General features: G+C 33.2%; 93 protein-coding genes, 1 tRNA gene and 1 riboswitch (2 of these 95 cut by a window edge). Of the genes, 56 read left to right on the forward strand and 38 right to left on the reverse strand.

All coding sequences use genetic code 11. The features are described 5' to 3' along the window. Positions 1-489, reverse strand: the 5' portion of a protein-coding gene (gene cysD, locus ACM55H_RS14345) for a sulfate adenylyltransferase subunit CysD (RefSeq protein ID WP_416837157.1). Its footprint begins 411 nt before the window's first position; the window shows 489 of its 900 coding nt (coding positions 1-489); it begins with the start codon at positions 487-489; its stop codon lies beyond the left edge, outside the window. 66 nt (positions 490-555) lie between these two features. Continuing rightward, positions 556-1257 carry a phosphoadenylyl-sulfate reductase gene (locus ACM55H_RS14350; protein ID WP_416837158.1) on the reverse strand — a complete coding sequence of 234 codons (702 nt, stop codon included), beginning with the start codon at positions 1255-1257 and terminating at the stop codon, positions 556-558. 198 nt (positions 1258-1455) lie between these two features. Between ACM55H_RS14350 and ACM55H_RS14355 the strand changes: the two genes are divergently transcribed. Next, positions 1456-2238 carry a sulfite exporter TauE/SafE family protein gene (locus tag ACM55H_RS14355; RefSeq protein WP_416837159.1) on the forward strand — a complete coding sequence of 261 codons (783 nt, stop codon included), beginning with the start codon at positions 1456-1458 and terminating at the stop codon, positions 2236-2238. 124 nt (positions 2239-2362) lie between these two features. On the opposite strand, the gene ACM55H_RS14360 is transcribed toward ACM55H_RS14355, so the two are convergent. From ACM55H_RS14360 to ACM55H_RS14400, 9 genes are all read right to left on the reverse strand, one after another. Then, a complete protein-coding gene (locus ACM55H_RS14360; protein WP_416837160.1) occupies positions 2363-2773 on the reverse strand; it encodes an RrF2 family transcriptional regulator in 411 nt (136 codons plus the stop codon). Positions 2774-2962: 189 nt separating this feature from the next. After that, positions 2963-4135, reverse strand: coding sequence for a trans-sulfuration enzyme family protein (locus tag ACM55H_RS14365; protein WP_416837161.1), 1173 nt, complete (start codon positions 4133-4135; stop codon positions 2963-2965). Positions 4136-4204: 69 nt separating this feature from the next. Next, positions 4205-4630, reverse strand: a complete 426-nt coding sequence (locus tag ACM55H_RS14370; RefSeq protein ID WP_416837162.1) for an OsmC family protein — start codon at positions 4628-4630, stop codon at positions 4205-4207. Positions 4631-4684: 54 nt separating this feature from the next. Continuing rightward, positions 4685-7099, reverse strand: a complete 2415-nt coding sequence (thrA, locus tag ACM55H_RS14375; RefSeq protein ID WP_416837163.1) for a bifunctional aspartate kinase/homoserine dehydrogenase I — start codon at positions 7097-7099, stop codon at positions 4685-4687. A gap of 25 nt (positions 7100-7124) precedes the next feature. Next, positions 7125-8087, reverse strand: coding sequence for an alpha/beta fold hydrolase (locus ACM55H_RS14380; protein ID WP_416837164.1), 963 nt, complete (start codon positions 8085-8087; stop codon positions 7125-7127). 79 nt (positions 8088-8166) lie between these two features. Further along, a riboswitch (SAM riboswitch) is annotated at positions 8167-8275 on the reverse strand. 231 nt (positions 8276-8506) lie between these two features. Continuing rightward, entirely contained in the window at positions 8507-8716 is a 210-nt protein-coding gene (locus tag ACM55H_RS14385; RefSeq protein ID WP_416837165.1) for a hypothetical protein, read from the reverse strand. A gap of 490 nt (positions 8717-9206) precedes the next feature. Further along, positions 9207-10325, reverse strand: a complete 1119-nt coding sequence (locus tag ACM55H_RS14390; protein WP_416837166.1) for a homoserine dehydrogenase family protein — start codon at positions 10323-10325, stop codon at positions 9207-9209. Further along, entirely contained in the window at positions 10312-11313 is a 1002-nt protein-coding gene (locus ACM55H_RS14395; RefSeq protein ID WP_416837167.1) for an alpha/beta fold hydrolase, read from the reverse strand. Before ACM55H_RS14395 ends, ACM55H_RS14390 begins: the two co-directional genes overlap by 14 nt. 140 nt (positions 11314-11453) lie before the next feature. Continuing rightward, positions 11454-12746 carry an O-acetylhomoserine aminocarboxypropyltransferase/cysteine synthase family protein gene (locus tag ACM55H_RS14400; protein WP_416837168.1) on the reverse strand — a complete coding sequence of 431 codons (1293 nt, stop codon included), beginning with the start codon at positions 12744-12746 and terminating at the stop codon, positions 11454-11456. 794 nt (positions 12747-13540) lie between these two features. Here ACM55H_RS14400 and metK point away from each other — a divergent pair. The 4 genes from metK to ACM55H_RS14420 all read left to right on the forward strand — a co-directional run bounded on the left by metK (position 13541) and on the right by ACM55H_RS14420 (position 16899). Continuing rightward, positions 13541-14791, forward strand: coding sequence for a methionine adenosyltransferase (gene metK / locus ACM55H_RS14405; RefSeq protein WP_416837170.1), 1251 nt, complete (start codon positions 13541-13543; stop codon positions 14789-14791). A 114-nt stretch (positions 14792-14905) separates the two neighbouring features. Then, positions 14906-15691, forward strand: coding sequence for a hypothetical protein (locus tag ACM55H_RS14410; RefSeq protein ID WP_416837171.1), 786 nt, complete (start codon positions 14906-14908; stop codon positions 15689-15691). Continuing rightward, positions 15691-16305, forward strand: coding sequence for a deoxynucleoside kinase (locus ACM55H_RS14415; protein ID WP_039110805.1), 615 nt, complete (start codon positions 15691-15693; stop codon positions 16303-16305). The genes ACM55H_RS14410 and ACM55H_RS14415 overlap by 1 nt, the downstream gene beginning before the upstream one ends. Positions 16306-16494: 189 nt before the next feature. Then, positions 16495-16899 carry a hypothetical protein gene (locus tag ACM55H_RS14420; protein ID WP_416837172.1) on the forward strand — a complete coding sequence of 135 codons (405 nt, stop codon included), beginning with the start codon at positions 16495-16497 and terminating at the stop codon, positions 16897-16899. 74 nt (positions 16900-16973) lie between these two features. On the opposite strand, the gene ACM55H_RS14425 is transcribed toward ACM55H_RS14420, so the two are convergent. From ACM55H_RS14425 to ACM55H_RS14450, 6 genes are all read right to left on the reverse strand, one after another. After that, the gene (locus tag ACM55H_RS14425) at positions 16974-19433 is read right to left on the reverse strand and encodes a sodium-translocating pyrophosphatase (protein WP_416837174.1); all 2460 of its coding nucleotides are present in this window, start codon (positions 19431-19433) and stop codon (positions 16974-16976) included. 111 nt (positions 19434-19544) lie between these two features. Then, positions 19545-20075: an inorganic diphosphatase gene (locus tag ACM55H_RS14430; protein WP_416837175.1), complete on the reverse strand. Its 531-nt coding sequence runs from the start codon at positions 20073-20075 to the stop codon at positions 19545-19547. Between the two features lie 105 nt (positions 20076-20180). Beyond that, positions 20181-20783 carry a DNA-3-methyladenine glycosylase family protein gene (locus tag ACM55H_RS14435; RefSeq protein WP_416837176.1) on the reverse strand — a complete coding sequence of 201 codons (603 nt, stop codon included), beginning with the start codon at positions 20781-20783 and terminating at the stop codon, positions 20181-20183. A gap of 35 nt (positions 20784-20818) precedes the next feature. Continuing rightward, a complete protein-coding gene (locus tag ACM55H_RS14440) occupies positions 20819-21676 on the reverse strand; it encodes a hypothetical protein (protein WP_416837177.1) in 858 nt (285 codons plus the stop codon). Between the two features lie 109 nt (positions 21677-21785). Continuing rightward, on the reverse strand, positions 21786-24272 hold the full coding sequence (locus ACM55H_RS14445) for a DUF5686 and carboxypeptidase-like regulatory domain-containing protein (RefSeq protein ID WP_416837178.1): 2487 nt from the start codon (positions 24270-24272) through the stop codon (positions 21786-21788). 135 nt (positions 24273-24407) lie between these two features. Beyond that, positions 24408-25388, reverse strand: a complete 981-nt coding sequence (locus ACM55H_RS14450) for a pyruvate dehydrogenase complex E1 component subunit beta (RefSeq protein ID WP_039110800.1) — start codon at positions 25386-25388, stop codon at positions 24408-24410. 454 nt (positions 25389-25842) lie between these two features. Between ACM55H_RS14450 and ACM55H_RS14455 the strand changes: the two genes are divergently transcribed. From ACM55H_RS14455 to ACM55H_RS14470, 4 genes are all read left to right on the forward strand, one after another. Next, positions 25843-26589: an electron transfer flavoprotein subunit beta/FixA family protein gene (locus tag ACM55H_RS14455; protein ID WP_416837179.1), complete on the forward strand. Its 747-nt coding sequence runs from the start codon at positions 25843-25845 to the stop codon at positions 26587-26589. A gap of 101 nt (positions 26590-26690) precedes the next feature. Continuing rightward, complete coding sequence (locus tag ACM55H_RS14460; RefSeq protein ID WP_416837180.1) at positions 26691-27659, forward strand: electron transfer flavoprotein subunit alpha/FixB family protein; 969 nt, start codon at positions 26691-26693, stop codon at positions 27657-27659. A 139-nt stretch (positions 27660-27798) separates the two neighbouring features. Beyond that, positions 27799-28428, forward strand: a complete 630-nt coding sequence (locus ACM55H_RS14465; RefSeq protein WP_035668411.1) for a bifunctional nuclease family protein — start codon at positions 27799-27801, stop codon at positions 28426-28428. A 90-nt stretch (positions 28429-28518) separates the two neighbouring features. Continuing rightward, positions 28519-29343, forward strand: a complete 825-nt coding sequence (locus tag ACM55H_RS14470; RefSeq protein WP_416837181.1) for a thymidylate synthase — start codon at positions 28519-28521, stop codon at positions 29341-29343. Positions 29344-29425: 82 nt separating this feature from the next. Here ACM55H_RS14470 and ACM55H_RS14475 read toward each other — a convergent pair whose 3' ends face one another. Further along, the gene (locus ACM55H_RS14475; RefSeq protein ID WP_416837182.1) at positions 29426-29722 is read right to left on the reverse strand and encodes an isoamylase early set domain-containing protein; all 297 of its coding nucleotides are present in this window, start codon (positions 29720-29722) and stop codon (positions 29426-29428) included. A gap of 236 nt (positions 29723-29958) precedes the next feature. On the opposite strand from ACM55H_RS14475, the gene ACM55H_RS14480 reads away from it, so the two are divergent. The 4 genes from ACM55H_RS14480 to porT all read left to right on the forward strand — a co-directional run bounded on the left by ACM55H_RS14480 (position 29959) and on the right by porT (position 32803). Then, positions 29959-30291, forward strand: a complete 333-nt coding sequence (locus ACM55H_RS14480; protein WP_416837183.1) for a 2TM domain-containing protein — start codon at positions 29959-29961, stop codon at positions 30289-30291. A gap of 13 nt (positions 30292-30304) precedes the next feature. After that, positions 30305-30787 carry a dihydrofolate reductase gene (locus ACM55H_RS14485; RefSeq protein WP_039110794.1) on the forward strand — a complete coding sequence of 161 codons (483 nt, stop codon included), beginning with the start codon at positions 30305-30307 and terminating at the stop codon, positions 30785-30787. Between the two features lie 578 nt (positions 30788-31365). Next, the gene (gene ubiE, locus ACM55H_RS14490; protein ID WP_039110793.1) at positions 31366-32097 is read left to right on the forward strand and encodes a bifunctional demethylmenaquinone methyltransferase/2-methoxy-6-polyprenyl-1,4-benzoquinol methylase UbiE; all 732 of its coding nucleotides are present in this window, start codon (positions 31366-31368) and stop codon (positions 32095-32097) included. Between the two features lies 1 nt (position 32098). Beyond that, positions 32099-32803, forward strand: a complete 705-nt coding sequence (porT, locus tag ACM55H_RS14495) for a type IX secretion/gliding motility protein PorT/SprT (protein WP_416837184.1) — start codon at positions 32099-32101, stop codon at positions 32801-32803. Positions 32804-32825: 22 nt separating this feature from the next. Here porT and ACM55H_RS14500 read toward each other — a convergent pair whose 3' ends face one another. After that, the gene (locus ACM55H_RS14500) at positions 32826-33557 is read right to left on the reverse strand and encodes a TrmH family RNA methyltransferase (protein WP_416837185.1); all 732 of its coding nucleotides are present in this window, start codon (positions 33555-33557) and stop codon (positions 32826-32828) included. A 37-nt stretch (positions 33558-33594) separates the two neighbouring features. On the opposite strand from ACM55H_RS14500, the gene tamL reads away from it, so the two are divergent. From tamL to accD, 3 genes are all read left to right on the forward strand, one after another. Beyond that, entirely contained in the window at positions 33595-36156 is a 2562-nt protein-coding gene (gene tamL, locus ACM55H_RS14505; RefSeq protein WP_416837186.1) for a translocation and assembly module lipoprotein TamL, read from the forward strand. 59 nt (positions 36157-36215) lie between these two features. Next, positions 36216-37283 carry a class II fructose-bisphosphate aldolase gene (gene fbaA / locus ACM55H_RS14510; RefSeq protein WP_035668431.1) on the forward strand — a complete coding sequence of 356 codons (1068 nt, stop codon included), beginning with the start codon at positions 36216-36218 and terminating at the stop codon, positions 37281-37283. 103 nt (positions 37284-37386) lie between these two features. After that, positions 37387-38241 carry an acetyl-CoA carboxylase, carboxyltransferase subunit beta gene (accD, locus tag ACM55H_RS14515; protein ID WP_039110788.1) on the forward strand — a complete coding sequence of 285 codons (855 nt, stop codon included), beginning with the start codon at positions 37387-37389 and terminating at the stop codon, positions 38239-38241. 132 nt (positions 38242-38373) lie between these two features. Here accD and ACM55H_RS14520 read toward each other — a convergent pair whose 3' ends face one another. Beyond that, positions 38374-39624 carry an ABC transporter permease gene (locus tag ACM55H_RS14520; RefSeq protein ID WP_416837187.1) on the reverse strand — a complete coding sequence of 417 codons (1251 nt, stop codon included), beginning with the start codon at positions 39622-39624 and terminating at the stop codon, positions 38374-38376. A 165-nt stretch (positions 39625-39789) separates the two neighbouring features. On the opposite strand from ACM55H_RS14520, the gene purH reads away from it, so the two are divergent. From purH to rodA, 6 genes are all read left to right on the forward strand, one after another. Then, positions 39790-41316 (forward strand): bifunctional phosphoribosylaminoimidazolecarboxamide formyltransferase/IMP cyclohydrolase, encoded by a 1527-nt coding sequence (gene purH, locus ACM55H_RS14525; protein WP_416837188.1) that lies wholly within the window; start codon positions 39790-39792, stop codon positions 41314-41316. Between the two features lie 54 nt (positions 41317-41370). Beyond that, positions 41371-42399, forward strand: coding sequence for a rod shape-determining protein (locus ACM55H_RS14530; protein WP_035668436.1), 1029 nt, complete (start codon positions 41371-41373; stop codon positions 42397-42399). 103 nt (positions 42400-42502) lie between these two features. Then, positions 42503-43327, forward strand: coding sequence for a rod shape-determining protein MreC (gene mreC, locus ACM55H_RS14535; RefSeq protein WP_416837189.1), 825 nt, complete (start codon positions 42503-42505; stop codon positions 43325-43327). Then, a complete protein-coding gene (gene mreD / locus ACM55H_RS14540; protein ID WP_416837190.1) occupies positions 43320-43826 on the forward strand; it encodes a rod shape-determining protein MreD in 507 nt (168 codons plus the stop codon). The genes mreC and mreD overlap by 8 nt, the downstream gene beginning before the upstream one ends. Further along, positions 43823-45775 (forward strand): penicillin-binding protein 2, encoded by a 1953-nt coding sequence (gene mrdA, locus ACM55H_RS14545; protein WP_416837191.1) that lies wholly within the window; start codon positions 43823-43825, stop codon positions 45773-45775. Before mreD ends, mrdA begins: the two co-directional genes overlap by 4 nt. 17 nt (positions 45776-45792) lie before the next feature. Continuing rightward, positions 45793-47028 (forward strand): rod shape-determining protein RodA, encoded by a 1236-nt coding sequence (gene rodA, locus ACM55H_RS14550; protein ID WP_416837192.1) that lies wholly within the window; start codon positions 45793-45795, stop codon positions 47026-47028. 156 nt (positions 47029-47184) lie between these two features. On the opposite strand, the gene ACM55H_RS14555 is transcribed toward rodA, so the two are convergent. Further along, positions 47185-48027: a DNA/RNA non-specific endonuclease gene (locus ACM55H_RS14555; protein ID WP_416837193.1), complete on the reverse strand. Its 843-nt coding sequence runs from the start codon at positions 48025-48027 to the stop codon at positions 47185-47187. 132 nt (positions 48028-48159) lie between these two features. After that, positions 48160-50445, reverse strand: coding sequence for a carboxy terminal-processing peptidase (locus ACM55H_RS14560; RefSeq protein ID WP_416837194.1), 2286 nt, complete (start codon positions 50443-50445; stop codon positions 48160-48162). A 209-nt stretch (positions 50446-50654) separates the two neighbouring features. Between ACM55H_RS14560 and surE the strand changes: the two genes are divergently transcribed. The 5 genes from surE (at position 50655) to ACM55H_RS14585 (ending at position 55555) form a co-directional block, all read left to right on the forward strand. Then, the gene (surE, locus tag ACM55H_RS14565; protein ID WP_416837195.1) at positions 50655-51437 is read left to right on the forward strand and encodes a 5'/3'-nucleotidase SurE; all 783 of its coding nucleotides are present in this window, start codon (positions 50655-50657) and stop codon (positions 51435-51437) included. Beyond that, entirely contained in the window at positions 51430-51702 is a 273-nt protein-coding gene (locus ACM55H_RS14570) for a hypothetical protein (RefSeq protein WP_416837196.1), read from the forward strand. Before surE ends, ACM55H_RS14570 begins: the two co-directional genes overlap by 8 nt. A 101-nt stretch (positions 51703-51803) precedes the next feature. Then, complete coding sequence (gene lpxB / locus ACM55H_RS14575; protein ID WP_416837197.1) at positions 51804-52916, forward strand: lipid-A-disaccharide synthase; 1113 nt, start codon at positions 51804-51806, stop codon at positions 52914-52916. A 36-nt stretch (positions 52917-52952) separates the two neighbouring features. Continuing rightward, on the forward strand, positions 52953-53453 hold the full coding sequence (locus ACM55H_RS14580; protein ID WP_416837198.1) for a C40 family peptidase: 501 nt from the start codon (positions 52953-52955) through the stop codon (positions 53451-53453). A 65-nt stretch (positions 53454-53518) separates the two neighbouring features. Next, positions 53519-55555 (forward strand): ComEC/Rec2 family competence protein, encoded by a 2037-nt coding sequence (locus tag ACM55H_RS14585; RefSeq protein WP_416837199.1) that lies wholly within the window; start codon positions 53519-53521, stop codon positions 55553-55555. A gap of 2 nt (positions 55556-55557) precedes the next feature. Here ACM55H_RS14585 and ACM55H_RS14590 read toward each other — a convergent pair whose 3' ends face one another. The 4 genes from ACM55H_RS14590 to ACM55H_RS14605 form a co-directional block, all read right to left on the reverse strand. After that, positions 55558-56019, reverse strand: a complete 462-nt coding sequence (locus ACM55H_RS14590; protein ID WP_416837200.1) for a thioredoxin family protein — start codon at positions 56017-56019, stop codon at positions 55558-55560. A gap of 45 nt (positions 56020-56064) precedes the next feature. After that, positions 56065-57828, reverse strand: coding sequence for a peptide MFS transporter (locus ACM55H_RS14595; protein WP_416837201.1), 1764 nt, complete (start codon positions 57826-57828; stop codon positions 56065-56067). Between the two features lie 15 nt (positions 57829-57843). Beyond that, on the reverse strand, positions 57844-59328 hold the full coding sequence (locus ACM55H_RS14600) for a peptide MFS transporter (RefSeq protein WP_416837203.1): 1485 nt from the start codon (positions 59326-59328) through the stop codon (positions 57844-57846). An 82-nt stretch (positions 59329-59410) separates the two neighbouring features. Beyond that, positions 59411-61612 carry a S9 family peptidase gene (locus ACM55H_RS14605; RefSeq protein WP_416837204.1) on the reverse strand — a complete coding sequence of 734 codons (2202 nt, stop codon included), beginning with the start codon at positions 61610-61612 and terminating at the stop codon, positions 59411-59413. Between the two features lie 269 nt (positions 61613-61881). Here ACM55H_RS14605 and ACM55H_RS14610 point away from each other — a divergent pair, with 269 nt between their 5' ends. Beyond that, positions 61882-63198 (forward strand): hydroxymethylglutaryl-CoA reductase, degradative, encoded by a 1317-nt coding sequence (locus ACM55H_RS14610; RefSeq protein WP_416837205.1) that lies wholly within the window; start codon positions 61882-61884, stop codon positions 63196-63198. 100 nt (positions 63199-63298) lie between these two features. Further along, a complete protein-coding gene (locus tag ACM55H_RS14615) occupies positions 63299-64216 on the forward strand; it encodes a GYDIA family GHMP kinase (RefSeq protein WP_416837206.1) in 918 nt (305 codons plus the stop codon). 128 nt (positions 64217-64344) lie between these two features. Here the strand turns inward: ACM55H_RS14615 and ACM55H_RS14620 are convergent, their stop codons facing one another. The 6 genes from ACM55H_RS14620 to ACM55H_RS14645 all read right to left on the reverse strand — a co-directional run bounded on the left by ACM55H_RS14620 (position 64345) and on the right by ACM55H_RS14645 (position 70610). Continuing rightward, entirely contained in the window at positions 64345-66441 is a 2097-nt protein-coding gene (locus tag ACM55H_RS14620) for a peptidylprolyl isomerase (protein ID WP_416837207.1), read from the reverse strand. Between the two features lie 109 nt (positions 66442-66550). Further along, on the reverse strand, positions 66551-67810 hold the full coding sequence (locus tag ACM55H_RS14625) for a hemolysin family protein (protein WP_416837208.1): 1260 nt from the start codon (positions 67808-67810) through the stop codon (positions 66551-66553). 3 nt (positions 67811-67813) lie between these two features. Beyond that, a complete protein-coding gene (locus tag ACM55H_RS14630; protein ID WP_416837209.1) occupies positions 67814-68008 on the reverse strand; it encodes a hypothetical protein in 195 nt (64 codons plus the stop codon). A gap of 21 nt (positions 68009-68029) precedes the next feature. Then, complete coding sequence (gene lptC, locus ACM55H_RS14635; RefSeq protein WP_416837210.1) at positions 68030-68584, reverse strand: LPS export ABC transporter periplasmic protein LptC; 555 nt, start codon at positions 68582-68584, stop codon at positions 68030-68032. A 48-nt stretch (positions 68585-68632) separates the two neighbouring features. Beyond that, positions 68633-69883 carry a hypothetical protein gene (locus ACM55H_RS14640; RefSeq protein ID WP_416837211.1) on the reverse strand — a complete coding sequence of 417 codons (1251 nt, stop codon included), beginning with the start codon at positions 69881-69883 and terminating at the stop codon, positions 68633-68635. Then, the gene (locus tag ACM55H_RS14645; RefSeq protein ID WP_416837212.1) at positions 69876-70610 is read right to left on the reverse strand and encodes a type III pantothenate kinase; all 735 of its coding nucleotides are present in this window, start codon (positions 70608-70610) and stop codon (positions 69876-69878) included. Before ACM55H_RS14645 ends, ACM55H_RS14640 begins: the two co-directional genes overlap by 8 nt. A gap of 98 nt (positions 70611-70708) precedes the next feature. Between ACM55H_RS14645 and ACM55H_RS14650 the strand changes: the two genes are divergently transcribed. From ACM55H_RS14650 to acs, 9 genes are all read left to right on the forward strand, one after another. Then, positions 70709-70781: transfer RNA gene (locus ACM55H_RS14650), tRNA-Phe, on the forward strand. A gap of 296 nt (positions 70782-71077) precedes the next feature. Next, a complete protein-coding gene (locus ACM55H_RS14655) occupies positions 71078-71497 on the forward strand; it encodes a transposase (RefSeq protein WP_416837213.1) in 420 nt (139 codons plus the stop codon). 106 nt (positions 71498-71603) lie between these two features. Next, positions 71604-72899, forward strand: coding sequence for a DcaP family trimeric outer membrane transporter (locus tag ACM55H_RS14660; protein WP_416837214.1), 1296 nt, complete (start codon positions 71604-71606; stop codon positions 72897-72899). Between the two features lie 35 nt (positions 72900-72934). After that, positions 72935-74470: an MFS transporter gene (locus tag ACM55H_RS14665; RefSeq protein ID WP_416837215.1), complete on the forward strand. Its 1536-nt coding sequence runs from the start codon at positions 72935-72937 to the stop codon at positions 74468-74470. An 11-nt stretch (positions 74471-74481) separates the two neighbouring features. After that, a complete protein-coding gene (locus tag ACM55H_RS14670) occupies positions 74482-74706 on the forward strand; it encodes a DUF6814 family protein (protein ID WP_196848920.1) in 225 nt (74 codons plus the stop codon). A 319-nt stretch (positions 74707-75025) separates the two neighbouring features. Continuing rightward, complete coding sequence (locus ACM55H_RS14675; RefSeq protein WP_416837216.1) at positions 75026-77731, forward strand: ATP-binding protein; 2706 nt, start codon at positions 75026-75028, stop codon at positions 77729-77731. A gap of 1 nt (position 77732) precedes the next feature. Continuing rightward, positions 77733-78095 (forward strand): response regulator transcription factor, encoded by a 363-nt coding sequence (locus ACM55H_RS14680; protein WP_416837217.1) that lies wholly within the window; start codon positions 77733-77735, stop codon positions 78093-78095. Positions 78096-78113: 18 nt separating this feature from the next. Then, positions 78114-80021 carry an AMP-binding protein gene (locus ACM55H_RS14685; protein WP_416837218.1) on the forward strand — a complete coding sequence of 636 codons (1908 nt, stop codon included), beginning with the start codon at positions 78114-78116 and terminating at the stop codon, positions 80019-80021. A gap of 17 nt (positions 80022-80038) precedes the next feature. Beyond that, complete coding sequence (gene acs, locus ACM55H_RS14690) at positions 80039-81946, forward strand: acetate--CoA ligase (RefSeq protein WP_416837219.1); 1908 nt, start codon at positions 80039-80041, stop codon at positions 81944-81946. A 108-nt stretch (positions 81947-82054) separates the two neighbouring features. Here the strand turns inward: acs and ACM55H_RS14695 are convergent, their stop codons facing one another. The 4 genes from ACM55H_RS14695 to ACM55H_RS14710 all read right to left on the reverse strand — a co-directional run bounded on the left by ACM55H_RS14695 (position 82055) and on the right by ACM55H_RS14710 (position 90670). After that, positions 82055-84904: an alpha-amylase family glycosyl hydrolase gene (locus ACM55H_RS14695; RefSeq protein WP_416837220.1), complete on the reverse strand. Its 2850-nt coding sequence runs from the start codon at positions 84902-84904 to the stop codon at positions 82055-82057. 67 nt (positions 84905-84971) lie between these two features. Then, on the reverse strand, positions 84972-86093 hold the full coding sequence (locus ACM55H_RS14700) for a SusE domain-containing protein (protein WP_416837222.1): 1122 nt from the start codon (positions 86091-86093) through the stop codon (positions 84972-84974). Between the two features lie 21 nt (positions 86094-86114). Further along, positions 86115-87710: a RagB/SusD family nutrient uptake outer membrane protein gene (locus ACM55H_RS14705; RefSeq protein ID WP_416837223.1), complete on the reverse strand. Its 1596-nt coding sequence runs from the start codon at positions 87708-87710 to the stop codon at positions 86115-86117. Positions 87711-87727: 17 nt separating this feature from the next. Continuing rightward, positions 87728-90670, reverse strand: a complete 2943-nt coding sequence (locus tag ACM55H_RS14710; protein WP_416837225.1) for a SusC/RagA family TonB-linked outer membrane protein — start codon at positions 90668-90670, stop codon at positions 87728-87730. Positions 90671-90904: 234 nt separating this feature from the next. On the opposite strand from ACM55H_RS14710, the gene ACM55H_RS14715 reads away from it, so the two are divergent. The 6 genes from ACM55H_RS14715 to ACM55H_RS14740 all read left to right on the forward strand — a co-directional run bounded on the left by ACM55H_RS14715 (position 90905) and on the right by ACM55H_RS14740 (position 100694). Next, positions 90905-91930: a LacI family DNA-binding transcriptional regulator gene (locus ACM55H_RS14715; RefSeq protein ID WP_416837226.1), complete on the forward strand. Its 1026-nt coding sequence runs from the start codon at positions 90905-90907 to the stop codon at positions 91928-91930. A 315-nt stretch (positions 91931-92245) separates the two neighbouring features. Continuing rightward, entirely contained in the window at positions 92246-93766 is a 1521-nt protein-coding gene (locus ACM55H_RS14720; RefSeq protein ID WP_416837227.1) for an MFS transporter, read from the forward strand. After that, entirely contained in the window at positions 93759-94418 is a 660-nt protein-coding gene (gene pgmB, locus ACM55H_RS14725) for a beta-phosphoglucomutase (protein ID WP_416837229.1), read from the forward strand. The genes ACM55H_RS14720 and pgmB overlap by 8 nt, the downstream gene beginning before the upstream one ends. A 105-nt stretch (positions 94419-94523) precedes the next feature. Then, positions 94524-96827: a glycoside hydrolase family 65 protein gene (locus ACM55H_RS14730; RefSeq protein ID WP_416837230.1), complete on the forward strand. Its 2304-nt coding sequence runs from the start codon at positions 94524-94526 to the stop codon at positions 96825-96827. 293 nt (positions 96828-97120) lie between these two features. Then, positions 97121-98926, forward strand: a complete 1806-nt coding sequence (locus tag ACM55H_RS14735; RefSeq protein WP_416837232.1) for a glycoside hydrolase family 13 protein — start codon at positions 97121-97123, stop codon at positions 98924-98926. Positions 98927-99026: 100 nt separating this feature from the next. Next, positions 99027-100694, forward strand: a complete 1668-nt coding sequence (locus ACM55H_RS14740) for an alpha-amylase family glycosyl hydrolase (RefSeq protein WP_416837233.1) — start codon at positions 99027-99029, stop codon at positions 100692-100694. A gap of 75 nt (positions 100695-100769) precedes the next feature. Here the strand turns inward: ACM55H_RS14740 and ACM55H_RS14745 are convergent, their stop codons facing one another. Beyond that, positions 100770-103478: a M16 family metallopeptidase gene (locus tag ACM55H_RS14745; RefSeq protein WP_416837234.1), complete on the reverse strand. Its 2709-nt coding sequence runs from the start codon at positions 103476-103478 to the stop codon at positions 100770-100772. 161 nt (positions 103479-103639) lie between these two features. On the opposite strand from ACM55H_RS14745, the gene ACM55H_RS14750 reads away from it, so the two are divergent. The 3 genes from ACM55H_RS14750 (at position 103640) to ACM55H_RS14760 (ending at position 106483) form a co-directional block, all read left to right on the forward strand. Then, the gene (locus tag ACM55H_RS14750) at positions 103640-104347 is read left to right on the forward strand and encodes a glycerophosphodiester phosphodiesterase (RefSeq protein WP_416837235.1); all 708 of its coding nucleotides are present in this window, start codon (positions 103640-103642) and stop codon (positions 104345-104347) included. Continuing rightward, positions 104344-105552 carry a BaiN/RdsA family NAD(P)/FAD-dependent oxidoreductase gene (locus ACM55H_RS14755; RefSeq protein ID WP_416837236.1) on the forward strand — a complete coding sequence of 403 codons (1209 nt, stop codon included), beginning with the start codon at positions 104344-104346 and terminating at the stop codon, positions 105550-105552. Before ACM55H_RS14750 ends, ACM55H_RS14755 begins: the two co-directional genes overlap by 4 nt. 190 nt (positions 105553-105742) lie before the next feature. Continuing rightward, positions 105743-106483: a hypothetical protein gene (locus ACM55H_RS14760; RefSeq protein ID WP_416837237.1), complete on the forward strand. Its 741-nt coding sequence runs from the start codon at positions 105743-105745 to the stop codon at positions 106481-106483. 67 nt (positions 106484-106550) lie between these two features. On the opposite strand, the gene ACM55H_RS14765 is transcribed toward ACM55H_RS14760, so the two are convergent. Next, the gene (locus ACM55H_RS14765; protein WP_416837238.1) at positions 106551-107027 is read right to left on the reverse strand and encodes a TspO/MBR family protein; all 477 of its coding nucleotides are present in this window, start codon (positions 107025-107027) and stop codon (positions 106551-106553) included. A gap of 220 nt (positions 107028-107247) precedes the next feature. On the opposite strand from ACM55H_RS14765, the gene ACM55H_RS14770 reads away from it, so the two are divergent. The 9 genes from ACM55H_RS14770 to ACM55H_RS14810 form a co-directional block, all read left to right on the forward strand. After that, the gene (locus tag ACM55H_RS14770; RefSeq protein WP_416837239.1) at positions 107248-108330 is read left to right on the forward strand and encodes a diphosphomevalonate decarboxylase; all 1083 of its coding nucleotides are present in this window, start codon (positions 107248-107250) and stop codon (positions 108328-108330) included. A gap of 41 nt (positions 108331-108371) precedes the next feature. Next, entirely contained in the window at positions 108372-108566 is a 195-nt protein-coding gene (locus ACM55H_RS14775) for a hypothetical protein (RefSeq protein ID WP_416837241.1), read from the forward strand. Between the two features lie 56 nt (positions 108567-108622). After that, a complete protein-coding gene (locus tag ACM55H_RS14780; RefSeq protein WP_416837242.1) occupies positions 108623-109561 on the forward strand; it encodes a mevalonate kinase family protein in 939 nt (312 codons plus the stop codon). 368 nt (positions 109562-109929) lie between these two features. Then, complete coding sequence (locus ACM55H_RS14785; RefSeq protein ID WP_416837244.1) at positions 109930-111357, forward strand: sensor histidine kinase; 1428 nt, start codon at positions 109930-109932, stop codon at positions 111355-111357. After that, positions 111347-111760: a response regulator gene (locus ACM55H_RS14790; RefSeq protein ID WP_416837246.1), complete on the forward strand. Its 414-nt coding sequence runs from the start codon at positions 111347-111349 to the stop codon at positions 111758-111760. The genes ACM55H_RS14785 and ACM55H_RS14790 overlap by 11 nt, the downstream gene beginning before the upstream one ends. Positions 111761-111985: 225 nt before the next feature. Beyond that, positions 111986-112942: a geranylgeranylglycerol-phosphate geranylgeranyltransferase gene (locus ACM55H_RS14795; RefSeq protein WP_416837248.1), complete on the forward strand. Its 957-nt coding sequence runs from the start codon at positions 111986-111988 to the stop codon at positions 112940-112942. Between the two features lie 271 nt (positions 112943-113213). Continuing rightward, a complete protein-coding gene (locus tag ACM55H_RS14800) occupies positions 113214-114122 on the forward strand; it encodes a pseudouridine synthase (RefSeq protein WP_416837249.1) in 909 nt (302 codons plus the stop codon). Between the two features lie 86 nt (positions 114123-114208). Then, positions 114209-114571: a nuclear transport factor 2 family protein gene (locus ACM55H_RS14805; RefSeq protein WP_416837250.1), complete on the forward strand. Its 363-nt coding sequence runs from the start codon at positions 114209-114211 to the stop codon at positions 114569-114571. Positions 114572-114936: 365 nt separating this feature from the next. After that, positions 114937-115343: the beginning of a phage integrase SAM-like domain-containing protein gene (locus ACM55H_RS14810; RefSeq protein WP_416837251.1), read on the forward strand. It continues 976 nt past the right edge of the window; 407 of the gene's 1383 nt are visible here — the first part of the coding sequence; it begins with the start codon at positions 114937-114939; its stop codon lies beyond the right edge, outside the window.

Consider the following 115343-nt stretch of genomic DNA (forward strand, 5'->3'; position numbering starts at 1 on the left):
CGGACGTTGGTTTTTTTCATCCCATTGACCAAAATCATCACGAACAGAAAAAATACGTTCTTTGGCTCTTGCTTTTTCTTCATCTCTACGAGCTCCACCTATACAAGCGTCAAATTTGAATTCTTCGATAGCATCCAAAAGTGTAGTCGTTTGCAAACTATTTCTGCTAGAATATTTTCCAGACTCTTCTACAACTTTCCCTTCATCTATAGCATCCTGCACATTACGAACGATTAATTCCAATCCTAATTCAGCTACCAATTTATCTCTAAACGCAATAGTTTCAGGAAAGTTATGTCCTGTATCTACGTGTAACAATGGAAAAGGAATTTTAGCAGGAAAAAAGGCTTTCTGTGCTAAACGTACCAATGTAATTGAATCTTTTCCACCAGAGAAAAGCAAAACTGGTTTGTCAAATTGAGAAATAACTTCTCTAAAAATGTATATCGCTTCGCTTTCTAAAGCGTTTGTTTTTAATACTGAACTCATTATTATTTGGTAATTTGTTTATTTGTTTATTCGGTTAAACGATCAAACAAATAAACGATTAAACTTTTATTTTTGGTGTAAACCACATTCTTTATGACTCGATTCCCATGACCATCTTCCTGCTCTGATATCTTCGCCTTCGGCTATGGCTCTTGTACAAGGCGCACAACCAATGCTTACAAACCCTTTTTTGTGTAAAGTGTTTTGTGGCACATTATTATCATCAATATATTTTTGAACGTCAGCCAAAGTCCATTTCAATAATGGATTGAATTTTATAATATTGAAATGAGCATCGTATTCAAAGGCTGCCAAATCATTTCTATTTTCTGATTGTTCCGCACGTAAACCGGTAATCCAAATTTCATTTCCTTTCAATGCTTTAGTCAACGGTGCAACTTTTCGAATAAAACAACATTCTTTTCTATTCTCAACTGATTCATAGAAACTGTTTGGACCTTTTTTATTTAATAATTCTTCCACAGCGCTAGCTTCCGGAAAATAGGTTTTAATGTCTATTTTATATTTTTTCAAGGTCTTATGAAAAACATCATACGTTTCTTGAAATAATCTTCCAGTATCCAAAGTGAAAATGGTTATCGGCAAATCATTTTTGGCAATTAAAGCCGTAATCACTTGATCTTCCTGTCCAAAAGAGGTTGAAAAAACCACTTTATCCTTGTATTCATTAGCCAAAAAAGCCAAAGTCTCTTCAATTGAGAAATTTGCTGTTTTTTCTAATAAAGTAGTTACTATTGCTGCGCTCATTTTATTATTTTAATTTCAAAATCCATTTCCCTATCGGTTTAGTAGATTACTATGCAAAAGTACTACTTATTTCTATATTACAAAATAATATTTGGTTTTTTTACATTAAATTTTTATTTTTTAAATATTTTTTATAAAGTCTACCATGTCTATAGGATAATTATAAAATAGTTGTTATTTTTGTCAAAAAATTATTTTATGGATTTTCAATTGGGTTTAATCGTTGCAGGCTTAGTAGTTGGTTTTATAGTTGGATTGACAGGTGTGGGAGGCGGATCTTTGATGACTCCAATTTTATTATGGTTTGGTATTCCGCCAACAACTGCTGTTGGAACCGATTTATTGTATGCGGCTTTTACTAAATTAGGCGGCGTGTTTGTACATCATAAAAAAGGCAATATAAATTGGTCCATCACCGGTTGGCTTACTTTAGGCAGTGTTCCTGCAGCTTTACTAACTTTATGGATATTAAATAGTATTAAAACAGACATTTCAACTATAAATGCTGTAATAAAATACAGTTTGGGTTGGGCGCTACTTTTTACTTCGATAGCCATTTTGTTCAAAAAGAAACTCTTAGTTTTTTCTCAAAAACATGCTGGTGATAAATTCCATAGTCAGAGCACAACACAAAATGTATTAACTGTCGCTATTGGTGTAATGCTGGGAGCAACTGTGACTCTGACTTCGATAGGAGCTGGTGCTTTAGGTACAGTAACTTTATTTTTCCTGTACCCGCTTTTGCCAACTCCGAGATTGGTTGGAACCGAGATTGCCCATGCAGTACCTTTAACTCTTGTTGCAGGAATAGGGCACGCCTCAATGGGAAATTTAGATTTAGGGTTACTAGGACAGTTATTAATAGGATCACTTCCTGGAATTTTTATAGGAAGTATGTTGAGCGGAAAAGTACCTGATTTGTTCCTTCGAAATGCCATTGCAATAATGTTATTTTTCGTGGGGTATAAATTGGTTTTTTGATAACCCATTTTAAAAATAAAACACCTCACTAACATCATTAATTTAAAGAAAAGCATAAACCGCAAATTCGCAAATTAAAACTCAATTACTATTTTAAAATTGGCGAATTTGCGGTGATTTTTTTTTAAAAGGCAATGTCTGCCAAGGTATTATTTTCTAATATCATTAAGGTATTGTCACGCACTTCAGTCATTAGCTTATGAACGGAACAATTTACCTCATCAATACAATCATCACATTTTTCATAAAAGTTATGACTTACACAAGGCAATAGTGCTATAGGCCCTTCAAGAATGCGATATACATGAGCCATATTAATATCTTTTGGCTCTTTAATCAGGTAATAACCTCCACCTTTTCCTTTTTTTGCTCCCAAAAAACCAGAATATCGTAAAAGCAATAAAATACTTTCCAAAAACTTAATAGAAATATTTTCACTTTTTGCAATATCCGAAATGGGAACCGGGGTTTGATTCTCTTGCCGAGCCAAAAATGACAAAGCTTTTATTCCGTATTTAGTCTTTTTTGAAAGCATATTAAAGTGAATTAAGATTGTTGATTAACAATTGTTGATTTCAAATTTTAAAGTAATCCGAAATCTACATGTCTTTTATTGTAACAACAAAAATATACTTTTTGATTTAAGAATGGCGAATGGAGATTAACGATTTTTGACAGGTACTAAATCTACAATCAAAAATCGTTAATCATCATTCTAAAATTCCTATGAAAGCGCTTGCTCCAAATCAGCAATTACATCTTTCACTGTTTCTAAACCTACTGAAACACGCACTAGTCCATCGGTAATACTCACTGCCAAACGTTCTTCAACAGATAATTTACTGTGTGTTGTAGAGGCTGGATGCGTTACAATTGTTCTCGTATCACCAATATTTGCCGAAAGGGAACATAGTTTTATTTTATCCAAAAATTGTCGCCCTGCTTCTATTCCGCCTTTGATTTCAAAAGCGATAATGTTGCCTCCCAAAAGCATTTGTTTTTTGGCAATTTCATATTTTGGATGCGATTTCAAGAACGGATATTTCACGCTGTTCACATTCGGATTATTTTCTAGAAATTCGGCTACTTTCAAAGCATTTTCGCAATGTTTTTCGACACGAACTACTAACGTTTCTAAACTTTTAGATAAAATCCAAGCATTGAATGGAGATAATGCGGGCCCTGTATTTCTAGAAAACAAATAAATTTGACGAATCAAATCTTCGCTACCTACCGTTACTCCTCCTAAAACTCTTCCTTGTCCATCAATTAATTTGGTAGCTGAATGCACCACTAAATGCGCTCCCCATTTTATAGGTTGCTGAATATAAGGCGTTGCAAAACAATTGTCAATAATCAAAATCAAATTGTGTTTTTTTGCAATTTCACCTAATAATTCCAAATCAATAATATCAACCGCAGGATTCGTAGGCGACTCGGCATACAAAATTTTAGTATTTGGCTTAATGAAACTCTCAATAGTTTCTGGCTTATTAATATCAAAATAAGAGGTTTCTATATTCCATTTTGGGAAATAAGTCATAAACAAAGCGTGCGTAGAACCAAAAACGCTACTTGCAGAAACAATATGATCCCCTGAATTCAACAAAGCTGCAAAAGTAGAATATACCGCCGCCATTCCTGTTGCAAAAGCATAACCGGCTTCAGCACCTTCCATCTTGCAAATTTTCTCTACAAATTCAGTGGTGTTAGGATTGCTGAAACGACTGTAAATATTACGTTCTTTTTCTTCTGTAAAAGAAGCGCGCATATCTTCGGCATCTTCAAATACAAAACTGGATGATAAATACAAAGGCACGGAATGCTCTTGATATTGTGATCTTTCTAATTGGGTACGGATGGCTTGGGTTTCAAAACCAAAATCTTGTTCGTTCATTTTATTTTTAGTTTAAAGTTTAAGTTTTAATGTTGTTGGAATCGCAAATACCAACAACTTTTATTTAAACTATAATGATTTATTATTCAAAACTACTTTATAATGTATCGTTGCGTTTGGTTCCAATGTTTTTGAAACCGAACAATATTTCTCGAAAGAAAGTTGCGCTGCTCTTGCTGCTTTTTCTTCATTAATTGGACCTTCCAGATAAAACACAAGATGAATATCCTTGAATGGCTTTGCCTCTCCTACTTGTACACGTTCTCCTTCTACCTCAGCTTTGAAAGAGGTAATTTCTTGACGTTGTTTTTTTAAAATCGAAATCATATCAATTGCGCTGCAACCTGCAACACCCATTAATACCAATTCCATTGGACTTGCACCCATATCATTTCCGCCAAATTCAGGACGACTATCAACATTTACTACATGACCTCTTTCGTTTTTTAATTCAAAGTGAAAGTTGTCGTTTATTCTGTTAAGTGTTATTTTCATTTTGTATTTTTTTTTATCTTAAATCAAAAATCGTTAATCTGCAATCTTAAATCTTTACCCTTTATCTGACAATCTCAAAATATCTCCAAAAACACCTCTTGCCGTTACTGCAGATCCAGCTCCTGCTCCTTGAATTACAATTGGTCTGTCACCATACGATTCCGTGTAAATTTCGAAAAAAGAATCAGAACCTTTTAATCCACCCAAAGCGGTATCCGAAGGTACAGAAACTAACTTCACTTCTAGATTTCCTTTGTCATTTTGCAAATCACCAGATAATTCACCTATGTATCGCAACACGTGATTTGGTTTTTGCTCCGCTTTTATTTTAGCATAAATTGGATCAAATTCCGTCAGTTTATTTAAAAAATTAGAAGCATCACCTTCTCGTAAATGTTCTGGAATTAAATTCTGGATTTCAATTTCTTCAAATTCATTTTGCAAGTCTAATTCTCTTGCCAAAATCAATAATTTTCTACCTACGTCATTTCCACACAAATCTTCCCTTGGGTCTGGTTCCGTATATCCATTATCGATAGCTTCTTTCAAAACTTCGCTAAATGGAACATCCTTCGCAGAGAAATTATTAAATAAATAACTCAATGTGCCAGAGAAAACTCCTTTTATTTTAGTTATATTTTCGCCTGAAAGATGCAATAATTTTATCGTATCAATCAATGGTAATCCCGCTCCAACATTGGTTTCATACAAATAACTTTTTTGATTATCCGCCAACACTTTTCGCAGTTTTTTATAAAAGCTATAGCTTAAAGTATTCGCCACTTTATTAGACGAAATCAAATCGAAACCACTTTCTACCAAAGAAACATAATTTTCTACAAAAGCAGGACTTGCCGTATTATCAATAGCAATTAAATTTTCTAAATGATGTTCATTTGCGTAAGCAATTATATCATCAATTGTGTATGAAAAACCATTATTTTGAATTTCATTTCTCCAATTTGGAGTAACGCCATTTTTATTTAAAAGAACATTTTTAGAATTTGCAATTGCAAAAACATTCAGTTTCACATCTTTTCTTTTCTCAATCGTTGCTGCTGATTCCAATATTTGATTAATCAAAGTTCCACCTACTAAACCATGTCCAAAAATGGCAATGTTAATTTTCTTAGAAACTCCAAAAATCTCCCCGTGAATCACATTTAACGCTTTGTGAAGTTGCGATTTTTTCACCACCAAACTCACGTTTTTACCCGTAACCGTGTTATTGAAAAGTATAGGGACAATTTTATTTTTTATCAATGCCGTATAAGGCTTATGAAACGTACTCAAATCCTGACCAATTATAGAAATCACCGAAACATTATCAGTAACCGTAATTTTATTCACATCCTTCGAGTAGAAATCATTTTCGAATTCTTTCTCCAGTTCAATCATTGCTTTTGTCGCCTTATCAGCGTCAACAACCAATCCAATTCCTCTTTCAGAAGAACCTTGAGAAATAATACTTACACTAATATCATTGTCGCCCATCACTCTAAAAATACGGGCATCAACTCCAGTTTTCCCAAGCAATCCTCTTCCTTCCAGATTTACCAGTGATACATTTTCAAGAACTGAAAGTGTTTTAATTCCCGCAGCATTTGAATTTGAAGTGATTAATGTTCCTTTATTTTCATGATTGAAAGTATTTAAAATACGAAGCGGAATGTTTTTTTCCAATAAAGGAATAATCGTTTTAGCATGCAGTATCGTAGCTCCAAAATTAGCCAATTCATTCGCCTCGTTAAAAGTCAAATGGTCAATTTTTTTAGCATCAGGAACTAAATCCGGGTTAGCGGTATAAATTCCGTCAACATGAGTATAATTCTGTAGTTCTTCGGCATCGATATAATTAGCAATCAATGAAGCAGTATAATTACTCCCGTTTCTTCCTAAAGTCGTCGTGTCATTTTTATTATTTGAACCAATAAATCCAGTAACAATGTTGACTGTCGTTCCGTTATTTTGTTTGAAATAATTGATTACGTTTTTCTTAGAAAGTTGTTCCAAAGGTTGTGCGTCTCCAAATTTCGAATCCGTTTTAATTAATTCTCGTGAATCAGCAAAACGCGCATTTACTCCATTTTTAATTAGAATAGCCGTCAGTAATTTTGCAGAAAGCAACTCCCCTTTAGAAAGTACTTGGTCTTTAATTTTATTACTGTAATCCCCAATCAAACTTACACCCTCAAAAAGTTTTTCAAGAACATTGAATTCTTCTGACAAATCAACTTGATCATAATCGTCTTGTTGGTATTTTTTAAAGTCTTCAAATAATTCTTTATAATTACCATTTTTAGAAGCAACTCCTAAAATTTCTTCCAATTCATCTGTAGCATTTCCTCTTGCCGAAACTACTATAGCAATTTTTTCTCCTTGATTTACTTTATCAGTAATAATGGCGACTACTTTATTTATTCCCTCGCCATTCGATAAAGATTTACCTCCAAATTTTAATATTTTCATTGTGTCTCTTTTTATATTGTGTGCCCTAAAAAATAGAGGCAAGCAAATTATCTAATTGTTTGTATTCTATCAAAAAAGCATCATGTCCGTGAATGGAAACAATCTCTTGATAGGTAATATTATTTTTATATTTTTTTAATTCCTGATACGTGGCTCTATTTTCACTTACCGTAAAAAACAAGTCTGAATCGATTCCAATAATGTGAATGTCAGCTTCAATTTTGGATGCAATCGCTTCAAATGAATCGCTATTTCGAGTAATATCTATTGTTTTGAGCAATTGATTCATCATTTTATAAGACGAAAGTTGGAATCGTTTTTGGAGTTTTTCACCGTGATGACACAACCAGCTTTCTATATTAAAAATAGCTAATTCGGCATTAGTAGTTCTACCAAATTTTGACTTGAACGATTCTGGAGTTCTATAACAAAGCATCGCATGAATCCGAGCGTCTTCAATAGGCTTTGAAGAATTATTCAGAATCTGCTCCTGCAAAAAGCAATTGGCAATCAACCAATCTGTCGATTTCCAATCGGTTGCAATAGGAATTAAATGTTGTGTAATTTTAGGTTCCAAAGCCGCTATTTCCCAAGCAATTCCGCCACCAACTGATCCACCAATAATAGCGTACAGTTGTTTTATTTTAAGAAAATGAATCCCTTCAATAAAAATTCTGGCAACATCTCTGGCATTAAAATCCAAATAATTTTCAATGATGGTAGCATCAAAACCATTTCCAGGAACGTTAAAAGCCAGTATCGTGTATTTAGTAGTATCTATGGTTTTGTTTTCACCAATTAAATCATTCCACCAACCGTTCTCTCCCACAACTTGGGAATTTCCAGTCAATGCATGATTTACCAAAACTATTGGAGCTGTATGTAAAGCCGGACCAAAAACTTGAAAACTTAAGTTTAAGGTAGCATAAAAAGCCCCACTTTCGGTGGTGAAATTTTGTAATGTAATAGGTGTTGGTTTATTTTCCAATTTCAAATCTTTTATGATTTTTTGATTTGTGTCTGGAAATATTAGAAAGAAAGCTAGAAGTAAACTAGGAGAATTCTTAGTGTTATCTTTCCACATTATGATGTGGTAGAATGCAGCACCTTCTTCGATAAATCGAAGGGTTGCTAAGGCTTCATCGGGTCTAATCCCTCTGCCTTTCTTTATAACATTTCAATACAGTTCTGAACTTAAAGGCACAAATTAACTACTATTTTTTTTAAGAAACAAATTTTTATAGGAATTGATTCTAATTGTTTCATTGAAAAACAATCTGGAAAAGCAACTCACAATTGTCTTTTCGACGAAGGAATAGTACCATTATATGGATTTTCTACTTCGTCGAAAAAACAACTTTAAGTAACAATATCAAGGAATCAAAACCTATCTTGAAATTCGATTTTTTAAATAAAAAGCTCTTCATTCTCTTCTGAATACATTAGAAAAAGCAAAGAATTTGGTACTATTTTTTGTGCCAAAGGATCGTTTTTTGATACTTCAAATCTTGGATGAATCAATTCATTTTTTGAATCGCTACTATTTTCTATTTTGTTCCTGAAACTAAAATTTTTTAGCAACCGAAAGGTTCTTGGGAAATATTTTAATGTTCTCATAATTTTAAGATATTAGCTATTATTTTTCTTTTTAATTAATTATAGATTCTGAAACAAATTCAGAATAAATGAAAAAACCCTTTTAGATAGATATCCAAAAGGGTTTTAAGTTGTATTATAAACTTATACTTTTGGAATCAACAGACGTGAATACACATAATGGCATTAGCACAAATCATGTTTTTGACCTTGGAATTATTTGTTTTCTGTAGATTTAACGTATTCATTTTATTCTTGTTTTTTTATGTTTAAAAAATTACGACCGATGCATTTCAAAAAAAAAGCCTCCCGTTATCCGGGAGGCTTTTGCTATATAAATTTTTAATTTAAATTTAAGCAACAAGCGACCCGCAGGATTTCTCCTGAATGGCTTTTGACATATTGCACACATTAAATTTCATCTTTGTTTTTTTTCTTACAGCAAATATGCTAATTGTTTTTGAATTTTCCAAATAAAATTTAAAAAAAATAACAGCAATTACAATCGTGATTACAACCAAACTCTTTCTTTATATTTCGTTTGATCCAATTGTTGCATTCGATCTGAAATTTTCAAAATATCATTGAGTACACCACGAGCAACAATTTGCTTTCCTGTACCTCCACCCTGAATTATGATTGGATTCACACCGTTAGATTTAGTATAAATTTCAATTATATTATCCGTTCCTTTTAATTGACCTAGAGCGGAATTAATTGGTTCCGAAACTAATTTGACTTCGATAGTATTGCTTTCAACATCTATTTCTCCAATATATCTTAAAACATGATGCTCTTTTTGAGTCAGTTTTGCAATTTTATAGGGAGTATCAAATAAATCTTTACGAGAAGCGTATTCTGATTTTGTGTGTTTCCTATTTAGATTTGGCAGCAATAAAGAGGTGATTTTTACCTCTGTAATCTCAACTTGTAGTTCGATTTCTCTGGCTAAAATCAATACTTTTTCGGCAACATCATTTCCGGATAATTCTTCCCTAGAATCGGCATTAGTATAGCCGAGTTTTTCAGCATCTTGAAGGATTTTCGAAAAAGGAAGCTTTTCATTTCCGAATCTATTAAAGATGTAACTTAATGAACTGGAAAAAACGCCCCGTATTTTCGTGATTTTTTCACCTGAAAAATGCAAGTCCCTAATGGTATTGATAATTGGCACACCTTTACCAACACTTGTTTCGTACAAATAACTTTTATCAAACTTCTTTAAGTTTCTGCGAATTTCTTTGTAAAAATCATGATTCAAAGTATTGGCAATTTTATTAGCCGATACAATATGAAATCCATTTTGTATTAATGAAATATAAGATTTTACCAATTCTGGGCTGGCAGTGGCATCAATAGCGATTAAATTTTCCAATCCTTGGTTTTCTGTATACTCGATAATATCTTCCACTCGGAAAGGAATTGCCGATTGCGCAAAATTAGCTTCCCAAGTATTTTTCAAGCCTTCCTTTTCAAAAAAAGCTAAACTGGAATTGGTTATTATTGGAAAACGCAATTCGATATTCTTCTTTTCAAGAAAAAATTGCTGGCTTTCCAAGACTTGCTGTATTAATGCACCTCCTATATTTCCTATTCCAAAAAGCACGACGTTTATTCTAAGCGTTGACATAATTTGGTTGTTTGTGATTGTTCAAAATGGGATTTAAAATATCTGATAATTGATTGAATTCTATTAAAAAAGCATCATGCCCATGAATCGACTGGATTTGGTGATAAAAAACATTTTGCTTTATATTTTTCAATCCAAAATAGGTTTTGCGGCTTTCATCAACAATAAACAAGTAATCCGAATCAATTGCAACAAGATGAATATTCGCTTGAATAGTATTGGCTACAGCCAAAAAATCTTTTCTATTGCGAGTAATATCATTCGCTTTCAGCAAATGATTCATCAATTTATAAGCTGCTAATCGATACCTGTCTTTCAATTTTAACCCATGATCGAGCAGCCAGTTTTCGATTTGGAGAATGGAGGAACTGTCTAGTTTATTTCTTTGAAATCTTTGATTCACATATCCTGGCGTTCTATATAATAATGTAGCATGTAATCGAGCGTCTACAATAGGGTCATCAGAATGATTAAGAATTTGATCTTGAATCAAAACATTAGCAATTACCCAATCCGTCGCTTTCCAATCTGTAGCAATAGGAATTAGATTTTCAATTTTATCAGGTTGCAAAACTGCCATTTCCCATGCAATTGCACCTCCCAGACTTCCGCCAATAACCGCAAAAAGATTTTCAACTTTCAAAAAAGACAATCCTTCCCAAAAAATCCGAGCAATGTCACGAACGGTGAAATCACGGTAATTATCGATAAGATTTCCAATGACATCATCATATCCATTTCCTGGAATATTGAAAGCGATAACCGTAAAATAATTAGTATCAATGGCCTTATTTTCCCCTATTATACCATTCCACCAACCATTTTTACCACTAACATTTGAATTTCCGGTTAAAGAATGATTCACTAAAATAATTGGATAACTGCCAATAGGCTGACCAAAAACTTGATACGATAAAGAAATGTATGGCTTCTGCTTCCCTATTTCTAAATCAAAATTAAAGAGATCTATTTTTTCTATATTTTTCATTTTAAATAATTTTTAAGACTGAATTGATTAAAATTTGATTTTAACGGTGACAAATTCATGCTACACATTTCTATTTTAAGAAAAACTGCCCTTGGCCTGACCAATAACCAAAGACAGTTTAACTACCAAAAAACAAACTTTTATACCAATTGAGATTTTTTTATACTTTCGAAAACGGCTTTCAAATCTTCTTTCAAATCTTCTATGTCTTCTAAACCAACAGAAAGTCGGATTAAATCTTTAGAAACTCCTGTTGTAATTTGTTCCGCGTCAGACAATTGCTGGTGTGTGGTACTTGCAGGATGAATAATTAGTGATTTTGTATCGCCAATATTCGCCAGAAGAGAGAATATTTTAGTTCCATCAGCTACTTTTTTGGCAGCTTCAAATCCTCCTTTTAATCCAAAAGTGACTACTCCGCTTTGCCCTTTTGGTAAATATTTTTGCACTAAAATATAATATTTACTCGATTTCAATCCCGGGTAGTTTACCCAAGCCACTTCGTCCTGAATTTCCAGCCATTGGGCCAAAGCCAAAGCATTTTCGCTATGTCTTTTGACACGGACTTCTAACGTTTCTAACCCTTGAATGATTTGAAAAGCATTGAATGGACTTAAAGCAGCGCCATAATCTCGCAACCCTTCAATACGGACTTTAGCAATGAAAGCGGCATTTCCAAGTGCATCGTGATACACTAACCCGTGATAACCCGCAGAAGGTTCGGCAAATTCCGGGAATTTCCCATTCGTCCAATCAAAATTTCCTGCATCAATAATAACACCTCCCAGGGAAGTTCCGTTACCTGTTATGTATTTCGTCAAAGAGTGAATGACAATATCAGCTCCGTATTGAATTGGGTTCAGTAAATACGGAGACGCAACTGTATTATCAACAATAAAAGGTACTTTGAATGCTTTGGCTTCAGCCGAAATAGCTCTCAAATCCAATACATCTAATTTTGGGTTCCCCAAAGATTCCACAAAAAATGCTCTGGTATTTTCCTTCACAGCATTTTTAAAATTAGCCGGATCAGATGGATCTATGAATGTGGTGGTGATACCTAATCTTGGCAACGTAACTTTTAATAAATTATACGTTCCGCCATACAAACTGTTAGAAGCCACGATATGATCTCCAGCTTTTAGCAATACCAATAATGTTGTGGCAATTGCAGCAGTTCCTGATGCGGTAACTACCGCTCCAATCCCACCTTCTAAAGTGGCTAATCGCTGTTCCAGAATATCATTTGTTGGATTATTCAATCTGGTATAGATAAATCCGGATTCCGCAAGACCAAAAAGATTGGCGGCATGTTCCGAGTTATTGAAAACATAAGAACTGGTTTGATAAATAGGAACAGCTCTGGTTCCTGCGTTTTTTGTTACGTCGTGTCCTGCGTGTAATGCTTTTGTTGCAAATTTTTGTGTACTCATGATGTTTAGATTTTATAATTAGTATTATTTATTTTGTTTTAATTTTGTTATTAATTTTAGATTGTGATACTTATTGTGTATTCAGATTATTGAGTAAAAAAAAAGTCCTTTTGGATGGCTTACCAAAAGGACTTATAGTTTGAACTATAACAAAGATTATATCTTTCACTTTTGGTAATAGCAAATTGGGATGCACATATGCATCATACAACACACCATCATTTTATTTACTACTGTTTTAATCATTGGATTTTATTTATCAGTTTGACAAAATTGAATTTTTCTTTCTTTTTATTTCTTCAAATTTTCAAATCATGGATTCAACATAAAATAAAAAAACCTCTGCGATTAGCAGAGGTCTTACTTATATATTTTTAAAATTTAAAACTATACAATAGTGCGCTCTGCGGAAGATTCCGGCATCATGCAACACATATTAATAGTAACTAATTTCATTTTTTCCTTATTTGATGAAGCAAAAGTGCAAACTTTTTTTGAATCTACCAAACAAAAATCAATTTATTTTATAAACTCTATAGAAATAGTAGAATATGTTAAATTTCTTCATTTAAATTAAAAAAAACAAAAGATTAATTTGCAATTCAAAATGGTTTCATACATTTGCACCCGAATACAAGAGGAAAAATTTGAACTGATTGCAACCTCTTCATAATGAAATGAATTCATTATGGATACTGAAAATTTTTCAGTAGAAAAAATGCTAAAGCAGAAACTCTTCTTTAGTCCTTTTCAGCAATTATTTTTTCTCGCTTAATTTTAAACTAATAATTATTATGGCCTATTTATTTACGTCAGAATCTGTAAGCGAAGGACATCCAGACAAAATTGCAGATCAAATTTCGGATGCGTTAATCGATAACTTTTTGGCATTTGATGCTGACTCAAAAGTAGCTTGTGAAACTTTAGTAACTACTGGTCAAGTGATTTTGGCTGGTGAAGTAAAATCAAACACCTATTTGGACGTACAACAAATCGCTCGTGACGTAATCAGAAAAATTGGTTACACTAAAAGCGAATACATGTTTGAAGCCAATTCTTGTGGAATCCTTTCTGCTATTCACGAACAATCTGCTGACATCAATCAAGGGGTTGACAGAAAAAATCCTGAAGAACAAGGTGCTGGTGACCAAGGAATGATGTTTGGTTATGCTACCAATGAAACTGATAATTACATGCCATTGGCTCTTGATTTATCACATAAATTATTGCAGGAATTAGCCATTTTAAGACGTGAAAATAACGAAATTACTTATTTGCGTCCTGATGCAAAATCTCAAGTAACTTTAGAATATAGCGATGACAACAAGCCAACTCGTATTGATGCTATTGTAATCTCAACACAACACGATGATTTTGACGAAGAAGCTACAATGTTAGCAAAAATCAAAAAAGACATCGTTGAAATTTTGATTCCAAGGATTATTGCTAAAAATCCTGCACACGCTCATTTATTCAATGATGCAATCCAATACCATATCAATCCAACTGGGAAATTCGTAATTGGAGGACCACACGGAGATACTGGACTTACAGGAAGAAAAATCATTGTAGATACTTACGGTGGAAAAGGGGCTCACGGTGGTGGTGCATTTTCTGGAAAAGACCCAAGTAAAGTAGACAGAAGTGCTGCTTATGCAACCCGTCATATCGCTAAAAATTTAGTTGCGGCAGGTGTTGCTGACGAGATTTTAGTACAGGTTTCATATGCAATTGGTGTTGCAAAACCAATGGGGATTTTTATCGATACTTACGGAACATCAAAAGTAAATTTAACCAATGGTGAAATTGCTAAAAAAGTGGAAGCTATTTTTGACATGCGTCCTTACTTTATAGAGCAACGTTTGAAATTAAGAAATCCTATTTACAGCGAAACAGCTGCTTACGGGCATATGGGACGTACTCCAGAAACGGTAACTAAAACTTTCTCTGCTCCAGGTGGAAACGAAAAAACAGTTACTGTTGAATTGTTTACTTGGGAAAAATTAGATTTTGTTGAACAAGTTAAAACCGCTTTCGGATTGTAATTATCTGAAATTATTTATACCTAGAAAACCATTCGACAAGTGCGAATGGTTTTTTTGCTTTATGACTTTTTCGAAGCAGGTAACATCAATCTTTTTTCGTAATTTGCTTAAATTATGAAAAACCTTATTATAGTATTTTTTTTGGCTTTGTCCTCGGTTGCATATAGCCAAAAACTATTTGCTTCGAAGATAAATCATCTAACTATTGATGCCGATCAATTTTTAGGCTACGACCAATTTGGCTATTATTATACGCTTAAAAACAATGTTTTTTCTAAAATAAAAGACAACGAATCTTTAGAATACAAAAACATTACACTGGGGAAAATCACGAAAGTAGATTTACTAAATCCTTTAAAAATTGTTTTGTTCTACGAAAATTTCAATACCGTTATCCTACTTGACAATCAACTGAACGAAACTCAAAAAATAAACTTTTCAGAAAACCCAATTCCAATAGTTGTGAACGCTATAGGAATTGCTTCTCAAAACCAATTGTGGGTTTACAACAGTTTGAATCAGCAAATTGGGCTTTATGATTATTTAAAAAACGACTATAAAGTCATTTCCACTTCATTCCCGGAAAGCATAAAATACTATCAATCAAATTTTAATGCGTTTTATTGGGTAGATGATAAAAACAATTGGTTGTCCTGTGACATTTTTGGAAAAATAACAAAGAAAGGAAAAACACCTGATTTTGATTCAATAGAAATCATCAACGACAATCAATTTATTTTTTCCAAAAACGCTATTCTGACTATTGAAGACATTGAAAAGAATCAAAAATTCGAAATTGAAATTTTAGAAAAAACGTTTAAAAAATTCTACTACAAAGACCAAATTTTATCTATTTTTACATCAGAAGGAATTACAAATTATAAAATCACAATACCGTAATGCACATAGCAGTAGCAGGAAACATTGGTTCAGGAAAAACAACTTTAACACGATTATTGGCTAAACATTTTAAATGGGAACCCCATTTTGAAGATGTAGTTGACAATCCATATCTGGATGATTTCTATCATCAAATGGAGCGTTGGTCTTTTAATCTACAGATTTATTTCTTGAATAGTCGTTTTCGTCAAATAATGCAAATTCGGGAGAGTGGTAAAAAAATCATTCAGGACAGAACAATTTATGAAGATGCACATATTTTTGCCCCCAATCTATACTCTATGGGTTTGATGACAAATCGTGATTTTCAAAACTATTCTTCTCTTTTCGAATTAATGGAATCAACAGTTAAAGCTCCCGATTTATTAATTTATTTGAGAAGCTCTATTCCAAATCTTGTAGGACAAATTCACAAACGTGGTCGTGAATACGAATCTACAATTTCTATTGATTATTTAAGCCGATTGAATGAACGTTATGAAGCTTGGATTCACACTTACGATAGAGGTAAATTATTAATTATTGATGTTGATAATATTAACTTTGTTGACAATCCTGAAGATTTAGGACACATTTTTAATCGTATCGATGCGGAGTTGAATGGATTATTTTAGAGCAACAAAACAATAAGACAAAAAAATACCTCACAAATTGCGAGGTATTTTTTTTTATTTTCATAAATTTGTAAATCAATACTTTAACCCTTTAATTAGATCGTAAAGTAATTTGTTTTCCCCTTAATTTATCATACATAAAAAATTAATCAACTGATTTTTCTGATTATTAATTAAAATCTAAAAATCATGAGAAACACCAACTTAAAAAACAAAACTGTTTCTTTTTTACTCGTTATTGCGCTTATTATGCAAAGTTGCAGCGTTTATAAAAAAACACCGGTAACTATCGATGAGGCTGTAACTGCAGATAGAAAAATTTTAGTTGTAAAAACAGATAATACAAAACTTAAATTTATCAGAATTGAACAAATTGACGGCATCTATTACGGCCGTAAAAAAATCAAAGGTAAAATTGAAAAAATACCGTTGACCGTAAGTGACATAAAAACGATACGTGTCCTAGACAAAACAGCAACAACAATAGGGAATGTAGCCATTGTAGTAGGTTCATTAGGGATTGTTCTTTTGGTTGTCGCAGGTATAGAACTTTCAAATTGGGATACTACTGATTGGGGCACTTTAAACCTTTAAGGGACACCTATTTGCCCAACAAAAAAATCAAATGCCCTGTTTTCACAGGGCATTTTAACTATCAATTAATTATTTTATTTCAAAGCATCGATTTTTGCCTGAACTTCTTTCTCAGTTCCCTCGAAAACTTGCGTATCCACTTTACCATTTAAGGTTGTCGTTACTGTAGCCACAACCACACCATTGGTACTTGTTTTTTGAATTGAAATTTCTTTAGAAATAACATGAGTCGACATCGCTCCTGCATTCATATATTCACAGGTTTTATTTGTACAACCTTTTGCTTTACATTCTTCTGCTGACATGGAGGTGCATTTCCCTGAAGCCACACAACAAGACGCTTTATCAGAAATGGTATGACTTCCGTTACCTAAAATTGGTGCAATTACAAGACCAATCAAACAAGTTAATTTAATCAAAATATTCATCGATGGTCCAGAAGTATCTTTGAACGGATCACCAACAGTATCTCCAGTAACAGCTGCTTTATGCGCATCAGAACCTTTGTACGTCATTTCACCGTTAATTAACACTCCTGCTTCAAAAGATTTTTTAGCATTATCCCAAGCACCACCTGCATTGTTTTGGAAAACGGCCCAAAGCACACCGGATACAGTAACTCCAGCCATATATCCGCCTAACATTTCAGCAATTAACTGGTTGTTGTCTCCATAAACTAATTTACCAAGTAAAACAATTGCTATTGGAAAACCAATAGTCAAAATTCCCGGTAACATCATTTCGCGTAAAGCGGCTTTGGTAGAAATATCAACACATTTAGCATATTCCGGCTTTCCGGTTCCTTCCATAATTCCAGGAATTTCTCTAAACTGACGACGTACTTCATACACCATATCCATAGCTGCTTTTCCAACAGAATTCATCGCTAAAGCAGAGAAAACTACGGGTATCATTCCCCCAACAAATAACATTGCTAAAACAGGCGCTTTGAAAATATTGATCCCGTCAATTCCTGTAAAAGTTACATATGCCGCAAATAAAGCTAATGAAGTCAATGCAGCCGAAGCAATAGCGAAACCTTTTCCTGTTGCAGCAGTTGTATTCCCAACAGAATCCAAAATATCCGTTCTTGTACGCACTTCTTTTGGTAATTCACTCATTTCAGCAATCCCACCTGCGTTATCAGATATAGGTCCAAAAGCATCGATTGCCAGTTGCATAGCCGTTGTTGCCATCATCGCCGAAGCCGCTAAAGCCACACCATAAAATCCTGCAAAAGCATAAGAAGTCCAAATGGCAGCAGCAAATAATAAAACGGTTGGAAATGTAGAAATCATTCCGGTCGCTAAACCTGCAATTACATTTGTTCCAGCTCCAGTACTCGATTTTTGTACAATTGCCATTACTGGTTTAGTCCCTAATCCCGTGTAATATTCTGTAACAGATGAAATTGTTGCTCCAACTACTAATCCTACGATAGTTGCATAGAAAACTCTCATGGATGAGATATCTTGTATTCCTTCTCCAAAAAATTCCATTTTCATGGTTGTAGGCAACATATATTGTACTAAAAAGAAACAAGCAATAGCTGTTAAAGCTATAGAAACCCAGTTTCCAATGTTTAATGCTTTTTGCACTTGTTTTTCTTTGGCATTAGCATCTGTAATTTTTACCAACATGGTTCCGATGATAGAAAATAATATTCCAAAGCCTGCGATTGCCATTGGCAGTAAAATAGGTCCGATTCCACCAAAAGCATCTTCGATTTTTCCACCCATATCTTTGATAACATAATTACCCAAAACCATGGCTGCCAAAACTGTCGCTACATAAGAACCAAATAAATCGGCACCCATTCCGGCAACGTCACCCACATTATCTCCAACATTATCCGCAATTGTAGCAGGATTACGTGGATCATCTTCTGGAATTCCAGCTTCTACTTTACCAACTAAATCCGCACCAACATCGGCGGCTTTAGTATAAATTCCACCACCAACACGCGCAAACAAAGCAATAGATTCCGCTCCAAGAGAGAAACCTGCTAATGTCTCTAAAACTTTAGTCATGTCTTCAGAAGAAGTCCATACACCATTCATAAAAAAATGAAAAAAGAAAATAAAGAAAGAGGTTAAACCAAGAACGGCTAAACCAGCAACACCCAATCCCATTACTGTTCCACCACCAAAAGAAACTTTTAACGCTTGTGGCAAACTGGTACGGGCAGCTTGTGTTGTTCTAACATTGGTTTTTGTTGCAATTTTCATTCCCATGTTTCCAGCCAAGGCTGAGAAAAATGCTCCGAAAACAAAAGCAACTACTATTAATATATGTGTTGTAGGAACGACAAATGAAACTCCGGCTAAAACGATGCTTGCTCCCACTACGAAGAAAGCCAGTAACCTATATTCTGCTTTAAGGAAAGCTAATGCACCTTCGTAAATATAATCTGAAATCTCTTTCATTTTACCATCTCCAGCGTCTTGTTTTAATACCCAAGCTCTTTTAACCCACATGAACAGAAGTCCTACAATTGCCATAACTATTGGCAAGTAAATCATTATTGTATTCATAAATTTCTTTTGGTTTTTGGTTAGTATTAGTAATGTTACGAAACGAATTTAAACAAAAAAGCAATACTCCTAACGGAATATTGCTTTTTTTGTAAAAATTATAGGTGAAAATTATTTAATACTAAATAATCCCTCTGGTTTGTTTTCAATATCGTTAAAACGCTTAGTACACTCAGCAATAATTGCAAAAGCTTCGTTTATGTCTCCCCAACCTTCAACATCTACTTGTTTATTTTCAAGATCTTTGTAAACTTGGAAGAAATGCTCAATCTCTTTTAACAAGTGTGGGTTAATATCTGAAAGGTTTTCTAATGAATTCCAGATTGGGTCTGAAACTGGTACACAAATGATTTTTTCGTCTGGTCCTTTATCATCTGCCATGTGGAAAACACCGATAGGTTTTACTTCCATTACACATCCAGGAAAAGTTGGCTCGTTTACCAAAACCAAAACATCTAGTGGATCTCCGTCTAATGCTAATGTTTCAGGAATAAATCCATAATCAGCTGGATACATCATTGACGAGAATAACATTCTGTCAAAACGCATTCTTTTTATTTCGAAATCATATTCGTATTTATTTCTACTTCCTCTTGGTATTTCGATTAAGACATCGAAAGTTGTTAATTTGTCTGCAGTCATTTTAGTTTTCTTTTCTATATTTATGGGTGCAAAAATAAGTAAAGAATCCCTTTCAGCAATGAAAAAATTAGGTTATCTGTGGATTAAATTGTAACAAACAGCACTTTAGTAAACCACCGTTCGATTTCTTTTGTTCAAATAATGATGCCACAAAAGATAGGTAGCCACGGAACGATGCGGGCTCCATCTTATAGTATGAACTTCCATATCTTCTTTTTTGTGAATATCCAGTAATTCTTTTATGGTATTTACTACCGCAATATCACCTAATGGCAGTAAATCTGGCTCTTGAAGGCAAAACATTAAATAGATATCAATTGTCCAGTTTCCTATTCCTTTTATCTTAATCAGTTCTTGTCGCACTTGCTCAGCTGTTTTGGTCGGCAAACTTTCTAAATCAATATCTTTATTCAGTATTGCCGTTGATAATGCTTTGATATAAGACGTTTTTTGACGACTTACCCCAAGATTCCTAAATTCTTCATCTGATAAATCAAGAAGTGCCACAGGAACAAAGTTCTTTTCTTTGGCCTTTAACTTTAAAAAAGTCGCTTTGGCTGAATCTATGGATACTTGTTGTTCTAAAATTAACAACACCAAAGTTTCAAATCCTTGAGGTCTTATGGGAATTGTAGGCATCCCATATTGTTCAATGATTGACTTGAAAATGGTGTCTTTTTCTAAAAGATATTCAATGGCTTTTTGCATCGTTTTATTTTTTAATATCTTGAATTAACTTAAATTCAATTAATCATTTTCATTTGTAAAGTAGAATAAAATTTCAATCCAGAGCCATTTGCTACTATTATATTCGGTTTTAAATATCTTTGAAATCTAAAACTTGTCATTTCTTGCATGGCATCAAGATTAGTCAATAGAAGCTTTCCACTATCTGTTTCACCAAAATCAAGCTTGATTGTAACTTTATTATAAGTCCAATTAGAAAAAAATTCTAATGATTGTTCTCCGCCTTGATATCCGAAAATTTGATAGTCATAAGGTCTAGTATTCATAAAGACAATACGTGTTAGGTTATTATTTTTATTATTAAACGAAAAATAACCTTTGTAATATTTGTAAGATGTAAAACTAACTATTGTAATATCATTGTCAACCGAAATATGATATTTAAAATTAGATATATCATTAAAAAAGTCGAAATCTATTACTTTTAAACTATCATAATAAACCGATAACGCAAACCAATGGTCTTCAGTTTCAAGTGGTTCAAAATTTTGAAATGGAGTTGTGTCGCTGTCAAAAGAATTCAGCGGATCGTCAATAAGCATCCAGCTAATATTGTCTTTACTTAATGCTTTAATATTTAAATTATTCTGTACGATATTGTTTGTCAAAGTATCTTTATCATCTTTTAACACAAAATGTTTTACAATATAATTTACGCTTCCTTGGTTGTAATTTTCTTTTAAATTGCGCTTAATTTTTTTGATTATTTCTTTGATATCTTTTTTATTAGACGTTTTTTTTATCACAACAACTTCTTTTAGTCCAATAGTATCATTTAATGTTTTAGTTTTTTTCTGCGAGTAGCTAAATTGAATAATAAAAAATAACACAAGTAGCACATATTTTTTCCCCATTTCTATTTCTTTTTAAATATATTATGAAAAAATTAACAAAAAGTATGCCGATAAGCTTGCGCACTAACGCTTTAATAGGAATTTTAATAATACACTCCGAGAATAGCTCCTAAAAATAGAATCCAAACGATCCTTTTACTGAAAATTTTTGTGTATCCGGTGTATTCAAATAATTTCCTCGCCAAGCAAAATCGATACGGAATACCTTGAAGATATTACCAATTCCTGCACTGTATTCCCAATACACTTTTTCGGGTGCATTGTATATTAAACCAGAAGCGTTAATGGCTTTATTAGCATCCGAAATAGTTCCATAAACTCCTTTGACACCTATTATTTCTCTCCAATTGAGCTTTCTCATAAATGGAATTCTGGAAAAAATTCTTCCGTTGAAGTTATGGTTCCATTCTAAAGTAGCATATTGATCGCTTACAAATTCATAAAAATTAAGGTTACTAAAGGTATTTTCAATTGTAAAATACGTTTGATTTCCTGGAATCACACTCATTAATCCCAAAGGAACTGTTCCAAAAGTTTTACCTAATTCCATAATTATATTTGTACGTCCTAATGGCCCAATAATGATCGGTTGTTTGTAATACAATTGTACTTTTTCATATTGAAAATCGCTATCCAAAAGCCCTTTGAAACCATGACTATAGTTAACAAAAAAGCGACTATAAGGACTGTCTACATTCTCTCTTTCTACTGCAAATCCTATAGTTTTTCTCTTAGGCGTGTATTCAATTTGTAAATTCACCTCTGATTGTTTCACATCACTTTTTGTTATTGTATGTGCTGCATCAGTGTAATAATCCAAACTAAAAGTCTTAGATGCCGATTGTAATGTTCGATAGGAAAATCCGGTTTGAAAGGTTAAGTTTTTAACCGGCTCTATTTCTACACTAATATTACTCAAATTTATATTAGTGAGTTTTCCATTGCTACCCGTTGAAAAAACAGATGATGAAGCAAAGCTCCTGCCCAGAACATCGCTTGTAGAAGTCAAACTTGCGCCTATCTGCTCAACATCTCGCCTGTTTCCTCCTGACAAAATAACTCTATTTTTTTTATCGACCATCCACTTTCCAGAAAATCCATATTTAAATTTATCATCCTTAAAACCATAAGCAGTATACCCTTGTATTCGCCAAGCATCATTAGGACCAAAATAGGTTCTTCCTCCAGCTCTCAAACGAACGCCTTCTACTTCATTATAACCAAACGATGAAAAAATAGGACCATAATCAAAATGCCCAATGGGTAGATAACCGCTGCCAAGTATTTGGACTAAACTATATAATTGCTTAAATTTCTTTACTGTTTGCAAAGTATCCAGCATTTTATAAACGCCTAATTCATCTTTGCTTAAATTTTCAAATCGGTTTTCATGCCAATAATCGTCTGATTTATTATAGACATCATTATCCATATAATTGACCTCATCTTTATAAAAAGCGACCGGTTTTTCTTTATTGAATTCATGATTTCTATAAAAAGAGGTTCGTTTTCCATAGACTCCTTTTGACTTCTCTTTTTTATTTAATGCAAAATCTGACATCAGATAATCACGAGTCAACAAGAAAACAGAATCGTTCATCACTTCAAATTCTTGCTCTAGATAAATATCCTTTACCCAGTTAATATTGGCACTTTTTGTGACCGCCATATTAATTTTTTTGATTGCATAAGTAGAATCATTCACCCAAAAATCACCTTTGAAAGTCAATTCATTTTTTCGTCTTGGATAAAAAATAATATTATAACACCATTTTTTATCAATGACTGCACTATCCTTTAAAACATAATTATAGACATCAATTCCTGTTTTAGACAACGGACTGGTAAAACTTTTATCGAAAAAAGTAAGGTGATTGTCATAAATATTATAATCTGAATACAAATCTTTTACAAAAGATAAAATTTGTTGATTTCCATTAAAACCGGAAGTTTTACTGGCTTTTATTTTCTCTTTTAGTTTCTTTAGTTTATTGTCTCCATACACATCATACAATGATTCATTGATAAAAATAGGCAAATACGTTTTTCCAGTAATCTTAGAAGTATCTACTTGCTTGAAAATAAATTCCATTCCTTTGAACAGCTTATTTTTCATAAAAGCACTATCAATGGTATTCATGTCAAACTCTATTTTCTCATACTTTTCCATTTGGTATTGAGCAAATAAATTTAATCCATTTTTACGCTTGTGCTCCCAAATTTTTCGAAGAATATCAAGTGCCGGATTGTTCTTTTTAGAAGTTTTACCCGTAAAAATAACAACTTCCTTCAAGCTTTCGGCTTCGTTTAACTGAATTTTAAAATTGTAATTCACTGGTTTATTTAAAGTAATTTCTTTTTCAGAAAATCCTACCGATGATATTATTATGACTGTATAGGTTTTAGCTGATTCAATGTAAAAACGTCCATCTTCATTAGAAACGACACCTTCATTGGAATCTTTAAAAACAACATTGGCAAATGGAATGGGCTGATTTGTTTTGTCTAAAACAATACCGCTAACTTTAGTTTGCGCAAAAAGGACGTTTGCGCTAATCAGCAAAAAAAACAAGATAAATAAGAGGAGCTTTTTCATAATCATTCAAAAAAAAACTTCATCAAATAAACAATTGATGAAGTTTCAAATATAGGTATTTAGAAATCTAGATTATTCTAAATTAAGACTGTCGACTGTTAAAGTTTATCTAAAAATCAAATTCTTAAAAAAAATCTATTTTTTATACAATACTTTTTTAACAGCTTTTACAACATCACCTGCATTAGGCAACCATTCTTTAAGCAATACTGGAGAGTAAGGTGCAGGAGTATCAGCTGTAGTGATACGTTGAATTGGTGCATCAAGAAAATCAAAAGCACGTTCTTGAACTAAATAAGTAATCTCAGAAGAAACACTTGCAAAAGGCCAAGCTTCCTCAAGAATTACCAATCTGTTTGTTTTTTTCACAGAAGTCAAAATCGTTTCGAAATCCAAAGGACGAACCGTTCTTAAATCGATAATCTCACATGAGATTCCTTCTTTTGCTAATTCATCAGCAGCGATGTATGCTTCTTTAATGATTTTCCCAAAAGACACAATCGTTACATCCGTTCCTTCACGTTTGATATCAGCAACCCCAATTGGAATCGTATACTCACCATCTGGAACTTCCCCTTTGTCACCATACATTTGTTCTGATTCCATGAAAATCACAGGATCATTATCACGAATAGCTGATTTCAATAATCCTTTCGCATCATAAACATTAGATGGAACAACTACTTTAAGACCTGGAGTGTTAGCAAACCAGTTTTCAAGTGCTTGTGAGTGTGTCGCTCCTAATTGTCCTGCCGAAGCCGTTGGACCACGAAAAACGATAGGCACATTGAATTGTCCTCCAGTCATTTGACGCATTTTAGCAGCATTATTTATTATTTGATCAATCCCCACTAAACAGAAATTGAAAGTCATATATTCCACAATTGGTCTACACCCGTTCATTGCTGAACCTACTGCAATTCCTGTAAAACCAAGTTCTGCAATCGGAGTATCAATAACTCTTTTTTCGCCAAATTCAGCAAGCATTCCTTTTGATGCTTTGTAGGCACCATTGTATTCTGCAACTTCTTCACCCATTAAGTATATGGACTCATCGCGACGCATTTCTTCACTCATAGCTTCGCAAATGGCCTCTCTAAATTGTATAGTTCTCATAGTTGTATGTTGTATGTGTGTAATTTTCGAAAAGCAAAAATAAATATTTTAAACCACTTAAAAGCATAAATCACTTTAAAATAATCAGGAGCTATTTCCGGCTATACGCTATATCTTCCTGTGGTTAAAGGAACCACAGGAAGGATACCGCTGCTATCCGGGCTACGAAATCGATGTAATATTGATAATTTGTACATTTCAAGCAACTTCCCTCCTGAATTTAAACATTAAATAGAGAAGTCGAAAGCAACAATTTGATTGCTTTTTGTTTAATTTTTTTCATTAATTCATTCAAATCCATAAGCAACCTTTCTCTTATTAAAAAAATATCCCGCTTTTATTACAAAATTGCGAAATCGTAATAGTATCTATAAATATTATGCACGCATAGTAAATTATTCAAAATATTATTCTAATTTTGTAAAAGAAATTTAGAATAATAAAAAACATACTTATGAAAATATTAGTTTGCATCAGCCACGTTCCTGATACTACTTCAAAAATTAATTTCGTCAATGGTGACTCTGAATTCGACACTAATGGCGTACAATACGTAATAAATCCAAATGATGAATTTGGTTTAACACGTGCTATTTGGTTCCAAGAACAACAAGGTGCAACCGTAACAGTTGTCAATGTAGGAGGACCAGAAACCGAACCAACTTTAAGAAAAGCATTAGCTATAGGCGCAAACGAAGCCATTCGTGTAAACGCAACTCCTACAGACGGATTTTTTGTTGCCAAACAACTTGCCGAAGTAATTAAAAATGGCGCATACGATGTTATCATAGCCGGAAAAGAATCGCTGGATTATAATGGCGGAATGGTTCCTGGAATGATTGCCGGAATCCTGGGTTATAACTTCCTAAATTCTTGCACAAGCCTTACTGTTGATGGAACTAATGTAAAAGCAGTTCGTGAGATTGACGGTGGAAAAGAAACAGTAAGCACTACTTTGCCTTTAATCATTGGTGGACAAAAAGGATTAGTTGAAGAAAAAGACTTGCGTATTCCTAACATGAGAGGAATTATGACGGCAAGAACCAAAGTACTGACTATCCTTGAACCAGTTGAAGCTTCAGTAAACACTAAAGCGGTGAAATTTGAAAAACCAGCCCCTAAATCAGCAGTGAAATTAATTTCACCTGACAATTTAGATGAATTAATCAATTTATTACACAACGAAGCTAAAGTAATCTAACTGTCATAAAGTCGAATGTCGAAAGTCGAAAGGATAGAAGTTGACAATAATTTCCCTTTATGACTTTAGACTTTAAAACTTTAAGACTAAAACAAAAAATTATGTCAATATTAATATATGCAGAATACGCAGAAGGAAAATTCAAGAAAGTAGCTTTCGAATTAGCTTCTTATGCAAAAAAAGTAGCCGAATCATTAGGAACAACTGTTACAGCCGTAACCGTAAACGCTGGAGATGTTTCGGAATTATCAAAATACGGAGTAGACAAAGTTTTAAAAGTAAACAACGATAAATTATCTGGATTTACTGCAAAAGCATATGCCGATGTAATCAAACAAGCTGCTCAAAAAGAAAGTGCTAAATTAATTTTGCTTTCATCCACAACAGACAGTATTTACCTTTCATCACTTGTGGCAGTAGCTCTGGAAGCTGGATTTGCTTCAAATGTGGTAGGTTTACCAGTAAGCACAGCTCCTTTTCAAGTAAAAAGAAATGCATTTTCAAACAAAGCTTTCAATATCACTGAAATTGCGACTGATATAAAAGTACTTGGTCTTGCAAAAAACTCTTATGGTGTTTTTGAAAACGCAACCACTCTAACCGAAGAAGATTTCAATCCAACAATTGGAGACAATGATTTTGGTGTAAAAGTAGAATCCGTAGAAAAAGGTTCCGGAAAAGTTTCTATTGCCGATGCTGACATCGTAGTCTCAGGTGGACGTGGTTTGAAAGGACCTGAAAACTGGGGAATGATTGAAGAATTAGCTTCGGTACTTGGTGCTGCAACAGCTTGTTCAAAACCAGTTTCAGATTTAGGTTGGAGACCTCATAGTGAGCACGTAGGACAAACAGGAAAACCAGTTGCAACTAACTTGTATATTGCAATAGGAATTTCGGGAGCTATCCAGCACATTGCAGGGATCAACTCTTCTAAAGTAAAAGTAGTCATCAATAGCGACCCGGAAGCACCGTTCTTCAAAGTAGCTGATTACGGAATTGTGGGAGATGCTTTTGAAATTGTACCAAAATTGATTGAGAAATTTAAAGCTTTTAAAGCTCAGCACTCATAATTCAACAAATCTATATAAATTGCTACCTAAAAAATAAGATATTTGTATCTTTGCTTTTAGGTAGCTTTTTTTTGCAAAAAAATTGCTACTGATTTTTATTAAAAAAACAAGTACAGCGTACTTTCCCATTTTCACAACTATGAGCTTAGTTAAATTATCTATAAAAGGAATTTCATACAGTCAAACCCAAAACGGAGCTTATGCTCTAATTTTGAATGAGGTTGATGGAGAAAGAAAACTACCTATAGTAATCGGAGCATTTGAAGCCCAATCTATCGCTATTGCTTTAGAAAAAGAGATCAAACCACCTCGTCCTTTGACACATGATTTATTCAAAAATTTTGCTGAGCGTTTCGATATTGTTGTAAAACAAGTCATTATCCATAAATTAGTTGATGGTGTTTTTTACTCCAGTATCATTTGTGAAAGAGATAAAATTGAAGAAATTATAGACGCAAGAACATCCGATGCAATTGCTTTGGCACTACGTTTTAATGCGCCAATTTTCACCTATAAAAACATCTTGGATAAAGCTGGAATTTATTTGAAGGCAAATCCGCTTGAAGCCAATAAAGATTCCCAAGAAATTGACGATGTTCTTTCTAATCCGGACACTTTTGGCCATGAAGAAGAAAGCAATCAATCCGGCGAAACCTATTCTAAACATAGTTTACAGGAGTTGAACGAATTACTGGACCAAGCTGTATCTCATGAAGATTATGAAAAAGCCGCTAAAATTAGAGATGAAATTTCAAAAAGAGAATCGTAATTTGTTTAATTATTGATTTGTTTAATTGCTAATCCAACATTCGTTTCACGATTAAACCAAAATCGATTAACCGATTAATCCCCAAATAAAATGAAGCAATATTTAGATTTAGTGCAACACGTTATGGAAAACGGTTGCCAAAAAGGAGACCGTACCGGAACAGGGACTAAAAGTGTATTTGGTTATCAAATGCGTTTTGATTTAAGTGAAGGTTTCCCAATGGTTACTACAAAAAAACTACATCTAAAATCTATTATTTATGAATTGCTTTGGTTCCTCAAAGGAGACACTAACATTAAGTATCTTCAAGAAAATGGCGTGAAAATATGGGATGCCTGGGCTGATGCCAATGGAGATTTAGGTCCGGTTTATGGTCATCAGTGGCGCAACTGGAATAGCGAAGAAATAGATCAGATTACCGAACTAATTACGGAACTAAAAACCAATCCAAACAGCCGTAGAATGCTTGTTTCGGCTTGGAATCCTTCTGTACTTCCTGATACAAAAAAATCATTTGACGAAAATGTAGCCAATAACAAAGCGGCGTTACCGCCATGCCATGCTTTTTTTCAGTTCTATGTTTCCGACGGCAAATTATCCTGTCAATTATACCAAAGAAGTGCCGATATTTTCTTGGGCGTTCCTTTTAACATTGCTTCTTATGCGTTATTGACCATGATGATTGCACAAGTTTGCGAATTAGAAATCGGTGAATTTATTCACACTTTTGGCGACGCACACATTTACAACAATCATTTTGAACAACTGGAATTACAATTATCACGCGAGCCAAAACCATTACCAAAAATGATTTTAAATCCAGCAATAAAAAATATATTCGATTTTGATTTTGACGATTTTACACTAGAAGGCTATGAGCCACATGCCCTAATAAAAGGGAGTGTTGCGGTATAAAACAACATCCGTTTAAAAAATTAAAATCACCGATAAAACAAAATAAAAAAATCCGCTTCACAGCGGATTTTTTAATACTAGATTAGACAGATAAAACACTGTTTTCAGCACCCGCAAATTCATTCCATATAAATGAATCGGCTTCAGGCTCATTTACAAACTCTCCATCGATTACATATTTAAACTCATAAGAGGCATCTTTATTCAAGTCGTATGTAGCTTTGAAAGTACCATTTTTCAATTTACTTAAAACTCCTTCGGCTAAATTCCAGTTATTGAAATCACCAACCACAGATGCTGATTTAGCTTGCTTTGCTTCTACCGAAAATGTAACTTTACAAACCGGTTTTGTTTTTACAAATTGTTTCTTTATTGACATAACTATTTCATTTTTAGAATTATGTGACAAAGAAAATAAATTCAATTGAAGTTTCGACAAAGCCTATGAAGTTTTAGCATAAAGCTACAAACTATGTTAATTTTTAAACAAATTGCTAATTTAACAAGTTTATAATTTTATTTCCAAAATAAGAAAACGTTTTCTTACTAAATAATCCCGAATCAAAATTGTGCCTTTTCAAAATAAAATTTATCTTTATAAACAAAATTTAACCTATGGAAAAAGAACAACACGAACAATATGAGTATGCTAGAAGGCGAATTAAACAAAAAAAGAGGTTGTATATCCATTTTGTTTTATTCCTTTTAGGGAGTTTTTTTTTATTTGTAGCCAATAAATTTTTTGCTATTGATGTAGAGGCTGATTGGTACATTTGGGGAATTACAATCTGGTTTTTTATATTCATTTTACATTTTATAAAAGTTTACATTACAGATCGGTTTATGAATAAAAATTGGGAAAGAGAACAAATAGATAGACTTGTAACTTTACAGAAAAAAAAAATCACTCAATTACAAACAAAGATTAACGAAGAATCCTCTACATAAAATTTAAAGAACTATGATAGTAATGATTGCGGCAGTTGCCGAAAATAATGCTCTTGGAAAAAATAATGAATTAGTTTGGCATCTTCCTAATGATTTCAAAAGATTCAAAACACTGACTTCAGGACATCATATCATAATGGGACGCAAAACATTTGAAAGTTTCCCTAAACCACTACCAAATAGAATCCATATTGTTATTTCCAGACAAGAAGGATACCAACCGGAAGGCTGTATTGTAGTTGATAGTATGCAAAAAGCATTAGAAATTTGTCCCATTAACGAAACGTCATACATCATAGGCGGCGGAGAAATTTATAACCTGGGTCTTACTTTTACAGATAAAATTGAAATCACGAGAGTTCATCATAATTTTGAAGCTGATGCTTTTTTTCCTGAAATTAATCTTGATGAATGGGAAATCATAGCATCTGAATTTAATCAAAACGATGAAAAGCATCTTTACGATTATACGTATCAAACTTTTTCCAGAAAATAAAAAACATCCCATATGGGATGTTTTTTTTTAATCAATGAAAAGAGAATGACCTATTCTTGAAACAGTATTTGATAACATAAAATAAAAATCACAAACACTAATAATACTCCAGAAATGAAGATAATAGTATTTGATGATTTTTGAGAATACATCTCAAAAAAGCCTTTAATACCAAATACCACGAAGGTACTAAAGACAAAGAAAATTAAAATTTCCAAAAACAAATTTAATCCTAAGAACGTATGTTGCGCTTTAAATACAATACTACTTTGTAAAATAGTACTTTCAACACAGCTTACAAGAACAAATGATAAAGTTAACGCAAGAAACAACCATTTGATTTGGGTCATTGAATCCCTTTTAATCATTGAAAAAATAATTTAAAATATTTATCCAAAATTGAACAATTAAAAACGTTGATACAATACCCACTTTTAGTGATATTTTGAATTTATAGTTTTTTTCCAAAAAGACCAAAAAAGAGCACTCCTTATCTTATTAGAAATAAAGTTTCCTCCTAATACTCAAACCCATTTTTAGTTTGTGTAGTTTGTATTATATTTGTAGAAATTAAAAAAATGTCAAAAAATATAACACCCTATAAAGATTCCACTTTAGGTAAGAAGGAACAAGTTGCAAAAATGTTTGACACCATATCTGGAAATTATGACAATCTTAATCGTGTCATTTCTTTTGGTATAGATATTAAATGGCGTAAAAAAGTTTTAGGAATTGTTGCTAAATCTAATCCAAAAATAATTCTGGATATCGCAACTGGTACAGGAGATTTAGCCATTCTATTAGCACAAACTAACGCTGAAAAAATTATCGGGCTAGATATTTCTGCTGGCATGCTTGAAGTAGGTGTAAAAAAAATTGCATCGAAAAATTTATCTAATACTATTGAGATGCTTTTGGCAGACTCTGAGAATATGCCTTTTGAAGACAATTATTTTGACGCCATAACAGTCGCTTTTGGAGTTAGAAACTTTGAAACGCTTGAAAAAGGTTTGGCAGAAATTTTAAGAGTTTTAAAGCCAAACGGTGTCTTTGTAATTCTGGAAACCTCTGTTCCCGAAAAGACACCTTATAAACAAGGCTATAATTTTTACAGCAAAAACATACTTCCTATTATAGGCAAATTATTTTCTAAAGATAATGTTGCTTATGGCTATTTATCCGAATCCTCAGCAGCATTTCCTTATGGAGAAAAACTGAACAATATTTTGAGAAAAATTGGGTTTATAGATGTTATAGCAATGCCACAAACATTTGGCGTAGCCACCATTTATTCTGCTTCTAAAAAATAAGATGAAAAAAATAGTTGTTTTAATTTTATTAACCTTCACTCTGAACGGATTCTCACAGTTTACTAAAAGTATGTTTAGTAAGGATCCGATTATTAACTTGGAAAATTTTCAAAATAAAAGACTTTATTTTGGATATTATCTAGGCTTCAATTCTTACGATTTTAAAATTGATTATAAAACAGTTGGCCCTGACATCCAGGTAAAAAAAACAACCGGTTTTAATGTTGGAATTGTAGGTGATTTAAAACTTCATGAATACATTAACTTGCGATTTGAGCCAGGATTGTATTACACAAAAAGAGATTTATACTTTCCTGGTTTTACAAAAAAAATAGACGCGCTAAGAGAAGTAAACAGCACTTATATTCATTTCCCTTTACTATTGAAATTCTCTTCACTTAGAACCGGTAATGTACGTCCATATATTGAAGGAGGATTATCGACAACTTTAAATTTATCGAGTAATTCAAAATCTATAGACGATAATTTAGAACAACGTTTTAGAGTAAAACCTTGGACAACAAATTACGAATTAGGTTTTGGAATTGATTTATTTTCAGAATATTTTATATTCTCTCCTTCAATAAGAGGTGTTTTTGGTCTTAAAGACGAACTAATTAGAGACAAAGATCCAAATAGTCCTTGGACAAGTAATATCGAATCAATAAAGTCACGAGCTGTTTTTATCAATTTTACCTTTCATTAAAAAATAATTATTACGCTTGATTTTATAGCGAATTTCTTCTAAACTCACTAAGAATAATAGCCGTTGCAGTAGCGACATTCAAACTTTCCGTTTTTTGAATTTCTCCGAAACGAGGAATTGTAAGTCTGTTTTGAACTAGTCTTTCAATTTCTGGTGAAATTCCATTAGCTTCATTTCCCATGATGATTATTCCTTCCTGTGGCAAAGTCGTTTTATAAATATTCTCCCCATCCATAAAAGTACCAAAAACCGGTAATTTAGTTTGTGCAATAAAAGTATTTAAATCAACGTAAGAAACATTCACTCTTGCAATGGAGCCCATTGTAGCCTGCACCACTTTTGGATTATAAATATCAACGGTTTCCTTTGAGCATACTAATTGATGAATCCCAAACCAGTCGCATAATCGCAATATGGTTCCTAGATTTCCGGGATCACGAATGCTGTCAAGAGCTAAAATCAATCCGGATTCAATCATTTCTTTCTCAATTGGCATCTTAAAAATTGCTAAACAAGAATTAGGGGAAGAAAGAGCACTTATTTTTTTTAAATCAACGTCATCAATCAACGTCTTTTTTCCGTTTATAACTTCTTCAAAATCGTTTTGTGTAGTATACAAATGATCCAGTTCAAAATTTGACTGTAATAATTCCTGAATTACTTTCACGCCTTCGGCAAAAAATAATTTATTGGTAAACCTATATTTTTTTTGCTGTAAACTCGTTATAAGTTTTATTTGGTTTTTACTAACCATAAAATAATGTACTTTTGAATTAAATATTTTATAACACTTGAAAAAGATTTCTACAAAAATAGCAGCATTTATTCTAATTGCAATATTTATATGTGCATGTAACGCTGTAAAAAGAGTTCCAGAGGGCAAACATTTACTTACTAAAAATGAAATTTTGGTAAATAACAAAGCCACAAAAGAAGAAATCATCTTCAATCAATTGTATCAAAAACCAAATAGCACCTTTCTAGGGTATCGTTTGCGATTGAATTTATACAATTTAGCCAATCTAAATCCAGACTCTACCTATCAGGCAAAGTTCACCAATAATCCCGAAAAATATGAAAGGCAATCAAAATTGCTTTCAGCAAAACAAGTAGACAGACTTGGAAAATCTTTTTTTTACCACGGCATTCATGATTTCCTAAAAAAAACAGGAGAACCACCTGTAATTATTGATAAAACTAAAACTGACAAATCGATATTACGATTAAAGTATTATTATTTTAACAACGGATTTTTCAATGTTAAAGCTACCTATACCATAGATACTTTAAAAACAAAGAAGGCTAAAATAAAATATGCAATAACTACACTTGAGCCTTATTTATTGGATTCATTAAGAACTTCCATTTCGACTCCTGTATTGGATTCAATGTATGAAGCTACCAAAAATAAAACCCTTATTAAATCCGGAAACCAGTATAAAACATCTGATTTTGAAGATGAAAAAAACCGAATAACTACACACTTTAGAAACAACGGAGTTTATTATTTTCAACCTAATTACATCTCTTTTGACTTGGACACGATTAAAAAAGTCAATAAAGCAAATGTAAATTTAGTCATCAATAATTATTCGTACCAACAACAAGACTCCAGTAAAACGGAACCTTTCAAAATGTATAAAATAAGTGATGTAAATATATATACTGATTATTCCCCTAATGGCAATAACAGACAAATCACTGACAGCATCACCTACAATAATTTTAATTTGTATGGTTACGAAAAAATAAGATATAAACCTCGGGCAATAACGAATGCCATTTTCATTACAAAAGGAACATTGTTTGCTGATTCTAAAACTGTTTTAACGACTCGCTATTTGAATAATTTAAAAATTTTCAATTATCCGTCTATACAATACGAAGTAGATAAAAGAGATTCAACTGCGCATTCCTTAATTGCAAAAGTATATCTGACACCAAGAAAAAAATACAGTTTTGGTACCACGTTTGATGTGACACATTCTAATATCCAAGATATTGGTATTGGGTTAAGCGCTTCAGAAACCATTAGAAACGTATTTAATGGAGCCGAAACATTAGAAATAGCTGCCCGTGGAAATATAGGCTCTTCTAAAGATTTAGCAAATCCTAATAATAACTTTTTTAATGTTTCAGAATACGGAGTAGATTTAAAATTAAACTTTCCAAGAATTTTCATCCCTTTTGGAACTGAAAAAATCATTCCAAAAAGCATGATTCCTTCCACCCTTATTACTGTTGGTTTTGCAAAACAAAGGAATATCGGTTTGGATAAAGAGAATTTTACCGGAGCGTTATCCTACAATTGGACACCAAAGAAAAATAATACAGCTCGTTTTGATTTATTCAATGCACAATTTGTGCGCAATCTAAATCCACAAAATTATTTCAATGTGTATAGATCATCCTATAATGCTTTGAATGCTATTGGAAAAGTATACAATACAAACTCATCATATTATAATAATTCCAAAGATAAAGATTTAATAATCGAAGACGGGACATTAGGATTCACTAATGATGTTTTGACTGGAAACACTTCATTGGTCCCAACTGATAAAAATTATGAAAACGTAAAAAGTATTGAAGAACGAAGAGTTAGACTTACCGAGAATGATTTTATCCTGGCTACAAGTTATAGTTTTTCCAAAACCACTAAAACTGACTTACTGGATAATAATTTTTATCTCTTTAGAACAAAAATTGAATCTGCCGGAACTTTATTATCCTTACTTTCGAAAGCAACAAATTTGCCTAAAAATTCAGATAACAATTATCAAATATTTAATTTAGAATACTCCGAATATCTAAAGACGGAGTTCGATTATATTAAACATTGGGATCTGACAAAAGAAAAAGTATTTGCCGTTAGAACTTTCTTTGGTATAGCCATACCGTTTGGCAATTCAAATAACGTTCCATTTTCAAGAAGTTATTTTTCAGGCGGTTCTAATGACAACAGAGCATGGCAACCCTATAGCCTTGGTCCCGGAAGCAGCGGTGCTTCAAATGATTTTAATGAAGCGAACATGAAAATTGCCCTTAGCGGTGAATTTAGATTTAAAGTATTAGGAAGTCTAAAAGGAGCTCTTTTTGCAGATGCAGGAAACATATGGAATGTACTCGACAATGTGACTGATGAAAAATCAACTTTTAAAAATTTAAAAAATTTAAAAGATATAGCGATTGGCTCTGGATTTGGGTTGCGATACGATTTAAGTTTTTTTGTAATTCGGTTTGATTTAGGGTTTAAAACCTATAATCCAGCCAATGAAACTAACAAACGATGGTTCCAAGAATACAATTTTGGACACTCTGTTTTAAATTTTGGTATAAATTATCCGTTCTAATGCTAATTAATTCTTATTTTTGCAAACTAAAAACTAAAAAATAACTAAAAAGAATTACAATGGCACACAACATAAAACCAGGCGTAGCTACAGGAGATCAGGTTCAGGAAATTTTTAACTATGCTAAAGAGAAAGGATTTGCATTACCGGCAGTAAATGTTACGGGATCAAATACCATCAACGGTGTTCTTGAAACTGCAGCTAAATTAAACGCGCCAGTTATCATCCAATTTTCTAATGGAGGAGCACAATTCAACGCTGGAAAAGGACTTTCTAATGCAGGTGAAAAAGCAGCTATCGCTGGTGGAATTGCTGGAGCATTACATATTCACACTTTGGCGGAAGCTTACGGAGCAACTGTAATCTTACATACTGACCATTGTGCAAAAAAATTATTACCTTGGATTGATGGTTTATTAGACGCTTCAGAAGCACATTTTGCTAAAACTGGAAAACCATTATTCTCTTCTCACATGATTGATTTATCTGAAGAGCCTATCGAAGAAAACATCGAAATTTGCAAAGGTTATTTAGAAAGAATGAGCAAAATGGGAATGACATTGGAAATCGAACTTGGAATTACAGGTGGTGAAGAAGATGGTGTTGACAACTCTGATGTTGATAGCTCAAAATTATATACACAACCAGAAGAAGTTGCTTACGCATACGAAGAACTTTCAAAAGTAAGTCCTAAATTTACAATTGCTGCAGCTTTTGGTAACGTTCACGGTGTTTACAAACCAGGAAATGTAAAATTGACTCCAAAAATCTTAAAAAATTCTCAAGATTTTGTACAAAACAAATTCAACACAGGATCAAATCCAGTAGATTTCGTTTTCCACGGTGGTTCAGGTTCTACATTGGAAGAAATCAGAGAAGGTATTAGCTACGGTGTAATAAAAATGAATATTGATACTGACTTGCAATTTGCATTTACTGAAGGTATTCGTGATTATATGGTAAAAAATATTGACTATTTGAAAACTCAAATTGGAAATCCAGAAGGTTCTGATGCTCCAAACAAAAAATATTACGACCCAAGAAAATGGTTACGTGAAAGTGAAGTTACTTTCAACACAAGACTTGAGCAAGCATTTGCTGACTTAAACAATGTGAATACACTATAATAAAATTAAGTTTAAAGTTTTTGAATCCCGATGTAACTATCGGGATTTGAAATCTAAACCAGAAACTACAGGAACGGAATACTGAACACTGAACACTAGAAAAATGGCTTGGTTTAAAAGAAAAGAAAAAGGGATTACTACTGCTACCGAAGACAAAATGGATATCCCAAAAGGGCTTTGGTACAAATCTCCAACTGGAAAAATTATTGATGCCGATGAACTAGCTCGTAACTTATTTGTAAGTCCCGAGGATGGTTTTCATGTTAGAATTGGAAGTGCAGAATATTTTCAAATTTTATTTGACAACAATGAATTTGTTGAATTAGATAAAAACATGACTTCTAAAGACCCTTTGCATTTTGTTGACACAAAAAAATATGCAGATCGGTTAAAAGATGTTATGGAAAAAACCAAACTTAAGGATGCAGTGCGCACCGGAGTTGGAAAATCTAAAGGAAAAGAATTAGTAATTTGCTGTATGGATTTCGCCTTTATTGGTGGTTCCATGGGAGCAGTAGTGGGAGAAAAAATCGCAAGAGGAATCGATCATGCTATTCAAAACAAATTACCATTTGTAATGATTTCTAAATCAGGTGGAGCAAGAATGATGGAAGCAGCTTATTCTTTGATGCAGCTAGCTAAAACATCTGTTAAACTTGCTCAACTTGCTGAAGCAAAATTGCCTTACATTTCGTTATGTACTGATCCAACAACAGGAGGAACAACTGCTTCTTATGCCATGCTAGGAGATATTAATATTTCTGAACCAGGTGCATTAATTGGATTTGCAGGACCAAGAGTAGTAAGAGACACAACCGGTAAAGATTTACCAGAAGGTTTTCAAACCGCTGAATTTGTTCTTGAACATGGTTTCTTAGATTTTATAACACCTCGAAAAGAATTGAAAGACAAGATCAACTTGTACATTGATTTGATTCAAAACAATAATATCAGATAAACGAAAATCCCGATCAATCGGGATTTTTTATACTTTAAATTTTATCTTTTTAAGATTCAAACAAAAAGGCTTTCAAATAATTTGAAAGCCTTTTTTATATAAAATTCAGATTCTTTTTCAAAGTCGGTCGGTTTACATTCCCGTTCTAATCGCCTCAACTGGATCTAATTTTGAAGCAGCAATTGCAGGAAGTATTCCTGAAATCAAACCAATGATAGCAGCAAGTCCCGTTCCTAAAAAAACATTCCCCATGCCTAAAACAAATTCGAAATCCAGTGCGCTGGTTAAAATCACTGAAATTATCCAAACTAATAAAAGTCCAATTATTCCGCCAATTACTGAAAGTATTATCGCTTCGAATAAAAACTGAAACAATATAAATTTATTTTTGGCTCCTAATGATTTCTGGATTCCTATTAAATTGGTACGTTCTTTTACCGAAACAAACATAATATTCGCAATTCCAAAACCACCAACAAGCAATGAAAATCCACTGATAATCCACCCTACTACATTCATTTGTCCTATAATACCATCTATAAAATCAGTAAATCCAGAAAACACATTAACAAAGAAATTATCAATTTCACCTGCTTTCAAACCTCTATAACTTCTTAATTTTTGAGAAATTTCACCTTTATATGCATCCATATCCACTCCTCTTTCTGGCTTAAATATGATTACATTAGTCAAAGAAGTATTATTATCACCATACAATTGTCGAACAAAATTAACCGGAATAAAAGCAGAAGTATCATTACTATCCCCAAACAATCCTGCTCCTTGTTTTTTCAAAACACCTATAACTGTGAATCTTTTACCATATAAACGTACGTTTTTTCCAATTGGATCAATATTCTCAAATAAGGATTTAGCAATTTCATCCCCTAAAACAATTACCGTAGAACCAGAATTAGCTTCAGACTCATTATAAAATCTCCCTTCTTCAAATTCTAACCCCTGAATATCAATAAATTCATGGGAAACTGGAACAATATTAACATCACTAACTGTTTTTGAATCGTATTTTATAGATTCTCTTTTGGTAAATATTTGATATCCCATTTGATCCGTATTAGTCATAACTCCTTTCATATAAGTATATTCGTCATACTTTACATTAGGAAACTGTTCTCTTTTCCATTGTGGAATATCTGAAGGACCGAAAGAAAATTTCATTAAATAGATCGTGTTTTTATCAAGGCTGCTTAAATCTTTGGTGATTTTTCTATCCAATGAATCTACAGCTGCAAGCACGGCTATTATTGAAAATATACCAATAGTAACCCCTAATAAAGAGAGCAAAGTTCTCAATTTGTTGTTTCGCAAAGCATTCATTGCAAAACCAAAACTCTCTTTTAATAACCGAAGATAGACTATCATAAAATCTTTTTTGCGTTAAGGTAAAATTCTACATTATATTTTTCATAAACCTAATAAAAATCCACCTACCAATTGGTATATTTTTTTAAGATAATGTTACACAAATTCATTGAATTTTATAATCAAAAAAAAACTATTTTTGCACTTTATAATTATAACTACACAATGAACACAACAAAAACTATTCAATCTGCATTAATTTCAGTATTCTCAAAAGAAGGTCTTGAACCAATTGTAAAAAAACTGCATGAACAAAATGTTATACTTTACTCTACTGGAGGAACTGAAGATTTTATAAAAAACTTAGGAATCCCTGTAGTTCCTGTTGAAGACGTAACTTCTTATCCTTCCATTCTTGGTGGAAGAGTAAAAACATTACATCCAAAAGTTTTTGGAGGAATCCTAAACCGTCAGGATAATGAAAGTGATGTACAACAAATGCAAGAGTTCAATATCCCACAAATTGATTTAGTTATAGTTGATTTATATCCATTTGAAAAAACAGTTGCTTCAGGAGCAAGTGAATCAGATATTATTGAGAAAATAGATATTGGTGGTATTTCTTTGATTCGTGCTGCTGCAAAAAACTTTAAAGACACTGTAATTGTGGCTTCTGTTGATGAGTACAGCCTGCTTTTAGATTTAATTACCGATCAAAACGGAGCTACTACTCTTGCCAACAGAAAATTATTGGCTACAAAAGCATTTCATGTTTCATCACACTATGATACCGCAATTTTTAATTATTTCAATACAGACGAAACCGTTTATAAACAAAGTATTGCTCATGGTCAAGTCTTGAGATATGGAGAAAATCCACATCAAAAAGGATTCTTCTTTGGTGACTTTGACGCTATGTTCAAAAAAATTCACGGAAAAGAATTGTCTTACAACAACTTATTGGATGTAGACGCAGCTGTGAATTTGATTAATGAGTTCAAAAATGACGGCCCTACTTTTGCCATATTAAAACATAATAATGCTTGTGGTTTAGCGACAAGAAAAACTATTAGTGAAGCTTATAATGTGGCTTTGGCTTGTGACCCGACTTCAGCTTTTGGAGGTGTTTTGATTTCCAATACTAAAATTGATGTGGCAACTGCAATTGAGATAAACAAATTATTTTGTGAAGTGGTTATTGCTCCGGAATATGATACAGAAGCTGCTGCAATTTTACAAGAAAAGAAAAACAGAATTATATTAATTCAAAACGAAGTAGCTTTACCACAAAAACAAGTACGAACTTGCTTAAACGGAATTTTAGTCCAAGAAAGAAACAATATAACCGACAATAAAGAAGACTTAAGAACCGTTACTACTAAAGCACCAACTGAACAAGAAGTTCAAGATTTAATATTTGCTTCTAAAATTTGTAAAAACACAAAATCAAACACGATTGTTTTTGCAAAAAACGGCACACTTATTGCGTCTGGTACTGGGCAAACATCAAGAGTTGATGCCTTATTACAAGCCATTGAAAAAGCTAAAACTTTTGGATTTGATTTACATGGTGCGTCTATGGCTAGCGATGCGTTCTTCCCTTTCCCTGATTGTGTAGAAATAGCTAAAGAAGCAGGAATAACTGCTGTAATTCAACCCGGAGGATCCATTAAAGATGAATTAAGCATCAATTATTGTAATGAAAATAAAGTTGCAATGGTATTTACAGGAACTCGTCATTTTAAACATTAATTTGTTTAACTTTGCCCGTCACAAATTTATAACTTTTTAACCCTTAAAAAACTTATGGGATTTTTTGATTTCATGACCGAGGATATCGCGATAGACCTTGGTACCGCTAATACTTTAATCATACATAATGATAAAGTCGTAATTGACAGTCCCTCAATAGTTGCTCGTGATAGAGTTTCAGGCAAAATCATTGCTGTAGGGAAAGAAGCAAACATGATGCAGGGTAAAACACATGAAAACATTAAGACGATAAGACCGTTGAAAGATGGTGTAATTGCTGATTTTGATGCCTCTGAAAAAATGATTAGTATGTTTATAAAAAGCATACCGGCATTAAAGAAAAGAATGTTTACTCCCGCATTAAGAATGGTTGTTTGTATTCCTTCCGGTATCACCGAAGTGGAAATGAGAGCGGTTAAAGAATCTTGTGAAAGAGTTAACGGAAAAGAAGTATATCTAATACACGAACCTATGGCAGCAGCTATTGGTATTGGTATTGACATTATGCAACCTAAAGGAAACATGATTGTTGATATCGGTGGTGGAACAACTGAAATTGCTGTAATTGCATTAGGCGGAATTGTATGTGACAAATCGGTAAAAATTGCCGGTGATGTATTTACAAATGACATCGTATATTACATGCGTACCCAACACAATCTTTTTGTTGGAGAAAGTACTGCAGAGAAAATAAAAATCCAAATTGGAGCCGCAATTGAAGACTTAGAAACTCCTCCAGAAGACATGTCAGTTCAAGGAAGAGATTTACTTACCGGTAAACCAAAACAAGTAGAAGTATCTTACCGTGAAATTGCTAAAGCATTAGACAAATCGATTCAACGAATTGAAGATGCTGTAATGGAAACTTTATCTCAAACACCTCCAGAATTAGCAGCCGATATTTACAATACTGGTATTTATCTTGCAGGTGGTGGTTCTATGTTAAGAGGTCTTGATAAAAGAATTTCTCAAAAAACAGATTTACCTGTTTACATTGCCGAAGATCCATTAAGAGCTGTAGTTCGAGGAACTGGTATGGCACTAAAAAACATTACAAAATTTAAAAGTATCTTGATAAAATAAGGTTTTTATTGCTAATTTAAATAATGCTAGATAATTTAAACCTCGGTTTAGTTTTGTAAGTAGAAATTTAAGATAGAACCTGAAACAAAATAACCAATAGTACATGCAGCAAATATTTAATTTTATATTTAAAAACAGTAATAGATTACTGTTTTTGCTGCTTTTGGGCATTTCACTCGTGCTCACCATTCAATCTCATTCTTTTCACAGAAGTAAAATAATAAGTTCTGCTAACTTTTTAAGTGGCGGAGTTTACGAAAAAGTTAATTCTGTAAATGAGTATTTGAATTTAAAAACTCAAAATGATGCGCTAGCACTAGAAAATGCCGAATTAAAAAGTCTTCTCTTTAATCGTAAAGACACAACTGCCGTACAAAAATTAGATAGTTTAAAAGGTGTAAAAGCAGATGATATCATCGTTTCTAAAGTGATACACAATTCATACAATGTTTATGAAAATTATTTAACATTGAATTCAGGTGAATTACAAGGTGTAAAACCAGATATGGGTGTGATAAACAGCTTAGGAATTGTAGGAATCATTGATAATACTTCTCCACATTATGCGACAGTAATTAGTATTTTAAATAAAAAATCTCAAATTAACGCAAAGATTAAAAAATCAAATCATTTTGGATCCTTGGTTTGGAATGGAAAAAGTACTGGTTTTGTTCAATTGATAGATGTACCAAGATTAGCAGCTATAAGAAAAGGGGATACCATTGTAACCGGAGGACAATCCGTTATATTTCCCGAGAATATCAATATTGGAACTATTGCTAAAATTTATATTGACAATCAAACCAACTATTATACTCTAGATGTAAAACTGTTTAACGACATGACAAATTTAGGTCATGTTTACATCATAAAAAGTAAAGATCGCGACGAACTTATTAATTTAGAAAAAGGAAAAAAAGATGAATAGCACGTTGTTAGTCAATATTTTCCGTTTTGTTCTGCTATTGGCAGTTCAAATTATTATTTTCAATAATATGAATTTTTTGGGCTATATAAGTCCATTTCCATACCTGCTTTTTATAATATTATATCCCGTAAACGGTAATAAATCTGGATTATTGATCGCTAGTTTCTTTTTAGGTCTTATTATGGATATGTTCAGTAATTCTGGAGGTATACATACTACAGCATGTATCCTTTTAGCCTATTTCAGACCTTATATCTTTAAATTTTCATTTGGATTGAGCTATGAATATCAAACGGTGCGATTAAATGATGTTTTAACTCCGGAGCGATTCTCTTTTATATTAATGTCCGTTGTAATTCATCACTTAGTATTATTCGTACTAGAAGCATTTCAATTTAGTTTTATCTTGGACGTTTTGCTGCGAACCCTCCTCAGTAGCGTATTTACAATACTAATTTGCATTATAATAATATATCTTATTAAGCCAAACAAAAGATGAGAAAATTATTGCTGCCTTCCTTAATCATTGTTGCAGCATCATTGCTAGTAATACGAATATTCTATTTACAAATTATAGATGATTCGTTCAAACTAAAATCAGACAATAATGCCATAAAAATAAAATATGACTATCCGGAAAGAGGTTATATTTATGATAGACATGGCAAATTATTAGTTGCCAATCAAGCTTCTTATGACATCATGGTTATTCCAAGAGATGTTAAAAATATTGACACATTGGAATTTTGTCAACTGCTAGATGTAACAAAAGAAGATTTTATAAAAAGAATGGCAAAAGCTAAGGTATATAGTCCTCGATTACCTTCTGTTTTTTTACCACAATTAAATAAAAGCGAATTTGCTGCTTTTCAAGAAAAAATACGAAAATACGAAGGTTTCTACTTTCAAAAACGTTCTTTACGTGATTACGAAGTAGACTATGGCGCTAACGTTTTTGGATTTATCACTCAAGTGAACGAAAAGTTAGTTGCCAAAAATCCTTATTACAATAGTGGCGATTTAATTGGAAGACAAGGTGTCGAAGAAAGCTACGAAGATATTTTACGAGGAATAAAAGGAGTAAAATACTTCCAAAAAGATAAATATAATAGAGAAATTGGTTCCTACAAAGAAGGAAAATACGACACTATTGCTGTTCAAGGAGAAGATATAAACCTTACTATTGATGCCGAACTTCAAAAGTATGGCGAGCAATTAATGATCAATAAAAGAGGAGGAATTGTAGCTATTGAACCAAAAACTGGAGAGATATTAGCTCTAGTTACGGCTCCATCTTATGACCCAGGAATACTTGTAGGGAGACAGCGTTCTAAAAACTACACGTTACTATATCATGATTCCATTGCAAAACCGCTTTATGATAGAGGATTACTGGCTGAATATCCTCCAGGATCTCCATTTAAGATACTAACTGGACTTGTGGCTCTTCAAGAAGGTGTTATAAATGAACAAACTACTTTCATGTGTCATCACGGTTTTAGTTATGCAAGAGGCCGATTTATGAAATGCCATGGTTTTGGCCCTCATCAATTACATAATGGTATTTACAATTCTTGTAATACCTATTTTGCCAGTGCTTACATGTTAACTATTAATAAATATGCGAAACCAGCTTATGCTGTTGATGTTTGGAGTAATCACGTAAAAAGTTTTGGACTAGGACAATTTATGGGCTATGATTTGCCTACTGGTAAAAAAGGAAACATTCCAGATTCTAAAACCTACAAAAAAATCTATCCAAATGGCGGTTGGCGTAGCACAACAATCGTATCCAATTCGATCGGTCAAGGAGAAGTTTTAATGACTCCAATACAGCTTGCTAATATGATGGCAACAGTTGCAAATGAAGGATATTATTACACCCCTCATATCATCAAAAAAATTGAAGGTCATAAAATTGATAAAAAATTCACGACCAAGCATGTTACCACAATAGACAAAAAATATTACAAACCTATGATTAGCGGTTTATTTGATGTGTATAATTTTGGGACAGCACATGGATTAAATGTACCCGGAATTGATATTTGTGGTAAAACGGGAACAGCTGAGAATTATGCGAAAATCGATGGAAAAAGAGTAAAACTTGAGGATCACTCCATATTTGTTGCTTTTGCACCAAAAGACAATCCCAAGATCGCAATAGCGATTTTAGTAGAAAATGGTGGTTTTGGAGCAACAATAGCAGGACCTATTGCCAGTTTAATGATTGAAAAATATCTTAGAAAAAAAATAACGAGAACTGATTTAGAAAAGAGAATACTTGAAAGAAGTTTACAGGATCGATATGCAAAATTAGGCGGAATGAAAGAAGCCAGCTTAATCGAAACTGTCCCTAAAGATTCTCTTCTAAGTAAAAAAATAGCAAATCCAATAATTAAAACGGCAGCCCCAATTATTACAATAGATTCTACTAAAGAAAACTAATAAGCAACCTATTTCAAATGAAAAACCAAAGCGTAACGAACAATCTTGACTGGATATGTATCATTATCTATTGTTTATTAGTAATAATGGGTTGGTTAAACATTTATTCCTCTTCCTTATCCTCTATGGAAGGTACTTCCGACAAACAACTCATATTTATCATATTAACTATTCCTTTAATTTTTATTGTACTTTATGTAGATGGTAAATTTTACGAAAAATACGCCAGTATTATTTTTGGAATATCACTGTTATCATTAGTTGGTTTATTTGCTTTTGGCAAGACCATAGCGGGACAACGTTGTTGGTATGGTATTGGAAGTTTCACAATACAACCTTCTGAATTTGCAAAAGCAGCTACAGCATTGGCATTAGCCAAATACTTAAGTGATCCTCAAATTAATTTGAAAGATGTTAACAGGCAAATACAGGCACTTGCCATCGTATTTTTACCTGTTATGCTCATTTTACCTCAACCTGACCCGGGAAGCGCACTTATTTACAGCATTTTTATCATCGTTTTGTATCGTGAAGGACTCCCATCTTGGTACGTTTGGACAGGATTCATTACCATTCTTTTATTTGTACTAACATTAGTACTACAGCCACAATATGTAATTTTGATTGCATTATTAGTCCTAATCATAATACATTTAAAATCACGCTTATCCGATAGAAATATACTCCAAAGCGGAATTTTGTTTGCCTTAATTTCAGGATTTGTCTTATCAGTAAATTATGTTTTTGTGCATGTTTTCAAACAACACCACAGAGACCGTTTTAATATATTATTAGGAAAATCTGTAGATATGAAAGGGATTGGTTATAATACCAATCAATCAGAAATAGCAATTGGATCTGGAGGATGGCTAGGCAAAGGCTTTCTTGAAGGCACACAAACCAAAGGAGGTTTCGTACCAGAACAACATACCGATTATATATTTACAACAGTAGGTGAAGAATGGGGATTCATAGGTTCATTGGTCGTTATCGGCCTTTTTGTAGGCCTATTTTTAAGATTAATATACCTTGCAGAAAGACAAAAAACAAAATTCAGTAGAGTATATGGCTATTGTGTAGCCGGTATTTTATTCATTCATTTCTTTGTAAATATCGCAATGGTCATAGGGGTTTTCCCAACAATTGGAGTACCGTTACCTTTCTTTTCCTATGGAGGATCAGGACTTTGGGGGTTTACCATTTTACTTTTTATATTTATTAAAATGGATGCCAATAAAGTAAATGAATGGTAAATAAAGTGTCATATTGGGAGCTAAATCCTGCTATTCATTTCAAGTTTTTCGCCTCGTTAAAGTTTTAATTATTTTTTCAAGAGCTTCCTCCAGTCGCTTTGAAAAAATATAAAAACTAATAAACGAGCCATCAAAAGCTTTCCATTTCTATCAGGGCTAATTAAAACTCCAGCTTTTATAATCACTACTTTTTTCCAATTGACTTTCTAACTTATCCTCTAATTCAGGAAAAAAGTCAACTCCTGTTAATTTTTCGATATGATCCACCGAAACCACAAAATCATACAAAGGTTCATCACTTGCTTCATTTGGAACAAGAAAAGCAATCATTTTGTATTTTCCATCAAATTTATCCAACAAGACTTTATAAAAATACTTTGGAACTAAAACCCTTTCCCTACCAATCGTTTTAAGTGAAGGTTCTAAAACCCCTCCAGTAATCACATAGATACCATCGTATTTTGCAGCCCAATAACGAACTTTTTGTTCTAATCTATTCCAAACTCCATCATTAAAACTATGCAATTGTGGAGAAATATTAGAGGTAAAAAAAGTATCATTATAAGCATTCCTAGAAAATTCCATATCACCTGCCGGACACAAATGACCTTTATCAAAACCTGATTTCTTATAATTTCTCCAATCAGCTGAACCCGTTTTCACATTAGGGTCCTCAATAAAAAAAGGTCTTTGAAAACTATTATTTATCAGATAACTTTTCTTTAATTCATAAGCAACCCATTCCGCTTGCTCATACTTTTCATTATACGATAAAGTGAAATAATCGTGTTTTACAATTTGATTGGTTGTTGAAGATGGCAAAAAATCAAAAGATACATCCCCCATTTGAATAGTATTCTCTGCTTTCTCAAGCTGCTTTTGATACTCTCGTGAACTGTAGCGATCAATAGCATTATCAGTATCTAAATTCTTTTTACAGGAAGAAAAATTCAAACTAAGCAAAATCGCAACTGAATAAAGCAACTGGTAATTTTTCATTCCCATTAATTTTATTAATTATCCCGAAGTTAAAGAAAAAACAAAACATAATAAAACTAAATACGCTCCAGAAATTCTATTTAGAATAACTGGAGCGCATTAGCAATTAACTATACAGCTAAAAAAATTATCTTATGACTTAGCTAATTTGTCTTTTTTCAATTTAGCGGGCAAACTCTTTTTTACTATTGATTTCGATTGCAAATCATCTAAAACATTTAGTGCTTCTTCCACATAAATATCTTTAGACAATGCTTCATGCCATCTGTCTCTTTTTTCTTTTAAAACTACATCCTTATTAACTTCATCCACCTCATATGGCAATGATGTAAACTTAAGTGTATTTTTATAATCTGCTAAAGGTTTGTATTTTTTAGCTTTATCCTCAATTTCATTTTGAGCAGTTTTGAATTTATCAATATTCAAACTATAGTTATTATCTTCACTTCTACTGTCAATCCATTTAGCATTTTCCTCGATTAATTGAAATTGGGAACTTTGAGAAATTCTTTTCTTACTATTGGCAATAGCCTGATTAAAATTAGCGTTTTTATTCCAAACCGTATAATCAGCAGGGTCTATTTTATCCCAAGGCATTGCATTGTCTACATCACGCTCCCCCATTTTTAAATAAGCGTATCTGTCCGGCATAACAATATCACTGCTTACTCCTTCAAGTTGCGTAGAACCACCATTTATTCTGTAGAATTTTTGCGTAGTTGTTTTTACAGCTCCTAAATCACCCACAGCACTATTACGAACAAACTGATTCAAATCAATTACATTTTGAACCGTTCCTTTACCGTATGTTTGTTTACTACCAATGATAATTCCTCTTTTATAATCTTGAATTGCAGCCGCTAAAATCTCAGATGCAGAAGCTGAAAAACTATTCACCATAATAACCAATGGGCCATCCCATTCAATTTTTTTATCTTTATCAAATAAAACTTCTTTCTTTCTTCCGGCTGATTTTATTTGAACTATTGGACCTTGTTCAATAAACAATCCTGCAATATCAACTACTGTTGATAATGAACCTCCTCCATCATCACGAACATCCAATACAATGCCGTTTACACCAGCACTTTTTAAACGTTCCACTTCCTTAGCAATATCTTTTCCAGCATCTCTACCGTCTTTATTTTCAAAATCAATATAGAATTTTGGCAAATAAATAACCCCGTATTTCAATCCGTTTTTATTAACGATACTTGATTTAGCATAGGTTTCTTCAATTTCGACAATATCTCTTATTATAGAAATGATTTTAATAGTTCCGTCAACTTTTTTCACGGTAAGACGAACTTCAGTTCCTTTAGGACCTTTTATTTTCTTAACCACATCATCTAGACGCATCCCAACCACATCTACAGCCTCATCATTTCCTTCAGCAACTTTCATTACTAAATCCCCTGCTTCAAGTTGTTTTCCTCTCCAAGCCGGACCGCCAGAAATAAGTTCAGATATTTCAGTGAAATCATTTTTCTTTTGAAGACGAGCTCCTATACCTTCCAGTTTTCCGCTAATACTTACATCAAAACGTTCTTTTTCTTCGGGTGCAAAATAACTGGTATGCGGATCAAATCGTGCCGTAATTGAATTGATGTAAACAGAAAACCAATCATTTCTATCTAAATCTTTCATAAAACCAAAATATTCATCCAATGATTTCAAAGCACTCTCTCTTGTTTCTTTTTCTAATTCAGCAAAAGTTTTAGGCTTACTGGTATCAACAGTTTTATTACTTTTCTCTTTATCAGTATCTGAATTAATAATGTCAAATTTGAGCTTTTCTCCTTGTTTCAAAAGATCTGAAGCGGCTTTATCTTCTTGTTCAACAATACCTTTGCTTTTGTTTTCTTGAATTTTCAAACGGTCTGTCAATGATGAAAGTGTTGACAATTTGATTTGTTTACGCCATTTATCAGCGAGCTCTTTTTCATCTTTTGAATAAGGTGCTTTCTCATAATCCGTATTAAAACTCTCATCAACATTATAATCAAATGGTTGACTCAACACACTCTTGTATATCTTTTTACTTTCTTCCATTCTTTTCATCAAACGATCGTAAGTAAGATTAAAAAACGTCAAATCTTTATTTAACAATTCATCATCTAATTCAGTCTCGTATTTAGAAAATTCATCAATATCTGACTGCAAGAAAAATCGTTTAGAAGGATCTAAAGCTTGGATATAATCTTTGTAAATTCCTTTGGAAAAAGTGTCATCTATAGCTGCAGGATTATAATGTCCTTTTTGAATTACAAACGTTAATAGTTCTAATAGCAACTTATCTTTATCTGGATCTTCCTCTTTTGATGCATTAATTTTAAATGCAAACAGTGTTGCTGAGAGACAAACAACAACAAGAAGTATTTTATAATTTCTTTTCATAAAGTCAGTAATAGTATTCATCAATTTTTAAACTAAATTACGGTAAAAACTATGCCAACTATAACAAGGGCTGCATAATTTTTTGTTAAAGATATAAAATTGTTTTTTTTCATCTGAGTTAAATATTCCAAGTTGATAAATTTTATTTTCTTTGTTTATAGAATTTCGTTTTGTGTGAGTACATTTGCTATCTAAATCTTTAATTAGAAATCCCTTTTTGAAAACATAAAATGACAAAACACTCCAAACCTTTAATATTAGTTACAAATGATGATGGAATTTCAGCTCCAGGAATTAGAGCATTAATAGCCGTTATGTCCGAAATAGGAGAAGTTGTTGTTGTTGCTCCAGACGCCCCACAAAGCGCTACAGGTCATGGAATTACAATAAACGACACATTGTATCTAAATAAAACTTCCAAAGAAAACGATGCCATAACAGAATACAGCTGTTCTGGAACTCCTGTAGATTGTGTGAAATTTGCAGTTAGCGAAATTTTGAAAAGAAAACCAGATTTGTGTGTTTCAGGTGTCAATCACGGCTCCAATTCTTCTATAAACGTAATCTACTCCGGAACTATGAGTGCTGCTGTTGAAGCCGGCATAGAAGGAATTCAAGCCATTGGATTTTCATTATTAGATTATGATTGGAATGCCAATTTTGAAGACATAAAGTCATTTATCCGAAAAATAACACTGGAAGTTCTTGAAAATAAACTGCCCGAAGGAGTTGTTTTGAATGTAAATTTTCCAAAATTGAAAGAAAAAGAGATCCAAGGAATCAAAATTTGCCGTCAGGCTAAAGCAATTTGGATGGAAAAATTCGACAAACGTAAAACCCCTCAAGGAAGAGATTATTATTGGCTTACCGGAGAATTTGTGAACCAGGATAATGGTGAAGACACTGACGAATGGGCATTAAAAAACGGATATATTTCTATAGTTCCAGTACAATTTGACTTGACTGCACATCATGCAACACAACAACTTAACACCTGGAATTGGAATGAATAAAATAGATTTATTAACAGGATTTATAATTGGAATTTTGGCTTCGATATTGGGAAGTTATCTTTTCATCACTTTCTTCACTGACTTTACTTTTATCAACGGTATCAAAATCATGAGATTTGAAGGCAAACTAGGTAAAATAATCACTTTGGGATCTATTCTTGATTTAGTGGCATTTGGAATTTTACTCAAATTAAACAAAGAACTCATGGCACGCGGAGTTGTTTTAGCGGTAATTATCATGACTCTTGTGTCATTATTTATTTAAAAAAAACAATATTCATACCTTTGTTAAACATAAAAATATTGATCGTAACAGTTCATAATTTGAAACCAATACTAAAAATAAAAAACTCCTAAACTAAAAACATGAAATACTATATTATTGCTGGAGAAGCTTCAGGAGATTTACATGGTTCAAATTTGATGAAAGCACTTTACAAAGAAGATCCAAATGCTGACATTCGGTTTTGGGGAGGTGATTTGATGCAAAATGTTGGTGGAACTTTAGTGAAACACTATCGTGAATTAGCTTTCATGGGTTTTATTGAAGTCGTTTTTAATTTGAAAACGATTTTAAACAACATCAAAATATGTAAAAAAGACATTTTTAAATTTCAACCGGATGTTCTCATATTCATCGATTATCCCGGCTTTAATTTGCGAATTGCAAAATGGGCAAAAGAATTGAATATAAAAACCCATTACTATATTTCGCCCCAAATTTGGGCATGGAAGGAAAACCGTATTACAGAAATCAAACGTGATATAGACAAAATGTATGTGATTTTGCCTTTCGAAAAAAGTTTTTACGAAGACAAGCATCATTTTCCTGTTGAATTTGTAGGTCATCCATTGATTGACGCAATCCACAATCAAATCCCAATGGACGCCTCCATTTTTAGAAAAGAAAATAAATTAGACGAAAAACCTATTATAGCCGTTTTACCTGGCAGCCGAAAACAAGAAATCACTAAAATGCTATCGGTAATGTTAAGCGTTGTTAATGATTTTCCTGAATATCAATTTGTTATTGCTGGCGCTCCAAGTCAGGAATATTCATTTTATGAGAATTTCATATCCAATGAAAACATAAAATTCATATCCAACAAAACCTATGATTTATTGCAAAACGCAACTGCAGCGTTAGTTACATCAGGGACCGCAACGCTGGAAACGGCACTTTTTAAAGTTCCGGAAGTGGTATGTTATAAAGGGAGTTGGGCTTCTTACCAAATTGCAAAACGAATCATTACGCTAAAATACATTTCGTTAGTGAATTTGATAATGGATGAAGAAGTGGTAACCGAACTAATTCAGGAAGACTGCACCACAAAACGTATTCTGGAAGAATTGAAAAAAATTCTGGAATCTAGTCATCGCAAACAACTTTTAGAGAAATATAACGTTCTAGAAGCAAAACTCGGCGGAATTGGTGCCAGCGAAAAAACAGCAAAATTGATTGTGGCTGATTTGCAATGATACCAATTCTTATAAAATCTGCAAAAAACAACTCTTTTGAAACACCTACTTTACCTTTTATTGATTCTTATTTTTTTCACAGCATGTAAATCAACCTCAGTAATTATCCCTGAAAGAAAAACAGAGGTAGAAACTGATGGAACAAAGCGTTTAATAACGCAATTAATTCATTCCGCGTCAGAGAATATTGGTGTAAAATATAAAAGTGGAGGCACGACAAAAGCAGGTTTTGACTGTTCAGGATTAATCTATTCAGTTTTTAATTCTTATAATATTCAACTTCCACGTTCTTCTTTTGAACAATCAAAATTAGGTTTAATCATTGATAGTGAACGGGATAATATTAAAAAAGGAGATTTAATCTTTTTTAAAACCAATAGAAAATCTCAAATTAATCATGTAGGAATGGTAATTGAAGTTTCTGATTATGATGTAAAATTTATTCATTCTTCTACTTCCAAAGGTGTAATAATTTCATCCACAAAAGAACCTTATTATCAAAGCTGTTTTGCACAAATAAATAGAATTATTAAATAAATACCTGAATCATTTTTTTGTAAAAAAAATAAAGTTATTCTTACTAAAAATTGTACTTTAGATAAATGAAAGTGCTACAATTTCCTTTAGCGAGAATAACATTTGGTTTTATATTAGGAATTCTATTTCCTTATTATTTAAAACCTGAACCTAAAATTGTTTTTGCCTTACTATTTATTTCCATCATCACTTTTATCTTTTTTTATTTTTTAACCAAAAAGAATTCCACACAAAATACTTATTTCGGCATTTCCACTTACGTACTTTCCTTTTTTATTGGAGCAACAACATTAATTGTTCATACTGATTATTACCAAAAAAGTAATTATACACATTATCGCTCTATTTTTGAAAAGCCCCATTTGATATCCGTTACGCTACGCGAAAAATTAAAAAGTTCTAATTTTAATGTTCGTTATATTGCCATAATAAACCACATTGATCAAGCAGAAAGTTCAGGCAGAATACTCCTAAATATTCGAAAAGACAGTTTGAATCGTGAATTCGAAATTGGAACTCCGCTTCGTATTAAAGGCACTTTATATAAAAACGTTCCACCGAATAATCCCAACCAATTTGATTACAGCAACTATTTGGAGAATAAACAAATCTATGCCCAACTGTATGCAGATACTGATGAGATTAGCGTCAGTTCTGAAATAGATAAGAATATTTGGTATTACACTTCCAGATTAAGGACTAAAATCATTTATAATTTAGAAAAAAGCAATTTCCATAAAACTGAATTAAATGTAGCTGTTGCTCTAATAATGGGACAGCAACAAGATATTTCTCCAGAAATTATTCGGGATTATCAATATGCTGGTGCGGTACATATTTTATCCGTTTCGGGATTGCATATTGGGTTTATATTGCTCTTTGTCACTTTCATTCTCAAACCGTTACCCAATACAAAACGTGGCTCTTTCATCAAGCTGATAATCATTCTGGCTTCATTATCCTTATTTGGATTAATTGCAGGTTTAGCACCATCTGTAGTTCGCTCTGTGGTTATGTTTTCGTTTGTTGCAATAGGCAGCCATTTACGAAGAAGCGTAAATATTTACCACACCTTATTGGTATCGATGTTGCTTATTTTACTTTTCCAACCTTCCTTTTTGTTTGATGTTGGATTTCAGTTGAGTTATATCGCGTTGTTTTTCATCATTTGGTTACAACCACTTTTAGCTTCTATTTGGCTACCAAAAAATAAAATTTCAAAATACATTTGGGATATACTCTCCGTTTCTTTTGCGGCACAAATAGGCACTTTGCCTTTGAGTATCTATTATTTCCATCAATTCCCCGGTTTATTCTTTGTGACCAATTTAATTATCATTCCATTACTTAGTGTTGTAATGATTTTAGGTGTTTTAGTTATGGTATTGGCAGCTTTCGGATATGTTCCTTTATTTCTTTCTAAACCATTAGAATGGAGTATCTTTTATTTGAATAAAATCATCAATTCCATTGCTTCACTGGAACAATTTATAATTCAGAACATTCCTTTCAATTTGTATTTTTTAATCAGTTTCTATTTGATAATCATAAGTACTGTCATTTGGTTCAAAAAACCAAGTTTCAACAAACTGGTAATGGTTTTAATTTCGATAATCGTTCTACAAATTTCATATATAAAAAACGCATCTGATGTGAAAAACCAAAAAGAATGGATCGTTTTCAATTCGAAGAAAAACACACTGATTACGGAACGAAACGGAGAAAAAGTTACGGTATATGCTAATGACAGCATTTTGAAAACTTGCCAAAAAAACAACATTCTAACCTCTTATTTAGTTGAAAATTTCAGCACTTTGAAGACTAAAAAAAGAATTAAAAACACCGCTTTTTTCAACGGAAAAAAAATTCTGATTTTGGATAGCTTGGGCATTTATCCTAAAAATATAAAACCTGATATTTTATTACTTACACAATCTCCAAAGATAAATTTAGACCGTTTGTTTCAATCCATACAGCCTAAAATGGTTATTGCTGATGCATCAAATTATAAAACAGTACAAAAATATTGGAAAGTCACTTGCAATAAACAAAAAATCCCTTTCCACGCAACTGGTGAAAAGGGATTTTATAAGTTAAATTGAAATTATTTCTTTTTCAGAATTCCATTGGCAACTTCGAGCCAAGCGGTTGGGCCACCAGCTACATATCCGGTACTTCCTAGTCCTTCAAAATTTACTTTACCTTCTTTATCAGTTCCATTTGCAAAGTAAATTGTAGGAAAACCTTGAATTGAAAAAGCTTGTTGCAATTCGTTATTTTGTGCTTTAATTTCGGCAGTTTGAGGAGTTCTTCTAGGATAATCTAATTCTACAAGCACTACATTCTCATTTGCCCATTTTTCAAATTCAGGAGTTTTCAAAACTTCTTTTTGTAACCTGATACACCATCCACACCAATCACTACCTGTAAAAAACAGCAATAATGGTTTTTTTTCTTTATTCCCAATGGCAATTGCTTCCTTAACATTTGTATGCCAATTAAGCTCTTGCGCCTGCAAAGAAACGATCCCAATAAAGAATACTATTATTAAATATATTTTTCTCATAATCTATTTATTTTTGTACAAATTTAAACAAAAATAATACCAGAATTAATGTATTCCATGCATTAATTTTTTCACAACAGGGGTTAAAAGCATAATTAATACACCTATACCTATTGGTATTAATGTAAAAATTAAGAAAAATGTTGTCATAGAATATTGTGATGTAATTTCGTCAATCATCCCACCCATTGTACCCGCAATTTTATTACCAATTGCAATGGCTAGATACCAAATTCCAAACATAATACCAATCATTCTGCTTGGAACTAATTTACTTAAATAAGAGAGCCCAACTGGCGATATAAATAATTCGCCCATAGTATGAAAAAAATAAGCTAAAACCAACCAAATCAAACTTACTGACGCTACTTTAGCACCCGCAGGAATAGTACTTGAACCAAAAGCTAAAACACCAAAACCAATTCCCAAAAGTATCATTCCTAATCCATTTTTGATTGTCGCTGGCGGGTTGTATTTGCTCTCCCATAATTTAGCCACCAATGGTGAAAATGTAATGATGAATAAAGAATTAAGAATCCCAAACCAGGTAGCAGGAATTTCAGCTTTAACTTGTGAATACTGGTCTTTTAGCATATATATCACCAAAAACCAAATAATTGCAAAACCGATTGCTAAAACAATATTTCCTAAAGCATATTTTTTAAACGTTTGCTTATATAGTTTCATTAAAACAAAGGTAATAATGGCCATTGGGGTAACCGTCAAAATGGTATTTACAATATTAAAAATAATTTTAGAGTTCCCCTCTAAAATTCTATTTGTATAATCACTCGCAAAAATGGTCATTGAACCACCTGCTTGCTCAAACGATGCCCAAAAAAATACAGTTATAAATGCCAAAATTATTACCGCTATCATTCGGTCTCTTAAAACAGGAGTGTATTGAGTAATTCTTTTTATTAAAACAAAAACAAAAAGTAATAATGAAACTAGAATTACAAAATTACTTCCAGAAAAGCTTACTACATTAAAATCAAACAAATTAAAATTGGAAATTTTAGATACAGGGTCATTAATAATCCAAGCTAGACCAAGTACCGAAACCAAAACAATTATTGAAAGATCAAAAGCTGAAAACGGGTTTAATTTTGCAATAGATGCATCTTCATTATGGTTTACAATTTCATTTTTAACAGGTTTAAGACCAATATCTCCAAAAATATTTTGAGTAAAATAAAATTGAAGCATCCCAATGAACATAAATATTCCTGCAAGCCCAAAACCATAACTCCAACCCCAATTTTCGCTTTCGCCAATATAACCACATAGAAGCATTCCTAAAAATGCTCCCGAATTTACTCCCATATAAAAAATACTAAAAGCACCATCTTTCTTCTCTATTTTATCTTTATACATGTGAGACAAAATCGAAGTCATATTAGGCTTAAACAAACCGATTCCTAAGACCAGGAAAAACAATCCAAGGTACATAAAAGCATGGCTTGCTTCTTCCAAAGCCATTGACAAATGCCCTAAAGTCATTAACAAACAACCATAAATAACTGCCCAACGATATCCAATGATTTTGTCAGCAATATACCCACCCAGAATAGGCGTCAAATAGGCCAATGCAGTATAAGATCCATAAATGGCCAAGGCGTGTTCTCTAGGCCAACCCCATCCAGGATTATCGCCCATTATTGAAGATGTTAAAAACAAAACTAACAAAGCACGCATTCCGTAGTATGAAAATCGTTCCCACATTTCTGTAAAAAAGATTACAAATAAACCAGCCGGGTGACCTAAAACTGGGTTTCTAAAAAAATCATTTGAATTTGAATCTGACATTTAATTTAGTTTTAATTATTTAACCTCTTGCATTAATTTTTTAATCAATGGCGTCATAACTATTAAAAAAACACCTGCAACAATCGAATAGATTGCTAATTGATAATAGCCCTCTGTATACGATTGAAGTTTAGAAACTAAAGTTGTTCCTGTATTTGATCTAGACATTTCAGCACCTAATTTTCCTGCCGCCAATTGCCCGAAAGCACTAGCTAAAAACCATAACCCCATCATCATACCAAACAATCGTTTTGGCGAAAGCTTTGTAATGATAGACATCCCTATTGGACCTAAACATAGTTCACCAATCGTAGTGACCAAATAGGCAAAAGTAAAAACATTCAAAGACGTAATTCCTTTAGCATTTGCAAAAAATCGAGTATAATAAAAGATATAAAATGATGCCCCAAGAAACAAAAATCCAATTCCAAATTTAATTACGGTATTAGGCTCTATTTTCTTTTTTGCCATCCATAACCAAAGTAACCCAATAATTGGACTAAAAACAACTACAAAAAAAGTATTCGAACTATTATTGACAACGTTTGGGTCAATATTAAAAAACAACAAACTCGTATTCAAATTATCTTTTGCAAAAAGTGATAATGAACCTCCACTTTGTTCGTAAATAGCATTGAATAAGAAATAGAAAAATATGAACAAAAATGCTGCAATTAACTTTTTTTGAAGATTGATTTGCTTCAAATTAATCACTTCGAAAATGAAATACGAAATTGCAATAATCCCGATGGTGTACATAAAATAATCCGTGTATTCCGTATTCTTTACCATTATAAATATAAGTGGAATACTCAATAACGAACAGGCATAAACAGAAATTTCTCTAATTTTTCTTTTGCTTGAAGTCAATTTTAGCAAAGGGGAATCGCCTATTGGACCAAGATGTTTTTTTGTGAATAAAAAAGTAAGTAGACCAAAAACCATTACAATTGCCGCAGACAAGAAACATAATTTCCAAGAATAATATTTCCCCAAATAAATACACAATGCACCTCCTAAAAGACCACCTATATTGATTCCTGCATAAAACATCCCATAACCTGCATCTCTACGGTGATCACTTTCATGATATAATTCTCCAACCATCGAAGAGATATTAGGTTTAAAAAAACCGGTTCCAATAATAGAAAATGCAATTCCATAATAGAACATGTCTTGAGGAGAAAAAGCGATTAGAAGATTCCCTAATATCATTACAATACCTCCAAAAAAAAGTGATTTTCTGAAACCTAAAATTTTATCAGCAAAAATCCCTCCAATAAAGGTAAAAGCATAAACAAAAGCCTGTATTGCACCATATTGCAAATTAGCCGCCTCATCTTTTAATAAAAGTTGGTCTACCATAAAAAAAGTAAGAACCCCTCTCATGCCGTAAAAGCAAAACCGTTCCCACATTTCAACCATAAACAAGTACCATAATTGCTTAGGATACTTCCCTTTAAAATTCTGAATTTGCTCTATAGTTAGCTTTGTATCCATATTTATTTATAAATTTTCTTTTATAAAGTTAGTCTATTTATTATTTGATTGAATGCTATTTTTATTCGGATAAATCTGAAGATCAAATCGTTTCTTTACTTGAAGCATCTGTATTTCCTAAATTCTCTTTAATAAAATTGGTCATTTTAGTATACAATTGAATTCTAGTTTTCCCACCTTTAATACCGTGATCCTTATCCGGATATATTTGGGAGTCAAATTGTTTATTGGCTTGAATTAATGCTTCCATCATTTGCATCGAATTTTGAACATGTACATTATCATCTCCAGAACCATGAATCAAAAGAAATTTCCCTTTTAGTTTATCTACATAATTTATTGGGGAGTTTTCATCGTAACCACTTGCATTTTCTTGAGGTGTTTGCATATAACGCTCGGTGTAAACACTATCATAAAATCTCCAATTCGTTACTGGAGCTACTGCAATTGCCATTTTGAAAACGTCATTCCCTTTCATAATACAATTCGAAGCCATAAATCCTCCAAAGCTCCATCCCCAAATTCCAATTCTGGATTTATCCACAAAAGAGTAATTTCCTATAACTTTAGCAGCATCAATTTGATCTTCCACTTCGTACTTCCCTAATTCCTTTTGAGTCACTTTCTTAAAATCGGCACCTTTATAACCCGTTCCACGACCGTCAACGCAAGCAACAATATAACCTTGTTGTGCTAACATCATAAACCAATATTCATTTGAGCTTCCCCATCCGTTTACAACCTGCTGAGAACCAGGACCAGAATATTGAATCATAAAAACAGGATATTTCTTAGTAGAATCAAAATCTTTCGGTTTCATAATCCAAGCATTCAACTCGTTTCCTTTTTCAGTTTTCAAAACAAAAAATTCTTTTGCAGGTAAGCTGTATCCTTTTAATTTTGATGCTAACGCTTCATTATTCTCAATAACCTTTACCTGTCTTCCTGTTTTGGATTCATTCAAAGTATAAGTAGTAGGTTGTATTGCACTTGAGAACGTATTAATATAATATTGAAAATTTGGGCTTAAGGTCGCTGCATTTGTTCCAACATTTTTAGACAAACGTACTTTATTTTTTTCGTCAAGACCTATTCTATAAATGTCTCTATTAATTGATCCATTCTCTACTGATTGATAAAAAACAGTATTTGTTTTTTCATCAAAACCATAGTATTTAGTAACTTCCCATTTCCCTTTGGTTACTTGATTTTTTAATTTCCCTGCTTTATCATACACATAAATATGATTGAAACCGTCTTTCTCGCTTGTCCAGATAAAACTATTATCTTTCAAAAAAGTAAGATTATCAGTCACATCTACATACGCTTTGTCTTTTTCATTCAAAACTACTTTTGCAGCTCCTGAATTCCCATCAATAAACAACAAGTCTAAGTTATCCTGATGGCGATTCAATACCTGGACAGACAAAACATTTGCCTCATTAGTCCATTCTATTCTTGGAATATAAAAATCATTGTAGTTTCCAAGATTTACTTTTTGGGTAACATTCGTATTAGCGTCATAAATATGTAATGAAACTAATGAATTCTTTTCACCTGCTTTTGGATATTTGAATGTTTCAATTTTTGGATATAAATCTTTGCCAAATATAGACATGGAAAGTTCCGGAACTTGACTTTCGTCAAAACGGATATAAGCCACTTTTTTGCTGTCTTTACTCCAATCGAAAGCTCTTACAAAAGCAAATTCTTCTTCGTATACCCAGTCCGTAATTCCATTGATAATGTTATTTTTCTTTCCGTCAGTAGTAATAGGAGTTGATTTCTTAGAAGCTAAATCATATACATAAAGATTATTCCCTTTAGCATAGGCAATCTTTTTCCCATCTGGAGAAAATGTAGGCTCCTGAATCTGGAAATCAAACAACTTGGTTAATTGCTTGGTTCCTATGTTAAACAAATAATAATCAGCGGTAAAAGAATGACGGAAAATCTTATTGGTATTGCACGCTAACAAAATATTTTTTTCAGAAGCATCAAAAGCATAACTATCAATCTTTGGCAATTCTTTGTAATCTTTTGTATCAATTAAAACAGCGTTTTTTTTCAACGTTGCAAAATCATATAAATTGATTTGTGTACTACTTGAAGCCTGGTCAAAATTCAATACGGTGTATTGATTAGTATTTTTCATGGACTTTAATTCATCCATTCCTTTAGCAGTAAAAGCGCCATTAAAAATTTCATCAATTGTAATTTTTTGTTGGCCAAAAACTGTAAAACATAAGAATAAAAGTAAGGCTGTAATTTTGTTTGAATTCATCTATAGATAATGTTAAATTTTGGAAATATGTTATACGCCATGAGGCATTATTTACATTCGATATTGTTATTTTTAATCATGACTATTTCATGATATAGATTTAAATATAAAAACCGTCAATTTTAGTGAAAAATTTACAATTATTTCACATTTGATGTGTTAAATGTTAAAAACAATATTAAAGCTGGCAATTTATTGAAGATAATATGATATGAACAAAACGGCTAAAAGCGTATCTTTGCGTGTATACATACTATAATCTATTGAGAATGAATAACGCCGTAGCCGGATTTTCTAAATTATCCAAAGAAGAAAAAATAAACTGGATTGCCAAAGAATACTTTTCAAATCCTTCTGAAGCAATCACATTACTTAAAAAGTATTGGAATTCTGACGAAAAATTACAGAAATTACACGATGAATTCATTGAAAACACAATAACCAACTTCTATATTCCGCTAGGAGTCGCTCCAAATTTCCTAATCAACAACAAATACAGTGCCATTCCTATGGCAATTGAAGAGAGTTCCGTTGTTGCAGCTGCCTCAAAAACAGCAAAATTTTGGTCTACTCGAGGTGGATTCAAAGCAACCGTTATCAACACGGAAAAAATTGGCCAGGTGCATTTTATTTTCGCTGGAGACATTTCAAAATTAGAATTATTCTTTATTCAAACCAAAGCAAAGTTTTTTTCGGAAACAGAATCCATCACAAAAAATATGCAAAAACGTGGTGGTGGAATTCTTGATATTGTCCTGAAAGACAAAACTAATTTATTACCTAATTATTTTCAGCTTCATGCCACATTTGAAACCAAAGACAGCATGGGTGCTAATTTCATTAATTCTTGTTTAGAGCAATTTGCCAAAACATTAAGAGAAGAAGCACTGGTTTACGAATTATTCTCTGTGACGGAGAAAAACATTCAAATCGTGATGAGCATTCTCTCTAATTACGTTCCTAATTGTACCGTAAGAGCAGAAGTTTCATGTCATATTGAAGAATTAAAAGAAAAACACATTCCAAATCCACAAGAATTTGCTGAACGATTTGTTCAAGCAGTTCAAATTGCCGAAGTGGAACCGTATCGCGCCGTAACACATAACAAAGGGATAATGAACGGAATAGATGCTGTTGTATTAGCTACTGGTAATGATTTCCGCGCTGTAGAAGCTGGAATTCACGCCTATGCAGCACGAAACGGAAAATATTCCAGCTTATCACATGCCAAAATAGAGAATGGAATATTCACTTTTTGGTTAGAAATTCCTTTGGCACTAGGTACAGTTGGCGGATTAACCTCTTTACATCCATTAGTGAAATTATCATTAGAAATGCTTGAAAACCCATCGGCTAAAGAATTAATGCAAGTAGTCGCTGTAGCAGGTTTAGCACAAAATTTTGCCGCTTTGCGCTCTTTGACAACAACTGGAATTCAGGAAGGCCATATGAAAATGCACTTAAACAACATCATCAATCAGTTTGAAGCCAATGATGATGAACGAATTTTGATACATAAATATTTCAAAAAAAATACTATTTCACATAGTGCCGTAGTTGACTTTATTGAAAATTTAAGAAAATAAAACCCTATTTATCAAGAGCTTAATCCCGCTGTACACTATATCTTTTGTGCCGAACCCCGTCACAAAAGGATGCCGTTCCCATCGGGGCTAAAAAAAATATATGAAACAAACCTTTTATAGTAACGGAAAACTTTTAATCACAGGAGAATATCTTGTTTTAGATGGTGCAAAAGCTTTTGCATTACCCACAAAATTAGGACAAAACCTGATTATAGAAAAAGGAACCAACAAAGAAATCATTTGGAAAAGCTACGATGCTGATGGAAGCATTTGGTTTGAAGACAACATTTTATTTTCTGACATTTCAAATGATAGAAATTCAGAAAGTGAATCCGTTAAATCTACATTGATAGCTATTCTCCATGAAGCTTTTGTGTTAAATCCTAATTTCATCACTAATTCAGAAGGATATACAATTACCACTGAACTTGGATTTCCTAAAAGCTGGGGTTTAGGCACCTCCTCTACTTTAATAAACAATATTGCTCAATGGTTGCAAATCGATGCTTTTACGCTGCTTAAAAACAGCTTTGGAGGCAGCGGTTATGATATTGCGTGTGCTCAAAACGACACTCCTATTTTATACCATTTAGAACACGGAAAACCTATTGTTGAGAAAGTAGCTTTTAATCCGCTATTTACTGAAAATATTTATTTTGTATATCTCAACAAAAAGCAAAGCAGTAAAAGCGCAATAGCTAGCTATAACATCAATAAAAAAAATAATCTAACCAGAACTATTGCTTTAAATGACAAAATAACTTTCGAAGTTTTAAAAGCTACAACCGTTAAATCATTTGCCACAGCATTAGAAAAACACGAAACTGAAATGAGTATCATTCTGGAAATGGAAACCGTAAAAGAATCTTTATTTCCTGAATTCAATGGCGTAATCAAAAGTCTTGGAGCTTGGGGAGGCGATTTTGTAATGGCAATTGCAACTGAAAATCCTAGTGACTATTTTAGTTCAAAAGGATACAAAACGATTATTCCTTATGCCGAAATGATTTTATCTTAATCCTACAATTCAATTTTCATCTTAAATTCTAATCCAGCTTTCAAACAAAAAACTATATTAAAAACAAAATCCCGATACACTAAAGTATCGGGATTTTTTATGTTGAAAAAATAATTACTTATATATTATTAGTAATTGAATTGTTTTCTGTTGTCTTCAATTTTAGCATTCCCTTTCAATGCAGGAATAACTCTATTTACATCTGAAGCGCTTTGTGCTTTCAATTTAGCTACGTAAGCTTCATGACTTTTCAAAGCTGGAGCTTTTACTGTACTTACGTTTTTCACAACATAGACACCAGTATTTCCTTCAATTGGAGCTGACAATTTGTTTGCCATTAATGCAAATGCATTTCCAACAACCTGAGGCTCTTGACCTGCACCATCTAACATTGGATTTTCCATCGTAACTCCTGTAGCTTGTTGTACAGTTGAACCTGTAGCTTTAGCAATTGCTTCAAGCGAAGCTCCAGTCATTTTAGCTTTGATCAATTCCGCTTTTTTCTTGTTTTTAAGAATTGGCTCCACATATGGTCTTGCCAAAGTGATTGATACTAAACCTGACTTATCGATACTTTTAACTTTAGCGATAACATGACCTAGATTAGCCACTTCAAATCTTTTTACAGCACCTAGTTTAGTATCTCCTTCAAAAGCCCATCTTACGATTGTTCTTTGATTTCCTAAAGGACCAAAAGTTTCATCCATTGCTTTTACAGTAACCGGAGCAGCAATTGTAAGTTTCATGTCTTTTGCCACTTTGTCAAAATCTTTATCAGTAGCATCCATTTCAAATTTAGTTGCTTGTGTGAAAATTTTATCTGAAGTAGCTTCTGAAGCTTCTATTTTTTGTGCTACAGTTGCTAAACGAATTCCGTCTTGTTTATCTGTAATTTTGATGATATGAAATCCGAAAGGTGTTTCAACTAATCCTACTTTACCAATTGAATTATTGAAAACGAAATCGTTAAAAGGTTTCACCATTTGGTTTTGACCAAAATAACCTAAATCGCCACCTTGTTGTGCTGATGAATCATCAGAATTAGTGAAAGCCAACATCAAGAAACTCTCTGGATTTGCATTAACTTGAGCTAATATTGCTTCTGCTTTTGCTTTAGCTTGCTCTTTATTTCTTTTTTCCTTTTGATTAGGCACTTGTGTTCCTTCATAACTAATTAGTATGTGACTTGCTTTTGCATTTACACCTAATTTTTTACCCATAGATTTTGAAATACAGTAGTATTTACCAAACATATAAGGTCCATAAACTTCACCTGGAGCAAGATTAAACAATCTATCTGCATCAACTGCAGGCAAATCTTTCTTAGCAACATAAGTTGAATCATAAGGAACGTCAGAATTTGAATTTACAAACTCGATATTATTTGTAGCTGCTCTAAATCCTGGCAAAGTATCATTTTTACCCGTTGCTTGATTGTAAACCACACTTCCGCTTAACAATCCGTTAATTTTAGATTTAACTTCATTCTCATCTGCAGCTGAAGCTTTATCTTCAATCAAAACATATTCTACTTCACGAGATTCATCAGCTTTGTATTTTTTTTCATTTTTCTTCATGAAATCTACAATTTCAGTATCAGTAACTTTTACATCACTGTCTTTTATTGTAGAGTACAAACCTGCAACATAAGCAAAATTTACTTTGTTTGCTTCCATTTCATATTTCAACTTTCCTTCGCTTTCAGTAGTATAAACTGCTGCTTTTACCAAAGTGTTGTAAATTTGATATTTCGCATTTAGTTCTGCGTCTTTTTCTCTGTCTTTCAAGTATTGTGCTTGAGCTGGATTTGATTTGAAATATTCTTTGAATTTTGCAATATCAAACATTCCTGCTGCATTCAAAAACAATGGGTTTTTACCAATATTCTGATCTGCTTTTAAAACTTCCAATAAGTGTTTTTCACCTACTCTTAATCCTAATTTATCAAATTCTGAAGTCAGCAAAGCGATTGAAACCTCTTGATCCCAAACTCTGTTAGCCGCAGCTGTAGAAGTAATTCCTTCTTGACTTTTCTCAACATTGCTTACTTTGATTCTAAAATCTTCAAATGCGATGTCTTTTCCATCAATACTTCCTACATCTTTGGTATTTTGACCAAGGCCACCTTTACCGATAAGATCTTGTATTATAAATGCAAATAATGCGATAGCAATAGCTGCTATTAATAAGGCGGAACGTTGTCTAATTTTTGCTAAAACTGCCATTTTTATTGTTGTTAATTTTTATATTCAGTTTGCGAAAATACAATTATCTAATTAATAATTATAGTAGTAGCGTTTTATTTTACAAGAAATTTCAATTTTCTAAAAAAAATCAGTCTCTTAGCGACATTTTAACTAATTCTATTTTCTTGTTTGTGGCTTCTTCTATAACAAAATGAAAGATTCCTATTGCAATTACATCCCCTTTTTGAGGGATTTCTTTCGTATGATCCACTATGAAACCACCAAGCGTTCCGTAAGAATCGCTTTCCGGAATATGAAGTTTATAGGTCTGATTTAAATACTCTACATCAAGTCGCGTTGAAAAAATATACGTATCGTCTCCGAGTTCATTTTCAATTAATTCTTCTTCTGAATCGTGTTCATCTTCTATTTCACCAAAAAGCTCTTCTACAATATCTTCTATGGTTATAATTCCAGAAGTCCCACCATATTCGTCCAAAACAACTGCCACGCTTTTTCTCTTTTTGGTCAACAAATTCATTGCATCTTTAATGTAAATTGTCTCAGGAACAAATTCAACAGAAATTACAATTTCTTTGATACTATTCGGCTTTTTAAACAAATCGAATGAATGTACATATCCCACAATATCATCCAATGAATTTTCATAAACGACAATTTTAGAATACCCCGTTTCAATAAACAACTTATTCAATTCCTCAATAGAATCATATAAATCAATTGCCACGATTTCAGTCCTGGGGCTCATAACATCTCTCGCCTTTACCCCTGAAAATTCTAATGCGTTTTGAAACATTAATATTTCAGAATCCACTTCTTCATCATCTTCCACAGTACTCATTTGTTCTGTAATGTAATTTCCAAGTTCCACTTTACTAAAATACAACTGCACCTGATCGCCTTCTGTTTTAAAGAATTTTTTCAATACAAAATCCGAAACCCAGATAAAAAAAGTAGAGATAAAATAAAACAAGACGTAAAAGACATAAGCCGGAATAGCAAAAAACTTTATTAAGGTATTCGCATAAATTTGAAAAAATACTTTAGGCAAAAACTCTGCAGTTATTAAAACTATTAATGTTGAAAGCAATGTTTGAAGAAACAAATTCAATAAACTTGAAAAATGATATCCAAAGCTATCAATCCAATTCATTAATAATTCGCCCATAAAAAACCCATAAACAACTAGTGCTATATTGTTTCCAATAAGCATAGCAGCAATAAATTTAGAAGGTTTTTCGGTAAGTTTTGTAAGTATTTTAGAGACGAAGTTATCTTGTTTTTTTTCTATTTCAAGATAAATTTTATTCGAAGAAATGAAAGCAATCTCCATTCCTGAAAAAAAGGCACATAGTATTAAACACAGTATTATAATACTAATTTCCATGTGCTAGGATTTTTTATTTCGATCTTCAAATTTTTTAGCAAATTTCATTCGGAAGAAAAACATAAAAATTGCTAATCCTGCAATAATAAAACTCAACCAAGGAGTCGCATCAGCTGTATTAAACTTTGTAACGCCATCATATATGAAGTAAGCTCCAAAAAAAAGATAGAGATAAGGGGTGTATTTTAAGTAAGTCATAATTTATTTGAATCTATACAATTATTCAGCTGTTTGAATTTCACCAGCTATTCTTTGTGAATTAATTACTTTAAAGTCTTTACTGAAATCAATTCCTTGTCCGTTTGAAGCTCCTTTACTATCCGTAAATTTAAACTTTTTTTCTGTAAAAAACCATTCGTTTTTTTGATCGTAGTACAACTGTTCCGTTTCCAGCATCTGACCATTTTCAGATTTAATTTTCACTTTTCCTTGCAAATCAATTATCCCGGTCATTTTATAAGACACAGCATAATTTGAAGTTATAAATGTTTTCTTCGCTTTATTATCATACAAAGTAACATCAATGCCTTTTGGAAATTCAGTAAATGGAAAATCTATACTAGAGAAGTCCAACATTTTAGGACTAACCAAAATTGCTTTAATCAATCCCGAATCCGTATATTTCAAGTTGACATTATCAGCATCTCCACTGGGAACAAACTCAGAAAAGTTTATCTTCTGTACCTCTTTAAAATTACTTTCACACCCAAAAAACAGAGTCACAGCTAAAACTGTGACTACTGGAAAGAATATATTTTTTTTTAGTAAAGGCATACGCTATACTTAACAAAGTAATTTGGTTATGTGTACTCGATTAGAGTTTTAGTTGAATTTTCGTTTATCGAACCATTTGTCGTTAAGAGAAAAACCAACACTAAAGTTAGCATAATTCTCTTGAACAAGATTTGCATTTGTAGTTCCTCTTTTTCCTAATTCAAAACCTAAATTTATATTAGAAAAACTACCCGTGATTGGCAAACCTAATCCTAAAGTGAACCCCGTATTATTAATAGATTCTGAATTAATCATCAAACCTGTTTTTTCATATTTGATCCCTCCTCTATAAACAATTCTTTTGGCGTAACTTGAAAAAGAGTTATAACTTGGAATATAATACCCTCCTAAACTAACACTTCCATATCTTCCATACCCCACATTAGAAGCTTTATTATAACTATTTTCCTGACCTGAAGTTTTTTGATACGCAACCATTCCTCCAATAAGCCATTTTTTTGATTCACCTATTCCCGCACCAAATGATATTTTACTTGGCATTTTCAATTTCACTTGCTCATTTTGGTCTGCAAGAACATCAACAACAAGCACATCAAATCCTGAACTATATCTAACACTAGAAATATTCCTAGTATTTTTAGAGGTTAAAGTACTTTCTAAAGTATAATTCAAACTAGTATAAAGACTTAGTTTTTTGCTTATTTTAGCTTGATACATTGTTCCAATATTGAAATTCACACCCGATAAATCAGCTGTATTCAACTCACGCGTACCTACAGGCACATTAGTAATAAACTCCAAGCTATTCGTTTCTATTTTACCAAAATTGTAATGCGCATCTGCACCAATGCTAAAATTAGGCGCTATTTTATAACCAACTCCTAAAAAAACTTTATTTAAACCGCCGTTCCCACTTAATCGTCTGTTTACAGCTCCGTCAATGGCTGACAAGGACTCTATCTTATAACCAACTGAAGAATACGGAATTAATCCAAAGCCTGCTCCAAATTTACCCAAAGGCAAACCAACAGCTAAATAATCTAAAGTTGTTCTACGCGTATTTGCTGAACCGGTATTGCTTTTCAAGCTTTTTGTCGCATAAGTCCCTCCCAGGGAGAACGTAGTTAATTTCAAATTTGAAAAACTGGCTGGATTTTCTAAATTGATATGAATACTATCCTGCTCTACGGCAACACCTGCCATAGACCTATTTTCAAGCGTTCCTTTAAATCTTATGTCACCAATCCCATAAAAAGAATACGGCGACGAAGTTCCTTCTTGAGCAAAGGACACAAGTGACAAAAGCAAGCAGGCGCTTATTATAAATTTTTTAATCATTTTTGATTTTATATTGAAATGTTTGGCTCAAACTCTCTAAAAGAAAATTTGAATTGGCAAATATGGTATTTTTTAATCGTTTAGCCAAAAATTCTGTGTCTCCACCCGTTAAAATTATTATAAAATTTGAATACTGTCTGCTATATTCATCGATGAAACCGTCAATCTCATAGACTAATCCATTAACTACACCGGAATGAATCGAATCAGAAGTTGAATTCCCTATTAAACCTTTAGGGCTTTGCAGTGTAAGCAACGGTAATTTTGCAGTGTAATTATGCAATGACTCATAGCGCAACCGCAATCCTGGTGTTATCGCCCCTCCAAGATAATTATTGTCTTTATCTATAAAATCAAATGTAACACAAGTTCCCGCATCAATTACTAATCGATTTTGATTTGGAAATTGTAGTGTTGCTCCTGAAGCAAGAACCATTCGATCAATTCCTAAAGTTTTAGGGGTAGCATAACAATTAACGAATGGAAAGATATCCTCATGGGACATAAAATGAACTTTTAAATCATTTTCAAACTCCAAAAACGATTGTTTTTCGATATCTCCAACGGATGAAATGACCAAATCAGCAAGCTTATTGTATTTTTTTAAAATATTTTGAATATTTTTTCGCAGTTCATTTTTAACAAAAACGAAATTTTCCACAAGTATATCACCCTCAAAGACAGCGGCTTTAATTCTGGTATTTCCGACATCAACAGCTAGAATCATATTTTATTTTTTGATGTTGCGAAGATACGAATTGATTTTTTTTTAAAATTGTTTTGGATAAACTAAAAATCATTCTATATTTGCACCCGCAATAGCGCGGTACCTTAGCTCAGATGGTAGAGCAATGGACTGAAAATCCATGTGTCCCTGGTTCGATCCCTGGAGGTACCACAAAACCCAAACAGAAATGTTTGGGTTTTTTGTTTTTAATCGTTTTTTAAATCCTTACTTTTTTGAGATAATCCAGAAAAATGTTTCCCAAATCCTCAAGACCATAAATTCCTTTCTTTACCCGATTAAATCCTATTCTCAGGATAAAACTACATTTTATCAAAACTCTTTCATTTTATCAAAAATCCATCTATTTACTAACAAAAATAAAGGGTTCGCAATTTTTTTTGTATTTTTTTATCAAATTCAAATAACAATAATTGCTAATTTGCTATATTTATGCAAAATTTATATACATGGAGATTTTAACCTGTCCAAAATGCCAAGGAAATCAAATTACCAAAAGTGGCGTAATTAACAACAAACAAAGGTATTTATGTAAAAAATGCAAGTACTTTTTCACTGTTAATAAAATTGGAAAAAAGATAGATGATTACTATGTTACTAAAGCATTACAGTTGTATCTGGAAGGATTGAGTTATAGAGAAATTGAACGCATTATAGGGGTCTCCCATGTTACGGTAAGCAATTGGGTGAAGGCCTTTAACATTAAAAAACCATCCCACGCAAATTACCATCCTACCTATAAGATATTTAACCATTTAGAACTAGTGGAACATTTAAAAAACAAAGAATTACTTTCTGGTGCGGGTATGATAATCACCGAGCTTGGAGATAAGTTTATGCTTATAAAATGGGAGCGTTTTAAAGATTAGCTATAGTACTTTACATCTATATATAGCTTAATTTTTTTTATAAACAAAAAATTAGAATTTGGCTGTGTTGAAACTAACCATTTCACTAACCAAACTTTAACTTATTATGAATAAATATTATTTCATCCTTGTATTGGGAATTACTTCTCTAAAAGGATACGCTCAAACTCCGCCCCCAGCGGTTACGGCACCCCCGGAAAAAGAATGGGAAATCAGTTTTTATGGCTTTGTAAGAACGGATTACATTTGGGATACCAGAAAATCTGTGATGGCAAGAGAATATCAACTAAACTTATTTCCTTTGGATGAAGTTCTAGATGCGGATGGAAAAGATATAAATGCGGTAGGACAATCTAATTTTCTCTCTGTAACTTCCAGAGTTGGCGTAAAAGTAAAAGGACCAAATGTTTGGGGAGCTAAAACATCATCCGTACTAGAAGGGGATTTTTACGGAAATGTAGAAGGATCATCCATTGGAATGTTACGATTAAGACAAGCCTATGTAAATATGGATTGGTCCAAAACATCCTTAACAATGGGGCAAACTTGGTATCCACAATTCATTCCTGAATGTTTTCCCGGTGTTGCTAATTTCAACACAGGAATTATGTTCAACCCTTTTGGTTGGGCAACTCAAGTAAAATTAAAACAAATGTTATCCAAGCAGTTATCCGTAACTTTTGCAGCTTATAAAGAACGAGAATACCCAACTGCCGCTGCGGGAACAGTTGCTACAGGAACTCAAAATGCAGCTTCTATAAATTCAGCATTACCATCACTTGATGCACAACTGCAATACAAAGGAAAAAATGTATTATTAGGTCTTGGAGCTGAATACAAATCACTACAACCTTTGACCGTATTCAATAATAAAGCAACTACCGAAAAAGTGAATAGTTCTTCTGTTTTTGGTTATGCAAAATATTCAAATGATAAAATCGCTATTAAAGCCTATGGGATTTCGGGTGGAAACTTAAATAACCTTGTCATGTTAGGCGGTTATACAGGAACTGTTACAAACGGAATTCAAACTTACAATCCGGTTAAAACTAGTGCTTTTTGGCTTGATGTTGCCAGCAATGGTAAAACTATCGCACCAGGATTATTCTTTGGATACACAAAAAATAGCGGCTCAAATACAGCTGCAACTGATTTTCCATCCATTTATATGAGAGGAATTACTGTTACCGGAACCAATTCAGCAGCAACAGCGAGAGTTGTAGATAATGTTTGGAGAGCTTCTGCAAGAGTTGATTTTAAGAAAAATAAATTCAGAATCTCCCCAGAATTAGAATACACAGGAGCGACTTGGGGGAAAGCAGATCTTTTTGGAGAAGCAAACGGAGATAAAAAAGAAGTTGGCAACCTAAGAGCGATGGTCTCTTGCGTATATGCCTTTTAAAATAATTAACCAAAACCAACTATAATATCAATTTTATGAAAGAAAAATCAACAAAAGGAATTTGGAAAGTTATTTCCGCATCCTCCATGGGAACAATGATTGAATGGTACGATTTCTACATTTTTGGAAGTTTAGCCGTTGTAATCTCAACTAAATTTTTCCCGGCAGATAATCCAACGGCAGCCTTTCTCGCAACACTAGCAACTTTTGCAGTTGGTTTTGTAGTTCGTCCATTTGGAGCACTTTTCTTTGGAAGATTAGGAGACTTAATAGGAAGAAAATATACGTTCATGGTTACTTTACTATTAATGGGTGGAGCTACATTCCTAATAGGTTGTATTCCTAGTTATGAAACTATTGGATTTATGGCGCCATTATTAGTATTGTTATTAAGGATGCTTCAAGGTCTTGCCCTTGGTGGTGAGTATGGCGGAGCTGCAACTTATGTGGCCGAACATGCACCAGTAGGACAAAGAGGATATTGGACTTCCTGGATTCAAACTACGGCAACGGTTGGTTTGTTTATTTCCTTGATGGTTATTTTGGCTACAAGAAATATTCTTACACCGGAACAATTTGACGAATGGGGATGGAGAGTTCCATTCTGGGTTTCTATCATTATGGTTGGGGTTTCGTACTTGATTAGAAAAAACATGGATGAATCTCCCGTTTTTGCCAAAGCTAAATCAGAAGGAAAAACGAGTGCTAATCCATTAAAAGAAAGTTTCGGAAATCGTTACAATTTAAAATTTGTTTTACTGGCTTTATTTGGAGCTACTATGGGACAAGGAGTTGTTTGGTATACTGGACAATTCTATGCCATGAGTTTTATGAAAACGGTCATGTCCATTGATTCTTCTCAAGTGGATACTTTGTTAGGAATTGCATTGATATTAGGAACGCCATTTTTTATTGTATTTGGTTGGCTAAGTGATAAAGTGGGTAGAAAATATATTATGATGGGAGGAATGCTATTGGCCATATTATTATACAGACCTATTTACAAACAAATGTATGAAACAACATCTGTAAAAAACAAGACAGAAATTGTTGCTAATACAAAAGTAGTTTCTGAACTGAAAGAGAATAAAAAACAGACTATGGATTCTATTTACACCACTAATAAAGAGTACTCAGACGGAACCACTTTTCTTGAAGTAAAAACGGTATCTTTAGAAAATGGAAAAGCAATGATTGTTGATGGAAAACCAAAAATTGAAACCAAAACAACTATCAATATTAATTGGGATGATAAATGGACTTTAATATTTTTAATATTTGTACAAGTGTTATTTGTCACCATGGTTTATGGTCCTATTGCAGCATTCTTAGTAGAAATGTTCCCCGCAAAAATTAGATACACATCCATGTCATTACCTTATCACGTAGGGAATGGAATCTTTGGAGGATTGCTCCCTGCCATATCCACTTACTTTGTAACGCATAGCAAAGATGCCGGTGACGCTGAGTTTTATCTGGAAGGACTTTGGTACCCAATTGTTATTGCCTCTGTCTGCTTTGTAGTAGGAATGATTTACATAAAAAATAAAGATAAAAACACTCACATTTAAAAAATACAGCTATGAATCAGATAAAAAGAGCTTTAGGATTGGTTTGGATCGCCTTAGCAATAGCAGCAGCCTATTTTTGCATCTTCACTTTTGGATTACCCAAATTTATGTCGGGCAAACAAGACGATTTAGTATTTGGAATTATTATCCTTTTTATACTTACACCATTAATAGTTTTAGGATTAGGCACATTTGGCTACTATTCCTTAATGGGCGACTATGATGAAAAAAAATAACAATCAAACCATTTTTTTTAATACGCAGTCTCTATATTTACTTGTAGGGATTGCTTATTTTAATTACCATAAATTGCCATGATTCAAAAATGGTAATACCGTATTCCGCTGAAAAGTAAATAGTACCTTCGAATGAAAAAAAGACACGAACAAAAGTTGGTTATCCTTTCCATGCTAATGCTATTAGCGTTGAACATCCCTCTTTTGCTTTTATTTGACAGTTCAAAACCTCTTTTTGGGTTTCCAATTATATATATCTATATTTTTTCGGCATGGTTATTTTCAATTGCCATTACCTACCTAATCATAAAAAAATATTATGAGTAGCATAGGCCTTTTATTGATCTTGGCGCTCTATGTGTCTATTCTTTTTTACATTGCCTACTGGGCAGAAAAAAGAAGCCATTCTAAATGGACAAATAATCCGTATATCTATTCGTTTTCATTAGCCGTTTATTGCACTGCTTGGACCTATTATGGCAGTATAGGTCTTGCGGCAAATTCAGGATTAAGCTACATCCCTATTTATTTAGGTCCAATAATAATTGTCCCTACATGGATGATTATCCTCAAGAGAATTATCCGAATTTCAAGAGTGAATAAAATCTCCAGTATTGCAGATTTTATTTCTTTACGATACGGGAACAGTAGATTTCTGGGCGCATTAGTGACCATGATTTGTGTTTTTGGGATCGTACCTTATATTTCTTTACAACTAAAATCCATTTCAGACACTTTCCATATTGTTACTAAAACAGAATCGAGTTCCGATATTTTCACTGATACCACAACTTATGTCTGCCTAGCTTTGGCATTATTTGCCTCTTATTACGGAACGCGTTATGTAGACGCATCCGAAAAAAGACGTGGTATTGTAACCGCTGTGGCTATGGAATCTATTTTAAAATTAGTTTTCTTTTTAATCATTGGTATTTATGCAACCTATTTTGTTTTTGATGGTTTCGATGACATTTACAAAAAAGCGGCTGTCCTTGAAAATTTTGATAAGAAGAATTCTATTGGTGATATCACAAACGGAATCAATTGGTTTTTTCTTTGTGTTTTGTCCATGTTTGCCATTTTTCTATTACCAAGACAGTTTCACACAGCAATTGTTGAAAACAATAAAGAAACTCATATCCGAACAGCGATTTGGCTTTTCCCATTATACTTATTACTTTTTAATATTTTCGTTTTCCCAATCGCTTGGGGCGGAAACATTCTTTTTGAAGGAAAAGGGCTGAATTCCGATACCTATTCTTTGTTAATTCCTCAATTTTTCAATAATAATCTGCTTACCATTTTAGTATTTCTTGGTGGGTTTTCGGCAGCGATATCAATGATTATTGTATCGTCAATTGCATTGGCAACCATGCTCAGTAATAACCTTTTAATTCCTTACGGATTCATTGGTTCACTCGAAAATACTTCACAAGAAAAGAACAGTAAACGAATTCTGATTAGTCGAAAAATAGGTATTTTTTCTCTTATTATTTTGGCGTATGCCATCTACAGAATTTTCATTTTAGACTACACTTTAGTTTCCATTGGATTGGTTTCCTTTGTGATTATTGCACAGTTGGCTCCCTCCTTTTTTGGTGCCATATTCTGGAAAAGAGGTTCAAAAAACGGGGCTGCAACGGGAATTATTCTTGGTTTTTTAATCTGTTTCTATACCCTTTTAATTCCCTATGCGATTGGAATCACTAAATCTTCCAGTCTATTTATCCAAGAAGGACCTTGGGGAATTGCATTATTAAAGCCATTTCATCTTTTTGGATTGGACTATTTAGAGCCTATTCCGCATGCCGTTTTCTGGAGTTTATTATTTAACACCATGAGTTATGCAGCCATCTCCGTGAGTTTCAAGGGAAATTATAGAGAACGCAATTATGCCGAAATGTTTGTGGATATTGACAAATACATCACCAACCATGAAAATGCTTTTGTATGGAAAGGAACCGCTTACATCTCAGACATTCAAAAAGTTTTACAGCGATTTCTTGGAGAGGAAAGAACAAAACGAGCGCTGAGCATTTTTAATTTAAAATACAATATTGACAAAGACATCACAACCGCCGATGCCCGGTTTATAAAATTTGCCGAGAATTTATTGACGGGACATATTGGTACGGCTTCCGCCAAAATTTTAATATCGAGTGTCATCAAAGAAGACAAAATCAGCTTAACCGAAGTATTACGGATTTTAGAAGAATCCAAAGAAAACCTCATCATCAACAAAAAGCTGACGGACACTTCGAATGAATTAAAAAAAATATCCGAACAACTAAAAAATGCGAATCAGGAATTAGTCAATAAAGACATTCAAAAAGATGAATTTCTGGACACTGTTACCCATGAATTGAGAACCCCAATAACCGCCATTCGTGCCGCAAGCGAAATTCTTCATGACGACGATGACATTCCAGAAGAGTTAAGAAAACAATTTTTACAAAACATCATTTCCGAATCAGATCGTTTGAATCGTTTAATTGATAAAATTCTGGATTTAGAGAAATTTGAAACAGGAAAGCAAAAAATTTATTTATCAAAAAACAACATTTCAAAAACAATAAAAAACACTTTAAATTCAGTAAAACAATTAATAAAAAACAAAAATATAACTATTGAATTCAGTGAAACTTCCAAAGAAATAAAGGCCTTTTATGATGAAGAACGAATCGTTCAGGTGATCCATAATTTAGTATCGAATGCCATAAAATTCTGTTCCGATACAAATGGAAAAATAACCATCTCTATTCATGAAAATAAAGATGTTGTAGAAGTCAGCATCCATAATAATGGCAAAGGAATTAAAGATGAAGATTTTGAAGCCATTTTTGATAAATTTTATCAATCAAGAAATCAAAATGTAAAAAAACCAATTGGCAGTGGTTTAGGGCTAGCCATTTGTAAACAAATTATAGAACATCATAAAGGGCAAATTTGGGCTGAAAGTACCGAAGGAAACGGAGCCACTTTTATTTTCACACTACCTAATTACAATACAACTGAAAATCGTTAAAATGAAAAAAATTTTAATTGTAGATGACGAACCAAATATTGTCATGTCGCTCGAATATACATTCAAAAAGAACAATTTCGAAGTTTTCATAGCTCGTGACGGGCAAGAAGCATTAGACATTTTAAAGAAACAATTACCAGATGTAATCATTCTGGATGTCATGATGCCCATGGTTGACGGTTTTGCCACATTGGAACAAATAAAAAAAGATGAAAGATTACAACATTGCAAAGTCATTTTCCTTTCGGCAAAAAACAAAGAAAAAGACATTGAAAAAGGACTTTCATTAGGTGCAAATTTATATGTGGTCAAACCCTTCTCATTAAAAAAATTAGTAGAACAAGTACAGGATTTAATTCAATAATTTAGAATTTCCAATATCATGAATTACAAAGATTTTTATACCAAAAGCATCCATCATCCTGAAGAATTTTGGGCTGATCAGGCTAATGCAATTGAGTGGTACAATAAACCGGAAACTATTTTGTCGAAAGATGAAAATGGATATCCGCTTTGGTACAAAGATGGAGAATTGAATGTTTGTTATTTGGCACTAGACAAGCATATTCAAAATGGTTTTGGAGATCAAGTTGCTCTTATTTATGATTCACCTGTAACGCAAACTGTAAAAAAATATACTTTTTCGGAAGTAAAAATCGAAGTGGCAAAACTCGCAGGAGGCATGCAATCATTGGGCTTGAAAAAAGGCGACAATGCCGTTATTTATATGCCAATGATTCCCCAAGCTGCCTTTGCAATGTTAGCTTGCGCAAGAATTGGAGTAACACATTCTGTAGTTTTTGGTGGTTTTGCACCGCATGAATTGGCGATTAGAATTGATGATTGCAAACCCCGAGTGATTATAACTGCTTCTTCAGGAATCGAAATTGATCGCTTAATCGCATACAAACCATTAGTGGATGAAGCAATTGAACTGGCTTCACACAGACCAAAGAAAGTAATTGTTTTCAATAGAAAATTAGGTGCGAGAGTTCCGTTTAAAAAATATGATGTTGATTATGATGCCTTAGTTTACGGTTCTGAAGAAACTGCTTGTGTTCCGGTAAATGCAACACATCCTTTGTACATTCTTTACACATCAGGAACAACAGGAAAACCAAAAGGAGTAGTGAGAGATACCGGCGGTTGTGCCGTAGCGCTAAAATTCTCCATGACACATATCTATAATGTAAAACAAGATGAAGTTTTCTGGGCTGCATCGGATGTGGGTTGGGTAGTTGGGCACAGTTTTATCGTTTATGGCCCTTTAATTAATAGAAACACGACAATTATTTTTGAAGGAAAACCAATAAGAACCCCAGATTCCAGTACGTTTTGGAGAATAATTGCCGAGCACAAAGTCAATGCAATGTTCACGGCTCCAACAGCTATTCGTGCTATTAAAAAAGAAGACCCTAACGGTGATTTTATAAAACAATACGATTTGAGTTCGTTGAAAACTCAATTTCTGGCAGGAGAACGTTGTGATGTTGCTACCTTAGAATGGTATTCAGCACACATTCCTGTTCCCGCAATCGATCATTGGTGGCAAACAGAATCAGGTTGGCCCATGATTGCCAATATGATGGGCGTTGAACAATTACCTGTAAAACCCGGTTCCGTAGGAAAAGCCGTTTGCGGATATGACATCAAAATTTTTGGCGAAGACGGAACTGAATTAGGTCCAAATGAAGAAGGCTATGTAGTACTCAAATTACCTTTGCCTCCAGGTACTTTACTTGATTTATGGAATGACAATCCTAGATTCAAAGCAGGGTATTTGGATAAATTTCCAGGGTATTATTTCTCTGGTGATGGCGGATTTAAAGATAATGAAGATTACATTTTTATCACCGGAAGAGTTGATGATGTAATCAATGTTGCAGGACATCGCCTTTCGACTGCCGAAATGGAGGAAATAGTTGCTTCCCATTCATCCGTTGCGGAGTGTGCCGTTATTGGAATAAATGACGCATTGAAAGGACAAATTCCTTTGGCTTTGGTTGTAACCAAATTAAATCAAAACATAGAGCATTTTCAATTGCAACAAGAAGTAATAAAATTAGTGCGTCAAAAAATTGGAGCCGTAGCTTCCTTGAGAAATGTAGTCCTTGTGGAACGACTACCAAAAACACGTTCGGGAAAAATCCTCCGAAAATTAATGCGCAGCATTGCAGATGGTGATGACTTTCAAATCCCATCAACAATTGATGATGAAAATATCGTTGGTGAAATTGACACTGTATTAAAGAAATATGAAATTGGAATTTATAATAAAAAACAAGAATAACTAAATTTATCTAAAACATGAGTCGCTATAAAATTAATACTCTAGAAGAATACTTTAAAGAATATAAAAAATCAGTCCGTGAGCCGAGAAAATTCTGGGACAAAATTGCTGCTGAAAACTTTACTTGGTACCAACAATGGGAAAAAGTAGTTGATTTTAATATGGGCGAAGCCGAAATAAAATGGTTTACCGGAGCCAAAGTAAATATTACTAAAAACTGTATCGACAGGCATCTTACCAAAAAAGGGGATAAAACCGCTATTATTTTTGAACCTAATGATCCAAAAGAGGAAGCATTGCATATTTCCTATAATGAATTGCACCAACGTGTTTGCAAAATGGCAAATGTATTGCGGGAACAAGGCATAAAAAAAGGGGATCGTGTTTGTATTTATTTACCAATGATTCCTGAACTTGCCATAACAACTTTGGCTTGTGCACGAATTGGAGCCATCCATTCCGTTGTTTTTGCAGGGTTTTCGGCTTCAGCTGTAGCTACCAGAATTAATGATAGTGATTGTAAAATGGTTATCACCTCAGATGGGGGTTATCGCGGTAACAAAACCATTGATTTAAAAGGAATTATTGATGAATCGTTGCTAAATTGTCCCGGTGTTTCAAACGTTTTGGTAGTAAAAAGAACCAATACTTCAATAAACATGAAAGCGGGTCGTGACCAATGGTTGCAACCTCTTTTAGACGAAGCTTCAGATAATAATGTCGCTGAAATCATGGATTCCGAAGACCCATTATTTATTCTTTACACTTCTGGTTCAACCGGAAAACCAAAAGGAATGGTACATACCACTGCCGGTTATATGGTTTACACCGCCTATACTTTCAAGAATGTATTCAATTATGAAGAAAATGACGTTTTTTGGTGTACCGCTGATATTGGATGGATTACCGGACATTCTTATATTCTTTATGGTCCATTATTGAATGGCGCAACAACCGTGATTTTTGAAGGAGTTCCCTCCTATCCTGACTTTAGTCGTTTCTGGGAAGTAATCGAAAAACATAAAGTCACTCAATTTTATACCGCACCAACCGCTATTCGTGCTTTGGCAAAAGAGAGCTTAGATTTCGTTCGAAAATTTCCTTTAAAATCACTTAAAGTAATTGGTTCAGTAGGAGAACCCATAAATGAAGAAGCTTGGCACTGGTACAATGACCATGTTGGAGATAAAAGATGTCCAGTTGTGGATACTTGGTGGCAAACCGAAACTGGAGGAATCATGATTTCACCAATTGCCTTTGTGACTCCAACTAAACCTACGTATGCTTCCTTACCATTACCCGGAATTCAGCCCGTGCTTATGGATGAAAAACGCAATGAAATTGAAGGTAATCAGGTTACCGGAAGTTTATGTATTAAATTTCCTTGGCCTGGAATCGCCAGAACCATTTGGGGAGATCATCAACGATACAAAGACACTTATTTCTCTACCTTTCCAGGCAAATATTTCACTGGCGACGGTGCTTTGCGTGATGAAGTAGGCTATTACAGAATTACGGGTCGTGTGGACGACGTAGTTATCGTTTCAGGACATAATTTAGGAACTGCACCTATAGAAGATGCCATTAATGAGCATCCTGCTGTTGCTGAATCCGCCATTGTAGGTTTTCCTCATGATATCAAAGGAAATGCCTTGTACGGCTTTGTTATTCTAAAAGAAACTGGGGAATATCGTGACAGAGAAAATTTGACCAATGAAATTAATCAACAAATTTCAAATCATATTGGACCTATTGCTAAACTGGATAAAATTCAATTTGTTTCCGGTTTACCAAAAACCCGTTCGGGAAAAATTATGCGTAGAATTCTACGTAAAATAGCCGAAGGAGATTATTCGAATTTTGGAGATACCTCAACATTGTTGAATCCCGAAATTGTAGAAGAAATCAAAAATGGCAAAATTTAAGTTTTAGTTTTTAATTGTAGTTGAAAACTGTTTCATTTATGGAGCAGTTTTTTTGTATAAAAAAGGCTGTCTTTTTACGGACAGCCTTTCAACTTTTATTAATTATTCTTATATTTTTAAAAACTTCATAACTTGAACTTCATTGTTCTCGTTATACGCTTTTACTATATAAAGTCCTTTATTCAAATCATTAACGGCATATTGATAGGATGCAGCCTGACTTGTATTAAAACTTTTTACCAATTGTCCCGTGATTGAAAAAACTTGAACTTTTGAAGTATTCGTATTTAAAGTAAAATAATTAGTGGCAGGATTTGGATATAAATAAATCCCGTCTTTTTTCTCAAAATTGGCAATTGCTAATGAAGCAACTTTATTACCATATATTCTAAACTCTCCTGCTGGAATAGCTATTGTCGCAGCAATATTAGTAACATTTATAGTCGAATTATCCATCAAATTGTACCAAGTTCCAGTATATGGAAAACCAGTTGAAACATTTTGAGCAGAGACATCAAAATTAGCCAGTATCAGTACATCTTTAAGTTGCGTTGCCGCCAAAGCGCTATTGACAATCTTGATATTAGGAATTAATGAAGTACCACTTGCCATAGTCGCAGTTCCTAAAAACACAGGTTCGTTTATCTTTAAAGCAATCATTTTTGCCCAATCTGTATAAATTTTATTTCTACCGGCATCGCCTAACCAATTATTTACCCATTGCGGCTGTGGTTTCTTGTCTAGCTTACAATCCCCTGAAATTGCATCTGCAGATGTATTTACTGATCCATCATTACACGTATAAATAGAAGAATCCCATCCTAGTTCACCAAAATGCCAAATCATTTTTGGCCCCGGAACAAGTAGAGATACTGCTCCTAAAGCTGACATTCTGGAAAGTGCAGTTGCTGGAGTTTTTACGTTATATCCGTTTAGATTAGCACCGTATTGTATATTTTTATACATCAAGCGTTCTTCATCATGACTTTCAGCATAACCTATCAATCTGTTTTTTGTAAATCCGTGGTTAGTACTGTTCATTCTGGAAATATCATTGTTAGAATTATACCCCATCGTCAATTGATTGTAAGGATCTGTCATTTTACCCCACATCATCACTCCTTTACTTGGTGTTTCAGTAATTCTATAATTTGCCCATTGCTGTTCTTCCGTATCTGTTCCTAAATGTTCGAAAATAGTATAATGTGTTGGATCTAAACTCCAGGAATAATCAGCATAGTCTTTCAATATAGCAACTCTGTCTGCTTGATACGCATTGGTACAATTTTCATCACTCGCAGTGCAGTTTTGCGTGAAACCTTTGGTTAAATCCCAACGGAGACCATCAATTTTATATTCTTGAATCCATTGTTTAACTACCCGTTTTACGTAATTTTTTGTCAATAGTGAAGCATGATTAAAATCTTCACCTACACTATATGAATGTTTTGCTACCGTATTGAAATACGGATTTTCAGTTGAAGGTGATCCCCAACCGTCACCATCAGGATCGTTCATCCACATACGAACCATTGGATTACGTCCAAAAGCATGATTCAAAGCCACATCAAGAATTACCGCAATTCCGTTTTGATGACATACGTCTATCAATTCCTTGAATTTAGTGGAAGTTCCGTAAAACTTATCTAAGGCCATGTGAAAAGAAGTATTGTAACCCCAACTTTCATTACCTTCAAATTCCATTACCGGTAATAATTCAATAGCATTTATTTTTAAATTTTTGAAATAATCAATTCTGTCAATTACACTTTGATAACTTCTTGACGCATCAAAATCTCTTACCAAAAGTTCATAAACTACTAGTTTTTCTTTTTCTGGTTTCACAAAATTAGTCGTTGCAACACTCCAGGCATATGCCGTTTGCCCTGTTTGCAACACAGTCACTTCTCGCTCTTGACCTGCAGGATATACAGGAAGAGAAGGATAAGACAAAGCTGGAATATAAGGATCATCATCCGGAGACAATACTAAAGTAGAATAGGGATCTGCAGTTTTTACTAAAGATGGTGTTCCTGCAATAGGTGTTGCATCAACCACCCAATATTGATAGGTGTAATTTATACCTGCTGTCAATCCAGTTAATTCCAACCAAAATTTACCAGAAACGGGGTCTTTTTTCATCGAATAGGCCGAGGTCGGCTGCCAATTATTAAAACTTCCTCCAACATATACAAAATCCTTTAGCGGAGCGTCTAAAACTAAAGTTGCTTTTGTAGCATCAGCAGTGTTATAATTGATTCCATCAAGTAATCCGGCAGGCATTGCCGCACTAACTGTTCCAGGATTTACAATTACACTAAAATTTTTGGTAATGGTAGTACTCCCTTGGGTTACTTCTAATGAGTAATTTTTATTACCGGTAACATTTGTATCGCTAAAAGTATAACTTGCTGTACTCAAATTTGTATTTATACTCGTGCCATTTACTTTTAAGTTATAACTCGCATTTCCTCCAGTGTTGTTTGCAGCAACATTGAAACTTGTTCCTGAAGCAATAATCGCAGTACTGTTTTGGGCTGGTGTTGTTAAATTTACTTGAAAAGCTCCAACATTAAAAAAAGTATCAGCGGTCTGCATATTCCCGGCATCATTTCTTAATACCACACAAATTTCTGTAACAGAACTCGTATTGGGAATTCCAAAATAAGTATATAAATCAGGAGTCAGATCTAATTTATATGTAGTCCCAGAAACTAACGTTAGTGCAGGCTGTGTTGAATTATTCCCCCAAGTTCCTTTAACATTTTGCCATCTTGTTCCATTAACAGTCAAACCTATATGCGCATATATTGTACCAGTATATGCGGCTAATGGCGTTCCCGTTTTATTGAAATTAAGCGTAACAACTCCACTAGCAATTGCAGGTGATGGCGTAGTTGTAAACTGTGCAAAACTAATAGATGATATCAGTAAAAATAATAAAGTAATTTTTTTCATTTCATTTATTTATTAAATTTATAAAAAAAGGGCTATCCATAAGATAGCCCTTTCAAACATTAAAATACTAATTTTTTGTAAGCGTGTATTTGTAATTTCTAGGAGAACTCAAATCTAAAGTTATCGTATAATTTCCAGCAGAAGGAACTTTAATGTTATCGCTATTGAAGTCCAATATTCCATCAGCACCTTTATCACCATAATTTACTTTCCAATCATCATTTGCTCTAAATTTTATTTCAGCAGCAGTTAAATTTAAAGTAACAGTCCAAACCTTAGTTGTTGGATTATAAGTCATATCATGATCATTTCCAGCAACGCCTTCTGTACCGCCTGCTGGCCAACCTAAAGGAGTCCCAGATCCTGTTACCGACCATGCAGTAAGAGTAGCTTTGTATGTCAATTTTTGAGTATCGGCTTCCATTAAATAATAACCTGCAGTTTTAGGAGTTGGCAAACCCGCATTAGACTCTCCTGTTTGCAAAAGCAAACCTGTATATGTTCCATCAGGTCCTGTAGCATTCCCATAATCTCCATTAAAACTTGTTGTTTGAGGTATAAATTTAAACTGAGCAGAAGTATTATTGATATTAACATATCCTTCAAAATCAGTTTTTCCATATCCCGATGCTTCTATGGAAGGTAAAGTTGGAGCATTAGTCCAGTCATCGCCATAGCCACTAATTTTTAAAAAATTACCAATAAGATATAATTTAGGATTTTCAGTAGTGTAAGGTGTAACAACAATTCCAATTACATTAGAATACATTGGAGCCAAAGTTCCAGCAGTTGCTTTAATTCTTACTTGAAATTCACCAGGAGTAAAAGGTGTTGCTTTTAATGATAATGCAGCTCCATTTATTGACGCTACTGAAACAGACACTTGGTTTTGAGAAGGCAATGAACTCCCTATTTCTTTAGGTGTTTTAAACTCATTCCCTTTTGTATCCATTTCAACTACATAATCCACTTGAACATCTCCTCCAAAATTGGCTGATTTCCATGTAAAACGCTCTGCTTGAGCAGTTGCATTTTCAGGTTTTAATATATAAGCCGCACCTGCAGTTGGAGCAGTCAATACAGGAGCATCTACTCCTTCAATAACGGGTCTGTCTTGAACATCTTCTACACTACAAGACAAAGCAACTACTGCAAATAAAGCTATTATTGATTTAGTTATATTTTTCATTTTTATAAAATTTTTTAATTATTAATATCCAGTATTTTGTTGCAATTTTTGGTTTGTGGCTAACGCTTTTGCCGGAATAGGAAATAAATCTCTGAACGATTGCGTAGGTGAACCAGATGCTGAACCACCTTTCCAAGGCCAGATATAACTACCTCCGGTAAATTTTCCAAAACGAATTAAATCCGTTCTTCTGTGTCCTTCCCAGTGTAATTCTCTTGCTCTTTCGTCAAGAATAAAATCTAATGTTAAATCTCCTTGTGTTACCGTTGCTCCTTTAGCTCTAGTTCGCAATGCATTTACATAAGTAGTTGCATTTGCAATAGTAGCACCAGCGGCACCTCTCACGGCACATTCAGCATACATCAAATAAGCATCCGCTAAACGAAAAATTGGAAAATCCGCATCAGAGAAGTTACCCGCTTTATCTGAACCTTGCTTACCATTCACATCAACATTTCTAAATTTTTGAATAGCATAACCATCAGTGAAATTACTAATATCTTTAATTTCTTTTGTCTGACCAGCTTTATAGAATTGTCCACGAGTATCAGTAGTATTTGCATCAAATTTATCTACAAAAGCTGCCGTGGTTCTTATACCACCCCATCCACCATTAATTCCAAAGCTTGCCGCATTCATGCTACCTCCAACAGGAGCATGTGTCAAGAAAGTAGTTCCACCATATGTTTGAGTATGAAGACCATCAAAAGCTATAGCAAAAATAAATTCGTTTTGAGCTCCGTTTTTATCATTATCAGCCAAAAATAATTGGTTGTAATTCGTATGTAAAGAATATGCTGAACCTGTTATTTTTGAAATCAAAGGAACTGCTTCTGCATAATGGTCTGTACCAATATATACTTTAGCGTTCATGTATAATTTAGCTTGTAACATCCAAGCAGCAGCTTGATCTACACGAAATGCCTCATTTGATTTTGGTGCTTTTAACAATGGAGTAATCGCTGTTAATTCGTCATCAATAAATTTGTATAACTCCGCTCTTGTAGCATATTCCGGATAATAAAAAGTAGTTGGAGAATCCTCCGTTACTAAAGAACCACCACCAAAAGTATCTATTAAATGCCAATACGTTATTGCTCTTAAGAAACGAGCTTCTGCTCTATAAGTAGCTATTTCAGCTTTCAAAGTTGCATCTATTCCTCTAGCGGTTAATTTTTCATCCGTAGTTTGACGCAAAAACTCATTACAGTTTACAATTTGAAAAGAGAAACGAGCGAAAGTTGCATTGATGAAATTATCCGAAGTCGTCCAAGCCTGAGAATGAAAATCCTTAATAGTTCCATCATTCCATCCAATAACCGCTTCATCAGTAGTTAATTCTTGCATCATCCAGTATCCTCTAATGTATTGACTTGTACCTTCATCAATACCAGAAATATCAGGTGAACCAGCAGGTCCTTGTTGACCTGAAGTAGCAAAACCAGCATATAATTTGGCTAGATTTTGTTTATAGGATTCTGGTGTGCTAAAAAACTCAGATCCAGGGATAGAAGATCCAGTATCAGGTGATTGATCTAGTTCACTTGTACATGATGGGAATACCATCACCAACAGTAACAAAGAAATGCTCAATAATTTTTTTTGTATATTTTTCATTTTTCTTGTTATTTGAATTAGAAATTAACGTTTAGCCCTAAAGTGAAAGTAATAGGTCTTGGATATAAATTTTTATCTATACCTCCAGAAATCTCAGGATCTAATCCACTATATTTAGTAATGATAAGAACGTTTTGAGCAGCTAAGGTTAATTTAACTAATGAGCTTGAATTTGGTTTTTGATTAAAAGTATACCCAACACTTACATTATCTAACCTGATAAAAGAAGCATTTTGAATATAATAATCAGAATGCAGTTGCAAATCATTTGATTTAGCAAAACCTGTTTCTAAAAGATTAGCAACTCCGTTATTCAAATCTGTATTTCTTGTTAATACATTATTGTAAACTCCTTTATTAGAATCTACGTTGTTGTAATTAAAATTACCCCAAGATCCTCTCCAATTCATTCCCATGTCCCAATTCTTATAGGTAACACTTGTATTAAATGCATAAAACACATCAGCTGCAGGCTTATGAAAACGGTATTTATCATCCGCATTCACAACACCATCTTTATTTCTATCTATAAAAATTCCGTCAAGTGGTTTCCCATCTGCTCCATAAGCTTGTTCATAAACTAAAAAAGTATTAGGAGAATATCCTACTTGGTGATTTTGAATATAGTTACCTGTTCCTCCATCTATACTTCCTACGTCAGTAATTCCTGGAGTGTTGTCCTGAGTTGTAGTCAATTTAGTAATTTTAGAGTCTTGGAAAGTAATATTACCACCTATAGTCCATTCTAAATTAGCTGTTCTTACAGGTACTACTTCTGCCGCCAATTCAATCCCTTTATTGTCTATTGTACCAATATTATAATTGTCTGCATTTGAGAATCCAAAGAATGCTGGATTATCTGTGAATAACAATAAATCTTTAGTGGTTCTTTGATACGCATCAATTGTACCTGTAATTCTGTTATTAAAAAGTCCAAAATCAACTCCTGCATTAACGGTAGTTGTCTGTTCCCATTTTAGATTACTATTGTAAGGTTGCGGTCTATATGTTGTATAGAAAGTATTTCCTAATTGGTATTGCGCAGCACTGTTTGAAGCTAAATACAACGGAATTGAAGGATATGGATTCCCAATGTTCTGTTGTCCTGTAATACCCCAACCACCTCTAAGTTTTAAACTAGAAATAGCAGTTACATCTTTCAAGAAATTTTCTTCATTCACTTTCCAAGCTACAGCTACTGCAGGGAAATTTGACCAACGGTATTCAGGTGTGAATCTTGAAGTTCCATCACGTCTGTACGACATCGTTACTAAATACTTATCCGCAATCGTTATATTAGTTCTTGCAAAAAAAGATTGCAAATTAATACGAGTTGGCGTAAACAATTCTTCTGTTGTTAGGTTATTTTCAAAATTATAACCTGACTTATGTTTAGATTCCTTAAAATCTTGATAAGAATACCCACCTGTTACATCAAATTGTGTAGCGATTGATTCTATTTTTTTGTTGTAGTTTAAATACAAATCCATTAGCTTATTGTTTCTGGATTCAATATTTTTATACGAATTATTATATCCAGAACCTTTAAGTCCATTACGATAATCAGCTGCTGTATTACCATAACCGGTTCCACTCATTTCGTCGTAACCAAAATTAGCAACTGCTTTCAATTCTGGCAGAAAATGCATTTTATAATCTACTTGTACATTTCCTAGACTTCTATAAAAACCACCATAATTATTTTGTTGCTCAATTTGAGAAACTGGATTCACACCCGCTAATTGATTAATCTCTGTAGGCGAAGTCAACCATTGAAAGTAAGTACCATCTGCATTTCTTACAGGCTGAGTTGGATCAAAACCAACAGCACCACCTATAGCACCACTATTACTGTAATTACTGTTTATTAAAGAGGTATTATTATTAAACTCAATTTTTAAATGTTTGTCCAAGAAATTACCCGTAACGTTAGCGCCTAAAGTTGTTCGCTCTACATTATCTCTCTTCAAGATACCACTCAAATTAGCATATCCTACAGAAGCTCTATAAACTACATTATCCGTACCACCACTTAATGCGATATTATGATCAGTACCAATAGCGGTTCTGTATATTTCTTTCTGCCAATCTGTGTTAGCACCACCCACTAATGCTTGTTGAGCAGCATTACCATTAGTCGCCACAAAATCTCTGAATTGTGTGCTTGATAAAGCATCCACTTTTTTAGTGATTTCAGAAACTTGAAGATTTGCATTATAGCTTACTTTTAATTCGCCTGATTTTCCTTTTTTGGTAGTAATAATAATTACTCCATTTGAGGCACGAGAACCATAAATAGCCGTTGCAGAAGCGTCTTTCAATACCGAAATAGATTCTATATTATTTTGATTAATCGTGGCCAATGGATTTCTACCACCTTCTACACCACCATTTGCAACTGGAATCCCATCAATAACATACAAAGGATCATTATTTGCTGATAAGGAAGACCCACTTCTAATTCTAATAACAGGATCTACACCTGGAGAACCACCTCCATTAATGATTTGCAATCCCGCTACTTTTCCTTGAATCATTTGATCCGCAGATGTTACCGGTCCTTTATTAAAATCTTTTGATGTCAATACAGTAACTGCTCCTGTTGCATCTTTTTTCTTAACGGTACCGTAACCCACTTGGATTACAACTTCTTTCAGTTGATTTGAATCTTCTTCCAAAGAAACACTTAATGCTTTTTGGGAATCAAAATTGACAACAGTATTTTTGTAACCAATAAAAGAAAATACGACTTTATCGCCTTTCTTAACATTTGATAACTGATATTTACCATCAAAATCTGTTGAAACGCCATTTGTAGCGCCTTGTACATTTACATTTACTCCTGGAATGGGTTGTCCTGAAACTTTGTCAAGAACAACACCATTAAGAGTATTCTGAGCCAGAATACTAAAAGGTAGTAACAGTAATAAAAATAACAACTTTTTATAAATTGTTTTCATACTTTTTGTTTAAATTAATTTGAATTTTGGTTGTTTTATTAAATTTTAATTTTACTTCGAATTTCAAAATTAGATAAATATCAACGTGTCCGACAGAAGCACTTTTTAATTGGCTTACGAAAACGTGGTAGTGTTGAAAACTTTGTAATTTATATTGACATTTACTGAGAAAATTACAATAAATAAAAAAAAATCTTATCTTTATTACGAATTGAATATTACAATACCACTATCATGAAAAGAAAAGTCACCCTTAAACAAATTGCAAAAGAACTTGATGTATCCATTTCAACCGTTTCAAAATCACTTAGAAACAGTCCCGAAATAGGGGAAGAAACCAGGCTAAAAGTTCAGGCATTTGCTAAATTTTACCACTACAAACCCAACAATATTGCACTCAGTTTAAAAAACAGAAAAACAAAAACTATTGGGATTATTATTCCGGAAATTGTCCACCATTTCTTTTCAACAGTTATTAACGGAATTGAGCAGGTTGCAAACGAAAATGGATATAGCGTTCTCATCTGCCTATCGGACGATTCATTTGATAAAGAAGTACTTAACATGGAAATGCTTGCTAACGGAAGCATTGATGGATTTATAATGTCACTTTCGAAAGAAACGCAATTCAAAGGTGATTTTCATCATATTACGGAAGTTATCGATCAAGGAATGCCTGTAGTAATGTTTGATAGGGTTGCCAATGAAATTCTTTGTGACAAAGTAATCATAGATGACAAGCTTGCCGCTTACGAAGCCGTTCAAAGTTTAATTGATAAAGGAAGAAAGAAAATTGCACTTGTTACAACAGTTGATTATGTGAGTGTAGGCAAACTAAGAACCGATGGCTATATAAAAGCTTTATTAGATAATGACATCCCATTCAACGAAAACCTAATTATCAAAATTGAAAATGTTGATACTTGCGAAATTACTATTGGAAAACTATTGGAAGACAAAGCCATTGATGCCGTATTTGCAGTAAATGAGCTTTTTGCAGTAACCATAATTAAAACTGCAAATAAAATAGGATTAAACGTCCCAAAAGACTTAGCTGTAATTGCATTTACAGATGGAATTATATCTAAATATTCAACCCCGACCATTACAACCGTTAGTCAAAGTGGTATAAAAATGGGAAATAAAGCCGCAAAAATGCTTATTGAAAGATTAGAAGCAGAACAGGATGATGATGAAGCAGAAAATTATAAAACAGAAGTAATCGAAACCCATTTAATCGAAAGAGAATCTACCAATTAGATTTTTAGACTTCTTAAATGAGTTAGATTTTTAGACAAAATGCCGCATTCTATAATAGAGTAGTCTTTGTCCAAGTCTAATTCCGAAGTTTCTGGACTAAAAAATCCAAGTAGTCTAAAAATCTAAGTAGTCTATTCTCTATTATATTCATTACTACAACCTTGTAGTTGATAATCTTTTACTTTATTTGTTTCTAAAAAGTAAAAAATTAGAATAAATTTTTATATTTACCCCTCAAAACTTTTACTTTTACTTCGAAAACAAGATAAGTTTTGATAAGCAAAGCGCTTATCGTATAATAACTAAATTACGATAATGGAAAAGCGTAAATTAAGTTTCTGGCAAATTTGGAACATGAGTTTCGGTTTCTTAGGAATACAATTTGGTTTTGCACTGCAAAACGCAAATACTTCAAGAATTTTTGAAACATTAGGTGCAAAAGTTGATGAAATCCCTATTTTATGGATTGCTGCTCCTGTTACTGGTTTGATTATCCAACCCATAATTGGTTATTTTAGTGATAGAACCTGGACAAAATTAGGCCGACGCAGACCCTATTTTCTGGTAGGTGCTATTTTATCATCTGTGGCTTTATTTATAATGCCCAATTCGCCATCCTTATGGATTGCAGCAGGAACATTATGGATGATGGATGCTTCTATCAACATTTCGATGGAACCGTTCCGTGCCTTTGTAGGGGATAATCTACCCGAAAATCAGCGTACTTTAGGTTTTGCTATGCAAAGTTTTTTCATTGGACTAGGCGCCGTTGTTGGTTCACTACTCCCTTACATCTTTACGAATGTTTTTGGCGTAAACAATACTGCCGCAGAAGGAATCATTCCTGATTCTGTAAAATGGTCCTTCTATATAGGAGGAATTGTTTTTCTATTGGCTGTATTGTGGACTATTTTTAAATCTACTGAATACTCTCCTGAAGAATTGCAGGCTTTTGAACAAAAAGATAAAGATTCCAAAGAGATAGCCCCAATTGAAACGGAGTTTGAATCCAAAGCTAATATCAAAAGACAATTCACTTTAGGATTCCTAATGACTTTGTTGGGAAGCATTATTTCATTTATAATTTACGAAAACGGGCTTACTAAAGAACTCTATATTTTATTTGTTGGGTTAATTATGATTGGAATTTTATTCATGATTACTTCCAGACTTAGAATAGTTCAAATAAAAAATGGGTTCACCATCATCATGACCGATTTATTGAACATGCCCACCACAATGAAAAAATTGGCTTGGGTTCAATTCTTTTCTTGGTTTGCGCTTTTCTCCATGTGGATTTATACTACGCAAGCCGTTACGCAACATATTTTTGGAACAACTGATACGACCTCTAAAATATACAATGACGCTGCTGACTGGGTTTCGGTACTTTTCACCGTTTATAATGGAGTTGCAGCTGCTGTCGCCTTTTTACTGCCTGTAATTGCAAAAAAAGTAGGCGTTAGATATACACATTTACTGGCATTGTGCTCCGGTGGTGTAGGTCTCCTTTCTATTTATTTTATTGGAGATAAATATTTATTATTAGTTCCAATGATAGGAGTTGGTATCGCATGGGCGAGTATTTTATCAATGCCTTACGCTATGTTATCAGGCGCTTTACCTGCTGCAAAAATGGGATATTATATGGGAGTTTTTAACTTTTTTGTAGTTATTCCTCAAATTGTTGCCGCAACAATACTTGGTTTTGTAGTGAAACAATTTTTTCAAAACGAACCTATTTACGCATTATTAATTGGCGGCGTATCGATGATATTTGCCGGTTTACTAACACTTAGAGTAAACAACAGAACAAAAATTGAAATTCATGAATAACAAAAAAGCATTCATATTTGACCTCGACGGAGTGATTGTAGACACGGCAAAATATCATTATTTAGCTTGGCAAAAAATCGCAAATGAATTAAATATTGATTTCACACTGGAACACAACGAATTATTAAAAGGAGTCAGCCGTGTGCGATCTTTGGATATTATATTAGAATTAGGAAAAGTGGAAGCTTCGCAAGAAGACAAAGACAAATGGTTAATTCAAAAAAATGAGGATTATTTATCCTATTTAGTTGACATGAACGAGAGCGAAATTCTTCCGGGAGTTTTTCCAGTTTTGAAATTTCTAAAAGAAAAAGACCAACCAATCGCATTGGGGTCTGCCAGTAAAAATGCCAGACCAATTCTAGAAAAAACAGGAATATTATCCTATTTTGATGCTATTGTAGATGGAAATGATGTTACCAATGCAAAACCAGATCCAGAAGTTTTCTTGATTGCAGCTAAATTATTAAATATAAATCCTGAAGACGCTATTGTTTTTGAAGATTCAGTTGCAGGTGTTCAAGCGGCTAATATTGGAAAAATGACCAGCGTAGGAATTGGCGAAGAAACAGTGCTACACGAAGCAAAATACATCTTTAAAGATTTTACGGAAATAGATACCAACTTCATAGAAGATTTAATTAAAAAATAAAAAAGATAGAATAAAAAGAAGCGAGAGGCTAGACAAATTGAGGTAAAAACCAAAAATCTCAAACTTCTCAACCTTACACTTTTTAAACTTTAAACAAAGGAAGAAATGAACCAAGATTATATAAAACCAGACAATTGGTCTATCATAGAAGAAGGATTTGATGTAGAAAGCGTAAAATCATCTGAAAGTCTGTTCAGTATTGGTAGCGGGGCGATGGGACAACGTGCTAATTTTGAAGAAACCTATACTGGAGAAACATTCCAGGGAAGTTATATTGCAGGAATTTATTATCCGGATAAAACCAAAGTGGGCTGGTGGAAAAATGGTTATCCGGAATATTTTGCCAAGGTTTTGAATGCTCCAAACTGGATTGGAATTGACATCGAAATCAACGGAGAAAAATTGGATCTGAATACCTGTTCAGAAGTCAAAAACTTTCGCCGTGAATTGAATATGAAAGAAGGTTGGTACAATCGTTCTTTTGAAGCGACTTTGAAAAACGGAACGGAGATTTCGGTAAACATTCGTCGTTTTCTTTCTATCGTTTTGGATGAAGTTGGCATTATTAATTACGAAATCATCCCTTTAAACAAGGATTCAAAAATAATTTACAAACCGTATATCGACGCTGGCGTAACCAATGAAGATGCCAACTGGGAAGAAAAATTCTGGGAGCCGCTTGACGTAAAAAAATCTGGAAATGAAGCTTTTGTAACAGCTCAAACGTTCAAAACACATTTCAAAGTAACTACTTTCATGCAAAATAGCATTTTGTCCAATGGCGAAAGAACTGCTATTTCCCCTTCAAATATAGATGCAACTTCAGACAAAATTCAATTTAGTTATGATGTAATTGTGGCTCAAGGCCAAAAATCATCTATCCAAAAAATTGGTGGTTATACCGTTTCATTGAATCATGAAAATACAATTACCGCTGCCGAAAAAGTAATTCAATCTGCTTTAGCAAAAGGATACAATCAAATGCTGCAAGATCAAATTGATGCTTGGGCAAAAATTTGGGAAATGTCAGATATTACAATTGATGGCGATGTAAAAGCACAACAAGGAATTCGTTTCAATATTTTTCAGTTAAACCAAACTTATTTAGGAAAAGATTCCCGTTTGAATATTGGACCAAAAGGATTTACCGGCGAGAAATACGGTGGTTCTACCTATTGGGATACCGAAGCGTATTGCATTCCGTTTTATATGGCAACCAAAGATCAGGAAGTGGCGAGAAATTTATTGACTTACCGCTACAATCAATTGGACAAAGCTATTGAAAATGCAGCCAAATTAGGATTTACTAACGGAGCTGCTTTGTACCCAATGGTAACAATGAACGGTGAAGAATGTCATAACGAATGGGAAATTACTTTTGAAGAAATTCATAGAAATGGCGCCATCGCATTTGCCATTTATAACTTTTACAGATACACTGGCGATTATAGTTACATTCCTGAAAAAGGACTGGAAGTATTAATAGGAATTGCTCGTTTTTGGCACCAAAGAGCCAATTTTTCGACTAATTTAAACCAATATGTAATTCTGGGCGTTACTGGTCCAAATGAATACGAGAACAACGTAAACAATAATTTCTACACCAATTATATTGCAAAATGGTGTTTGGAATATACCTACGAACAAATTCAAAAAGTGTCTCTGGAATATCCTTCGGATCATAAAAGAATTACCGAAAAAGTAAAAATCTCTGATTCTGAATTACAATCTTGGAAAAAAGTTTCGGACAATATGTACTTCCCTTTTTCGGAAGAACATAACGTGTACTTACAGCAAGACGGTTTCTTAGACAAAGATTTAGTTCGTGTAGCCGATTTAGACAAAAGCCAAAGACCAATCAACCAAAAATGGTCTTGGGACAGAATTTTGCGTTCGCCTTATATCAAACAAGCCGATGTTTTACAGTGTTTCTATTTCTTTGAAGATCATTTTTCGAAAGAAGAACTAAAAAATAATTTTGAATTTTACGAATCATTTACGGTTCATGAAAGTTCACTTTCGCCTTGCGTACACTCGATTCAAGCTGCTTTATTGGATAAAATGGACATGGCATATACTTTTTATTTAAGAACTTCTCGTCTTGATTTAGACGATTATAACAAAGAAGTAGAAGAAGGCTGTCATATTACATCAATGGCAGGAACCTGGATGAGTATCGTGGAAGGTTTTGGCGGAATGAGAATTAAAGAAGACAAACTTCATTTTTCTCCAAAAATCCCAAAAGAATGGAATGGTTATTCTTTTAAAATCAATTTTAGAAATCAAATCCTAAAAGTGGCCATCAATCACAAGGAAACAACATTTTCAATAGATGGCAACAAGGAATTAGCAATAGTTGTAAATGATAAAAACATAATTGTAACAGCAGAAAATTTAGTTACTGTTTAAAAAATTAATGGTTAGAACTTGTAGTTAATTCAAATCATTTAATCCCAAGCCTAGCTAGGCTTACAGACAATCCCAATAAACATTGGGATTGTTTAATTGATAGTAGTTCAAAATCAAAATTTACTATTTGTAATTATTTTTTAAATCCCGTTTCTTCTTAAATGTACTAGCATTATTTAAATGGTAGTAAAACTTTAATGTCAAAAAAATATAATTTAATAATGAATAAAATTGGTACATTACCCTTCATAAATAAGAGCTTTCTAAAAAAAATAACCTTATTCCTTTTTTTTATGTCTTTATCATTAAACGCACAAATTCAAAGAATTGAACCGCCTTTTTGGTATGCGGGCATGAAAAATCCAGAATTACAAATTATGTTTTATGGCAAAGACATTACTCAATACCAAGTCACGGTTTCTAATGGAATAAAAATCACTAATGTTAAGAGAACAGAAAATCCTAACTACATTTTTGTCACCATTGATACTAAAAAAGTATCGGCAACTGATTTGATTTTCACCTTCAAGAACAACACTAAAGAGTCGTTCACCCAAAAATATGCTTTAAAGAAAAGAAGAGATAATTCAGCTCAACGCAAAAGTTACGATGCTTCGGATATGATGTATTTGCTGATGCCGGACCGTTTTGCAAATGGAAACAGGGATAACGATAGCGAAGACTCCACTACAGAAAAATACAATCGTGAATTACCCGGAGGAAGACACGGAGGCGACATTGAAGGAATTATAAAAAATCTGGATTACATTTCCTCACTGGGCGCAACAACGATATGGAGCACGCCACTTTGCGAAGACAATGACGCTGCTTTTTCCTACCATACTTATGGTCAATCTGATGTCTATAAAATAGATCCTCGTTACGGGACAAATGAAGATTATGTACGCTTATCTGCTGAAATGCATAAGAAAAACATGAAATTAGTGATGGATTACGTGACTAATCATTGGGGAATTGAACATTGGATGATGAAAGATTTACCCACACGCGAATGGATCAATCAGTTTGATAAATATACCCAAACCAATCATAAAAGAACGGTTATAAACGATACACATGCCTCTAAAATTGATACCGAAACATGCCTGAAAGGTTGGTTTGCACCATCAATGCCTGATTTAAACTTATCGAATCCTTTGGCATTAAAATACCTGATTCAAAATGCAATTTGGTGGATTGAATATGCAAATTTGGATGGATTTAGAGTAGATACGTTTAATTATTCCGACCCAAAAGGAATTGCCAAATGGACAAAATCAGTTACTGATGAATACCCAAATTTCAATATTGTAGGCGAAGTCTGGATGCAAAGCCAAGCACAGATATCGTATTGGCAAAAAGACAGCCCGATAAGTAAAATACAAAACTACAATTCCAATTTACCAAGTGTAATGGATTTTACGTTGTACGAAGCAACAAGCAAAGCATTCAATGAAGATGACGGTTCTTGGGACAAAGGAATGATGAAATTATATGATAATTTCACCAATGACTTCCTCTACCCAAACACTAACAATATGTTGATTTTTGTTGAAAATCATGATACCAATCGTTTCAATCAGACGTACGGAAATGATATTAGAAAATACAAAATGGCAATGGCTTTGATGGCAACGGTTCGTGGAATTCCACAATTGTATTACGGTAGTGAAATTGGTATGACCGGAGACAAAGGCAAGGGAGATGCTGATATTCGTCAAGACTTTCCAGGTGGTTGGATAGGTGATGAAAATAACGCTTTCGTCAAAGAAGGAAGAACTCCTGGTCAAAGCGAATATTTTGATTATACTTCTAAATTATTTAATTGGAGAAAAACAAAATCAGTAGTTCATTTTGGGAAGATGACACATTACATCCCTGAAAACAATGTGTATGTTTATTTTAGACACAATACTACTGAAAGTGTTATGGTTCTAATGAACAACAGCAATGAAACCCACACCATAAATACACATCGTTTTAAAGAAAACATCAAAGATTTTAAAACAGGAAAAGATGTGATTTCAGAATTAACATTTGATATCACAAACGAAATAATAATAGAACCAAAATCGGTTTTGATTTTAGAATTGAAGTAATTTAAATCCTATAAGACATTTAAGGAACCTTAAATGAACTTATATTTCTTATGTGTTTCAAAAAATAACTAACGAAAGACCAATCATTAAATTCAACTAAATGAAAAAATATTTAATGCTGATTTTAATAGCAGTAACAACACTTTTTACCAGTTGTAGCAGTACAAAGACGGTTTCTGAAAGTAACAAAAATGCAACTAAAACCCCGTTTGTTTGGGAAGGAGCCAATCTGTATTTTCTTATGACTGATCGTTTCTATAATGGCGATTCCTCAAATGATGTTTCATTCAACAGAACTAAAACAGCAGGAAAACTTCGTGGATTTGAAGGCGGTGACATCAAAGGAATTTCGAAAAAAATTGATGAAGGCTATTTTGATGAACTGGGAATTAATGCCATTTGGTTTACACCAATAGTGGAACAAATTCACGATGGCGTAGATGAAGGAACGGGATTAAGTTATGGTTTTCATGGGTATTGGGCCAGAGATTGGACGAACTTGGACCCTAATTTTGGCACAAAAAAAGATTTAGCTGTATTAGTAGAAAAAGCACATGCACATGGAATCCGAATCGTTCTTGACGGCGTTATCAATCATACCGGACCAGTAACAACTGAGGATACAGTTTGGCCAAATGACTGGGTGAGAACAGGGCCAACTTGCGATTATAAATCCTTTGCGAATACAACTGCTTGTACATTAGTGGCGAATCTTCCGGATGTAAAAACAGAGAGCAATCAAAATGTGCCTTTACCTCCTTTTCTAATCGAAAAATGGAAAAAAGAAGGTCGTTATGAACAAGAAATGAAAGAATTGGACGCATTTTTTGCTCGTACAGGATATCCAAGAGCCCCAAAATATTACATCATCAAATGGTTGACAGACTATATATCTGATTATGGAATTGACGGTTATAGAGGCGATACTGTAAAACACACTGACGAAACTGTTTGGGCTGATTTCAAAACACAATGCAATTATGCTTTTGAAAATTGGAAGAAAAACAACCCTACAAAAGTATTGGATAACAATTCTTTTTACACCATTGCTGAAGTGTATAATTATGGAATCAGTGGCGGACAAATTTTCGATTTTGGAGACAAAAAAGTAAACTATTACAAAAACGGGTTCAATAATATGATCAATTTTGAATTCAAATGGGATGCCCAAAAAGACTATGAATTCATATTCTCTAAATATTCCGATAAGTTGAATAATGAACTGAAAGGTTACAGTGTTTTAAACTATTTATCTTCCCATGATGATGGTGGCCCTTTTGATGCAAAACGCACCAAAAGTAAAGAAGCGGGAACAAAATTATTACTGAGTCCGGGACTTTCACAAGTATATTACGGAGATGAATCTGCGCGTTCATTAGTAGTTGAAGGAACTCAAGGCGATGCAACACTACGTTCGCTTATGAATTGGGAAGATATTAAGACGAATCCTGAAACTCAAAAAACACTTTTGCATTGGCAAAAATTAGGTCAATTCAGAAAAAATCATCCTTCGGTTGGAGCAGGAATTCACAAGCAAATTTCAGCAAAACCGTATACTTTTAATAGAACTTTTACAAAAGGAAATTATTCAGATGCTGTAGTCATTGGGCTGGATTTACCAATTGGCAAAAAAGAACTTTCCGTTGGTTCCGTTTTTAAAGATGGAGTCAAAGTAAGAGATGCGTATTCCGGAAAATCAGGAATTGTTTCTGACGGAAAAGTTTCATTTGACACTAATTTTTCATTATTATTAATTGAAAATCAGTAATCTTTATATTTTATTTTCATAAAAAAGGGATTGTCTAAATTTTAGACAATCCCTTTTTTTTTATAAAAACAGACCTTATTTTTTGGTAAAATCTCCAGCGTAAATTAATACTAACTTTTTCATATCGAAATATTTTTTCAACGCTGCATTTACTTTATCTACATCCAACGCTTTTACTTTATTTTCATAGTCCGAATAATCCGTAAACGTTTTATTTTGATCTAAATATTCTCTTAATTGCCTAACTAAAAACTCATCGGTTCCAAGCATTGTTTGTCGTTGTTGCAACCAAGATTTTAATGAAGCATCAAATTCTACTTTTGTAAAACCCTTATCCAATGCTTTGTGAATTTCGTCTTTCAAAGCATTGTCTAATTTATCTTTAAACAACGGATTAAAGAAAGCGTAAACGCCCCAACTACCCGTCTTGTCAATGCCACTTCCTGAAACAAAAGAGCCCGCACCATAACTCATCCCCTCAGCTTCCCGCAATCGTTGTGGTATTCTGGAAGAAAGAAAACCACCTCCAAGCAATTCATTTGCCATATCAACAGCCGGATAGTCCGACTCATTCATACCAATATTCAAATTGATTTTCCCAATAACAGCAGCATTGGTTTTATCATTGACCTGAATGGTCTTTTCCAACGATTTTACATCAAAATATTGCGTTGCAATTCTTGAATAAAGTTCTTTTGAGTTCCAATTATCTAAAGTTTTAGACATAAATTCTTTGATACTTTTTTTATCGATTCCACCTACGAATGAAATGATACTATTATTTCCGTTATAGAAATCCTCATAATATTTTTTCACGTCGTTCAGTGTGATTTTACTTAATTCAGCTAATTCTTCATCAACTGTTTTTACATAAAAAGGATGCGATTTTGGATACACTGCCGTTTCTTTTTCCACAGCTTCATTGGCTAGTGATTGTGGTTCATTTTTGGAGGATTCCAATTCACTTTTAGTTTCTAATTTCATTTTTTCAAATTCAGAAGCATCAAATAATGGATTCCTTAAAATATCATCAACAAGAATTAAAGCTTTATTTAAATTCTCTTTATCAGTACTCATTCTCAAATACATTCTATCTACAGTTGCTTGTAAACTCAAATTAATTTTATATTGATCTAATTGGTCATTAATATCACTTTTACTTCTTGTCTTCGTACCTAATTTTAGCATTTTGGCAGTTAAGTCAGCTATTAGACTTTTCCCTTCAAGTGCTTTCTCATTTCCTATTCGAAGCATAATTCGAGCTTCAATTTTATTCCCTTTTGAAGGTTTTTCAAGCAATGCGTATTTTCCACCTGAAACTAATTTTCCTGTTTCTGTTGTTTTCAAAATATTAGCGACCGAGGTTTCAAAAGTAGCCTTATTCATCTCTAAAGCTTTCCCTTTATATCCCTTTGTTAGGGCCGCAATATCTGGAGTATCACTTACTTTTACACGTTCTGTATCATTTTCAGGCAGGAATCTTCCCCAAGTTCGGTTGCTTTGTAAATAATATTTTTTGGCAACATTTTGAATATCGGCAAGTGTCAATTTTTCAACATTATCTCTATCAATAAAGAATAAACGCCAATCTCCTGCACCAATATTTTCTGTCAATGCAATACTCAAATTGATTGTTTTATTGTAAGTGTTTTCAAATTGTTTCAACAATTCATTTTTGGCTCTTTTTAAATCATCGTCCGTGAATATCATTTTTGGAACCTCGTTCATAGTTTGAAGAAAAGCACTTTGAGCCGTTGTTAGATCTTTATCTTTCGGGATTTCACATTGAAAATAACTAAAACCGGGATCTCTTAACGTCCTGGTATAACCGTAAACACTAGTTGCAAGTTTCGTTTCGATCAAAGCTTTATACAAAACACCCGAAGGATTGTTTGAAAGAATTGAAATCAAAGCATTGTTTGCCGCATATTCTTTGTCCGAAAAACTGGGCGTATGATACGCCATTGCTACATACTGAATGTCACCGTTTCTTTTTAACTCAACAAAACGCTCTCCATCTTGGGCTGGTTCAACAGTATATGTTGGTTCAATAATTTGTTTTGATTTTGGAATAATCGCAAAATATTTTGAAATCAAATCTAATGTTTTCTTTTCATCAAATTTCCCTCCGACAATTAGTGTCGCATTATTGGGTTGATAATATTTTTTGTAGAAATTTTTAAGAGAAGATGCCTTAACTCTTTCGATATCTTCTTTGCTTCCTATCGTCGAATTCCCATAATTATGCCATAAAAAAGCCGATGAAATAATCCTTTCTTCCAGAACACTGGAAGGAGAATTCTCTCCTATTTCAAATTCATTTCTAACCACCGAAAACTCAGTATCTAAATCCGATTGTAAAATAGAAGATGTTACCATTCTATCCGCTTCCATTTCTAAAGCCCAATTTAAGTTATCGTCTGTCGCAGGAAGAATTTCATAATAATTTGTTCGATCACACCACGTAGTCCCATTTGCTATTGCTCCTTTATCTGCAATCGCTTTTTTAATTTCACTGAATTTTGACGACCGTTTAAACAACATATGCTCCAGTAAATGCGCCATTCCGGTTTCACCGTAACCTTCGTGTCTCGAACCTACATTATATACAATATTCACCACTAAATTTGATTGTGCGGCATCAGGAATCAAAAGAATTTGAAGCCCATTTGGCAAATTATATTCTTTAATTCCTTCAACTGAGGTAACTAATTTTGGTATCTGTGCAAAACTTGTCCCTATAAACAATCCTGTAAAAAAAATTGATAAAATACTATTTTTCATAAATGGTTCTATTTAAGTTAATTTAAAAAGATTATTTTTAAATTTTTTATGTAAATATCCTATTTTTCTTTCATTAAACAATTGCTTTTTTTATAAAAAAACAACCGTTTTAAAGCTTTAACTTAAAAAATTGTTCTTTTTTTGTACTGAAAAAATATTCTATGAAAAAGATTGGTCATCGAGGCGTCAAAGGGTATGAACCGGAAAATACATTAGTTTCTTTCCAAAAAGCATTAGACATGCAACTAGATGGGATTGAACTCGATGTACATCTTAGTGCGGATGATGAATTAATGGTGATCCATGATGAAACAATTGACAGAACGACTAATGGAAAAGGTTTTGTAAATAAACTATCTTTGCGCGAATTGAAGACTTTTCGAATTCATAACAAGCACGACCCGGGGCTTTTAGCCGAACTGGCGCAGCAAATCCCAACGCTCAAAGAAGTATTTGATTTGGTAAACCAAGGCTGTTTTATCAATATTGAACTAAAAAATTACGATACAGCAGAGAAAGTGGTTTCACTTATAGAAAAGTATGTTGCTGAAAAAGAGTGGAAATACGACCGTTTCTTAGTTTCGAGTTTTGATTGGAATGCCTTGCAGCAAATCGCGTTTTTAAATGATAAAATTCCCATTGGCGTTTTAACGGAAACCAATTTAGACTTGGCTTTGGCTTTCGCCAAATTCATTCAGGCAAAATCCATTCATCCGCATTTTCACTTATTGACAAAAGAAAATACGGCGCAAATGCAGGAAAAAGGATTTCAGGTTTTTCCTTGGACCATAAATGAAATAGAGGACATTCAAAAAATAAAAGCATTTAACGTAAACGGAATTATTACCGATTTCCCAAATAGAATATGAATCAAAATTTCGATATAATAATAGTAGGCGGCGGCGCAGCAGGATTTTTTACGGCAATCAATATTGTAGAAAAAAATCCGAAGTTAAAAGTAGCCATTCTGGAACGCGGTACAGAAGTACTAAACAAAGTACGCATTTCCGGCGGTGGAAGATGCAACGTGACACACGCTTGTTTTGAACCAAATGAATTGGTGAAGTTCTATCCGCGTGGCGAAAAAGAATTGCGAGGTCCTTTTCATCAGTTTTGTTCTGGTGATACCATTGAATGGTTTGAGAAACATGGTGTAGAATTAAAAATTGAGCCTGATGGACGTATGTTTCCAGTTTCTAATTCCTCACAAACCATAATTGATTGTTTCCTGAAAGCTACACAAAAACTGGGAATAGCCGTACTTACTGGACAAAGTGTACAATCCATTTTTAAAAAAGACACTTTATGGAAAATAGAAACCCAAAGTGAAAATTATCTTGCCGAAAAACTAATTCTAGCCACAGGCAGCAATCCTAAAGTATGGGAAATGCTACAGAGTTTTGGACATGCTGTTGTCAGCCCAGTTCCTTCCCTATTCACTTTCAACATCAAAGATTCCAGAATAAAAGAATTACCTGGAGTTGTAGCACAAGTAACTGTAAAAGTAAAAGACACTAAACTCATATCAACTGGACCTTTGTTAATTACCCACTGGGGAATGAGCGGTCCGGCAATTTTGAAATTATCAGCTTGGGGTGCCCGAATCTTACATGACAAAAATTATCAGTTCACTATTTTCGTGAATTGGCTGAATGATGCTGACAAAGAAGATGTAGAGAAAAAATTAAAAGAATTAAAACAAGAACACGCCAAAAAATCGGTTTCTAAAAAATCACCATTCGAATTAACCAATCGGTTATGGGAAAGTTTAGTACTCGCTTCCGGAATTGAATCAGAAACTAAATGGGCTGATTTATCTAAAATTCAATTGCAAAATCTTGCGAATCAATTAACGAATGGTACTTTTCAAGTGAATGGAAAAAGCACCTTTAAAGAAGAATTTGTAACTGCAGGCGGAGTCGATTTAAAGGAAATCAACTTCAAAACTATGGAAAGCAAGCTTCATGAGAACCTTTATTTTGCTGGTGAAATTGTGAATATTGATGCGATTACAGGCGGATTCAATTTCCAAAATGCATGGACGAGCGGATTCATTGTGGCGAATGCCGTTTAGACCAAAGTTCCTTTTTAAAAACAGTTAACAATTAATACTTTATCCCATTCTACAAAGTAATTTAAACCTAACCTTATTATACCACAAGACTTTAATTAAGAGAACTTTAGTGTTTGATTAACATGAATTTATTATTCTGTTTTCATTTTCACAGAATGATTTGAATATGTTTGTAATCAAAATATTACGAATGACAAAAATCTACCTTTCTCTTCCATTACTATTTTTTGCAGTTCAATCTAGTTTTTCACAAACCGAAAAATTAATTAACGGTACCGTTTTGTATGAAAAATTTCCTGTCGGAAAAGTCGAAGTTGCTAATTTTAGTTCTAAAAAAACTACCATTACAAATGCATCGGGAGAATTTTCTATATTGGTAAAAGCGGGAGACGAACTCTTTTTTGTTTCAAAAAACCATGATATCAAAAAAATTATGGTGAATCAAAAAACCATCAACAACAAAAATCTCATTATTTCATTAACCCTTAAACCCGAAGAGTTAAAGGAAGTCGTAATTACAAAAATGCCTTCAATTCAGTTAAGTACAGATAAAGGGTATGAACAAGGAAAGCTAGATCAATTAGCTCTAGAAAAAGCAGTACGTAAACCAAAAATCCTTGGAATTAACAATGGAACCATTGAAAACGGAATGGATTTAATGCGAATTGGCGGCATGATTATAGGCTTATTCGCAAAAGAAAAAGAAAAAATCAAAAAAACTGTTCCTGAAATTGATTTTACAGCATTGGCAAAAAGCAGCTGTGATAAGAAATTTTATCTTGAAAACTTAAAATTAAAACCAGATGAAATAGACCTGTTTCTTCAATTTTGTGATGCAGATCCTAAATCAAAATTACTAATAGAACATCATAATGTACTCAGCATAATGGATTTTTTATCTGCCAAGAATATTGAATTTAAGAAGCTATAAGATTAAAAAAAATAATTTAGTTTTCTCATCAAGAGATAAACTGATTACTGCGATTGAAAACTGTCGACTATTTATTCAGCCACCAAATACTTCCATTTAAAACAGCTGCAAAACTTACCCAAGCCAAATACGGAAGGAACAAATAACCTGCAATTTTATTGATTTTAGCAAACTGAATATAAGTTTCATAAATCATCAGCCACAAAATAATAATTTCTAAACCTGCTAACATTGGATTGTGTAATCCAAAGAATAAATAGGACCACAAAGCATTTAATGCTAATTGAATCGTAAAGAAAATTAAGGCTTTTTTAACCGCTTCTTTTTCAAAATCAATTCGGTTCCAAACTAAACCTGCAGCAACGCCCATCATAATATACAACATGCTCCAAACCGGTGCAAAAACCCAGTTGGGCGGATTAAAACTTGGTTTGACTAGAGTAGGATACCATGTTGTAATTGCTGAACGAGTAACCATTCCGGAGAAATAACCAATCGCAAGACAAGTAACAACAATAGCTAATATTCGGGTAATCTTATTCATTTTTATGTTTTTAAAAATTTTTGAAACAGGATATTTTTTTTAACCATATAAGAGACTAAAGAAAATATAAGTTTAATAACAAAAACCCTTAAATGGACTTATATAACTTCTATGGTAAATTTTTATCGGTCAAATTTACTTAAATCTTTCTAACGATTAACCAGATAAACAAATTAACAAATAAACCAAAAAAAGTATCTTTGCGTAAATTTTTAAGTTCATGATTTCAGCAAACGATTTTATTCCATCAAAATATACACATTCCGTTGAAAAGGGAAATTTCCAATGGAGCGCGCCCAGCAATATTGCCCTTGTAAAATATTGGGGCAAAAAGGACAATCAAATTCCTGCTAATCCATCCGTTAGTTTTACATTGAATAACTGTAAAACCATTACCAAGTTGGCTTTCGCCAAAAAACAAAATGATGGTACCTTCTCCTTTGATTTACTTTTTGAAGGAAAACCAAAAGAAGACTTCAAACCAAAAATCCAAAAATTCTTGGAGCGAATTGAAATCTATTTACCGTTTTTGAAAGATTACCATTTTACAATCGATACGGAGAATACGTTTCCGCACAGTTCGGGAATTGCTTCATCCGCTTCAGGAATGGCGGCATTGGCGATGAACTTGATGAGTTTAGAAAAAGCATTAAATCCTGAAATGACTTCAGCCTATTTCTATCAAAAAGCTTCTTTATTAGCACGTTTAGGTTCCGGTAGCGCTTGTAGAAGTGTAAAAGGAAGTATAGTGGTTTGGGGAAATCATGCCAATATCTCAGGAAGTTCTGATTTATTTGGCATTGAATTTCCAAATGCCATTCATGCTAATTTTAAGAATTTTCAAGATACGATTTTGTTAGTTGACAAAGGCGAAAAACAAGTTTCGAGTACTGTTGGACACGATTTGATGCACAACCATCCTTTTGCCGAAAGGCGATTTGCACAAGCGCACGAAAATTTAGATACATTAATTACCATTTTTGAAAGCGGAAATCTGGAAGAATTCATCAAAATTGTGGAAAGTGAAGCTTTGACTTTGCATGCCATGATGATGACCTCGATGCCTTATTTTATATTGATGAAACCAAACACGTTGGAAATCATTAATGCGATTTGGAAATTTAGAAACGAGACCAAAATTCCGGTTTGCTTCACGCTGGATGCAGGAGCAAATGTTCACGTTTTATATCCTGAAAATGTAGCGGTTACCGTTTTACAATTTATTAAGGACGAATTAGTTGGCTATTGCCAAAATGGTCAGTACCTTTGCGACGAAATTGGAAATGGAGCTTTGTTGAATTAGTTTATTTTTTCCCTATCTTTAATTTTTAAAGCGATGAAATTATGGACATTCAATCAGAGAAATTAGAATTGATTAAATTGTTATTAGAAACTAATGACAAAGCCATAATCGAAGCTATAAAAAACATTTTCAAATCAGAAAAAAAAGATATTTGGAAAGAATTATCTCCTGAAGAACAAGAAGAAATTGATCTTGGAATACAAGAAGCAAATCGCGGAGATAAAGTCGATTTATAAAATTACCTACTAAAACACCTAATTATCAACCCCAAATTGCTAATTTACAATCTAATATGAAAGGACCTTTATTTTACTCAAAAATATTACTCTTTGGAGAATACGGAATTATTCGTGACTCAAAAGGATTGTCAATTCCTTATAATTTTTATAATGGTGCGCTTAAAAGAGAGGAGAATCCATCTGATGAAGCCATAAAATCAAATGGAAATTTGAGACGTTTTGTTACTTATTTGGAAACGTTACAAAACGAGCAACCCAACTTAGTTACTTTTGATTTAGCTACTTTAAAAAATGATGTTGAAACTGGAATGTATTTTGATTCCAGCATTCCACAAGGTTATGGTGTAGGAAGTAGCGGGGCTCTTGTAGCAGCTATTTACGATAAATACGCACAAAATAAAATCACGGTCCTGGAGAATTTGACTCGTGAAAAATTATTGCAATTAAAAAATATATTTTCTCAAATGGAGAGTTTTTTCCACGGAAAAAGTTCTGGTTTAGACCCTTTAAACAGTTATTTGAGTATTCCAATTCTTATCAATTCTAAAGATAACATTGAAGCTACCGGAATTCCAACACAAAGTTTAAATGGAAAAGGTGCTGTATTTTTGTTAGATTCAGGAATTGTAGGCGAAACGGCTCCGATGGTGAATATTTTCATGGAAAACCTAAAAGACAAAGGATTTCGTACCATGTTGAAAAATCAATTTGTAAAACATACGGATGCCTGTGTGGAAAATTTCCTTGGCGGTGATATGAAATCATTGTTCATGAACACTAAGAAATTATCAAAAGTGGTTTTGAACAACTTCAAACCAATGATTCCAGAACAATTTCACGGAATCTGGCAACAAGGAATTGACAGCAATGACTATTACTTGAAATTATGCGGTTCAGGCGGTGGTGGCTATATATTAGGTTTTACTGAAAATTTAGAGAAAGCCAAAATATCGTTGAAAGATTACAAACTGGAAGTCGTTTATCAGTTTTAAAAAACTCCAATACTTAAACTTAACTTTCATAAGTTAAGCAAATTGCACAAGCTTTTTATAATGAAAATTATTAGTTTGTTCTCTGTTAGAAGCTTACACCACAATTATCATTTCTAAGCAATTTGATTTGTTATGCAATACCCAATTATTTATTTTTTGGTACAAATACATATTCTCAAATCATCTCGATAATAATAAAATTTATAGAAATTATACTTTCTTGATAACTACTTAAAAGCAATGGTTTATATCATTCTTAATAAAATTTATTATTAAATAAAATTAAAAAAACTCCTACATTTTCAATTAAAACATCCTATCTTTAAACATCTGATTTTTTTTGCACTTCTATTTACAAAAAGAATAATATGTCTGAAAGTAAATTTATTGGAAATTTTAAGCTTCGCAATATATTCATTCCTCTGATTATAGTGATTTTGTCTTGTTCTTCGTTGATAGTCATCAACTATCTAACCATTAAAATTTTATCGGCATCCAGAGCGTATGTAAATGGAGAATCCCATTATTCTAAAGGACAAAAAGATGCAACCCGCCACCTTATAACCTATCTTTTTACTAAAGACCCAATTCAGTGGAAATTATTCAATGAAGAATTAAGTGTTCCTAAAGGAGATAAAATTGCACGAATCGGCTTGACAAATGATGACACTACTGAGACCATCAAAAATGGATTTAGAGCTGGGAGAAATAATGAGAAAGATCTGGATGATATAATTTGGTTATTTAGATATTTTCATTCCGTTCCCTTTTTAGCAAAAGCGATTAATGAATGGCAAAAAGGCGATTATTTAATTGCTCAATTAGAATCAATTGGAAATGACTCTCACAAAAAAATAAGTGCCAATAATTTAAAACCAGAAAACAAGCAAAAAATTTTCCAACAGATCAATATCATTACTGATAAATTAACAAAAAACGAACGTAATTTCTCTGATGCACTTGGTGAGGGTACACGTTTAATTAAAACCTATCTTCTTTTAACCAATATATTTTTTACTTTGGTGATCATAGGCAGCGTAAGTATTTACTACTCCGTCATGATTAACAGGCTAAGACGCTCTAAAGATGAAACAGACGATAAAAATAAAAATTTAATCATCGCCAATACCGAACTTGACAAATTTGTGTATAGCGCTTCACATGATTTGCGCTCTCCTATCTTGTCACTAAAAGGATTAATAGAAATCGTAAGACTAGAGGATGATTTAGATCAAATTAGGTATTATTTAGACTTAATGCATGAAAGCCTTGATAAGCAAGATGAATTTATAAAAGAAATAATAGATTATTCTAGAAATAAAAGAAAAAAAGTAGCCATTGGTCCCGTCAGTTTAAATAAAATCATAGATGAGATCATTACTCAACATCAATATATTAAGGGTACGGATGGAATCGCCATCAAAAAAGAATTATCCGTTGATGAATTGCATAGTGATGGCTTGAGATTAAAAATTATTTTAAATAATTTATTGTCAAATGCCATTAAGTATTCTGACGAAAAAAAAGAAAAAAGGTATATTTCAATTAAAACATATACCATGGGAGAATTTTACAAAATAGAAATTGAAGATAATGGCATCGGAATTAATACCGAATATCAGTTCAAAATTTTTGAAATGTTTTTTGTAACTAATAACAACAATAAAGGTTCTGGATTAGGTCTTTACTTGGTAAAAGAAGCTGTTGAAAATCTTAATGGATATATAACAGTCGATTCGGCAATGAATATTGGAAGTACATTTATAGTAACAATACCGAAAGAATATGAAGCCTAATTATAAAATTTTGATAATTGACGACAATATAATTGATCAAATTATCACCAAACAATTACTAAAAAAAACACTCGGTATAAGTGAAATATGTACTGCTAATAATGGCAAACAAGGAATTGAATGGCTTAACAATTATAAAAGGAATTCTGAAGAATCTCTAATTATTTTATTGGATATAAAAATGCCAGAAATGGATGGATTCGAGTTCCTTTCGGAATATGAAATACTACCTGAAGAATTGAAAAAAGAAATTCAAATCTTCATGCTTTCATCTACATTAGACCCTAATGATATTACACGAGCAAAAAGCAATAAATATGTACAACATCTTTTAAGCAAACCTTTGCCCGTTAAGGAATTTAGCGAAATGATTTATCCTGACTCATCTTCAAAAACAGCCTAATCAATATTTTGAATCCGATAAAATCAAAATTCTCGCCTATTTACAGCTAAGAAATACTCTTAATTCAGCAAATTTATCAGTAATATCATCTTAGAAGAATTCTCGTGTATTTTTTTGTGAAAAAATCAAGTTGATTTTAAAAACAAAATCCTAAATTTGAAAATAAATAAGCAAGTTTACTATAATTACAACCTTGTAAAACTTGATAAAAACTTTTAATAAAAAATGTTAAGCAGACAGCACAAGCTTCTTATAATGAAAATTGCAAGTTTGTTCTCTGTGGTTAGAGGGTATAACATTCCAATTATAATTTTGGCGCAATACCTTTCGGCGATATTTATTCTCGCTCCTGAGATAAGAGCTTTGACTATTATACTTGATTTTCCTTTATTCTTAATTGTCTTTGCTTCCTCGCTTACCATTGCTTCCGGGTATATAATCAATAATTTTTACGACAGCCAAAAAGATTTAATCAATCGCCCCAATAAATCGATGCTCGACCGACTGGTAAGTCAAAAAACAAAACTAAGTGTTTATTTCAGCCTAAATTTCATCGTTGCCCTAATAACGATGTTTGTTTCGTGGCGTGCTTTTTTATTCTTTTCGGTTTATATTTTCCTGATTTGGTTTTATTCTCATAAAATAAAAAAATACCCAATTATTGGCAACCTAATGGCTGCATTACTGGCAGTTTTACCTTTTTTTGCGATATTATTGTATTTTTACACTAAAATTCCTTTCTATGAAATTGAGAGTTACAAAAGTCAATTTGCAGTAATTTTTGCTCATGCCACTTTTTTATTTCTATTACTTCTTATTAGGGAAATGATTAAGGATTTAGAAAATCTAAAAGGTGATTTAGCCAATGATTATAAAACGATTCCGATAGTTTATGGTGAAGAAACATCAAAAAAAACGATTACTATTTTAACTATTCTGACGGTATTACCCGTTTATGTTTTAATCGAAATTTACGATGTAGGGTATATGGATATCTATTTTTATTCCTGTCTTATTGTCTTGATTTTTTTCTTGCTTTATTTGTGGAAATCTAACACCAAATCACAATTTTTGTTACTCCACAATGTCTTGAAATTCCTTATTGTGGCTGGAGTATTTTGTATTGTTCTTATCAATCCAAGCGTTTTGTGGCACGGAAAAAGATTGTTGATGATGATTTAGATTTCTCTTTCGTGAGAATTATAAAAAAGGGAATCAATTTCCTAAAAAAGCTCCCAAATTTCTCCATTAGGTTAGCCCCGATTACAACGGCATCCTTTTTCTTTTTTCTTTAAAAAGAAAAAGATAGAGTGGAAAGCGGGAAATAGCTCCAAAAAAGACTACCTAAAAGATATTAATCAGCTTATTAACTAGATAGTTAGCGTTTTTATAATTGGCTCTTATTGATTGTCAACTATATAAATAGTATCTTTGCACAAATTATTGGAATATTATGAATAACAAGGAAGGCAATAATAAGAAAAGTGGTCCAAGAGCGAATAGCTCACGACCAAGTTCGAATAAGCCAAAACCTGCCATGCAGAAGCGCGCTCAAGGGCCGAAAAAAGTTAAAGTAAATACTAAAGTTGCCGATATCGCTACTGATAAAGTAGAGAAAAAACCAAATCAAGCACCAAAGAGACCGAAAGTAAAAGACGAGATTCGTTTGAATAAATACATCGCTAATTCTGGTGCGTGCTCGCGTCGTGATGCGGATATTTATATTCAATCCGGGACTGTGAAAGTAAACGGGATTCCTGTTACCGAAATGGGATATATGGTGAAGCCTGGAGATGTTGTGAATTTTGACGGTTCAACTTTGACACCGGAGAAAAAAGTGTACATCTTACTGAACAAGCCTAAAAACTTTACGACTGCCATCGACGAAGGTCAGGAGTATCGTAATGTATTGGAACTGGTAAAAGGTTCTACTACAGCAAAAATTGGCGCTGTTGGGAGAATGGATAAGAATACGACTGGATTATTATTGTTTACGAACGATACAGATATGATTCGTAAGTTTACTTTACCAAGCCAAAAATCATCTAAAATATACCAAGTTTCATTAGACAAAAACTTGAAATATGAAGATTTAGAAAAGATAAACAAGGGGTTAACTCTTGATGGACACCGCGTTTTTGTGGAAGATGTAAGCTATATTGATGGTGAAGCAAAAAGTGAAATTGGTTTACAATTAAGATCGTCTAATGTAAAAGTGGTTCGTTCTATTTTTGAACACTTTAGCTATGATGTATTGCGTATTGACAGAGTTTCTTTTGCAGGTTTAACCAAAAAGAATTTGCCAAGAGGAAACTGGAGATTGCTTACTGAACAAGAAATTATCAATTTGAAGAACGTTTAATATTTCTTTGAAATTATAAAAATGAAATCCCTTTCGCATAAAGCGAAATGGGATTTTTTTAATTAAAAATTCAATCCTAAATTAGTATGACACCCGAAAAACTACAATCAATTGCTTTTAAATGGTTTGAAACTTTTAATAATAAAGAGTTAGAAAAACTATTGTCTTTGTACGATGAAGATGCCGTGCATTTTAGTCCAAAACTAAAAATATACAAACCTGACACTAATGGTTTTGTTACGGGTAAAGATGCGTTACGAGAATGGTGGCAAGATGCTTTTGAGCGTTTACCAAGTTTGAACTATAAAGTGAAATCACTTACCGCAAACGGCGACCGTGTTTTTATGGAATATGTCAGAACCGTGAATGGAGAAGAAGATATGCTTGTTGCAGAAGTATTAGACATAAAGGAAAATAAAATAATTGCTTCCCGAGTATATCACGGATAAAAACCGACTTTAAATAAAATAGAAATCCCATTAGCTTTTTGGCCAAATGGGATTTTATTTTTTATAACTATTGCATTTAAATAAAAAAAGCTTCTCGATTGAGAAGCTTTTTTGGTGCGGATAATAGGACTCGAACCTACACGCCTATTAGTACAATTCATTGATTTACAACTCCCCTTAAAAACATTAAAAAAAGAACAAAAATACCAACAAATTCAACAATAATAGCACTTAACACAAATAATTATTTATTGAATGAAATTGAACGTTATTGAACAAGACTGACTAATTACTGACTAAATACTGACTAGAATTTTTTTTCTTCGAATTATTGTCTTAGATTTGAATATCAAAACATTCGAATCATGGCAAAAATTAAATTTTTACTTCAGAGTAAATCCGAAAACGCACAAATCTATATACGTGTTTCAATAAGCCAATTTGTCTCGCTTAAGAAAAAAACAGGTTTTACAATAAACCCTAAAGATTGGAGCACAACTACCGACCGCCCGAAACAAAACAATCCTGAAAACAAAAACACTCACACAAACCTCAACAAATTAGAGACTTTTATTTTTGACCAACTAAACAAAGATTTAGCAAATGGAACTTTAATTGATTCATACTGGCTCGAAACTCAAATAAACGATTGTTTTGGCAGAGTCATAAAAACCGACACTGGTTTATTGATTAATCACATTCAACACATTATCGATAATGCAAACACTCGCAAAGTAAAAACAAACGGTGGATTTAAAATTGGATTAAGTGC

The organism is Flavobacterium cryoconiti, assembly GCF_048158645.1.
GTDB classification, from domain to species: Bacteria; Bacteroidota; Bacteroidia; order Flavobacteriales; family Flavobacteriaceae; genus Flavobacterium; species Flavobacterium cryoconiti.

Coding starts and splice junctions, on each gene's coding strand:
- ACM55H_RS14350 (WP_416837158.1), bottom strand. CDS start 1,257: ATGAGCGCAGCAATAGTAACTACTTTATTAGAAAAAACAGCAAATTTC.
- ACM55H_RS14355 (WP_416837159.1), top strand. CDS start 1,456: ATGGATTTTCAATTGGGTTTAATCGTTGCAGGCTTAGTAGTTGGTTTT.
- ACM55H_RS14360 (WP_416837160.1), bottom strand. CDS start 2,773: ATGCTTTCAAAAAAGACTAAATACGGAATAAAAGCTTTGTCATTTTTG.
- ACM55H_RS14365 (WP_416837161.1), bottom strand. CDS start 4,135: ATGAACGAACAAGATTTTGGTTTTGAAACCCAAGCCATCCGTACCCAA.
- ACM55H_RS14370 (WP_416837162.1), bottom strand. CDS start 4,630: ATGAAAATAACACTTAACAGAATAAACGACAACTTTCACTTTGAATTA.
- thrA (WP_416837163.1), bottom strand. CDS start 7,099: ATGAAAATATTAAAATTTGGAGGTAAATCTTTATCGAATGGCGAGGGA.
- ACM55H_RS14385 (WP_416837165.1), bottom strand. CDS start 8,716: ATGAGAACATTAAAATATTTCCCAAGAACCTTTCGGTTGCTAAAAAAT.
- ACM55H_RS14390 (WP_416837166.1), bottom strand. CDS start 10,325: ATGTCAACGCTTAGAATAAACGTCGTGCTTTTTGGAATAGGAAATATA.
- ACM55H_RS14395 (WP_416837167.1), bottom strand. CDS start 11,313: ATGAAAAATATAGAAAAAATAGATCTCTTTAATTTTGATTTAGAAATA.
- ACM55H_RS14400 (WP_416837168.1), bottom strand. CDS start 12,746: ATGAGTACACAAAAATTTGCAACAAAAGCATTACACGCAGGACACGAC.
- metK (WP_416837170.1), top strand. CDS start 13,541: ATGGCCTATTTATTTACGTCAGAATCTGTAAGCGAAGGACATCCAGAC.
- ACM55H_RS14410 (WP_416837171.1), top strand. CDS start 14,906: ATGAAAAACCTTATTATAGTATTTTTTTTGGCTTTGTCCTCGGTTGCA.
- ACM55H_RS14415 (WP_039110805.1), top strand. CDS start 15,691: ATGCACATAGCAGTAGCAGGAAACATTGGTTCAGGAAAAACAACTTTA.
- ACM55H_RS14420 (WP_416837172.1), top strand. CDS start 16,495: ATGAGAAACACCAACTTAAAAAACAAAACTGTTTCTTTTTTACTCGTT.
- ACM55H_RS14425 (WP_416837174.1), bottom strand. CDS start 19,433: ATGAATACAATAATGATTTACTTGCCAATAGTTATGGCAATTGTAGGA.
- ACM55H_RS14430 (WP_416837175.1), bottom strand. CDS start 20,075: ATGACTGCAGACAAATTAACAACTTTCGATGTCTTAATCGAAATACCA.
- ACM55H_RS14435 (WP_416837176.1), bottom strand. CDS start 20,783: ATGCAAAAAGCCATTGAATATCTTTTAGAAAAAGACACCATTTTCAAG.
- ACM55H_RS14440 (WP_416837177.1), bottom strand. CDS start 21,676: ATGGGGAAAAAATATGTGCTACTTGTGTTATTTTTTATTATTCAATTT.
- ACM55H_RS14445 (WP_416837178.1), bottom strand. CDS start 24,272: ATGAAAAAGCTCCTCTTATTTATCTTGTTTTTTTTGCTGATTAGCGCA.
- ACM55H_RS14450 (WP_039110800.1), bottom strand. CDS start 25,388: ATGAGAACTATACAATTTAGAGAGGCCATTTGCGAAGCTATGAGTGAA.
- ACM55H_RS14455 (WP_416837179.1), top strand. CDS start 25,843: ATGAAAATATTAGTTTGCATCAGCCACGTTCCTGATACTACTTCAAAA.
- ACM55H_RS14460 (WP_416837180.1), top strand. CDS start 26,691: ATGTCAATATTAATATATGCAGAATACGCAGAAGGAAAATTCAAGAAA.
- ACM55H_RS14465 (WP_035668411.1), top strand. CDS start 27,799: ATGAGCTTAGTTAAATTATCTATAAAAGGAATTTCATACAGTCAAACC.
- ACM55H_RS14470 (WP_416837181.1), top strand. CDS start 28,519: ATGAAGCAATATTTAGATTTAGTGCAACACGTTATGGAAAACGGTTGC.
- ACM55H_RS14475 (WP_416837182.1), bottom strand. CDS start 29,722: ATGTCAATAAAGAAACAATTTGTAAAAACAAAACCGGTTTGTAAAGTT.
- ACM55H_RS14480 (WP_416837183.1), top strand. CDS start 29,959: ATGGAAAAAGAACAACACGAACAATATGAGTATGCTAGAAGGCGAATT.
- ACM55H_RS14485 (WP_039110794.1), top strand. CDS start 30,305: ATGATAGTAATGATTGCGGCAGTTGCCGAAAATAATGCTCTTGGAAAA.
- ubiE (WP_039110793.1), top strand. CDS start 31,366: ATGTCAAAAAATATAACACCCTATAAAGATTCCACTTTAGGTAAGAAG.
- porT (WP_416837184.1), top strand. CDS start 32,099: ATGAAAAAAATAGTTGTTTTAATTTTATTAACCTTCACTCTGAACGGA.
- ACM55H_RS14500 (WP_416837185.1), bottom strand. CDS start 33,557: ATGGTTAGTAAAAACCAAATAAAACTTATAACGAGTTTACAGCAAAAA.
- fbaA (WP_035668431.1), top strand. CDS start 36,216: ATGGCACACAACATAAAACCAGGCGTAGCTACAGGAGATCAGGTTCAG.
- accD (WP_039110788.1), top strand. CDS start 37,387: ATGGCTTGGTTTAAAAGAAAAGAAAAAGGGATTACTACTGCTACCGAA.
- ACM55H_RS14520 (WP_416837187.1), bottom strand. CDS start 39,624: ATGATAGTCTATCTTCGGTTATTAAAAGAGAGTTTTGGTTTTGCAATG.
- purH (WP_416837188.1), top strand. CDS start 39,790: ATGAACACAACAAAAACTATTCAATCTGCATTAATTTCAGTATTCTCA.
- ACM55H_RS14530 (WP_035668436.1), top strand. CDS start 41,371: ATGGGATTTTTTGATTTCATGACCGAGGATATCGCGATAGACCTTGGT.
- mreC (WP_416837189.1), top strand. CDS start 42,503: ATGCAGCAAATATTTAATTTTATATTTAAAAACAGTAATAGATTACTG.
- mreD (WP_416837190.1), top strand. CDS start 43,320: ATGAATAGCACGTTGTTAGTCAATATTTTCCGTTTTGTTCTGCTATTG.
- mrdA (WP_416837191.1), top strand. CDS start 43,823: ATGAGAAAATTATTGCTGCCTTCCTTAATCATTGTTGCAGCATCATTG.
- rodA (WP_416837192.1), top strand. CDS start 45,793: ATGAAAAACCAAAGCGTAACGAACAATCTTGACTGGATATGTATCATT.
- ACM55H_RS14555 (WP_416837193.1), bottom strand. CDS start 48,027: ATGAAAAATTACCAGTTGCTTTATTCAGTTGCGATTTTGCTTAGTTTG.
- ACM55H_RS14560 (WP_416837194.1), bottom strand. CDS start 50,445: ATGAATACTATTACTGACTTTATGAAAAGAAATTATAAAATACTTCTT.
- surE (WP_416837195.1), top strand. CDS start 50,655: ATGACAAAACACTCCAAACCTTTAATATTAGTTACAAATGATGATGGA.
- ACM55H_RS14570 (WP_416837196.1), top strand. CDS start 51,430: ATGAATAAAATAGATTTATTAACAGGATTTATAATTGGAATTTTGGCT.
- lpxB (WP_416837197.1), top strand. CDS start 51,804: ATGAAATACTATATTATTGCTGGAGAAGCTTCAGGAGATTTACATGGT.
- ACM55H_RS14585 (WP_416837199.1), top strand. CDS start 53,519: ATGAAAGTGCTACAATTTCCTTTAGCGAGAATAACATTTGGTTTTATA.
- ACM55H_RS14590 (WP_416837200.1), bottom strand. CDS start 56,019: ATGAGAAAAATATATTTAATAATAGTATTCTTTATTGGGATCGTTTCT.
- ACM55H_RS14595 (WP_416837201.1), bottom strand. CDS start 57,828: ATGTCAGATTCAAATTCAAATGATTTTTTTAGAAACCCAGTTTTAGGT.
- ACM55H_RS14600 (WP_416837203.1), bottom strand. CDS start 59,328: ATGGATACAAAGCTAACTATAGAGCAAATTCAGAATTTTAAAGGGAAG.
- ACM55H_RS14605 (WP_416837204.1), bottom strand. CDS start 61,612: ATGAATTCAAACAAAATTACAGCCTTACTTTTATTCTTATGTTTTACA.
- ACM55H_RS14610 (WP_416837205.1), top strand. CDS start 61,882: ATGAATAACGCCGTAGCCGGATTTTCTAAATTATCCAAAGAAGAAAAA.
- ACM55H_RS14615 (WP_416837206.1), top strand. CDS start 63,299: ATGAAACAAACCTTTTATAGTAACGGAAAACTTTTAATCACAGGAGAA.
- ACM55H_RS14620 (WP_416837207.1), bottom strand. CDS start 66,441: ATGGCAGTTTTAGCAAAAATTAGACAACGTTCCGCCTTATTAATAGCA.
- ACM55H_RS14625 (WP_416837208.1), bottom strand. CDS start 67,810: ATGGAAATTAGTATTATAATACTGTGTTTAATACTATGTGCCTTTTTT.
- ACM55H_RS14630 (WP_416837209.1), bottom strand. CDS start 68,008: ATGACTTACTTAAAATACACCCCTTATCTCTATCTTTTTTTTGGAGCT.
- lptC (WP_416837210.1), bottom strand. CDS start 68,584: ATGCCTTTACTAAAAAAAAATATATTCTTTCCAGTAGTCACAGTTTTA.
- ACM55H_RS14640 (WP_416837211.1), bottom strand. CDS start 69,883: ATGATTAAAAAATTTATAATAAGCGCCTGCTTGCTTTTGTCACTTGTG.
- ACM55H_RS14645 (WP_416837212.1), bottom strand. CDS start 70,610: ATGATTCTAGCTGTTGATGTCGGAAATACCAGAATTAAAGCCGCTGTC.
- ACM55H_RS14655 (WP_416837213.1), top strand. CDS start 71,078: ATGGAGATTTTAACCTGTCCAAAATGCCAAGGAAATCAAATTACCAAA.
- ACM55H_RS14660 (WP_416837214.1), top strand. CDS start 71,604: ATGAATAAATATTATTTCATCCTTGTATTGGGAATTACTTCTCTAAAA.
- ACM55H_RS14665 (WP_416837215.1), top strand. CDS start 72,935: ATGAAAGAAAAATCAACAAAAGGAATTTGGAAAGTTATTTCCGCATCC.
- ACM55H_RS14670 (WP_196848920.1), top strand. CDS start 74,482: ATGAATCAGATAAAAAGAGCTTTAGGATTGGTTTGGATCGCCTTAGCA.
- ACM55H_RS14675 (WP_416837216.1), top strand. CDS start 75,026: ATGAGTAGCATAGGCCTTTTATTGATCTTGGCGCTCTATGTGTCTATT.
- ACM55H_RS14680 (WP_416837217.1), top strand. CDS start 77,733: ATGAAAAAAATTTTAATTGTAGATGACGAACCAAATATTGTCATGTCG.
- ACM55H_RS14685 (WP_416837218.1), top strand. CDS start 78,114: ATGAATTACAAAGATTTTTATACCAAAAGCATCCATCATCCTGAAGAA.
- acs (WP_416837219.1), top strand. CDS start 80,039: ATGAGTCGCTATAAAATTAATACTCTAGAAGAATACTTTAAAGAATAT.
- ACM55H_RS14695 (WP_416837220.1), bottom strand. CDS start 84,904: ATGAAAAAAATTACTTTATTATTTTTACTGATATCATCTATTAGTTTT.
- ACM55H_RS14700 (WP_416837222.1), bottom strand. CDS start 86,093: ATGAAAAATATAACTAAATCAATAATAGCTTTATTTGCAGTAGTTGCT.
- ACM55H_RS14705 (WP_416837223.1), bottom strand. CDS start 87,710: ATGAAAAATATACAAAAAAAATTATTGAGCATTTCTTTGTTACTGTTG.
- ACM55H_RS14710 (WP_416837225.1), bottom strand. CDS start 90,670: ATGAAAACAATTTATAAAAAGTTGTTATTTTTATTACTGTTACTACCT.
- ACM55H_RS14715 (WP_416837226.1), top strand. CDS start 90,905: ATGAAAAGAAAAGTCACCCTTAAACAAATTGCAAAAGAACTTGATGTA.
- ACM55H_RS14720 (WP_416837227.1), top strand. CDS start 92,246: ATGGAAAAGCGTAAATTAAGTTTCTGGCAAATTTGGAACATGAGTTTC.
- pgmB (WP_416837229.1), top strand. CDS start 93,759: ATGAATAACAAAAAAGCATTCATATTTGACCTCGACGGAGTGATTGTA.
- ACM55H_RS14730 (WP_416837230.1), top strand. CDS start 94,524: ATGAACCAAGATTATATAAAACCAGACAATTGGTCTATCATAGAAGAA.
- ACM55H_RS14735 (WP_416837232.1), top strand. CDS start 97,121: ATGTCTTTATCATTAAACGCACAAATTCAAAGAATTGAACCGCCTTTT.
- ACM55H_RS14740 (WP_416837233.1), top strand. CDS start 99,027: ATGAAAAAATATTTAATGCTGATTTTAATAGCAGTAACAACACTTTTT.
- ACM55H_RS14745 (WP_416837234.1), bottom strand. CDS start 103,478: ATGAAAAATAGTATTTTATCAATTTTTTTTACAGGATTGTTTATAGGG.
- ACM55H_RS14750 (WP_416837235.1), top strand. CDS start 103,640: ATGAAAAAGATTGGTCATCGAGGCGTCAAAGGGTATGAACCGGAAAAT.
- ACM55H_RS14755 (WP_416837236.1), top strand. CDS start 104,344: ATGAATCAAAATTTCGATATAATAATAGTAGGCGGCGGCGCAGCAGGA.
- ACM55H_RS14760 (WP_416837237.1), top strand. CDS start 105,743: ATGACAAAAATCTACCTTTCTCTTCCATTACTATTTTTTGCAGTTCAA.
- ACM55H_RS14765 (WP_416837238.1), bottom strand. CDS start 107,027: ATGAATAAGATTACCCGAATATTAGCTATTGTTGTTACTTGTCTTGCG.
- ACM55H_RS14770 (WP_416837239.1), top strand. CDS start 107,248: ATGATTTCAGCAAACGATTTTATTCCATCAAAATATACACATTCCGTT.
- ACM55H_RS14775 (WP_416837241.1), top strand. CDS start 108,372: ATGGACATTCAATCAGAGAAATTAGAATTGATTAAATTGTTATTAGAA.
- ACM55H_RS14780 (WP_416837242.1), top strand. CDS start 108,623: ATGAAAGGACCTTTATTTTACTCAAAAATATTACTCTTTGGAGAATAC.
- ACM55H_RS14785 (WP_416837244.1), top strand. CDS start 109,930: ATGTCTGAAAGTAAATTTATTGGAAATTTTAAGCTTCGCAATATATTC.
- ACM55H_RS14790 (WP_416837246.1), top strand. CDS start 111,347: ATGAAGCCTAATTATAAAATTTTGATAATTGACGACAATATAATTGAT.
- ACM55H_RS14795 (WP_416837248.1), top strand. CDS start 111,986: ATGTTAAGCAGACAGCACAAGCTTCTTATAATGAAAATTGCAAGTTTG.
- ACM55H_RS14800 (WP_416837249.1), top strand. CDS start 113,214: ATGAATAACAAGGAAGGCAATAATAAGAAAAGTGGTCCAAGAGCGAAT.
- ACM55H_RS14805 (WP_416837250.1), top strand. CDS start 114,209: ATGACACCCGAAAAACTACAATCAATTGCTTTTAAATGGTTTGAAACT.